Source organism: Methanocella paludicola SANAE (assembly GCF_000011005.1).
GTDB classification, from domain to species: domain Archaea; phylum Halobacteriota; class Methanocellia; order Methanocellales; family Methanocellaceae; genus Methanocella; species Methanocella paludicola.
Genome location: NC_013665.1, coordinates 337052 through 447360 on the forward strand (window position 1 = coordinate 337052; position 110309 = coordinate 447360).

121 protein-coding genes and 1 tRNA gene (1 of these 122 cut by a window edge) are annotated in these 110309 nt (G+C 57.2%); 62 read left to right on the top strand and 60 right to left on the bottom strand.

What is annotated here, in order from left to right; genetic code table 11:
- The 5 genes from MCP_RS01700 to hisF form a co-directional block, all read right to left on the bottom strand.
- Positions 1-857: the 5' portion of an OmpL47-type beta-barrel domain-containing protein gene (locus MCP_RS01700; protein ID WP_012899083.1), read on the bottom strand. The gene continues 592 nt to the left of window position 1, outside the view; 857 of the gene's 1449 nt are visible here — the first part of the coding sequence; it begins with the start codon at positions 855-857; the stop codon falls past the left edge of the window.
- A 142-nt stretch (positions 858-999) separates the two neighbouring features.
- A complete protein-coding gene (locus MCP_RS01705; RefSeq protein ID WP_012899084.1) occupies positions 1000-1911 on the bottom strand; it encodes a hypothetical protein in 912 nt (303 codons plus the stop codon).
- Positions 1912-1954: 43 nt separating this feature from the next.
- A complete protein-coding gene (locus MCP_RS01710) occupies positions 1955-2683 on the bottom strand; it encodes a DUF7544 domain-containing protein (protein ID WP_012899085.1) in 729 nt (242 codons plus the stop codon).
- Between the two features lie 49 nt (positions 2684-2732).
- Complete coding sequence (locus MCP_RS01715) at positions 2733-3023, bottom strand: MazG nucleotide pyrophosphohydrolase domain-containing protein (RefSeq protein ID WP_012899086.1); 291 nt, start codon at positions 3021-3023, stop codon at positions 2733-2735.
- 1 nt (position 3024) lies between these two features.
- Positions 3025-3846, bottom strand: coding sequence for an imidazole glycerol phosphate synthase subunit HisF (gene hisF, locus MCP_RS01720; protein ID WP_012899087.1), 822 nt, complete (start codon positions 3844-3846; stop codon positions 3025-3027).
- 21 nt (positions 3847-3867) lie between these two features.
- Here hisF and MCP_RS15560 point away from each other — a divergent pair, with 21 nt between their 5' ends.
- Positions 3868-4044, top strand: coding sequence for a hypothetical protein (locus MCP_RS15560; RefSeq protein ID WP_158301426.1), 177 nt, complete (start codon positions 3868-3870; stop codon positions 4042-4044).
- 35 nt (positions 4045-4079) lie between these two features.
- On the opposite strand, the gene MCP_RS01725 is transcribed toward MCP_RS15560, so the two are convergent.
- From MCP_RS01725 to MCP_RS01790, 15 genes are all read right to left on the bottom strand, one after another.
- Complete coding sequence (locus MCP_RS01725) at positions 4080-5129, bottom strand: DUF7544 domain-containing protein (protein WP_012899088.1); 1050 nt, start codon at positions 5127-5129, stop codon at positions 4080-4082.
- A gap of 116 nt (positions 5130-5245) precedes the next feature.
- Positions 5246-5386: a hypothetical protein gene (locus MCP_RS15565; RefSeq protein ID WP_158301427.1), complete on the bottom strand. Its 141-nt coding sequence runs from the start codon at positions 5384-5386 to the stop codon at positions 5246-5248.
- A gap of 2 nt (positions 5387-5388) precedes the next feature.
- A complete protein-coding gene (locus tag MCP_RS01730) occupies positions 5389-6009 on the bottom strand; it encodes a V-type ATP synthase subunit D (RefSeq protein WP_012899089.1) in 621 nt (206 codons plus the stop codon).
- 10 nt (positions 6010-6019) lie between these two features.
- On the bottom strand, positions 6020-7405 hold the full coding sequence (locus tag MCP_RS01735; protein ID WP_012899090.1) for a V-type ATP synthase subunit B: 1386 nt from the start codon (positions 7403-7405) through the stop codon (positions 6020-6022).
- Between the two features lies 1 nt (position 7406).
- The gene (locus tag MCP_RS01740; protein WP_012899091.1) at positions 7407-9146 is read right to left on the bottom strand and encodes an ATP synthase subunit A; all 1740 of its coding nucleotides are present in this window, start codon (positions 9144-9146) and stop codon (positions 7407-7409) included.
- Positions 9147-9176: 30 nt separating this feature from the next.
- Entirely contained in the window at positions 9177-9476 is a 300-nt protein-coding gene (locus tag MCP_RS01745; protein ID WP_012899092.1) for a V-type ATP synthase subunit F, read from the bottom strand.
- Positions 9476-10540, bottom strand: coding sequence for a V-type ATP synthase subunit C (locus tag MCP_RS01750; protein WP_012899093.1), 1065 nt, complete (start codon positions 10538-10540; stop codon positions 9476-9478). Before MCP_RS01750 ends, MCP_RS01745 begins: the two co-directional genes overlap by 1 nt.
- A 4-nt stretch (positions 10541-10544) precedes the next feature.
- The gene (locus tag MCP_RS01755) at positions 10545-11105 is read right to left on the bottom strand and encodes a V-type ATP synthase subunit E (RefSeq protein WP_012899094.1); all 561 of its coding nucleotides are present in this window, start codon (positions 11103-11105) and stop codon (positions 10545-10547) included.
- Positions 11106-11130: 25 nt separating this feature from the next.
- A complete protein-coding gene (locus MCP_RS01760) occupies positions 11131-11346 on the bottom strand; it encodes an A-type ATP synthase subunit K (protein ID WP_012899095.1) in 216 nt (71 codons plus the stop codon).
- 4 nt (positions 11347-11350) lie between these two features.
- On the bottom strand, positions 11351-13375 hold the full coding sequence (locus MCP_RS01765; protein WP_012899096.1) for a V-type ATP synthase subunit I: 2025 nt from the start codon (positions 13373-13375) through the stop codon (positions 11351-11353).
- Positions 13350-13694, bottom strand: a complete 345-nt coding sequence (locus tag MCP_RS01770) for an ATP synthase subunit H (RefSeq protein ID WP_012899097.1) — start codon at positions 13692-13694, stop codon at positions 13350-13352. Before MCP_RS01770 ends, MCP_RS01765 begins: the two co-directional genes overlap by 26 nt.
- A 188-nt stretch (positions 13695-13882) precedes the next feature.
- Positions 13883-15106, bottom strand: coding sequence for an MgtC/SapB family protein (locus MCP_RS01775; RefSeq protein ID WP_012899098.1), 1224 nt, complete (start codon positions 15104-15106; stop codon positions 13883-13885).
- 105 nt (positions 15107-15211) lie between these two features.
- A complete protein-coding gene (locus MCP_RS01780) occupies positions 15212-15406 on the bottom strand; it encodes a DUF5350 domain-containing protein (RefSeq protein ID WP_012899099.1) in 195 nt (64 codons plus the stop codon).
- Between the two features lie 69 nt (positions 15407-15475).
- Positions 15476-16426 (bottom strand): DHHA1 domain-containing protein, encoded by a 951-nt coding sequence (locus tag MCP_RS01785; RefSeq protein WP_012899100.1) that lies wholly within the window; start codon positions 16424-16426, stop codon positions 15476-15478.
- Positions 16423-17313, bottom strand: coding sequence for a ribose-phosphate diphosphokinase (locus MCP_RS01790; protein ID WP_012899101.1), 891 nt, complete (start codon positions 17311-17313; stop codon positions 16423-16425). The genes MCP_RS01785 and MCP_RS01790 overlap by 4 nt, the downstream gene beginning before the upstream one ends.
- A gap of 166 nt (positions 17314-17479) precedes the next feature.
- Here MCP_RS01790 and MCP_RS01795 point away from each other — a divergent pair, with 166 nt between their 5' ends.
- The 5 genes from MCP_RS01795 (at position 17480) to MCP_RS01815 (ending at position 22512) form a co-directional block, all read left to right on the top strand.
- Positions 17480-18712: a translation initiation factor IF-2 subunit gamma gene (locus MCP_RS01795; RefSeq protein ID WP_012899102.1), complete on the top strand. Its 1233-nt coding sequence runs from the start codon at positions 17480-17482 to the stop codon at positions 18710-18712.
- 12 nt (positions 18713-18724) lie between these two features.
- On the top strand, positions 18725-19096 hold the full coding sequence (locus MCP_RS01800) for a DNA-binding protein (RefSeq protein WP_012899103.1): 372 nt from the start codon (positions 18725-18727) through the stop codon (positions 19094-19096).
- Between the two features lie 71 nt (positions 19097-19167).
- Positions 19168-19755 (top strand): DNA-directed RNA polymerase, encoded by a 588-nt coding sequence (locus MCP_RS01805; protein WP_012899104.1) that lies wholly within the window; start codon positions 19168-19170, stop codon positions 19753-19755.
- 76 nt (positions 19756-19831) lie between these two features.
- Positions 19832-20695 carry an MBL fold metallo-hydrolase gene (locus MCP_RS01810; RefSeq protein ID WP_012899105.1) on the top strand — a complete coding sequence of 288 codons (864 nt, stop codon included), beginning with the start codon at positions 19832-19834 and terminating at the stop codon, positions 20693-20695.
- A 50-nt stretch (positions 20696-20745) separates the two neighbouring features.
- Positions 20746-22512, top strand: coding sequence for a PAS domain S-box protein (locus MCP_RS01815; protein WP_012899106.1), 1767 nt, complete (start codon positions 20746-20748; stop codon positions 22510-22512).
- Here the strand turns inward: MCP_RS01815 and MCP_RS01820 are convergent.
- Positions 22485-22844, bottom strand: a complete 360-nt coding sequence (locus MCP_RS01820) for a cupin domain-containing protein (RefSeq protein WP_012899107.1) — start codon at positions 22842-22844, stop codon at positions 22485-22487. The two genes, MCP_RS01815 and MCP_RS01820, sit on opposite strands and share 28 nt — an antisense overlap.
- 72 nt (positions 22845-22916) lie before the next feature.
- On the opposite strand from MCP_RS01820, the gene MCP_RS01825 reads away from it, so the two are divergent.
- Together MCP_RS01825 and MCP_RS01830 are read left to right on the top strand one after the other, a co-directional pair.
- Positions 22917-23777: an MBL fold metallo-hydrolase gene (locus MCP_RS01825; RefSeq protein ID WP_012899108.1), complete on the top strand. Its 861-nt coding sequence runs from the start codon at positions 22917-22919 to the stop codon at positions 23775-23777.
- A 223-nt stretch (positions 23778-24000) separates the two neighbouring features.
- Positions 24001-25221, top strand: coding sequence for a PAS domain-containing sensor histidine kinase (locus MCP_RS01830; protein ID WP_128566963.1), 1221 nt, complete (start codon positions 24001-24003; stop codon positions 25219-25221).
- Between the two features lie 162 nt (positions 25222-25383).
- Here the strand turns inward: MCP_RS01830 and MCP_RS01835 are convergent, their stop codons facing one another.
- From MCP_RS01835 to MCP_RS01845, 4 genes are read right to left on the bottom strand one after another with little or no spacing between them, the layout of a single operon-like run.
- The gene (locus MCP_RS01835) at positions 25384-26259 is read right to left on the bottom strand and encodes a M48 family metallopeptidase (protein WP_012899110.1); all 876 of its coding nucleotides are present in this window, start codon (positions 26257-26259) and stop codon (positions 25384-25386) included.
- 8 nt (positions 26260-26267) lie between these two features.
- A complete protein-coding gene (locus tag MCP_RS15570; protein WP_158301428.1) occupies positions 26268-26411 on the bottom strand; it encodes a hypothetical protein in 144 nt (47 codons plus the stop codon).
- Entirely contained in the window at positions 26356-26883 is a 528-nt protein-coding gene (locus MCP_RS01840; protein WP_012899111.1) for a hypothetical protein, read from the bottom strand. Before MCP_RS01840 ends, MCP_RS15570 begins: the two co-directional genes overlap by 56 nt.
- A gap of 32 nt (positions 26884-26915) precedes the next feature.
- Positions 26916-27407 carry a HEAT repeat domain-containing protein gene (locus MCP_RS01845; protein WP_012899112.1) on the bottom strand — a complete coding sequence of 164 codons (492 nt, stop codon included), beginning with the start codon at positions 27405-27407 and terminating at the stop codon, positions 26916-26918.
- Between the two features lie 170 nt (positions 27408-27577).
- On the opposite strand from MCP_RS01845, the gene cfbA reads away from it, so the two are divergent.
- From cfbA to MCP_RS01885, 8 genes are all read left to right on the top strand, one after another.
- Entirely contained in the window at positions 27578-27985 is a 408-nt protein-coding gene (gene cfbA, locus MCP_RS01850; RefSeq protein ID WP_012899113.1) for a sirohydrochlorin nickelochelatase, read from the top strand.
- Between the two features lie 4 nt (positions 27986-27989).
- Complete coding sequence (gene cfbE, locus MCP_RS01855) at positions 27990-29288, top strand: coenzyme F430 synthase (protein ID WP_012899114.1); 1299 nt, start codon at positions 27990-27992, stop codon at positions 29286-29288.
- A 4-nt stretch (positions 29289-29292) separates the two neighbouring features.
- Positions 29293-30399, top strand: a complete 1107-nt coding sequence (gene cfbD / locus MCP_RS01860) for a Ni-sirohydrochlorin a,c-diamide reductive cyclase catalytic subunit (RefSeq protein WP_012899115.1) — start codon at positions 29293-29295, stop codon at positions 30397-30399.
- Positions 30396-31184 (top strand): Ni-sirohydrochlorin a,c-diamide reductive cyclase ATP-dependent reductase subunit, encoded by a 789-nt coding sequence (gene cfbC, locus MCP_RS01865; RefSeq protein WP_012899116.1) that lies wholly within the window; start codon positions 30396-30398, stop codon positions 31182-31184. Before cfbD ends, cfbC begins: the two co-directional genes overlap by 4 nt.
- On the top strand, positions 31181-32572 hold the full coding sequence (gene cfbB / locus MCP_RS01870) for a Ni-sirohydrochlorin a,c-diamide synthase (RefSeq protein ID WP_012899117.1): 1392 nt from the start codon (positions 31181-31183) through the stop codon (positions 32570-32572). The genes cfbC and cfbB overlap by 4 nt, the downstream gene beginning before the upstream one ends.
- 196 nt (positions 32573-32768) lie before the next feature.
- The gene (locus tag MCP_RS01875) at positions 32769-37253 is read left to right on the top strand and encodes a hypothetical protein (protein ID WP_012899118.1); all 4485 of its coding nucleotides are present in this window, start codon (positions 32769-32771) and stop codon (positions 37251-37253) included.
- 5 nt (positions 37254-37258) lie between these two features.
- Positions 37259-37885, top strand: coding sequence for a hypothetical protein (locus tag MCP_RS01880; protein WP_128566964.1), 627 nt, complete (start codon positions 37259-37261; stop codon positions 37883-37885).
- An 83-nt stretch (positions 37886-37968) separates the two neighbouring features.
- Positions 37969-38487 carry a 50S ribosomal protein L16 gene (locus MCP_RS01885; protein WP_012899120.1) on the top strand — a complete coding sequence of 173 codons (519 nt, stop codon included), beginning with the start codon at positions 37969-37971 and terminating at the stop codon, positions 38485-38487.
- 54 nt (positions 38488-38541) lie between these two features.
- On the opposite strand, the gene MCP_RS01890 is transcribed toward MCP_RS01885, so the two are convergent.
- Entirely contained in the window at positions 38542-39189 is a 648-nt protein-coding gene (locus tag MCP_RS01890) for a fasciclin domain-containing protein (protein ID WP_012899121.1), read from the bottom strand.
- 193 nt (positions 39190-39382) lie between these two features.
- Between MCP_RS01890 and MCP_RS01895 the strand changes: the two genes are divergently transcribed.
- Positions 39383-40000 (top strand): translation initiation factor IF-2 subunit beta, encoded by a 618-nt coding sequence (locus MCP_RS01895; protein WP_012899122.1) that lies wholly within the window; start codon positions 39383-39385, stop codon positions 39998-40000.
- A gap of 366 nt (positions 40001-40366) precedes the next feature.
- On the opposite strand, the gene MCP_RS01900 is transcribed toward MCP_RS01895, so the two are convergent.
- On the bottom strand, positions 40367-41200 hold the full coding sequence (locus tag MCP_RS01900) for a TatD family hydrolase (protein WP_012899123.1): 834 nt from the start codon (positions 41198-41200) through the stop codon (positions 40367-40369).
- 109 nt (positions 41201-41309) lie between these two features.
- Here MCP_RS01900 and MCP_RS01905 point away from each other — a divergent pair, with 109 nt between their 5' ends.
- Positions 41310-42437 carry a hypothetical protein gene (locus MCP_RS01905; RefSeq protein WP_012899124.1) on the top strand — a complete coding sequence of 376 codons (1128 nt, stop codon included), beginning with the start codon at positions 41310-41312 and terminating at the stop codon, positions 42435-42437.
- Here the strand turns inward: MCP_RS01905 and MCP_RS01910 are convergent.
- The 4 genes from MCP_RS01910 to MCP_RS01925 all read right to left on the bottom strand — a co-directional run bounded on the left by MCP_RS01910 (position 42415) and on the right by MCP_RS01925 (position 44703).
- A complete protein-coding gene (locus tag MCP_RS01910; protein ID WP_012899125.1) occupies positions 42415-42744 on the bottom strand; it encodes a hypothetical protein in 330 nt (109 codons plus the stop codon). The two genes, MCP_RS01905 and MCP_RS01910, sit on opposite strands and share 23 nt — an antisense overlap.
- Positions 42745-42793: 49 nt before the next feature.
- Positions 42794-43252, bottom strand: a complete 459-nt coding sequence (locus MCP_RS01915; protein ID WP_012899126.1) for a hydrogenase maturation protease — start codon at positions 43250-43252, stop codon at positions 42794-42796.
- A complete protein-coding gene (pyrH, locus tag MCP_RS01920; protein ID WP_012899127.1) occupies positions 43249-43920 on the bottom strand; it encodes a UMP kinase in 672 nt (223 codons plus the stop codon). The genes MCP_RS01915 and pyrH overlap by 4 nt, the downstream gene beginning before the upstream one ends.
- A gap of 195 nt (positions 43921-44115) precedes the next feature.
- Positions 44116-44703, bottom strand: a complete 588-nt coding sequence (locus tag MCP_RS01925) for a hypothetical protein (protein ID WP_128859889.1) — start codon at positions 44701-44703, stop codon at positions 44116-44118.
- 334 nt (positions 44704-45037) lie between these two features.
- Here MCP_RS01925 and MCP_RS01930 point away from each other — a divergent pair, with 334 nt between their 5' ends.
- From MCP_RS01930 to MCP_RS01955, 6 genes are read left to right on the top strand one after another with little or no spacing between them, the layout of a single operon-like run.
- Positions 45038-45823 (top strand): rhomboid family intramembrane serine protease, encoded by a 786-nt coding sequence (locus MCP_RS01930; RefSeq protein ID WP_012899129.1) that lies wholly within the window; start codon positions 45038-45040, stop codon positions 45821-45823.
- Between the two features lie 41 nt (positions 45824-45864).
- Positions 45865-46827, top strand: a complete 963-nt coding sequence (locus MCP_RS01935; RefSeq protein WP_012899130.1) for a biotin--[acetyl-CoA-carboxylase] ligase — start codon at positions 45865-45867, stop codon at positions 46825-46827.
- Positions 46828-46861: 34 nt separating this feature from the next.
- Positions 46862-47395 carry a biotin transporter BioY gene (locus MCP_RS01940; RefSeq protein WP_128566965.1) on the top strand — a complete coding sequence of 178 codons (534 nt, stop codon included), beginning with the start codon at positions 46862-46864 and terminating at the stop codon, positions 47393-47395.
- Positions 47392-48144, top strand: coding sequence for an energy-coupling factor ABC transporter ATP-binding protein (locus tag MCP_RS01945; protein ID WP_012899132.1), 753 nt, complete (start codon positions 47392-47394; stop codon positions 48142-48144). Before MCP_RS01940 ends, MCP_RS01945 begins: the two co-directional genes overlap by 4 nt.
- Positions 48135-48929: an ATP-binding cassette domain-containing protein gene (locus tag MCP_RS01950; RefSeq protein WP_012899133.1), complete on the top strand. Its 795-nt coding sequence runs from the start codon at positions 48135-48137 to the stop codon at positions 48927-48929. Before MCP_RS01945 ends, MCP_RS01950 begins: the two co-directional genes overlap by 10 nt.
- Entirely contained in the window at positions 48913-49491 is a 579-nt protein-coding gene (locus MCP_RS01955) for an energy-coupling factor transporter transmembrane component T family protein (protein WP_012899134.1), read from the top strand. The genes MCP_RS01950 and MCP_RS01955 overlap by 17 nt, the downstream gene beginning before the upstream one ends.
- On the opposite strand, the gene MCP_RS01960 is transcribed toward MCP_RS01955, so the two are convergent.
- A complete protein-coding gene (locus MCP_RS01960) occupies positions 49473-51452 on the bottom strand; it encodes a thioredoxin domain-containing protein (protein ID WP_012899135.1) in 1980 nt (659 codons plus the stop codon). The two genes, MCP_RS01955 and MCP_RS01960, sit on opposite strands and share 19 nt — an antisense overlap.
- A gap of 81 nt (positions 51453-51533) precedes the next feature.
- Here MCP_RS01960 and MCP_RS15250 point away from each other — a divergent pair, with 81 nt between their 5' ends.
- From MCP_RS15250 to MCP_RS01970, 3 genes are all read left to right on the top strand, one after another.
- Positions 51534-51680 (top strand): cation-transporting ATPase, encoded by a 147-nt coding sequence (locus MCP_RS15250; protein ID WP_128859890.1) that lies wholly within the window; start codon positions 51534-51536, stop codon positions 51678-51680.
- A gap of 84 nt (positions 51681-51764) precedes the next feature.
- Positions 51765-54218 (top strand): heavy metal translocating P-type ATPase, encoded by a 2454-nt coding sequence (locus MCP_RS01965; RefSeq protein ID WP_012899136.1) that lies wholly within the window; start codon positions 51765-51767, stop codon positions 54216-54218.
- A 9-nt stretch (positions 54219-54227) separates the two neighbouring features.
- On the top strand, positions 54228-54539 hold the full coding sequence (locus MCP_RS01970; protein ID WP_012899137.1) for a Rieske (2Fe-2S) protein: 312 nt from the start codon (positions 54228-54230) through the stop codon (positions 54537-54539).
- A 1-nt stretch (position 54540) separates the two neighbouring features.
- Here the strand turns inward: MCP_RS01970 and MCP_RS01975 are convergent, their stop codons facing one another.
- From MCP_RS01975 to serA, 10 genes are all read right to left on the bottom strand, one after another.
- Positions 54541-55128, bottom strand: a complete 588-nt coding sequence (locus MCP_RS01975; RefSeq protein WP_012899138.1) for a hypothetical protein — start codon at positions 55126-55128, stop codon at positions 54541-54543.
- 56 nt (positions 55129-55184) lie between these two features.
- Positions 55185-55865, bottom strand: a complete 681-nt coding sequence (locus MCP_RS01980) for a Yip1 family protein (protein WP_012899139.1) — start codon at positions 55863-55865, stop codon at positions 55185-55187.
- 2 nt (positions 55866-55867) lie between these two features.
- Entirely contained in the window at positions 55868-56212 is a 345-nt protein-coding gene (locus tag MCP_RS01985) for a dihydroneopterin aldolase family protein (protein WP_012899140.1), read from the bottom strand.
- 44 nt (positions 56213-56256) lie between these two features.
- Positions 56257-57423: a winged helix DNA-binding domain-containing protein gene (locus MCP_RS01990; protein ID WP_012899141.1), complete on the bottom strand. Its 1167-nt coding sequence runs from the start codon at positions 57421-57423 to the stop codon at positions 56257-56259.
- Positions 57420-57641 (bottom strand): helix-turn-helix transcriptional regulator, encoded by a 222-nt coding sequence (locus MCP_RS01995; protein ID WP_012899142.1) that lies wholly within the window; start codon positions 57639-57641, stop codon positions 57420-57422. The genes MCP_RS01990 and MCP_RS01995 overlap by 4 nt, the downstream gene beginning before the upstream one ends.
- Positions 57638-58051: a hypothetical protein gene (locus MCP_RS02000; RefSeq protein ID WP_012899143.1), complete on the bottom strand. Its 414-nt coding sequence runs from the start codon at positions 58049-58051 to the stop codon at positions 57638-57640. Before MCP_RS02000 ends, MCP_RS01995 begins: the two co-directional genes overlap by 4 nt.
- A 12-nt stretch (positions 58052-58063) precedes the next feature.
- Complete coding sequence (locus MCP_RS02005; protein WP_012899144.1) at positions 58064-58453, bottom strand: hypothetical protein; 390 nt, start codon at positions 58451-58453, stop codon at positions 58064-58066.
- Positions 58450-58857, bottom strand: coding sequence for a DUF2178 domain-containing protein (locus MCP_RS02010; RefSeq protein ID WP_012899145.1), 408 nt, complete (start codon positions 58855-58857; stop codon positions 58450-58452). The genes MCP_RS02005 and MCP_RS02010 overlap by 4 nt, the downstream gene beginning before the upstream one ends.
- A 15-nt stretch (positions 58858-58872) precedes the next feature.
- On the bottom strand, positions 58873-59280 hold the full coding sequence (locus MCP_RS02015) for a hypothetical protein (protein ID WP_012899146.1): 408 nt from the start codon (positions 59278-59280) through the stop codon (positions 58873-58875).
- 150 nt (positions 59281-59430) lie between these two features.
- Complete coding sequence (gene serA, locus MCP_RS02020) at positions 59431-61011, bottom strand: phosphoglycerate dehydrogenase (RefSeq protein WP_012899147.1); 1581 nt, start codon at positions 61009-61011, stop codon at positions 59431-59433.
- A 145-nt stretch (positions 61012-61156) separates the two neighbouring features.
- Between serA and MCP_RS02025 the strand changes: the two genes are divergently transcribed.
- The 14 genes from MCP_RS02025 (at position 61157) to nifU (ending at position 75510) form a co-directional block, all read left to right on the top strand.
- Complete coding sequence (locus MCP_RS02025) at positions 61157-63067, top strand: threonine--tRNA ligase (RefSeq protein WP_012899148.1); 1911 nt, start codon at positions 61157-61159, stop codon at positions 63065-63067.
- A gap of 466 nt (positions 63068-63533) precedes the next feature.
- The gene (locus MCP_RS02030) at positions 63534-63938 is read left to right on the top strand and encodes a helix-turn-helix domain-containing protein (RefSeq protein ID WP_012899149.1); all 405 of its coding nucleotides are present in this window, start codon (positions 63534-63536) and stop codon (positions 63936-63938) included.
- On the top strand, positions 63935-66265 hold the full coding sequence (ppsA, locus tag MCP_RS02035; RefSeq protein ID WP_012899150.1) for a phosphoenolpyruvate synthase: 2331 nt from the start codon (positions 63935-63937) through the stop codon (positions 66263-66265). Before MCP_RS02030 ends, ppsA begins: the two co-directional genes overlap by 4 nt.
- A gap of 3 nt (positions 66266-66268) precedes the next feature.
- A complete protein-coding gene (gene mfnA, locus MCP_RS02040) occupies positions 66269-67402 on the top strand; it encodes a tyrosine decarboxylase MfnA (RefSeq protein WP_012899151.1) in 1134 nt (377 codons plus the stop codon).
- 80 nt (positions 67403-67482) lie between these two features.
- A complete protein-coding gene (gene hpt / locus MCP_RS02045; RefSeq protein ID WP_012899152.1) occupies positions 67483-68058 on the top strand; it encodes a hypoxanthine/guanine phosphoribosyltransferase in 576 nt (191 codons plus the stop codon).
- A gap of 54 nt (positions 68059-68112) precedes the next feature.
- On the top strand, positions 68113-69033 hold the full coding sequence (locus MCP_RS02050) for an ABC transporter substrate-binding protein (RefSeq protein ID WP_012899153.1): 921 nt from the start codon (positions 68113-68115) through the stop codon (positions 69031-69033).
- An 81-nt stretch (positions 69034-69114) separates the two neighbouring features.
- On the top strand, positions 69115-69948 hold the full coding sequence (locus tag MCP_RS02055; RefSeq protein ID WP_128566966.1) for a methanogenesis marker 8 protein: 834 nt from the start codon (positions 69115-69117) through the stop codon (positions 69946-69948).
- Positions 69949-70230: 282 nt separating this feature from the next.
- Positions 70231-71730, top strand: coding sequence for a S8 family serine peptidase (locus MCP_RS02060; protein WP_012899155.1), 1500 nt, complete (start codon positions 70231-70233; stop codon positions 71728-71730).
- Positions 71731-71861: 131 nt separating this feature from the next.
- Positions 71862-72014 carry a YHS domain-containing protein gene (locus tag MCP_RS02065; RefSeq protein WP_012899156.1) on the top strand — a complete coding sequence of 51 codons (153 nt, stop codon included), beginning with the start codon at positions 71862-71864 and terminating at the stop codon, positions 72012-72014.
- A gap of 86 nt (positions 72015-72100) precedes the next feature.
- Positions 72101-72472: a transcriptional regulator gene (locus tag MCP_RS02070; RefSeq protein ID WP_012899157.1), complete on the top strand. Its 372-nt coding sequence runs from the start codon at positions 72101-72103 to the stop codon at positions 72470-72472.
- Positions 72473-72566: 94 nt separating this feature from the next.
- The gene (locus tag MCP_RS02075) at positions 72567-73232 is read left to right on the top strand and encodes a hypothetical protein (protein WP_012899158.1); all 666 of its coding nucleotides are present in this window, start codon (positions 72567-72569) and stop codon (positions 73230-73232) included.
- An 84-nt stretch (positions 73233-73316) separates the two neighbouring features.
- Positions 73317-73826: a threonyl-tRNA synthetase editing domain-containing protein gene (locus MCP_RS02080; protein WP_012899159.1), complete on the top strand. Its 510-nt coding sequence runs from the start codon at positions 73317-73319 to the stop codon at positions 73824-73826.
- A 40-nt stretch (positions 73827-73866) separates the two neighbouring features.
- Positions 73867-75042: a cysteine desulfurase NifS gene (gene nifS / locus MCP_RS02085; RefSeq protein ID WP_012899160.1), complete on the top strand. Its 1176-nt coding sequence runs from the start codon at positions 73867-73869 to the stop codon at positions 75040-75042.
- Positions 75043-75057: 15 nt separating this feature from the next.
- Positions 75058-75510 (top strand): Fe-S cluster assembly scaffold protein NifU, encoded by a 453-nt coding sequence (gene nifU, locus MCP_RS02090; protein WP_128567255.1) that lies wholly within the window; start codon positions 75058-75060, stop codon positions 75508-75510.
- A gap of 41 nt (positions 75511-75551) precedes the next feature.
- Here nifU and MCP_RS02095 read toward each other — a convergent pair whose 3' ends face one another.
- From MCP_RS02095 to MCP_RS02115, 5 genes are all read right to left on the bottom strand, one after another.
- Positions 75552-76784, bottom strand: a complete 1233-nt coding sequence (locus MCP_RS02095) for a SufB/SufD family protein (RefSeq protein ID WP_012899162.1) — start codon at positions 76782-76784, stop codon at positions 75552-75554.
- Entirely contained in the window at positions 76769-77518 is a 750-nt protein-coding gene (locus tag MCP_RS02100; protein ID WP_012899163.1) for an ABC transporter ATP-binding protein, read from the bottom strand. The genes MCP_RS02095 and MCP_RS02100 overlap by 16 nt, the downstream gene beginning before the upstream one ends.
- Before the next feature lie 136 nt (positions 77519-77654).
- The gene (locus MCP_RS02105; protein ID WP_012899164.1) at positions 77655-78845 is read right to left on the bottom strand and encodes an acetylornithine transaminase; all 1191 of its coding nucleotides are present in this window, start codon (positions 78843-78845) and stop codon (positions 77655-77657) included.
- 101 nt (positions 78846-78946) lie between these two features.
- A complete protein-coding gene (gene guaA, locus MCP_RS02110; RefSeq protein WP_012899165.1) occupies positions 78947-79861 on the bottom strand; it encodes a glutamine-hydrolyzing GMP synthase in 915 nt (304 codons plus the stop codon).
- Positions 79862-79923: 62 nt separating this feature from the next.
- Entirely contained in the window at positions 79924-80391 is a 468-nt protein-coding gene (locus tag MCP_RS02115) for a flavodoxin family protein (protein ID WP_012899166.1), read from the bottom strand.
- Between the two features lie 97 nt (positions 80392-80488).
- Here MCP_RS02115 and MCP_RS15575 point away from each other — a divergent pair, with 97 nt between their 5' ends.
- A complete protein-coding gene (locus MCP_RS15575) occupies positions 80489-80734 on the top strand; it encodes a hypothetical protein (RefSeq protein ID WP_158301429.1) in 246 nt (81 codons plus the stop codon).
- A gap of 15 nt (positions 80735-80749) precedes the next feature.
- Here the strand turns inward: MCP_RS15575 and MCP_RS15255 are convergent, their stop codons facing one another.
- The 3 genes from MCP_RS15255 to MCP_RS02135 form a co-directional block, all read right to left on the bottom strand.
- Positions 80750-81361, bottom strand: coding sequence for a hypothetical protein (locus MCP_RS15255; protein WP_128859891.1), 612 nt, complete (start codon positions 81359-81361; stop codon positions 80750-80752).
- A 108-nt stretch (positions 81362-81469) separates the two neighbouring features.
- Positions 81470-81991: a flavodoxin family protein gene (locus tag MCP_RS02130; protein WP_012899169.1), complete on the bottom strand. Its 522-nt coding sequence runs from the start codon at positions 81989-81991 to the stop codon at positions 81470-81472.
- A 53-nt stretch (positions 81992-82044) separates the two neighbouring features.
- A complete protein-coding gene (locus MCP_RS02135; protein WP_012899170.1) occupies positions 82045-82398 on the bottom strand; it encodes a hypothetical protein in 354 nt (117 codons plus the stop codon).
- Between the two features lie 273 nt (positions 82399-82671).
- Here MCP_RS02135 and acsA point away from each other — a divergent pair, with 273 nt between their 5' ends.
- From acsA to MCP_RS15580, 4 genes are all read left to right on the top strand, one after another.
- Positions 82672-84384 (top strand): acetate--CoA ligase, encoded by a 1713-nt coding sequence (gene acsA / locus MCP_RS02140; protein ID WP_012899171.1) that lies wholly within the window; start codon positions 82672-82674, stop codon positions 84382-84384.
- Between the two features lie 114 nt (positions 84385-84498).
- Positions 84499-85275, top strand: coding sequence for a methyltransferase domain-containing protein (locus MCP_RS02145; RefSeq protein ID WP_012899172.1), 777 nt, complete (start codon positions 84499-84501; stop codon positions 85273-85275).
- Positions 85276-85353: 78 nt separating this feature from the next.
- A tRNA-Glu gene (locus tag MCP_RS02150) sits at positions 85354-85428 on the top strand.
- Positions 85429-85477: 49 nt separating this feature from the next.
- Complete coding sequence (locus MCP_RS15580; protein WP_158301430.1) at positions 85478-85645, top strand: hypothetical protein; 168 nt, start codon at positions 85478-85480, stop codon at positions 85643-85645.
- 109 nt (positions 85646-85754) lie between these two features.
- Here the strand turns inward: MCP_RS15580 and MCP_RS02155 are convergent, their stop codons facing one another.
- Both MCP_RS02155 and MCP_RS02160 read right to left on the bottom strand, forming a co-directional pair.
- Positions 85755-86144, bottom strand: a complete 390-nt coding sequence (locus MCP_RS02155; protein ID WP_012899173.1) for an ASCH domain-containing protein — start codon at positions 86142-86144, stop codon at positions 85755-85757.
- On the bottom strand, positions 86122-87390 hold the full coding sequence (locus MCP_RS02160; RefSeq protein WP_012899174.1) for an EVE domain-containing protein: 1269 nt from the start codon (positions 87388-87390) through the stop codon (positions 86122-86124). The genes MCP_RS02155 and MCP_RS02160 overlap by 23 nt, the downstream gene beginning before the upstream one ends.
- A 717-nt stretch (positions 87391-88107) precedes the next feature.
- Here MCP_RS02160 and MCP_RS02165 point away from each other — a divergent pair.
- The 7 genes from MCP_RS02165 (at position 88108) to MCP_RS15585 (ending at position 92475) form a co-directional block, all read left to right on the top strand.
- Positions 88108-88563, top strand: a complete 456-nt coding sequence (locus tag MCP_RS02165; protein ID WP_012899175.1) for a MarR family winged helix-turn-helix transcriptional regulator — start codon at positions 88108-88110, stop codon at positions 88561-88563.
- Between the two features lie 131 nt (positions 88564-88694).
- Positions 88695-89468, top strand: a complete 774-nt coding sequence (locus MCP_RS02170) for a DUF4386 domain-containing protein (RefSeq protein WP_012899176.1) — start codon at positions 88695-88697, stop codon at positions 89466-89468.
- A 164-nt stretch (positions 89469-89632) separates the two neighbouring features.
- Positions 89633-90145 carry a flavodoxin family protein gene (locus tag MCP_RS02175; RefSeq protein ID WP_012899177.1) on the top strand — a complete coding sequence of 171 codons (513 nt, stop codon included), beginning with the start codon at positions 89633-89635 and terminating at the stop codon, positions 90143-90145.
- A gap of 88 nt (positions 90146-90233) precedes the next feature.
- Positions 90234-90689, top strand: coding sequence for a MarR family winged helix-turn-helix transcriptional regulator (locus MCP_RS02180; RefSeq protein ID WP_012899178.1), 456 nt, complete (start codon positions 90234-90236; stop codon positions 90687-90689).
- A gap of 92 nt (positions 90690-90781) precedes the next feature.
- The gene (locus MCP_RS02185) at positions 90782-91528 is read left to right on the top strand and encodes a DUF4386 domain-containing protein (RefSeq protein WP_012899179.1); all 747 of its coding nucleotides are present in this window, start codon (positions 90782-90784) and stop codon (positions 91526-91528) included.
- 102 nt (positions 91529-91630) lie between these two features.
- A complete protein-coding gene (locus MCP_RS02190; protein ID WP_012899180.1) occupies positions 91631-92044 on the top strand; it encodes a hypothetical protein in 414 nt (137 codons plus the stop codon).
- Positions 92045-92325: 281 nt separating this feature from the next.
- Positions 92326-92475 (top strand): hypothetical protein, encoded by a 150-nt coding sequence (locus tag MCP_RS15585; protein ID WP_158301431.1) that lies wholly within the window; start codon positions 92326-92328, stop codon positions 92473-92475.
- A gap of 246 nt (positions 92476-92721) precedes the next feature.
- On the opposite strand, the gene MCP_RS15260 is transcribed toward MCP_RS15585, so the two are convergent.
- Complete coding sequence (locus MCP_RS15260) at positions 92722-93096, bottom strand: hypothetical protein (protein ID WP_128859892.1); 375 nt, start codon at positions 93094-93096, stop codon at positions 92722-92724.
- A gap of 461 nt (positions 93097-93557) precedes the next feature.
- Positions 93558-94130 (bottom strand): hypothetical protein, encoded by a 573-nt coding sequence (locus MCP_RS02205; protein ID WP_128859893.1) that lies wholly within the window; start codon positions 94128-94130, stop codon positions 93558-93560.
- Between the two features lie 342 nt (positions 94131-94472).
- Here MCP_RS02205 and MCP_RS02210 point away from each other — a divergent pair, with 342 nt between their 5' ends.
- Positions 94473-94802 (top strand): P-II family nitrogen regulator, encoded by a 330-nt coding sequence (locus tag MCP_RS02210; RefSeq protein ID WP_012899183.1) that lies wholly within the window; start codon positions 94473-94475, stop codon positions 94800-94802.
- A gap of 280 nt (positions 94803-95082) precedes the next feature.
- Here MCP_RS02210 and MCP_RS02215 read toward each other — a convergent pair whose 3' ends face one another.
- A complete protein-coding gene (locus MCP_RS02215; protein ID WP_012899184.1) occupies positions 95083-97515 on the bottom strand; it encodes a helicase HerA domain-containing protein in 2433 nt (810 codons plus the stop codon).
- Between the two features lie 149 nt (positions 97516-97664).
- Between MCP_RS02215 and MCP_RS02220 the strand changes: the two genes are divergently transcribed.
- Together MCP_RS02220 and MCP_RS02225 are read left to right on the top strand one after the other, a co-directional pair.
- A complete protein-coding gene (locus MCP_RS02220; protein WP_012899185.1) occupies positions 97665-98366 on the top strand; it encodes an aspartate/glutamate racemase family protein in 702 nt (233 codons plus the stop codon).
- A gap of 76 nt (positions 98367-98442) precedes the next feature.
- Positions 98443-98661: a hypothetical protein gene (locus tag MCP_RS02225; protein WP_012899186.1), complete on the top strand. Its 219-nt coding sequence runs from the start codon at positions 98443-98445 to the stop codon at positions 98659-98661.
- Here MCP_RS02225 and MCP_RS02230 read toward each other — a convergent pair.
- Positions 98647-100167 carry a replication factor C large subunit gene (locus MCP_RS02230; RefSeq protein ID WP_012899187.1) on the bottom strand — a complete coding sequence of 507 codons (1521 nt, stop codon included), beginning with the start codon at positions 100165-100167 and terminating at the stop codon, positions 98647-98649. The two genes, MCP_RS02225 and MCP_RS02230, sit on opposite strands and share 15 nt — an antisense overlap.
- Before the next feature lie 117 nt (positions 100168-100284).
- Between MCP_RS02230 and MCP_RS02235 the strand changes: the two genes are divergently transcribed.
- Both MCP_RS02235 and MCP_RS02240 read left to right on the top strand, forming a co-directional pair.
- Positions 100285-101271 carry a methanogenesis marker 2 protein gene (locus MCP_RS02235; RefSeq protein ID WP_012899188.1) on the top strand — a complete coding sequence of 329 codons (987 nt, stop codon included), beginning with the start codon at positions 100285-100287 and terminating at the stop codon, positions 101269-101271.
- Between the two features lie 9 nt (positions 101272-101280).
- On the top strand, positions 101281-102294 hold the full coding sequence (locus MCP_RS02240) for an isocitrate/isopropylmalate dehydrogenase family protein (protein WP_012899189.1): 1014 nt from the start codon (positions 101281-101283) through the stop codon (positions 102292-102294).
- Positions 102295-102475: 181 nt separating this feature from the next.
- On the opposite strand, the gene MCP_RS02245 is transcribed toward MCP_RS02240, so the two are convergent.
- Positions 102476-103714, bottom strand: coding sequence for a phosphoglycerate kinase (locus MCP_RS02245; protein WP_012899190.1), 1239 nt, complete (start codon positions 103712-103714; stop codon positions 102476-102478).
- A 175-nt stretch (positions 103715-103889) separates the two neighbouring features.
- Between MCP_RS02245 and MCP_RS02250 the strand changes: the two genes are divergently transcribed.
- Complete coding sequence (locus MCP_RS02250) at positions 103890-104504, top strand: hypothetical protein (protein ID WP_012899191.1); 615 nt, start codon at positions 103890-103892, stop codon at positions 104502-104504.
- Positions 104505-105086: 582 nt separating this feature from the next.
- On the opposite strand, the gene MCP_RS02255 is transcribed toward MCP_RS02250, so the two are convergent.
- Complete coding sequence (locus MCP_RS02255; protein ID WP_012899192.1) at positions 105087-106667, bottom strand: sodium:solute symporter family protein; 1581 nt, start codon at positions 106665-106667, stop codon at positions 105087-105089.
- Positions 106657-106785 (bottom strand): symporter small accessory protein, encoded by a 129-nt coding sequence (locus MCP_RS16110; RefSeq protein ID WP_269445994.1) that lies wholly within the window; start codon positions 106783-106785, stop codon positions 106657-106659. The genes MCP_RS02255 and MCP_RS16110 overlap by 11 nt, the downstream gene beginning before the upstream one ends.
- Positions 106786-106872: 87 nt before the next feature.
- On the opposite strand from MCP_RS16110, the gene MCP_RS02260 reads away from it, so the two are divergent.
- Genes MCP_RS02260 through MCP_RS02270 form a run of 3 tightly spaced genes read left to right on the top strand, consistent with a single transcriptional unit; the run spans position 106873 to position 109138 of the window.
- Positions 106873-107694, top strand: a complete 822-nt coding sequence (locus MCP_RS02260; RefSeq protein ID WP_012899194.1) for a TrmB family transcriptional regulator — start codon at positions 106873-106875, stop codon at positions 107692-107694.
- Between the two features lie 37 nt (positions 107695-107731).
- Positions 107732-108256 (top strand): tetratricopeptide repeat protein, encoded by a 525-nt coding sequence (locus tag MCP_RS02265; protein WP_012899195.1) that lies wholly within the window; start codon positions 107732-107734, stop codon positions 108254-108256.
- Positions 108257-108289: 33 nt separating this feature from the next.
- On the top strand, positions 108290-109138 hold the full coding sequence (locus MCP_RS02270; RefSeq protein WP_012899196.1) for an aldo/keto reductase: 849 nt from the start codon (positions 108290-108292) through the stop codon (positions 109136-109138).
- Here MCP_RS02270 and nadE read toward each other — a convergent pair.
- Positions 109135-110106, bottom strand: coding sequence for an NAD(+) synthase (gene nadE, locus MCP_RS02275; RefSeq protein WP_012899197.1), 972 nt, complete (start codon positions 110104-110106; stop codon positions 109135-109137). The genes MCP_RS02270 and nadE overlap by 4 nt on opposite strands.
- Positions 110107-110309: the final 203 nt, after the last annotated feature.

Genomic DNA, 110309 nt, shown 5'->3' on the forward strand with positions numbered 1-110309 from the left:
CTGACGGCCCTGTACCAGATCGAGTAGTTGCCCTCCTTGAAAAGATCGAACGGAGCAGGGTTATCCATATCGTATGTATACCAGACCTTATGATCGCTACTATACGAATACTGAATGTATCTGGTGTCGTTTGAAGCGGGCTTAACGAACATAATGCCATATATGTAATGATCGTACCATGTGTCGTGTGCCGGGCTGGTCAGGATCTCCGGGTTGAAGACGTTGAACGCCATAGAGCTCGCGTTCACGTTCCCGGCCTTATCGTAGCTCCTGTAGTACAGCGTGTTGGAGCCGTCGGGAATGGTTATGTTGCCTGCATAGTCCTTCCAGTTGCTGTTATCGAAGGAGTACTGGATGGACGATACGCCTGAGCCCTTATCGGAAGCCGTCAGGTTCACGCTCGTATTGCCGCTATAACAGCCAGCGGTGGCGTTCCATTTGCCGTTTATCGTTATGTTCAACGTGGGCTTGATGATGTCCACGTTTAATGTAAGGTAATTATGAGATGCGCTAAGTGTCTCGGTATTTCCGGCGTTATCGACACTCCTGAACGCGAGCGTGTGGCTGCCATCGGCAATTGTAAAGCTCGATGTATATGTGACCTCAGCGTTGCTATCCAGCCGATAATACGTGTGGGCGACTCCAGAGTTGTCGTCGGTCGCCGACAGGCTGACCGTTGGGCCGCTATCCCCGTAGTACCAGCCCGAGGTGCTGTTATAAGTGCCGACAAGTGAAGCGTTCGTTACGGGCGGCGTCGTATCCGCGGCAAGCGCTAGTGGCAGCGTCGAGCCGCATACGAGCACGAAACAGATGATAGTCGCCGCGAAGGCGCCCATACTCTTTCCTACCCTGTTCATTGTAATACCCCTTTATTGATCGTTTTCATTGAGTTATGCTTATAGACGTATGTTGGCTTAACCATTTATGTCCTGAATTACCGCTGAATATATAAGCCTTCTATCATAATCAGAGAACCGTTTAAAGAAACGAAGGGCCGTGTCAGGGCGACTCCTCGTCCGAGAAATCGTAGTCGAAGTCCGTGATCTTCTTCCGGTTCCTTACTACCATGTACAGGTTCGCCTTAAAGAGCGCCAGCAGCGCGAAGACGAATCCCTGGATGAGCATCTGGAAGATGCCGACGACTACGAGCGCTTCAGGGCTCAGTGTAATGTTACCCATGCTCAGCAGCGTGGTCATGTTGACCGAGGCGTTGGCAGCGGTCGCGTTCGTGGCATTCGCCGAGGCGTTAGACATGGCCATCAGGGCGTTATAATAGGTCTCGTTCGATATCATGGCGCCCGCCATGCCGAAGGATAGGGGAAGCTGTACCAGGGACTTCAGCACTACTGCCATGATGAAGAACCCCGCCGCCGTCAACAGGTTTTTCCGGGCGAAGTCCATGCTGTTCCTGAAGGCGGCCATGATGCCCGAGCCCTTCGAGACGACGTCGATGTCGTAGAACTCGATGGACATGAGCACGAAGAACGTCAGGCCCAGCATCAGGAAGCCCAGCATGGAGCCGATGAACGGGTCCACGGTGCCGGCAAGCACGAACACCATGATGGCGGTGAGCAGGAAGTAGTAGACGATGAAAGCGATGATGCCGCATATGAGCAGCTTCGGGTAGCTCTTCTTCGCCGAGGCAAAGAACGTCGAGAGGCTGGAGGACCCTTTTTCCCGCACTTCGAGCGCATACCCGAGCGCGCCTCCCGTGATGAAGGGCGTGATGAGCAGAGGCACGACGAGCTGGGAAAAGTCTACCAGCGCTGAGCGGATCATCTGCTGGACCCCGATGTACCCTGCCAGAAGTGGCAGCGACAGTGCGCCCAGGATGAGGCCGGCCAGCAGCAGGATGGGGCTTTTTCCGAGCTCCTTCATGCTTTTGCCGAATAATGAGAAGAAACCGTCCATAGCTGAAACGCCGTGATTTTAGTGGCCGCTATTGCTTAAATATTTAGCGTCGTGCGGCGTAAGACACGGGACATATTCGTCGTACGGTCTCCTCCGTGTAGTAGCCATAGAACGCCGACAGCGGCACCGACAGGAGCCCCGAGGCGAGCATGGCGGCCGCGCAGAACACGGCAACGAGCGCGAGCCCGCCAAAAGCCGTTGCCCTCGAAACGGCCTGCCCTGCCTGAAGCGTGTGCAGCACGGACGACAGGATAAATACCATAGTAAATAAAGCGGGAAGGAAAAACAGCGATACGATCGTCATCGCCCCCGTGTCGACGAGCAGCTTGGCGCCCATATAGCCGGCAGCATTCCCGGGGTCTTCCCGGACGAAGCGGGCGAAGGCTCTAAAGGCGTCCGAAAAGCCGCATCCCGCCTCGTGACCTATGGCGAACACGGCGTCCAGGCTCACCTCGAGGAACAGGCTGGCGAGACACATGGCAAGGACGAATACAAGATAAAGCACGACGAGCACGAGCGCTCCGCCCGACCCGATAAAGGGCGCCATGAACGGGATGAGGAACGCCGGCAGTATAATGAGCACGCCCATCGTGGCCAGGAGCCTTGTGCCCCGGTAATATGGCCTCAATCGGCACATCTCGGCCTGCCTCGGGTCGCCCGCAGAGAGCCCCAGCGTCGCAAGTAACCAAAATTTCAGGTCGAGGGGCCTGAAGAGCAGCTCACGGGTGCGGCTGCTGCCATATTTCACCGAGGCCGATGCTATGGAGTCCATTGACCGTGATAATGGCCTCGTTATTTTAAAAATATGGTGGTCATTGGCCTTATTTCTCAGTGCACGTGCAGGGCAAGTGGCCACACCTGGGGCACTTCATCGGGTACTTTTCCAGGCACGCCTTCTCCACGTCGATGTCGAGCATGTTGGCCATGGAGACCATCCAGGCGAACACGTCGGCCATCTCTTCCTCGATGGCCTTTTTATCGTTCTTTCGCATGGCCTCGGCCAGCTCCCCGCACTCCTCATAGAACCAGAGCTGGGTCTTCTGGAGTCCCCTCTCAGCGTCGTTGGCGCCGTAGAGCGCCTTCATCAGGCGCTGGAACTCCCCGATCTCCATGCTAGAGCCTCACCGGTACGCCCTTAGAGCGTAGATATTCCTTTGCCTGGCCGATGGTGTACTCGCCGAAGTGGAAAATGCTCGCGGCCAGCGCAGCGTCAGCGTCCGCCTCGGCGAAGGCCTCGTACATGTGCTCGATGTTCCCGGCGCCGCCCGAGGCGATGATAGGTATGCGGACGGCTTTGGATATCGCCTTCGTGATGGGCAGGTCATAGCCGTCTTTGGTGCCGTCGGCGTCCATGCTCGTCAGCATGATCTCGCCGCTCCCGAGCTCCTCCACCTTTTTGGCCCACTCGATGGCGTCGATGCCCGTGGGCGTCCGGCCGCCGTAGATGACGACCTCGTACCACGCGGGCTTTCCGAACTTGTTCTTAATGATATTGACAGCGTTAGGGTCCCCGATATTCGTGTTGCTCCTGCAGTCGATGGCGGTCACGATGCACTGGGAGCCGAAAATGTCGGAGGACTCCTTGATAAAGGATGGGTCCTTGACCGCCGTCGTGTTGACGGTGATCTTGTCCGCCCCGGCCCTTAAAATGGAACGGATGCCCTCGATGGTCTTGATCCCGCCGCCCACGGTCATGGGGATAAAGACCTCGTCGGCCGTGCGCTCGATGACGTCGATCATGGTCCTGCGGCCCTCGTGCGAGGCCGTGATGTCCAGGAAAACAAGCTCATCGGCCCCCTGCTCGTTATAGCGCTTGGCAAGCTCCACCGGGTCGCCGGCGTTCTTCAGGTTAACGAACTCCACGCCCTTGACCACGCAGCCGCCGCCTTCGCCTAAGACCACATCGAGGCAGGGAATGACTCTCTTTGTGAGCATCAGGGGGCTTTATGTTGTGGTATGACTATATATTTAATGGTGAGCGGCATGTTCAACGGCCTTTTTGGACCAAAAGTCTGTGCGAACTGTAAGAAGCAGATCAAGGGAAAAGCCGAGAAGTACGGCGGTAAGGCGTTCTGTTCCTCGCGGTGTATGGATATCTACCGGCACAAGGACCTGTCGAAGCTGGAAAAATAATCCGAAAAAAGAAATAGCTCGTTTTTATTTTGTCATCACGCGGGCAGCGTCGCCGGCGGAGGCGCGAACCTTTCAGAGTAGATGACGGCCGACGGGTCGATATGCTTCAGCACGTCCAGCGAGTAGTACCGGAAGTAGACCGCGATGGGCATCGATATGGCCATGAGGGCGATGAGGAACAGCGCCAGCACGACCAGTAGTACGAGGCCGATGACGACCGCGAGCGCGACGCTGGTCTTTGCCACGGCCGCGGCGAGGATGCACCCGGCCACGAGGATGGCGATGAAGATGAGGGCCACCGGCACGATGATTATCATCGACAGCAGGCCGACCGCAAGCTCGAGGGCCCAGCGCGTGATCACGTATACGCCGTACTGCTGCCAGTCCTTCTTAATCGACGCCCAGAGCCATTTCCATGACTCGACGATGCCCCTGCCTTTAAAGTAGACCATGGGCGCCACGAAGTCGTAGGTGAAGCCGATGAAGATGCCCATCGCTATGGAGAACAGGACCATCAGCAGGATGAGCAGGCAAATGACGCAGATCACCAGTATGAGCGTGACGATGCCCGCCGCCGAGGAGGTGCCCGCCTGCACAGCGAGTAGGATCAGCAGGATGGCGATGGCGATGAAGGCCAGTACGACGACGAGCGTGAGTATGCTGGCAGCCAGCGTGAAGACGAACAGCCTGAAGCCCCGGCCCAGGTTCTCCTTCAGGGGCTGGATAATGTGCACGTCGCCGGACGTGAGGGCCTTGATCAGGACGAACGAGAACACGTTGCGCAGGTAAGCGAACAGGACCGCGACGAGAATTATGAGCAAGGCCGCAACGATTATTATCGCCAGTATCGTAGAGTTCGAGAGGAGCGAGGTGATGCCCTGCTCGATGCCCGCGGTGTCCTCCGGGCCTGTGCGATAGTTGGCCATGTTGCTGAACTGGTTACTGATGCGGCTGGACCCCGTGCCCACGAAGAACACGATGATCATTAGCTTTAGCCACGCCCATGCGTTGAACGGCTCGAGAAGTATTTTCTTCGCCTTCTCGAATGCAGTAGTTATAGGCTTGAAAGCCCACCATTCTGTCATACTAACACATCCGCTATTGAACGGCTACAGTTGTTAATAAAGCATTCGTTTATAAATAGGTGCTCCATCTTACTGACCGGCCATGCCGGCTGCGGAGGCACACAGGCAGTAAGGCGTCACTGGAAGAATAACATGTAAGCGATGATCAGGTAGCCGAGCACCATCATGCCCAGCGAAACGTACCACATGAACCTAAAAATAAGTCCACGGCCCTCCGGGGAGTCCCAGAGCGCCGTAAGTTTTTCGAAGATATACATATCTAATCTTTGATCTTCTTGAGGCGGAACGTGTTCTCGCGTTCCATCTCCTCGAGCCTGAGCTTGATGAACTGCTCCGCCTCGAGCTGCTCGGGGATCACCTTGAACTCAAGGGCGTTGACACGCCGCTTGGTCTTCTCGATATCGTCGAGGAGCTTCTTCATGGCCGACTCGATCTCCGCGGAGATGATGATCTGCTCCACGAGCCTCTCGTAGCCCTGGGCCGCCTCGTCGATACGGGCGCTGGTGTTGATGATGCCGTAGCCCCGGTTCAGGATCGGCTTCTGCACGCCCGAGGACTCGATCTTAGGCACGATGACGCCCATTACATTTTTGCTCTCGAGATTGATCTCCGGCTTCTCCGTAAGGGAGAACGCGGCGGACCTGACCGCCACGACGCCCTCCACGGCACGGGCAATGGCTATCTTGGTCGTCGCGTCGTCGTAGCTCTTCATGAGCTCGCTGCGTGCGTTCCGGGCCTTCTCCATGATCTCGAAGAACTCCAGGATGAGCCCGTCCCGCTTCATCTTGAGCAGCTTATGGCCGCTCTGCGACAGGACGATCTTCTTCTTCAACTCAAGCAGCTCGGAACGAGTGGGCTTGATGTTGTCCTTAATAGCCATTCAGTTCACCTTATGCCGCCACTTTCGCCTTCTTGGCCGGGTGGTACTTGTCGATGTACTTGTTATCGATCTTGTTCAGCTCGGTGACAGGCAGCGTGGCGAGCAGGCCCCACATCATGTCGAGAGTCTGCTCGATGGTCCTGTCCTCCTCGCGGGACTGCCGGACGAGCTTGTCCTCGAAGATGTCGGCGAACTCCAGGAACTTCCTGTCTCTCTCCGACAGGGCGTCCTTGCCGACGATCGCGACCAATCCCCTCAGGTCCTTGCCTTCCGCATAGGCCGAGTAGCACTGGTCCGACACCGCCTTGTGGTCTTCACGGGTCTTGCCGACGCCGATGCCGAGGTTCATCAGCCTCGACAGGGACGGGGACACGTTGATGGGCGGGTAAATGCCCTTGCGGTGCAGGTCTCTCGCGACCACGATCTGGCCTTCCGTGATGTAGCCGGTCAGGTCGGGTATGGGGTGAGTGATATCGTCGCCGGGCATCGTCAGGATGGGCACCTGCGTGATGGAGCCCTTCTTGCCGTCGATCATGCCCGCTCTCTCGTAGAGCATGGCCAGGTCAGTGTACATGTAGCCGGGGTAGCCACGCCGGCCGGGCACTTCTTCTCTGGCGGCGCCGATCTGTCTCAGCGCCTCGCAGTAGTTGGTCATGTCCGTGTAGATGACCAGCACGTGCATGTCGTGCTCGAACGCCAGGTACTCCGCGGTGGTCAGCGCCAGCCTCGGGGTGATGATACGCTCGATGGCGGGGTCGTCCGCCAGGTTCATGAACACGACGGCCCTCTCAAGGGCGCCCGTCCTCTCGAAGTCCTGCATGAAGGTCTGCGCCTCTTCCGAGGTGATGCCCATCGCGCAGAACACGACGGCGAACGGCTCGGTCGAGCCGACCACTTTTGCCTGACGTGCGATCTGCAGGGCGATCTCGTTGTGGGGCAGGCCCGCGCCCGAGAAGATGGGAAGCTTCTGGCCCCTGACCAGCGTGTTCATCCCGTCGATCGTGGAGATGCCGGTCTGGATAAAGTCCTTGGGCTGCCGCCTCGAGTACGGGTTGATGGCCGCGCCGACGATGTCGAGCCGCTTCTCGGGGATGATGGCCGGCCCGCCGTCCAGCGGGTCGCCGGCACCTGAGAGGATACGGCCTAGCATGTCCTTGCTCACGGGCATCTTGATGGCCTCGCCCAGGAACTTGACGCCACACTCGCGGCTTATACCTTCCGTGCCCTCGAAGACCTGTACGACGACTACGTCCTTCGAGGTGTCCAGCACCTGGCCCCTCTTGATGCTGCCGTCGGAGAGCTGGATGGACACCAGCTCGTTATAGCTGACGGGCTCCGTCTTCTTGACGAAGACCAGGGGCCCGGCGATTTCGGTGATCGTCTTGTATTCCTTCATCTTAAGCCGCCTCCAGCGCCTTGAACTCGGCTTTCATCTCGTTGTCGACGTTGCCCAGGTACTTCTCGAAGTCGGCCTCGAACTTGACCTTCGCCAGGTCCGTCTTGGACTTGAGGCCCAGGATCTTCGGCATGGGCACGCCGGCCGCGAGGGCCCTCTTGGCGAGCCGGCCGAAGGCCATAATCTCGTTCATCATCATGAACTGCTTCTTGAGGCTGCAGAACGTATCGACCTCGTGGTAGGCGTTCTGCTGCAGGAAGTACTCGCGGATCATTCTCGCTATTTCAAGCGTCAGCTGCTGGTCTTCCGGCAATGCGTCCGAGCCGACGAGCTGCACGATCTCCTGAAGCTCCGACTCTCTCTGCAGGAGCTCCATGGCCTCAGCCTTCAGCGTATTCCAGTCGCCGCCGATGTTCTTCGTGTACCACTCCTTCAGGCTGTCCTGGTACAGCGAGTAGCTGTTCAGCCAGTTGATGGCCGGGAAGTGCCTGCGCTGGGCTAATTTGGCGTCGAGCGCCCAGAACACCTTGACGATACGCAGCGTGTTCTGCGTGACCGGCTCCGAGAAGTCGCCGCCGGGCGGGCTGACCGCGCCTATGACCGAGACGCTGCCTTCCTTGCCCATGTTGGTGATGACGCGGCCCGCTCTCTCGTAGAACTGTGATAAGCGTGCTGCCAGGTAAGCCGGGTAGCCTTCCTCGCCGGGCATCTCTTCGAGACGGCTGGATATTTCACGCATGGCCTCGGCCCACCTTGAGGTCGAGTCGGCCATTAGTGAGACGCCGTATCCCATGTCACGGTAGTATTCCGCGATGGTGATGCCGGTATAGACCGAAGCCTCTCTTGCCGCGACGGGCATATTAGAGGTATTTGCGATGAGGACCGTCCTGTCCATGAGCGGGTTGCCGCTCTTCGGGTCGGTGAGGTGCGGGAATTCCGAAAGCACTTCGGTCATCTCGTTGCCGCGCTCTCCGCAGCCGATGTAGACGACGATCTCGGCGTCCGACCACTTGGCCAGCTGCTGCTGGGTGACGGTCTTGCCGCTGCCAAAGGGCCCGGGGATTGCCGCCGTTCCGCCCTTGGCAATCGGGAATAAACAATCCAGGATCCTCTGGCCAGTGACTAATGGAATGTCTGGCCTGAGCTTTTCCTTGAACGGCCTGGGCTTACGGACTGGCCACTTCTGTAATAATCGTAATTCCGTGCCATCGGCCAGGTGACCGATGACCTCGTCGACGGTGAACTCGCCGGCCTTGATGTCCTTGATGGCCGTCTCGCCCGTGAGGGGAGGCACCATGACCTTGTGGACGATGCTCTTCGTCTCGGGGACCGTGCCGATGATGCTGCCGCCGGATACCTTGTCGCCGGCATTGACGGTCGGCGTGAACTGCCACTTCTTCTCGTGGGACAGGCCGCTCGCCGTAACGCCCCTCTCGATGAAGTTGCCCATCTTGCTCTTCAAGATGGGCAGCGGCCTCTGGATACCATCGTAGATGGACGTAAGCAGCCCGGGGCCGAGCTCAACGGACAGAGGCATGCCAGTGTTCTCCACGGGCTCGCCCGGCCGGAGGCCGGACGTATCCTCGTAAACCTGAATGATGGTCTTATCATCGGCGATCTCGATGACCTCGCCCATGAGACCCTCTTTGCCGACCTTGGCCACATCGTACATTCGGGCCTGGAGCCCGACGGCGGTGACGACAGGGCCGGCAACTCTAAATATTTCTCCTACTAGACTCAAGATAAACACCCTTTTCGATTACAATGATGACTATTTCCACAGGTCGACGCCTATGGCCCTCTTTATCTTATCCCTGAGGCCGCTCTCTTCCCGGCCGCCGATGGCTATGAACGTCGGCTCCACCGACTCGTCGACGGTCTTCTGGAGCACCGTGGGAAGCTTCTTCACGTCGTCCGCATAAAGAACGACAATTCCCACGTCCCCGTCATTAATGCACTGCCTGACCTTCTCCTCTAGGTCCTTCTCGCTCGCCACATCGTAGACTTTCCTGATGCCGGCGAGCCTGAAGCCCGTCGTGAAATCGCTCTTACCAATGACCGCTATATCCATCATATCACCAGCTGGCTCTTAATGGCCTCGTCGCTGAGGTGAGACTCCTTGCCGCGGGCGATGATGCGAAGATTGTTGACCTCGGTGTTCTTCCGCACGATGTACCCTAAAATGGGCGTCACCGAGAGCGGGTAGAGGTGCGATATCTTCTCGCCGTTGGCGATGAGCGCTTTACGGAGCGCGATCTCGACCGAGTTCAGCGAGCCCGTCTCCTGCGACTTCTGTATGGCCGGCCCCATATCCTCAGGCAGCTTATATTCCTTGAGCATGCCCACGAACTCGTTATAGTTCGGCGCCTGCGCGAGCTTTCTCAGGTCGTCCATCCCGAACTTCGAGCCGCCCGGGATCATGTAGGCCATGATCTTGTCGTGCTCTACGTTCTCCCTCTTTAGCCGGAACAGTGTCCTGAGGTTGACGGCATCGATCTCGTGCTTGATGAAGCTGATGAAGAGCTCGTCTGCCGTTGTGCCGGCGATCTTGATGGCCATGAGGTTCGCGTAATACGCCTTGTCTAATGCGTTCTCGAACGCCGAGAGCAGGTGTGTCCTGTTGTACTCGTCCAGCGCCGAGGTGAGCGGCTTGTAGAACATGGTGCCCGCCAGCCCCTCGACCACGTCGGCGATAGTGCCCTTACGGATGAGGTCGTTGAGCTTTTGCGTGCTAAGGCTCCCCGCGGGCACGAGCGTTTCGCGGATCTCCTCTTCGGAGGCCCCGAAGCTCTTGCCCCTGAGGATCGACTTGATGTTCCAGATATCCCACCTATTCAAATAGGAGCCGATGAGGAGCTTGAGATCGCCCTCGCAGAAGCTCATGATCTGGCCGAAGTCCCTCGCCAGATTCAAGTTCAGCGCGTACTCCATCAGGTCGATGCCGCTGTACTTCGTCGCCAGCTCGTCGATCTCTTCCTTGTATTTGCTTTCGCCGATAAAGCGGCTGATCTCGGGCACGTCCATCTGAAGCAGCTTCAGGTACGTATCCCTGGGGAACAGGAAGGCCTTGCGGGCCTTGACCCTGGCCGTTGCGTACGCATAGTTACCAGCGCCGGCGCTTCGCCTGAACAACATGAGATCACCTTGAGCCGAATAGAATGTCCGATACGGGCTTCATCTGCGCGTTCCAGACATCCTCCATGATGGAGTCGAACGTATAGTCGAGGTTGACGCTTCCGTCCATGCTGGTCACGATGATGCCGCCGATACACTTGATGTTGCCGCCGTACTCATACCCCGAGCTCTTGATCAGCTCGGCGTCTCCGGCATTCGAGTATATTTTACCCATCGGCACGTCTTTCCGGGCCATATTTATAAGCTTATTTAATATATCAACTTTCTTTTCTTTTGGCATGGCGGAAAGCCGCTTAATAAGGTCGGAACGCACTTCCTGGAGCACGTCCTTCTCGGCGTTCAGCTTGGATTTCTTGATGTCCAGCTTGGCGCTCGAGAGCTCTCTTTGCCTCATCTTCAGTATGGCCTGGTCCGCCCGCGCCATCTCGGCATCGTAAGCCCGCTTCGCTTCCGCCTCGGCGTCCTTCTTTATGACTGAGGCTTCGGCCTGCGCGCGGGCCGTAATGTCACGGCTCTCGGCCTCGGCTTTATCTGAGATGTCCTTTACGACTCTGTCCAGTCCCATAACAGGTTCACCTTTCAGAGTACGCTTACAGGAACATCAGCAGGATGGCAATGACAAGGCCGAAGATGACGATGGTCTCGGGAATGACGGTGAAGATCAGACCCTGGCCGAAGAACGACCTGTCCTCGGCGATGGCCCCGACCGCGGCGGCGCCGATATCCTTCTCAGCGATGCCCGAGCCGATGCCTGCTAATCCGACCGCTAAACCTGCACCAATTGCAACTAGTCCTTCTACTGGCATTTGTTTAATCCTCCGTGTATTTTCTCATGTATCCAAATGGATCGTAAATCTTGCCCCCGCCTTTGTAGAATTTCATGAAGAATTCTACGTAATGCAACCTGAGCGCGTGTAAGCCGGGGGCTATAATGCCCAGCACCAGGTTGACTGTGTGTCCTATTACGAACACGATCACTGCCACTATAAGGCCGATGATCCCGCTGGCCGCCAGCATCGCAGTCATCGTATTGACCGCGAACGCTATGCCGACCGAGGACATGCCCACCGCCAGAAGACGGGTATAGGACAGTATATTGGTCATTAGGCCGGGGACCTCCAGTATTCCGGTCGCCCCCTCGCCCATGATAAGTAATACGAACCCTCCGATGAACATGGCGGCGCCCGCAAGGAACAGCGGGTCCATCACGTTAAAGGTGGGTAACGACTGGGTGATCATCAGCGGGAACACATACCAGACGGCGGAGACGCCGCCGAGCAGTATGAGCATCCAGCTGCCCTTGTGTAATATGGCCGTCTTGAGGCCGTGCTGCACGTACTCGTTCCTGAAGCCGAAAATATACCCCAGGAGGATCTGCGCGACGCCCACCAGGCAGGTGAACACCAGCAGGTCCTTAATGCCGAACACGTACGAGCCGTGCTCAAAGCCTCCGGGGAACAGCCTCTCCAGCGGCAGCGAGAATGGGCCGATGGGCCCGATGTTGATCGTGTGCGGGTAGGGCAGCGTAAAGCCCAGGATGCCTTCCTTGGCCATGTTGAAGCCCATGAATTCCCCGAATATGAACCCGAAGACGATCGACGACACGCTGCATATGATCAAAGCGGTCGTCAATATCTGGAATCCCGGGGAATATTTCAGCATGCGCTTTACGGCGAATCCGCCGATCAATAATATTAAGCCATAGCCGATATCTCCCAGGATGAACCCGTAGAACAGCGGGAACATGATAAAGAATATCAGCGTCGGGTCGATCTCATCGTAGCGAGGTCTGGCGTACAGGTCGATGAACGCCTGGAGCGAGTACATGAACTTCGGGTTCGCATACTTGACCGGCGCGTCCACTTCGTGGTGTACGGCATGTGCTTCCGTCTCTCTAGGGTAAGCCTCGGGCTCCGGCTCGACCCTGGTCACGTGGACCCTGTCGCCCGTTGCCTTCAGCATCTTTTGCTTGAATGATTCGAACTCGTTAACGGGCACCCAGCCATCTACGATGAAGGCGTTGTCCGACGTCGCGAACTTCAGCGGTGCCTCGGCCTTCTGCGTGTCGATGGCGAGCAGCTCTTCCGAGGCCAGGATGAACTTCGAGTATTGCTTGTTCATCTCCTCGATGTCCTTATTGACCGCCTCGAGCTTCGACTTTAACTCGGCCTTCCTGATCTCGAGCGCCTTTTTTATTTCCAACGGCTGCCCTTTCTCGTGCAGCGGCTCGATCTCGATAAAATCGTTCTTAAATAATGATTCTGATACTTTGGGGGCGGCGTCCCGGGGCACGAACAATGCGATGGTATAGCCTTTTTCATATGGGGCTGAAAATAGCTCGTAGTCGCCCGTGACGGCCTTGACCACGGGCTCGATGTCCTTTGGCACCGTGCCCACGTACGCGGCGACGTTCTCGTAGCCGTATAACAGCTCCAGGGGAAGCCCGAGAGCCTCGTAGGGCTTCAGTATATCTTCCTTGTGGGCGATATCCTTGATGCCGGTCTCGAGCGCGCTCTTCTCGTTCATCTTCGAGGTGAGCGAGGCCTCGAGCGGGCCCAGGTCCTTCTCGATGTCCGAGGCGACCTTCTCGCGCTTTTCCTTGAACTGGATGTTGCTCTTCGTGCCGAGATAGCTGCTTATGGAGCGGAGCTTCAGGAGCTTTTCGGAGAGCGATGTGGCGGCCTTGAGGGGCTTGCCGATCTTGAAGTATTCCCCTTCGGCCGTATAATCTTCAACGTGGAAGACGTCCAGGTCATGCAGGGTGTTAATGGTAGATTCCATTACGTCTTTGGTACCGACGATGAGGACTCTATCCATGCGTTGAGGTTCTAGCATTAACGTACCCCTCGAACTCTTTCATGAGATAGTCGGTCGCGGCGTTTACCTTCGCCTTCGCGGACGTCTTGAGCGCGGCGGCCTGTTTTTCGCCTTCGGACTTCTGGGCGTTCGCCTCTGCCTGGATCTCGGCCGATGCTTTCTTCACTTTCGCATCGGCGTCGGCGGAGGCCTTGCTTCTGGCAGCCTCGACGATCCCGGAGGCATCCTTCCTGGCGGCGGCGGCGATCTGCTTCGCCTCTTCCTCGGCCTTCGCCTTGCGGACCTTAGCCTCCTCTTCGGTTTGCTTTAGTTGCGATAATATTTCTGCCCTGGACATAAGATTCCCCTGAACACAGAATATCGTTGTGATTTTAACGAGTTGCTTTCTTAAAATATACTGCATCATTCTTAAACCTTTTTATTTTAATAGCTTTTTATGTTAAGGGATTAATATGCAGCGATAAGAATCGATTTTGTATGGCTCTCTTGCGATAATTTTTTTCAGGGGCTGACTGGAGCTTTCGCTTATATGAATAGTATGGCCGTGATTATCCCGGCGACCATCATGAGCCCGGCGCCCATGACCACGTTGAAGAAGAACTGGCGGTTGTTGGAGAAGTATGCGAGCGGGAATTTGATGACGATGCTGGCCATGCTTGCGACGATGATGCCGAGCGCCGACATGCGCGTATCGATGGTGCCCGCCTGGAGGAGGGCGATGCTGCTGGCCGTGGCGCTGGCGCTCGAGACCATGCCGCTCAGCACGGAGCTCACGAAAAAGCCGGCGCTGCCGAACTCGAAGACGGCAAAGGCGCTGAGCATCACCATGCCCAGGAATATCGTGCCGAAGACGAGCGCGTTACGGATGCTGAAGGGCGAGTGGATCTTCACGGTGACGGTCTCCTGTCTGGAGAGGTATCGGTAGGCGAAGAGGCCGCCGATGACGATCATGATGCCGAACGGCAGCACGAGCTTTGGTAATAATGAAGGTGCCAGGATGAGGCAGAGGCCCAGGTTGCGGACGCACATGGCCACGTCCGACAGGATGACGGCCGCCACCGCCACCATGGTGAGGCCCGGCTCGGCCTTGATGCGGTTGATGAACTCGGCGACGACCGCGGTGCTGTTCGCCAGGCCGCCGAAAAAGCCCGTATAAGCGGCGCCTTTAGAGCCATACCTCTTCATAATATAGTAGTTCACGAAGCCGATGCCCGAGATGAGCACGACCATGAGCCAGATAGTCCTGGGGTTGATGACGCCCCACGGGTCGATGGGATGGTCCGGTAAAATGGGATAGATGACGAAGGCCAGGATGCCGAACTCCACGGCCGCGTGCACCTCGGCGGCCGTCAGGTCGGCGGTGATGCTCTGCAGCTCCGTCTTGATCGAGAGGAGCGCAGTCACGATGATGGCGATGATGACGCCGGGTATGATCTGGTCTATACCTATCAGGACGCCCACGAAGAACGTGATGAACAGCGCGGCGCTCGTCGTAAGGTTGGGATCGCGCTTCTGGCTGATGCCATAGGCCGACATGATGATGGCGAAGGCGATGGCGAAGACGGCGCAGGCTATGGTAACGTATGGCGGGAAAATGACTGTGGAGACCATGCCCGTTAAGCTAAACAGGGCGAAGGTGCGGATGCCGGCCTCCTTGTGAGCCCATTCCCGCTCAAGGCCGATGAACATGCCGAGCGCGGTGCTCAAGCCAATGCGGAAAGCAAAATCGTATAACGTGAGGTCGGCCATAAGCTGATAGAAACTAGACGATTTAGATATAAATAGATAACAGTGGCGGATCTAATAAAACGGGTAAGGCCCCCGAAAGAGCCGAACACTAAAAGAAAGTTATGATTACTTTTTGCTCTTGGACTTCACGCCAAGCACGTTCTTCTTAGAACGGGCGAGAATGCGGCGTACAAAGCCCTTAGCGTCGTATCTCTGCGCCGGTCCCGGCTTGCCCGCGACGGAGTCGCCCCTGGGGACGAGCCTCATCTGGCCCTTGCGGCCGCGGATCTGGACCCATTCAACGCTTCCAGTCTTTCCCATGCTGAATCACCGCCTTGACATAGCACATACTTATATTAAAAGGTTTTGGCGGTTTAATCCCGATAAAGGTCATTTTACGAGCGCCTTGCCGACGACCTCGTCGAGATCGAGTAAGAACTGCTTCATGCTGGACTCGGGTATCCGGCCTCCGGCCGCCCTGGGGTGGCCTCCGCCTGTGCCCCCGTTCTTCGCCGCCGCCTCGCCGATGGCGGCGTTCAGGTCGACGTTGCCGGTGCCCCGGGCGCTGATGTCGTAGGCGTTGCGGTGGTCGCGGTACTCGACCGAGACGCCCACGGCCGCCCTGCCGTAGACCCGGGCGAATATGGCAGCCTTGCCCATGCAGCCGTTCATGTCCATGACATAAGCGACGTTCTTCAGGCGCTTCACTTCCCTCTGGACGCGCTGGCGCATCTGGTCCTCGTGGCGGGCCGCCACCAGGGCGTTCTTCGCCAGGCTGCCGATCTCCGAGGGTATGATGTTCTTCGCCAACTCCCGGACGATGCCGCGCTTGAAATCATAATCCCGGCGGCCGACCTCAATGCCCTGGGTCAGCGTGCCGGCCTGGTAATACAGGCTCCGCTTGTCCCAGTCATCGATAAGCTGCCGGGCGCCGGGCGTCATGTCCTGGTAGTCGCCGATGGCGCCGTACATGGCCACCCGGCTCATGTCCGGGCTCAGCTCGTTCTCGAAATAGTTGAACGTCAGCTCGGAGGCGCTCGCCGTGTCGTCGTGGAAGAGCCACTTCTCGCCGAATCCCGGGGGAAGCGGGTGGTGGTCGATGTAGATGATCTCGCTCTCCTTCGCCAGGGCCTCGAACTTATCCTTCATCTGCTGGCTTCTCGGAAGGTTGATGGCGATGTCGCAGACGATGATGCGGTCGTAGCCCCGGCCCTCGTCGATGTCCGTGAGGACCGATACCGGGTTGGTGAAGTATATGGGCGAATCGCCGTTCGCCGCCAGCGCCAGGGCGCCGCTGCATATTCCGTCGCTGTCGCCGTGAGTGAATATTACTGTCTTCATACGATTTCCTTCAGTTTTTGGGCGATGACGGGGCCGACGTCCACGCGGCTGAACTCGTTGTTGATCGTATTAGTAGAGATAAGGTGCGTGGCTCCGGCCCTGTACAGCCCTGCTGCCGCGTCCTCGCCGCTCAGCACGCCGTGGGTGAACGCCGCCGCTATCTTATTAGCGCCCTTTGCCCTCAGGGACTCGATCACTTTTTTTATCGTATCGCCGGTGCTCACGATGTCGTCGATTATAAGAACATCCCTGCCCCTGACATCCAGCGTCCTGGGCCGGATCTCGATCTCCTTGGGCGATATGCGGTGTTTCTCCAGCACGTCGTAGCTGCTGTTTAAAAGTTCTGCGGCCCGCTTCGCCCAGCGCTCGGACTCCGAATCGGGGCCCACTACCACGGGCTTAGCCAGGTATCTCCCTGCCTCCTTCGCGAGCGCGTCCACGGCGCTCACCTCGTGCAGCCTGATCGAGCTCATGCCCGATAGCTCCCCGAGGCCCAGACGATGAAGATGAATATCGACACTTACAATATCATTCACGCCGGCCTTTTCCAGCATCCGGAGCATCGTCTTCACGCCGATGCCCTCGCCCTCCTCGTGGCGGGTATCCTGCCGGGTATAAGCCAGGTAAGGCACTACGGCGATGACCCTCTCCGCGCCCAGCTCTTTAAGCAGATCCGTGGTAAGCTCCATCTCGACGAGCATCTCGTTCGGGTACGGGTGCATGGTCTGCACGTAGACGGCCGTGCCCTTCACCGCAGGGGCGACGACGTGGGTCTCACCGTCCGGGAACTTCTCGACGACTGGAAAGAGGGCCTTCACGCCCAGGGACTGGGCGATGCTGAGCGCCATCCCGGGGTGGCTCGAGCCTGCGACGACGACTGGCAACATAATATTTAAATCTTACACAATAAACCATTAAAAGCTTTCAGTACGCTCGAAGCTCGAAAGCTCTATCGCCGAAGCGCGCACAAATATAGATATATAAGAAGCGATACTAATCGAGTGAACTTAACAATACGATACGTTCATTCATATCATCCGGAGGATCCAAAGTTTGCCACAACCCGTTGTCAACATCGGTATGGTGGGCCACGTCGACCACGGAAAGACGACGCTTGTGAGCGCCCTTTCCGGCGTCTGGACCGACACCCATAGCGAAGAATTAAAGAGAGGCATATCCATCAGGCTGGGATACGCCGACTGTACCTTTTATAAATGTACGAACTGTAACGAGCCGGAGTGCTACACCTCGAAGCCTGAGTGCGCGGCGTGCGGCACAAAGGACCTGGCGCCGTTGAGGACCGTGTCCTTCGTGGACTCGCCGGGCCACGAGACGCTCATGGCCACGATGCTCTCGGGCGCCGCCATCATGGACGGCGCCGTTTTAGTGATCGCCGCCAACGAGCCGTGCCCCCAGCCCCAGACCAAGGAGCACTTAATGGCGCTGGACATCATCGGCATCAAGAATGTGGTCATCGCGCAGAACAAGATCGACATCGTGAGCCGCGAAGAGGCGATCAAGCACTATAACCAGATCAAGCAGTTCGTGAAGGGCACGGTGGCCGAGAACGCCCCGATCGTGCCCGTATCAGCACAGCAGAACATCAACATCGACGTGCTCATAAAGACCATAGAGGAGACCATCCCGACCCCGAAGCACGACCTGAACAAGCCGGGCATCATGCAGGTGGCCCGCTCCTTTGACGTCAACCGCCCCGGCACAGTGCCGGCGAAGCTGAACGGCGGAGTGCTGGGAGGCACGATCTCCCAGGGCACTTTCAAGGTCAAGGACGACATCGAGATACGCCCCGGCCGGAAGGTCGAGCACGAGGGCCGCACGCGGTGGGAGCCGATCGCGACCAGCGTCGTGAAGCTCGTCTACGGCGGCGACTCGGTGGAAGAGGCGACGCCCGGCGGCCTGCTGGCCGTCGGCACGAAGCTCGACCCCTCCATGACCAAGAGCGACGCGCTGGCCGGCCAGGTGGCCGGTAAGCCAGGGTCGCTGCCCCCGGTGTGGCACAAGTTCGTCATGAAGACCCAGCTCCTGGAGCGGGTGGTCGGCGTGGCCGACGAGGCCGCAATGGTAAAGGCCATATCCACGAGCGAGCCGCTGATGCTGAGCATCGGCACCTCCACGACCATCGGCGTCGTCACGTCCGCCAGGAAGGATGCGGCCGAAGTGGCCCTCAAGCGGCCGGTCTGTGCCGAAGTGGGCTCCCGCATCGCCATCAGCCGGCGTATTGGCGCCCGCTGGAGGCTCATCGGCGTAGGAGTACTGTCCAGTTGAAAGTGATCGCCGATGAAGGTCATCGTCGACACTAACGGCTTCATGGTGCAGGCGCAGTTCGGTGTCGACATAATGGATGAGCTTGGCCGGCTGGGCTACGATGAATGTATCGTGCCTTCCGCCGTGCTCGACGAATTAAAAATGCTCGAGAAGAAGGTCCGGGGCAAGGATAAGCTGGCCGTCGCCGTTGCCACGGCGCTGGCGAGGCGCTGTCAGGGCGTCGATGCCCGCGGGAACGCCGACGATGTCATCGTCAGCCTCGCAAAACAGCTCGACGCCGACGTGTTCACCAACGACGCCGAATTGAGAAAACGGCTCAGATCACAGGGCACGAAGACCGTCTACATGCGCTCGAAGCACAAGCTCGAGACGGACTACATGTAAATCCCCCTAAAACCGATTCATTAATATAATTGAATGTAATCTAACAGGTGCGTTCAGGAAGGAAAGAGACAATGTACAGGAAAGTCAGGCTTGTTGATATCATACGGATACCGCCGCAGAGGCTGGAAGAAGACCTCGAGCAGGTCATCACCGAGACCATACGGGATAAGCTGGAGGGGCGCATCGATAAGGCCCTCGGCTCTATTGTTGCGGTGCTCGACATCGTCGACATCGGCGAGGGGCACATCCTGGTGGGCGACGGCGCCGTCTACTATGAGGTGACGTTCGACGCCATATCTTACCGCCCCGAATTACAGGAGATCGTGGAGGGGCAGGTGGTCGAGATCGTGGCCTTCGGCGCGTTCGTGAGCGTGGGGCCCATCGATTGTCTGGTGCACGTCAGCCAGGTGGCGGACGAGTTCATGTCCTACGACGAGAAGAATTCCCGGCTGGTCAGCAAGGAGTCCAGCAAGTCGCTCGGAGAGGGCGACAGCGTGCGCGCCCGCATCGTGGCGGTCAGCCTCAACGAGCACGACGCCCGCGAGAGCAAGATCGGCCTGACGATGAGGCAGGTCGCGCTGGGCAAGCTCGAGTGGATCGAGGAGGAGCAGCGCCGTAAGGAAAAGGGCGAGCGGCCCGAGAAGGCCAGGGCTTCGTAGGCCCTGCCATAACTCTTTTTTCGTACCAGTAAAGTTTAAGCTTGATTATCCCGCATTCTCTGGATAGGGATGCTTATTGAAGCTCGTTCACGTGACGGGAGATACCTATTATGTCCCCGGATTGACCAACGTCGGCGTCTATAAGGACTACGTCATCGACCCCGGGAAGAACGAGCGCGTCGACTGGGCGAGGCCGGAGACCTCTTTTGGGAGAAAGATATCGGCCGCCCTAATTACCCACGGCCATAACGATCACTTCTGGCACGCGTCCGACATGCAGGCCAGGGGCACGAAGATCTATGCCCCGAGGGACGAGCGCCCCATGGTGGAGAACATCGACGTCCACACGAATGGCTTTTTTCTATGGACGAGGCCCCCGGACGGCATGAAGCCCTGGTATTTCAGGGGCACGCCGTGCCGGCTTGACGGCATCGTCGAAGGCCTGGACATGCCCTTAAAGGCCATACCTCTGAAAGGCCACACCGACTGGCACACTGGCTACATGACGCCCGACGGCGTACTGATGGCCGGCGACAGCATCGTGGATAAAAAAGTCTGGGATACGACCGGCATCGTCTACAATACGAATATCCCCCGGACGCGCCAGACGCTTCAGGATATCATTGACATCGACGCTGATTTTGTCGTGCCGGCGCACGCGAAGGCGGTCACGAAGGACGAGGCGGTAGAGCAGGCCGAGGGTAACCTGCAGGGGCTGGACCGGCTTGAGCATATCATCCTCGACGCCCTGGATACGCGGGGCGTCTCGACCGAAGATATCGTGTGCCGGGTCTCTCATGCGCTGAGCCTCAGGGACGTGTTCAACGACTATCTCGTCTGCGAGACGGTCGTCCGGGCGTTCTTATTCGCCCTCGAGGAGGACGGCGCCGTCGACTACGAGCTTAAGGGCCACCGGGTGCTGTGGCGCGTCAGGGCCTGAAGATCTCACTATCATCGAGCGAAAAACGCCGATATCGCTGAGAGGCCCCTATGGCTTTAGACTTAGACCCGATCTACCTGGTGAACCTGTTCCTGGCCGTCATCATAGTAGCCATCGGATTCGCTTCTTATCGGCTAAATAAGAACCGGATACCTCTCTACATCGCCATCGGCTTCCTTGGCTTCGCCGTCAGCCACCTGGCTTTTATTCTCGGCTTCCGGGCGGAAGCGGAAAATTATCTAATTGTCGTGCGCATCCTTGCCTACATCGTGATACTTCTCGGCCTGTACTTTAGCTGGCAGCAGACGAAGACCTACGTGGCTGAGCTTTCCGAGAAGAACCGGCGGCTCGAGGAGGAGATGGCAAGCCGCAGGCAGATGGAGGAGACATACAGGAGCATCTTCGAGAACACGCTCACGCCCATGATCATCGTGAACGAGGACATGACGGTGTACCTCCCGAACCAGGGGTTCGAAACGATGTCCGGTTACACCAGAAGGGAACTAGAGAGCGGAATGAAGATCACGAAATTCTATCTCGGCGACGAGGCCGATATGGCCATCCGGTACCATAAGGCACGGAGGGCCGACCCCGGGTCGGCGCCGAAGTCATACGAGTTCCACTTCGTCGATGCAGGCGGTAACATCAAGGACGTGATCGTGAACGTCGCCATGCTTCCCGGGTCGATGATGAGCCTGCTGTCATTCCTGGACATATCGGAGCGCAAGCATGCCGAGGAAGCGCTGCAGGAGAGCGAGAATAAGTTCCGCGTCCTCGCAGAGACATCGCTGGCCGTCGTGTGTGTCTACCAGGGCGACCGGTTCGTGTACGTGAACCCATCGACCGAGCGCATCACGGGATATTCCAGGAATGAGCTCCTGGAGATGAACTTTTGGGACTTTGTGCATCCCGATTATAAGGAGCTGATAAGGGAGCGTGGGCTGGCAAGGCAAAATGGAGCGGACGTCCCCTCGCGGTACGAGATCAAGCTGATGACGAAGTCGGGGGAGGAGCGGTGGGCTGACGTGAGCGCCGGGCTCGTCCCGTATTACGGCAGGCCGGCGGCGCTCGTCAACATGTTCGATATCACGGAGCGCAAGCAGATCGAGGAAGACCTCCTGGACTCGAAGCTCCAGGCCGAGCTGTACGTGGACCTGATGAGCCACGACATCAACAACCTGAACCAGGCGGCCATGGGCTACCTGGAGCTGGCGGAGGGGGCCCCGGAGGAAGACAGCAAGCGGTACATATCGAGGTCGCTGGACGCGCTGAACAACAGCGCCCGGCTAATCGATAACGTGAGGAAGCTCCAGCGCGCCCGGTCTGGTAAAGGGCAGGAGACTGTCGATATAGGCACCATGCTCGAGGAGGTGGCGGCCATGTACGCGGTCGTGCCGGGCAGGGACGTGGCCATTCATTATTCGCCCGTGACGGGGAGGCTCGTCAAGGCCGACAGCCTGCTCAGGGACGTCTTCACGAACATCGTCGGGAACGCGATCAATCATTCGTCCGGGCCCGTGAGGGTCGAGATCGCCGTGGCCGGCATCGCCGTCGATGGCCGGGAGTACTGGAAAATCGCATTCGAGGATAACGGGCCCGGGGTCCCGGACGAGCTGAAAAATAAGATATTCAACCGGCTGCAGCGCGGCGCCACGAAGAGCAAGGGCCATGGCCTGGGCCTGCACCTGGCCAAGACGCTGGTCGAGGGCTACGGCGGCAGTGTCCACGTCGAGGACCGTATGCCCGGGGACCGGGGCCAGGGAAGCCGCTTCGTCGTGCTGCTCCCGGCCTACAGGCCCGTTCCCGTGTCCTCGTGAGCGTAGGGCGGGCTGCATATGCAGAGTATTCGCAGCGCCCCTACCCCAGTATTCTTTATGTTATGCCGCTTCCCGGGAAGGATCAGTATGGCATCGCCCTGGATGACGGCTAACGCATCGCCGCCCAGGCTCATCTCACCGCAGCCCTCGAGAATATAATAGACTTCCTGCGACCTGTGGTGCACATGAGCCACCGTCTCCTGTCCCGCATCGACCCGGGCCTCCGCGACGCTGAAGCCGGCGACAGGGGACGAACCGGGGTGAAAAAGCTCCCATATCCTGGACCCGTCCTTCGTCACATAGGAAGATATATTAGAGCGATTATGCATCATATGGAGTCATCATTAACGTGAACCTTTAAGGTATTAAAACGTGATAGAAACCCGAAGGCCCGTGATATCAAAATGGCTTCAAAAAGTAATGGCCCGGCCCTCGTGGCCGGCAACTCGTATTATCTGCCCGCGATGAGCAACGCGGGGCTTTTCAAGGGATACGTGATCGACCCCGGCTCCGTCGGATACGCCGACGTGGGCAGGGATGATATCCATACCGTACTGATCACCCACGGCCACAACGACCACTTCCGCCGGGCGAGGGAGTTCAGGGAGCGCGGCGCCCGGGTCATCGCCTCGAAGGAAGACGCCCTGCTCGTCAGGAACCCGGAGGTCAATGTGCGCGGGCTGTTCAGCTGGGCGCGGCCGCCGAAGGAAATGATCACCCCGTACTTCCAGGGCGACGCCTGCGAGGTCGACCTCTACATCGAGGACTGGCTGGACTCGTCCATCCGGGCTATTTATTTGCCCGGCCACACGCTGGGCGAGTACGGGTTCATCACCGAGGACGGCGTCCTGTACTCGGCCGACTCGCTATACTCGAAGGAGCTCTGGGGCAAGTACAAGCTGCCCTACAGCATCGACCCGGACCTGTGCCGCGAGTCGATCAGAAAGATAAAGACCCTGGACTTCGACTACCTGGTGCCGGGCCACGGCGATCCTTTGAGCAGGGAGGATGCGCTCAAGGCCGCGGACTTCCACCTGAGCCAGCTCGACTTCGTGGACGAGGTCGTCCTCGAGCTTCTCAGGGAGCCCGTATCGACCGAGAGCCTGGTCACGAAGTTCTGCTACGAGCTCGACCTGTATAAGAGCCTGAATAACTACTGGCTGACGCTGGTGATGCTGAAGGGCCACCTGAGCAGCCTCAACCACCAGGGCAGGGTGGCATACAAGCTCGAGAACTACTGCATGTTCTGGTTTAAATCAAAGTAGAAGCGATACCATCAAATTGAATATGACGCCCGAACAACGAAAACATCTCGGCATTAATAACTCGACACTATGGTATATCCAGAAGAACCTGTGTGAGGGGAAAAAGTCAAGTTAAACGATAAGGTCAAGGCTAAAATTTTTTAACGTACTTAGTTTATGAGTGGTTGCAAGGGCCTGAAAATATAAATATGGGGCATTCATTTTATAAAATAATGACGATGTTATGAGCCCTAAACCCTCCTCCACTTTAATGCCTGATGCGAATAAGACCAGGGAACAGCTTTTATCAGAATTACAAGAGCTCAAGGCTCAGGTGGCTTTTCTTAGGGAAATGGAAGCTAAAAGCAAGGGCATCATTGAATCCTTGCGTGAGAGCGAGAAAAAGTATCGCACAGTCGCTGACAATACCTATGATTGGTCGTTCTGGTTGGACCCGAACGGTGATTTCATATACACGTCGCCGTCTTGCGAAAGGATAACCGGGTATAGGCCCGAAGAGTTCAAGAAAGACCCGGACTTGCTATCAAAAATCTTGCATCCTGATGACAAGGAAGCCTTTAAAAAACACGTGTACGAGCACGAAAAAAAAGCCGGACCTGGCGACCTTGAGTTACGCTTAGTCACAAAAACCGGTATTATTATATGGATTCACCACATGTGCCAGCCGGTTTTTGATGAGCAGAAACATTTCCTTGGATCAATAGGAAGTAATCGCGATATCACGACTCGTAAGAGCGCTGAATTAGCATTACAAGAGGCTAAAAGGTTGGCTGAAATGTACGTGGAGCTCATGGGCCATGACATCAATAATAAGAACCAGGTGGGTATAGGTTATCTTGAACTGGTGCTCAATGAGCCGGGCCTCAGCGAAGACGTAAAACGATCCATTGAAAAAGCCCTTGGAGCGCTTCATGACAGCTCGGGAATCATCAATAACGTAGAAAAGCTCCAGCGCATTAGTTCGGGTAAAGTTAAAGTCGAAAAGATCGACCTCGGGCAAAAATTGGTCGACATTCGGGCCCGCTACCTGGAGTCTCCAGGCAAGGCAGTCACCATAAACTATACCCCGGAGAAAGAGTGTTTTGTATGGGCAAACGAGCTTTTGACGGACATATTTTCGAATATCATAGAGAACGCCATTAAGCATTCCCGTGGCCCGGTGACAATCGATATCAAGCGGGGCGAAATGATACGGGACGGTAAATATTATTGTAAGGTCACCATAGACGACAATGGGCCCGGTATACCGGATGAACTAAAGGAGCGACTGTTCGCGCGGTTCCAGCGAGGGGTAACTCGAGCCAAGGGTAAAGGGCTCGGTCTATATCTTGTTAAATCCCTTGTCGAAAGTTATGGTGGAATGGTGTGGGTTGAGGACCGGGTACGGGGCGACCACACGGGGGGAGCCAGATTCGTGGTCGCGTTGCCTGCGGTTGAGAAGTAGTTATATTCGCTTATTTTAAAAGAAAAAGTCCAGATTTAAAAGATACCATATACCCCGAAATAGAAGCGGGACACGCATAATCTGAACCGGTTCATAAACGATTTTAGCCTTTGAGCTATATGTAAAAATCACTATAGTATGGATGCATTTTTTAAAAATAATCTAGCTTATATTCTGGTACGCGGTGTAAGCCGGCGAGCTGTGGAACTTCATTAATTCCTTTATCCTTGCGCCGATCATCGGGTGCGATGCCAGCCTCTGGAGCACCTTAGACGGCGCCTCCGAAGGAGGCGCCTCGCCCTTTTCATTTGCCAGGTCTTTCACGCTGACTCGGTCGATGAACTCCTTTCCGGTGACCAGCTTCAGCAGGGCCCGGACGGACGCGTCGATGTTCCGGGAGGCGACGAGCCCTCCCCGGTCGCACCTGTACTCGTTGTACTGCGGGGCGATGACGTATGGGAGGCCCAGCCCGGGTATGCGCCTCCATCGGCCGTACTTTGCGTGTGATATCTCATGCCCCAGGATGAACAGTAATTCGTCCTGGTCCATCGCCCGAAGGAGCCCGGTATTGATAATGATGACCTTCTTTCTCAGGCCCAGGCGCACCAGGTAAGCGTTCACCGCCGGGCTCTGGGAGACGTACGTATCGGGCGCCTGCACGTGGAGCCTCTCCGCGGCCAGCCCTACGATATCGTATATCTCCGGGAACGCATGGGGCGAGGCCTTGAGGCTGTTGCGGAGCATGGCCTGGATGATGCGGTAGCTGTTAAAAGAATTAAATAGAATGATGCCGGCCGTCGCCCCTACTGCCAGGCTGGCCGCCAGGTAGGCGAAAGACCAGAAGGTCTCCATGCCCAGCGGGGACAGGCTCCTGTAAGCCTCCGCCGCGAGAATAATGACCAGCCCCAGTATCAGGGCTAGTATAATGTAAAAAGTGATGCCCTGCCTGCGCTCCCCGCTCACGTAATACTCGTCGGCGCCGTTTTTCTTCGAGGCGTTCATCCCTGTGATATAACGCTGCCCCGGTATATCTTTCATTGGGTATTTTACACGGGCGGCCCGCCCTCGCCCCCGGCCTCCGGCGAGCCCTCGGCCGCCGCCTTTTCCTTAACCGGCTCCTTTTTCTCCCGGATCTCACGCTTCGTCTCGGGTATCCCCTCGGGTGTGTTCAGCCGATCGTCGCTCATCATCGTCTATGTGGCCTGAGGGAACGGATAAATGATGCCGCCCGTAAATGCGGGACAATTCGGGGAACATGACGCCATAAAGCTCGCCCCCGATGGCGGACATGGCCACATAGGCCACGAAGATCACGCCCAGGCCGGCCGCGTCCATGCTTATCGCGTAGGCCGGGGGGAACACGCTCTCCGATAAGGCCAGCATCAGCCCGCATAGCCCGGCACCGGACAGGGCCGTCACGAGCCCGGAGGCCAGCGAGGCCATGGAAGTAGAGCCTGGCGGCCTCTCGTCAAAAGGAGAACTCGCGGCCCAGCGGGCGAGCATGCCCGAGACCACCATCGTAGCGGGAACTAGCACGCCCGCCATCATCGAAAAAGGCACGAGCGGGTCGAGCGAGAGCGCCCGCCATGTAAGCCCGGACAGCAGAAAGCAAAACCCGATCAGTAAGCCGCAAAAGATGCCCGTGTGTATGGCCGATCTCAACGATATCTCCCATGAGACGTATCGTCTACGGCCTAAAGAGCGTTATCCGGCTTTTGTAGCCTTTTCAGGGATAAAGCGGCGCATTCCCGCACGCCCCGGTACCTGTCGCCGAGCGCCTGCCTCAGCGGCCCAATCGCTTTTACATCACCGATATCGCCCAGCGCCTTTGCGGCCGCCTGGCGCACGTCGCTGTTCGGGTCGTGCAGCGCGTCCACAAGGGGCTCCACGGCCTCGTCAGCCTTCATGTCCCCCAGGGCGCAGGCCGCCTTCCGGGATAGCCATCCGTTCTTCAGGGCCCCGATCAGGCCGTTCACGTCGTTGGCTTTTCTCATGCGGTCGACTATTTGCCGCTCAAACCTGTCGACCAGGATGAAGCCCAGGGCAAGCACGCACATGGCGAGCAAAAAGGCGAACAGGTTCGGATACGGGTTGCCCTCCCCGGCGGGCATTGCGGACATGGCGCCGGCGGCGCCCGAAAAATAGCTCAACGTCACGAGGGCCAGAACCGCCCCTGTCTTACGCATAAATACACCTAAGAATAAATTGACATTTAAATATTAATCTTTATCCACGTGCTGTAGTATAAAAATAGGTACATTTTTCACACTTGGTATTACGAACGTTAACTTTTTTATACTATAGCACATAACTACTATTCTGGCTTCCGCTCAAGCGGAAACATGGGAGGAACATCATGGATAACGTTGAGAAATTCGGCCTGCTGGTCGTAGGGCACGGCAGCTCGATGCCCTATAACAAGCAGCTCATACAGGACATCGCGGACATGCTCTCGAAGAAGATGCCACAGGCCATAACAAGGATAGGGTTCATGAACATCAACAAGCCCACCATCAAGGACGGCCTCGACAGTTTCAAGGGCACCGGCATCAAGAAGATCGTCGTGTTCCCGCTGTTTTTAGCGAAGGGTGTTCACACGACGGAGGACGTGCCGGGGCTCATCGGCCTGGGCGAGGGACAAAAGCGCATCTCATATAACGGCTATGACATCGTATACGCCGACCCGCTGGGCGCGGACGAGATGATCGCCGAGCTTTCCGCCAGGCGCGTCCGGGAAGCGTTCACCAGATACACCGGGAACTAGACATATGGAGCCCGGCGCCACCATCGGCGTGCTGGACATCAACCACGGCGGGCTGCTGCTGGCCGAAAGGCTGCGCGGCCTGGGCTACGGCGCCTTCGCCGTGGACGTCTACGGCACTAAAGAAGCCAGGGACGGCACTAAGAAGACGAGCACAGGGGCTCCCGTGCTCAAGCCAGACGAAGTCGGAGACTTCGATGTGCTGGCCGTCCCGGTGCATATGCCCACGATCCCCCTCCTCCGGAGGGCATTTGCGGAAAATAAGCCCGTGCTCACCCACCATGAGCTGACTGGCTTCATCGTCCGAAAGTCCGGGCTGCTGATGAGTAAGTGCGTCGAGGTTACCGGCACCTACGGCAAGACCACGGCCTGCATGCTCATGGCACGCATGTTCCCGCGGGAGGACGTGCTGCTGCACACGAGCCGGGGCCTGTTTTATAATGGCGAGCTGATCGAGAGGCTGAGCATCACGCCCGCGAACATCATAAGGGCCCTGGAGCTTGCGGCCGATAAGCGGCCCACTCTGTGCATCTTCGAGGTGTCGCTGGGCCTCTGCGGGATCGGCGACGTGAGCGTCATCACCACGCTGGACAGGGATTACCCCGTGGCCGGGGGCGAGAGGGCCGCCCGGGAGGTGAAGCTAAGCTCGCTGAGCCGAATGAAGCCGGGCAGCATTCTGATCTGCGAGAATTCGCTTAGATGTGGGCGCTCGCTGAAATCCGGGAGCCCGGATAAGCTGACCTTCGGCCGGGGCGGGGACGTGTTCTATGCACCCGACGGCAGGGTACGCTACCGCCTTCACGATGGCACCGACGGCTGGCTGAAGATCCGCCTGAAGGGCGGCTTCGACGGCCGCGCATATCGGGGCCCGGCGCTCTGCGCGGCCGCGGCGGCGCTGGCCATGGGCGGAAAGCCCGATGGCATCCAGGATGCATTCGAAGGGTTCGACGGCATCGAGGGGCGGATGAAATTCTCCACGCTCAGCGGCCGTGTGCTCCTGGACAACTCGAACTCCGGCCTGTCCATCCAGGGAGTCGAGCGCGCGCTCGATGCTGCCGAAGAAGACGAGGGATGGAAAGTCCTCGTCGTTGGCGAGGAGTCGTATAACGTCTGCGACGGCCTGGACCCCGAAAAAGTGAAGTCTTTATTGAGCGACCCCCGGTTCGACGAGGCCGTGCTCGTGGGCGGCAGGCTGCGCGTTGAAGGTCACGCGCACGCGGACAGCCTTGAGGCCGGCCTCGCGCTGGCCCTGGAAAAGACCGAGCCGGGCGATACAATCATAAGCTGCGTTAAGACATGGAGGTGAACGTATGGAACAACTAGCGACCGCCGGGCGCATCATCCAGCCCCGCCCCAGCTCTATCGTCGCCGCGCTATACACGTTGCGCGATCTGGACACGGATGTCGCCATTCTCCACGGCCCTCCGGGGTGCTGCTTCAAGCATTCCCGGCTCCTGGAGGAGGACGGCATGCACGTCGTCACCACGGCGATGTGCGACTCGGACTACGTCTTCGGCGGCCACGACCTGCTCGTGAACGTCCTGGAAAAGGTCATCGACCGGTTCCACCCGAGGACCGTGGGCATCGTGGGGACCTGCGCGAGCATGATCATCGGCGAGAACTTTCACCGTGCCGTCGAAGAGGCCGACGTGGAAGTGCCGGTCATCGAGGTGGAGATCCACGCCGGGTATAGCGATAACACTCATGGGGCGATCGTGACGCTGGAGGCCGCCAATGCGGTCGGCCTGCTGAGCGAGGCAGAACTGGAAAGGCAAAAGAGAATGCTTCTACTGGCTACGGATATAGAGAAAAAGTTCGGCGCAGCCAGCAAGGACTATATCGAGCCTTCCCGCGGGGACCTGAAATACCGGGCAGCCGAACGATTACTTGAATTAATGAGGCAGGGCAAGAGGGGCCTGTCGGTCCTCAACGCAAAGAAGGAGACGGCCTACATGTTCGCCGACATCAACCTGGCCGTGAGCCAGGCCGCCCGCGCCGTAGGCGCACCTTCGCCGATCACCATCGCCAACCTGGACCCTGACGTAGGGCTCCCGAGGATACGCAGGTACGCCACAACGATCACCGCCCAGCTTAAAGAGAATGGCGTCACAATAGACCACATCACCGGGGGGCTCGACGAATACCCAATGAGCGGAGAAAAGGCCGCCCGCATCATAACGGAAAAATATTCAAACTATGATTACGTCGTGCTCTCGGGCGTACCCCATGCCGTACCATACGAAGCCATCCGGGGCATGGAGATATTCTCGATCACGAACGGGCCGAGACAGGCGGAGCCCCTGAAGGCGGCCGGGCACGGCCACGTCATGGTGGAAGTGGACCTGCACCCGAAGACGCTCGGCGTCCACGGCATGGTCGAGTCGGAGCTCGGGGAGACGCTGAGGAGCATGTTATGAAGAAGCAGCTGGCCATATACGGGAAGGGCGGCATCGGAAAGTCCTCGACGGCCTCGAACGTGGCCGCGGCCATGGGCGAAAAGGGCATCAGGGCCATGCTCATCGGGTGCGACCCGAAGAGCGACTCGTCCATCACGCTGCTCGGCGGAAGGCGGATGCCCACCATCATGGACACCCTGCGAAAAAAGGGCTCCATCGAGGAAGAGGACGTGGTATTCGAGGGCTTCAACGGGGTAAAGTGCGCCGAGGTCGGCGGCCCCGAGCCCGGCGTGGGCTGCGCCGGGAGGGGCATCATCGTGGCCGTCCAGGCGCTGCAAAAAGTATGCGACGCCATGAAAGATTCGGACGTAATTATATACGACGTCCCGGGCGACATCGTGTGCGGCGGATTCGCCGTGCCCATCACGAAGGGCATGGTGAGGGAGGCGTACATCATCACTTCGGGCGAGTACATGCCGCTCTACGCCGCCAACAATATCTGCCGGGGCCTGAAGACGCTGAACACTCCGCTGTCCGGCGTGATCTGCAACGAGAGGGAGGCGGAGCACGAGAGGGAGATCGTCGAAAAGTTCGCCGCCGCCCTGGGAGTGCCCATGCTGGCGTACATACCCCGGGACAAGCTCGTGCAGAACTGCGAGCGCGCCGGCAGGAGCGTCATCGAGGGCGCGCCGGGCTCGGAGATGGCCGGAGTATACCGGTTACTGGCCGACCGCATACTGACGGAAAAAGATAAAAAGGTTCCCGATTCATTAGAAGACGAAGACCTGAGGAAGCTAACCCAATGATGACGATGCCGAGGCTCATCCTCGCCGGCGACAGAAGCTCGGCGGGCAAGACGACCATATCGACGGGCGTAATGTCCCTTCTCCACGAGCGCGGCATGAAGGTCCAGCCTTTCAAGGTCGGGCTCGACTACATAGACCCGAGCTACCACTCACTGGCCACCGGCCGCCAGGGCGAGAACCTGGACGGCTACTTAATGTCCGAGCAGGCCATCGTCGAGGCGTTCCAGCACTCGGCCGGGGGCTCGGACATCGCTATTATCGAGGGCGTCAGGGGCCTCTACGAGGGCTTAGAGGCATTGTCCGATATCGGCTCCACGGCGCAGATCGCCAAAATACTAAAGACGCCCGTCGTGCTCGTCCTGGACGCGCAGAGCATCACCCGTAGCACGGCGGCCATCGTCAAGGGATACAAGGACTTCGATAAGGGCATCAATTTCAAGGGCGTCATCCTGAACAAGGTCGGCAGCGACCGGCACGCGGAAAAGGCCACGGCCGCCATCCAGAAGTATACGGGCGTGGAGGTGCTCGGCGCCATCCCCCGGAACAAGGGAATGAGCCTCACCATGAGGCACCTGGGGCTCGTGCCGGCACGCGAGGGGGCGTCCCGCGTGGACGACTTCGACGCCCGGATCACCAAGATCAAGGAGATCATCGGCGAGCACGTCAACCTGGACCGCCTGCTGGAGATCGCGAACGGCGCCCCGAAGCTGAGGACTGGAAAGCAGTCCATCTTCAAGCAGGAAAAAAGCGCCGGCGTCCGCATCGGCGTGGCCCTGGACGAGGCGTTCAACTTCTATTATAAGGACAACGTGGACCTGCTTCAACTGAAGGGCGCGGAAGTGGTCTACTTTAGCCCGCTTCACGACCGCGAGATCCCCGACGTGGACGGGCTCATCATCGGCGGCGGCTACCCCGAGTTCTTCGCCCGCGAGCTTTCAGATAACGGCTCCATGCGGAAGTCGATCGCGGACGCCTCCGTGAACGGCATGCCCATATACGCGGAATGCGGGGGCATGATGTACCTCACGAGCGCGCTCGAGGACGAGCACGGCAAGAAATTCGACATGGTCGGCGTGATGGGCGGGGTGGCCTCGATGAAGCACATCCGGCACATCGGGTACGTCGCCGGCCAGCTCGAAAAGGACACGCCAATCGGCGAAAAGGGCACCTTCTTCAAGGGCCACGAGTTCCACTACTCAGTCATCACGGACGTGCCGTTCGACGCGAAGTTCGCCTACCGGATGGACCGGGGCACGGGCATCAAGGATGGCCTGGACGGAATGCTCACGAACAACACGCTCGGCTCCTATACTCATTTGCACGCCGCCTCTTACGTGCCCTTCGCCCGCAGCTTCGTCGACGCCTGCGTCGAGCACAAAGGGCCGTAACGCTATCATGCTGGATACTCTTTTTAAGCGACCGCAGGAAGCGGATGCCTTCCTCAGGAGAAAAAAGTTATTATACAAAAAGCCAGAAAACAAAGGATGTTAAGCGAAGGGAGATATAACAAAATATATATTGGTTCTTACTAACTTATTGCAATAACAAAAATGGATTAAGATAAATTACAGGTCGGGATTTGGAATGGGTTTATTCGATAGAAAACCGAAAAAGGACGATTCTAAGGCGGCTAAACAGCAAAACGAAGAGGAACGGATAAAGAAAGAGCTCGAGACGCTCGCGGCGATCCTGGATAAGACGGACGTCTCTGAAAAGCCGGCCGAGAAGCCGACGATGAAGCCCATCGTTGCGCCGCCGGCGGAAAAGCCCGTGGAGAAGCCGGCCGAGGCCGTCCTGAAGCCCGCCATGAAGCCCATCACGGAAAGGCCCAGGGAGGCGCCGAAGGCGCCTATGGCGCCCGTGAAGCAGACCCTGCCGCCGCAAAAGCCCATCCTGAAGCCCAACATCACACAATCACAGCCCCCCATTCCGGCGCCTAAAGAGAAAGAGGCCGTAAAAGAGGTCGTGAAGCCGGCGGCCCCTATAAAGGAGCGCGAAGAGGCCAAGCCGCGGCCCGAGCGCGTGGCCCAGCCCGTAGCCCAGCCCGACGTACAGGTATTGAATCTTTTAAAAGGCCAGATGGAGCGCCAGGTCTCGGAATCCGAAAAGCAGCGCAAGGACCTGGATAAGTTCAGGGAGGAAGTGCAGGCCCAGAGGGAAGATAATACCCGGCAGATGGCAGCGATCGTGGATAAGCTCCAGAAGCTCGACGCCTACAAGGACGAGATCAAGCCCGAGGACTTCAGGAAGCTCCAGTCCGGCCTGGTGGAGCAGAAGAACCTCATCGAGTCCCAGAGCCTTACGCTGAGCTCTATCGGCGAGGAGATAGCATCCCTCCGGGAGTTCGATTTCGAGAGCTACACGGAGCAGGAAAAGCAGGTGCTCCAGAAGCTCGCAGCAGAGATCAAGGGCCTCAAGGACGCCTACGCCGCGAGCGAGCAGCGCCTGACGGCCATCGACACCTCCATTGACTCTTACCGGGAGGACTTCGCCTCCCTCAGGACGAACACCGACCGCTATGAAGAAGAGCTGCAAGCACTGAGGGCATCGCTGGACCAGTGTACCGGCGACGTGAAGACACTGAAAGAGTCCCTCGGCAACTATTCTTCGGATACCGAGCAGGCCAGGAGCTCCATCCAGGTCGTGGACAGCAAGATCAACTCGCTGCGGGAGGACATCGCCCGCCTGGCCGGGGAGATCAAGGCCGTCCGCGCGGGCAGCGAGGAAGGCCAGACGGTGCTGGCCAGCAACTACGAGAGCGATATGAAGGCCCTCAAGACTTCCATGGAGGCTTACCAGGAGTCCATGGTGAAGAGCGTCGAGGACCTCAACGAGTTCAAGTCGACGATAGCCGCGGTCCAGAAGGATAACGAGAAGAAGCTCGAGGCCGTGGAGGCGTCGTTAAAGCAGTCCACGGCGAAGGAGCTCGCCTCCCTGAACGAGAAGATGTCTGACATCGAAGAATCCCTGGCATCCTCGACAAGCAAGGATATTCTGGCAGTCAACGAAAAGATCGTGGTTATCCAGGACTCGCTCCGGCAGTCCACGGCAAAGGAGGTCGCCTCGCTGAACGCGAAGATGGCGGGCATCGAGGAGTCGGTCAAAGCCTCCACGAGCAGCGACATCCAGGCCCTCAACGAGAAGATGGCCGAAGTCCAGGAATCGCTCAAGCAGTCCACCGTCAAGGACATATCATCTCTCAACGACAAGCTCGACCTGATCGAGGCCTCCATTAAAGAGACCTCGGGCGTCGAAATATCGGCGCTATCGGAAAAGATCGAGTCCTACTATAGCGACGTGAGGGCGCTGAAAGTGCAGCTCGCCGAGGCCAGGAACGAGAACAAGGCCCTGACGAAGACACTGGCGTCGGTGAACGACTCGATGGCCGACATCCGGGCCAGGCTGGACGAGCAGACCAACGACCACATCGCGGAGATGGGATTCGTGAAGGGCAACATGGCCGACTTCAAGAACGAGATGAAGCCCGTCAAGCTCTTCGTGGAGAAGTACGGCGAGAAGGTCAAGGCGCTCAAGGACTACTCCGGCATGGAGGATGAGCTGAAGGCGGTCAAGAACGAGATCGGCGCGAACTCGGACGAGATGGCCACGGTCAGCAAGCTCCTCAGCGACCAGCGCGTCGAGATGAAGGCGATGAAGGCCGTCGTCGAGAGGCACGCCGAGGACATCAAGCTCGCCAAGGAGTTCAACAAGTCCCGGGACGAGATCGTCAAGCTCAAGAACGAAGTGGAGGCCTATGCGGGCGACATCAAGACCATCAAGGACTTCGTCGCCGACTACAAGGACGAGATGGACAGCATCAAGGGCCTCATCGAGCAGTTCAAGAACGACGCGGAGCACGTCACGCCCCAGGAGGCCAAGCTCATCAAGGCCGGCCAGTACCTGAAGGCCCAGATCGACCAGGTCAACAACACGTTCGGGGACCTGGACGAGCGGCTCTCGGCCGTCCGAAAGGAATTCATCAATCTCAACAACATCGAATACCGCTACCGTGCGCTCGAGGATAACCTGAACGCCATGGAGCGGAACCTCGAGAACAAGATCGAGGTGGAGATGATCACCCGCGTGCGCGAGGCGGAGAACGACCTCGTGGTGAAGATCAGCGGCGTGGAGGAGCGCGTGCTCCAGCAGAGCAAGGCGTCCCACGAGACGATAAAAGCGCTACAGGACATGCAGACGGCCACAGTGGGCCTGCTAAGGCAGACCCAGTCCGACGTGCTCGGCTCCGTTACCGACGTCAAGTCGGACGCGGTCAAGTCGGTCACAGAGGCCGTGAACGAGGCCGCCGGCAACATCGAGGCAATGAAGGCCAGGGCCCAGGAGTTCATCCGGACCACCGAGTCCGAGGCGACGTCCACCATCAGGTCGGTCGAGGCCGATGCCGTTGGCAACATCCAGAAGAAGCGCCAGGAATCGCTGGCCGAGCTCAACGAAAGCTCCGAACACGTCGCGGGCGTTGCGAAGACCACCAGAGAAGTGGTCGAGGGAGCGCTCCGCGCTACTCGCGACGATACGCTCAAGTCCATCGACTCGGTCAAGGGCCAGTCCGTGAACGAGATCACGGCGGTCAAGAGCCACGCGATGGAGGAGATGACCACCTTCAAGAACGACACCCTCCACGAGGCCAGCGCGCTGAAGGTGACCACGCTGAGCGAGATCGCCGCGGCGAAGGAGCAGGTCACCGCCGATGTGGAGGCCATGAAGGCCGATTCGACCGGCCGGGTCAACGTGCTCAAGCAGGAAACTATTAATGAAGTCCTGTCGCTGAAGCAGGGTACGATTAATGAGGTCACGTCCCTTAAGGAGGGCACGGTGAAGGACCTCGTCTCCCTCAGGAACGAGACATTCGCCGGAGTACAGTCGCTGAAGCAGGGTACGATTAATGAGGTCACGTCCCTTAAGGAGGGCACGGTGAAGGACCTCGTCTCCCTCAGGAACGAGACATTCGCCGGAGTAGAGTCGCTGAAGCAGGGCACTGTCAGTGAGGTCGCCGCGATGAAGGAGCAGGCCATCGCTGAAGTGAACGCCACGAAGGGCGACACGATCGACCAGGTCCAGTCGCTGAAGCAGGGTACGATCAATGAAGTCCTGTCGCTGAAGCAGGGTACGATCAATGAGGTCATGTCCCTTAAACAGGGCACTGTCAGCGAGGTCACGTCCCTGAAGGACGGCACGATAAACGAGATCACGGAAACAAGGGACACTGCGGTCGCCACGATGAAAAAGAGCCGCGACGAGGTCCTGGACGCGGTCGACGAGTCCAGGGAGAACGTGATGGAGACGGTAAAGACCCTGAACACGGTGTCGAAGCAGGCGGACGAGGAATACTCGAAGCTCTCGGCCAGGGTCGACCAGGAGGCCAAGTCGACCATGAACCAGATCAGGACCGAAGTCCTCGCCTCCATAAAGCAGGAGAAGGACGGGCTGTCCGGCGCGATCGAGGCCCAGAAGAAGGACGCCGTCGACGACATGTCGAAGTTCAAGGACGGGCTCATCGTAGCGCTCCGCCAGACCGAGTCCATAGTGCTGTCATCCACGGATAACGCGCGCATCGTCGCGGAGAAGTCGATGGCGAAGACCAGGGACGAGATCCTGGACACCATCCGGCACACCCGCGAAGATACCATCAAGAAGCTCCTGGACACCAGGGACGTGGTCATAGCGGCCTCGAATAACTCGAAGGAGGCCGCCCTGGAGGAGCTGTTCAGGTCCCGGGACGAGACCATCAAGGCCATGAAGGAGTCGAAGGCCGGCATGCTCGAGACCGCGAAGACCGCGAAGGCCACCACCGAGTCCTCGATCAAAGCGACCAGGGACGAGGCGATCAAGGCCATGAACGAGTCGAAGGCGAGCATGCTTGACACGGCGAAGACCACGAAGACGACGACCGAGTCCTCCATGCTCTCGACCAGGGACGAGGTGCTCAAGCAGCTGAAGGCCACGCAGAAGGAAGTCGAAGACTCGATCAACAAGAAGATCGACGCGGACAAGGAGAACACCGAAAAGATCAAGCAGATCATGAAGACGATGAACGAGCTCATCAAGGCGTGATCCCCATGGACTTCGAGAAGTACATAGGCAAGGAGAAGCCGCTCTTATCCCGGCTGGACCGGGACAGGGCGTCCCTGAACGCGTACGAGCGCAGGGGCAACGCGGGAACGCTCGACATCGCCGAGGACGAGCTCAAGCTGCTCGACACGCTGAAGCAGGTGAAGGAGCACATCGCGGCCGCCGAGGCGGCGTCGAAGGCCCTGGACGAGCGCGCCCAAAGATTAAAAGAGCTCGAGGAGTCCGTCAACAGGAAGGGCGCCCAGACCCAGAAGCGCATCGAGGAATGGGAAAGCTCGTTCGACGATAAGTACAACGTGCTGCTGAAGCGGGTCGAGGACGAGGTCGGGGCGCTGGAGCTTAGAAATAAGGAGCTCGTGGCGTTCATGAAGGCCCAGGAGGACATCTTCAACGCCCGCAGCGCCGAGCTCAGCAGCAGGGCGGACGCGTCCGAGGCGGGCATAAAGCAGGCCAGCGACAACGCCTACCAGGAGATGAGCGACATCCTCGTGTCCATGAAGAAGGCACAGAAGGAGTTCGAGACCTCCATAAGCGGCAAGCTCGACGAGGATAAGCAGACCATCGACCGCATCAAGTACATGCTGTCCACGATGAGTGACATTATTAAATCCTAGTCGTAAAGTTTATAAGACACTAAGGCGTTTAAGAACTTCGTCTCGACGAAGCTCGAGCTTTTACTTTAACAGGAGAATTGATCATGGCGAGAAAACCAGGAAGGATGTATAAGAACTTCTCAGGCCCGGCCTACACCAGGAGAAAGTACATGGGCGGTGTGCCAGGCGTTAAGGTCACCCAGTTCGATATGGGCAACCTCACGGACGAGTTGCCAATTGCTGTCACGTTAGTCGTCAACGAGACCTGCCAGATAAGGCACGACGCCCTTGAGGCAGCCCGTATTTCGGCTAACAGGTACCTGATGAGCGATGTAGGCAAGCAGGATTACCGGTTCAAGGTAAGAGTTTACCCCCACCAGGTCCTCAGAGAGAACAAGCAGGCTACCGGCGCAGGCGCAGACCGTGTCTCGGATGGCATGAGGCGTGCTTTCGGCAAGGCCATCGGCACCGCAGCCCGCGTCTACAGCGGCCAGGGTATCTTTACTATCTACACCAACAGGCCGAACTTCGAGAAGGCCAAGGAAGCGCTGCGCAGGGCCGGCCACAAGCTGCCGTCGCCGCACAGGCTGGTCGTCGAGAAGGGCGCCGAGCTGGTAAAGTAAATCAATAAGGCCGTAGTGATACGGCCCTGACTTCTTTTATATTCTTGTTATTTATTACGGCCCTTTTTTTTCCTCTACCCGGGGCTCCTCGCGATTCTTACGCCTGGTCATCAGGTATAGCGCACCCGCACCGATGACCAGGGCGGCAAGCAGCCACGGCAGCCAGCCCAGCGGGGATGACTGCGTCTTCTGGGCCATGGTGAATCCCGGCGGCATCATGACGCTATCGACCGGATATATTATCCCGTTCTTGCATTCGACGCCCTGGTTCAGGACCCTCGAGCCTCCGACCACGAGGCCTCCGTCCTTAATGTTAATGGGCAGCGTCTTGCCGTCGACGGTCTTGACGTCGGTCATCCTCGAGAGGTCCGCGAACGTCAGCCTGCCGGGCACGGCATGGTACTGCAGCAGGCTGCTCAGCCTCGGCTGGTCCTGCATCAGGGCATTGAGCTGGTTCTTCGGAAGCTTATCGAAGGCCGCGTTCGTCGGCGCGAACACCGTGAATTCCCCGGGCCCTTTCAGGACGTTGTCCAGGCCCGCCGCCCGCACGGCGCCCAGGAACGTGGAAAACTGGCCTATGTTCGCCAGGTTTTCGAGCACAGTCCTCTGGCTCCCGACCTGCGCGTTAACGAAGGGGGCGGCCAGCCCGGCCGCCAGCGCCAGCAATAACAGTATCGTGATGTATTTCTTTATCCCACTCATGTCAACACCATAGAGAATAGCAGCTTCGAAATTTTATTTTTAATAGTCATTATGGCGCTAAAAAATCGTGATTTCCGCATGTTAGGGCGCACGGAAAGGGCGCTTTATCCCGAATCAATCGCTATCCCGGAACCACAACCTTTTTAAATAACGTGCAGATAGTCTATTTAAATCGCATAATAGATGTGTAACAATGGTTGATTACGATGCACTGTTAAACCGGGCAGTCTCGAAGACGCCCCAGCTGGAACTGACCGGCGAGCGCTTCCAGGTGCCACGCCCGAAGGTGTTTGCGGAGGGCCGCACCACCGTCTGGGATAATTACGAGGAGATACGGGAGAAGCTGAACCGCGACACCGAGCATTTCGGCAAGTTCATTCTTCGTGAGCTGGGCACGGCCGGCAAGGTCGAGGGCAACCGCATGATCCTGCAGGGCCACTTTACCTCCGACGCCATCAACGCGCTCGTTAACGATTACGTTGCCGAGTACGTCAAGTGCGCCGAGTGCGGCAGGCCGGACACGAAGCTCATCAAGTACGACCGCGTCACGACGCTGAAGTGCGACGCGTGCGGCGCCCAGAGGTCCATCCAGAAGAGGCGCTCCAGGGCGATCAGCGAGAAGCCCGCGGCGGCCATCGAAGAGGGCAAGACCTACGAGCTCAAGATCGAGACCACCGGCAAGAAGGGCGACGGCATCGCCAAGGTCGATAAGTTCACCATATTCGTGAATGGTGCACGGCCGGGCGAGATCGTCAAGGCCAAGATCAACAAGGTCGACGGTACTCGCGCTTTCGCTGTGCGTGAGCACTAACCTTTTTTCTTTTATCATTTACTTAAGTTACAAAGGTCACAGAGGACACTATTTCTCACCACAATGGCACGGAGTTCACAAAGGCTCACTAAGTCTTTTTTATAATTTAAGGGACAGAGTTCACAAAGCCCGGTTCATTGTCTTATAAGGCACAAAGGATACAATGGCACAATGAATGAACATGGGGCGCCATCGTGTCATTGTCCCCTTTGTGCCCTATTAACCCAAAAAGCATGCTCTGTGGCCTTAGTGGCCTCCATCTAAAAAAAGACTTTGTGAACTCAGTGGGCTTCGTGCCATTGTGGTGAAAATAGTGCCTCTGTAAGCTCAGTGCCTTAAAAATTTACACGAGTAACGACTTCGTATCTAGATTTCAATTTTAATCCCGTACGACTTCTCCGGGTTGTCCTTGTGTATCTTATAGAATGTCTCTTCCGGCACCCCGTTACGTATGGCCTCCTTGGTCTTCCGGGGCACGGTCTTCGGCCCAAGCACGGCGCCCGGCCGGTTGGGGTCGTCGATGTAATCCGTCTCCAGCATGAACCGCGTGCCCTGCGAGAGAGCCTCCTCAAGGGCGCCCCTGGAGCATATCACCGACGGGAAGACGTTCAGCGACTCGCACTCCCTGACTAGGGGCGGCGAAAAGTGCTTGATGACCTTTGGGGGCTCCATGCGAGCCTGCTTCGCGATATCAGATATGCTCTCCATGGTGCCCGGCTCGCTCTCCGTGTGGAGCTGGATGGCGCAGTCCTCGTCCACGCAGAGGTCCATCGCATACCGCATCAGGGCGTTCGAGGTCTCCCATAGCTCCGGGGATACGGGATAGTGGGGCCGGCCGCTCTTGATGGCCACCGCCTTCCCTTCCGCCACGTACTTTGCGGCGATCTCCAGCCCTTCCTTGACGATGGAATACGCCCTCTCCATCCCCAGGGACTCTGCCAGCCCGATGTACTCGGCAGGGTGAACGCCCACGACGGCATAGGCCCTCACCAGCTCGTTAGCCCTCCGGGTCGCCTCTACCGTATCATCGAAAACGGCCCTGAAGTCCTCGCCTCGGGCAACGGTCCGGCCCACCTCACCCGCTGGAAGCGAAACTATGAACACGTGGGTGCCCCCGGCGTTCTTGAACTCCTTGACCGCCTCCACGCCCCTGCCGCCATTAAGATTAATGTGCATATGGTCGTCCGTGATGGGCAGCATTAACTCATCCTCACGCTAGTGTTTAGCCCGGCGGAGCCCATAAAAATAACCTTCACAAAAGCTATTTACGATACTTGATTATATTAGAGACTGGACTTCAAAAGGAAGAATGATAAATTTGGCTCAAACGAACGAGAGCCTGGCCATCGATAAGGGTAAGCTCATCTTTTTCGTCGTCTTCGACACGGGCGGAGAAGTGGACAAGGCCACGCTTTCGGGCATATTCAAGGTGCAGGCCGGGCCCGAGTACAGCAAGCCCGTCGAGACGACGCTCGGGCAGATGACAGGCCTCATCGTATCCGATAATAATAAGATCTGCAAAGTGCTGGCCCAGGCGGAAGTCTTCGCCATGGGCGTGGGCATCATCCGGGTCGAGTTCGAGTTAGCCGAGGGCATGCTCGTAAAGGAGATCATCACCGCTATGCACTCCAATGGCATATTCCTGGACGGCCTCGACCTGAACGCGTACGTCGCCCGGAAGATCGGCGAGATCCGGGAACAGCTAAAGGCATACGCGAAGTTGAAGATATACTACACTCCGACCCGCAAGTACAGCATGCTCAGGCTGGACCAGTACACGCCCCCGGTGGACCAGGGCGAGCTCAAGGTCCAGTACGGCGCCGAATTAACCCGTTTTCTATCGGGCGAGTCGTCTGCCCGGAGGCTCCACGGCAAAGAGATCGCGGACAAGCTATCCCATGATATATCGTACTACGACGAGGACCTGTTCCTGGTCTCCTACGAGGCGGCCTTCGTGAAGGGCTGCGACGATTATTTTAACGACCTCCGCCACTACCTGGAGCTGGGCCTGGCGCTGGCGTTCTTATACCAGATCTACGACTGGAAGATGGACGCCGAGATCGGCGAGGCATTCAAGGCCATCCGGAATTACCAGACCCAGTCGACCATAGGGCAATTGTTCAGCCAGTCCACGAAGAGGCTTGAGAAGGCACTGCTCAAGGTGAGCGAGATCAAGCTCGACATCCTGGACAACCTCGAGGACCTGATGAACCCCCTGAAGGTCACGTCCGACTGGTACTACCAGGGCGCCTACGAGCACATCATCCGCCTCATAAAGGTCAGGGAATACGAGAGCATCGTCACCCAAAAAATAGACGCGTTAGAGGACCTCTACTCGACGGCCCAGGAGCTTTCATACAGCAAGATCGCCCTCATCACCGAAGTGGTCGTTATTTTGCTGATCGCCTTCGAGGTCATCGCCTTTCTGCCCCACTAGCCAGAGAGGCGTCGATCTTTTTTACGGCGCTCTTCGCCCCCGGGGAGTCATCATCGTCAAGGCAGCTTCTTATCATCCGCAGGTCCTCCATCGTGATGAGGATGGTCTGCCCTGGCTTGAATATGTCGACGGTGCCTTTAATGAGAAGCATGTCGTCGGCCCGGCTCTCCTGCATCACCACGCCCTCCAGGGAGCCTCCGGCCGCCTCGTCCAGCATGCGGTCCTCGTGTCCGGACCGGATATCGCAGCCGCGGCGGATCGCCCCCAGCTCGTCCTCGTCGAACGAGACCTTATAAAATTCGGGCATCAATGAAAGATATAAAAAATGTACTAATAAACTTATAGAACAAAAAGAGCTATTTGAGCTCCTTAAGCACCAGGTCCAGGACTTCGGGGATGGCGCCTTCGACCTCGGGCGTGAGCTCTTTGGTGAACTCGGCCACCCGCTTCACCTCGACCCCGATAATGACGATATCTTCGGGCATCTTCTGTACAACACGGCCCACGTTGATCGTGTCCACCAGGTTGAGGTCGTGCAGGGACAGCATGAACATGTCCGAGGGCGGAAGCTCCTTGTCCGTGAACTCGTAAACGGTTCCCGGGGGCTCGTTCCCCGTCTGCACCGCATCGACTATAACGGCCTTGTCGGCGCCCTCGATCCAGCTCAGGATGGACATCCCGCCCACTCCGGCCTCGATGACCTCGACGTTCTCCGGCAATTTCATCCCCTGGAGGCGCTCGATGACGCGTATGCCGACGCCGTCGTCGCCCATGAGCGTGTTGCCGCATCCGAGGACTACGATCTTCTTCGTCATTTGATGAGCGTCCCTATCTTTTTACCGTTGACCGCGTCGATGATATTGTGCGGGTCCTGGCCGCTGATGATCATCATGGGTATGTGGGACCGTTTTATGATCTGTGCGCCCAGCATGTCGAAGATATTGTTCGCGCCCGCGGTCATCTCCATCTTGGCCACGAGCTCGAGCAGTTCCTGGGGAGTCATGTGGTCGATCTTCTTAGCGTTCTTGTCCACACGGGGGTCCGCCGTATAGACGCCGTCAACGGACGTCGTGCGGATCAAAAGGTCGGCGTGGACGTACTCCGCCAGGATGGCCGCCACGGCATCGGTGGTCTGGCCGGGCTGTACGCCGCCCATGATGATGATCTTACCGGAATACATGGCCAGGCTGGCCTCCTGGTAATCGTGGGGAGGCTCAGGATAGGCCGCGTCGTTCATGGCCGAGATAAGAAGCCGGGCGTTCAGACGGGACACGCCGATGCCGATGAGGTCCCGCAGGGCGTTGCTCGCCTTCAGTTCCTTCGTGACATTGATATATTCCCGCGCGGGCGTGCCGCCCCCGACGACGACCAGGACCGTATGGTCCTTCGCCAGGGATCGAATGACCTGCGCATACTCGCTAAATCGCTTTGCCTCCAGGCTCGGGGCAATGGCTGAGCCGCCGACTTTGATGACGATCCTCATGATATCCCGAGGCATAAATGGACCATTCAGTACTAAAACGTTTCGATTTTTTAGAAAAGCCGGCGCGTCGGGGTTTTAGCGGCCTCCCGGATGTGGGAGGCCGCATTTCCCAACCTTATGTCAAATAGGGGCTTTTGTCGAAGACGCCGGCAGCATGATGTCCGGAGGCGATCCGCCGGCTGCCGGCTGGCCCGCCTATATCTTCATGGGCATCTGGCCGTACGAGCCGATGCCGGCCCCGAGGCCCATGCCACCCATGCCAAGGCCTTTGCCCATGCCTCCGATGTCAGGGGTCATTCCCTTACCGAGGCCAGCGTTCGGCGCCATGCCCTTAGAGATGCCGCCATATGGCATGTTGGGCATCATCGAGGCCACTGCGCCGCTGCTCAGGGGAACCGTATAGCACTGCGGCACCATCGAGGTCACCGGCACCGAGCTCTGCACGGGCACGGTCACCGGCACGGTCATGCTGCTCAGAGCGGGCCGCACGTATGGCACGGGCACGGTCTGCGGTACGACAACGACCTTCGGGACCGTCACCGGGCACACGTCCTGGACGGGCACGGTGATGGGCACCGTCTGCGGTACGGTCGTGGTCGTCATGACCGGGACCTGGGTGGTGACCGGGATGTTGCACGATACGGTCGCGATGCAGTCCTGGGGCGCTCCATAGGCCACCGGGCCTCCGCAGGCCGCAGGGCCGAACTGTGCGGCGGCCGGCGCTATGAGCGCCAGAGTAAGCAGTACGATGACTGCCGTTGATATCCTGTATGCCATTTTCATAACTACACTCCCTTTTGTTACGTTAGAACCATCTTCCCGGATTATTATAATAATTACCATATGAAAAAATGCCCTGAGGGCTTTTTTATGATAGAAAATAGTAAAATGGCCTTGAAATCGTTAATGAGGCCCATTTGTAAACCTGTACGACGATTTGCTTCTATTAAGGCCCGTTAAGCTTTAGATAATCCCGAATAGGCGGGTAATTATCCATGGGCCGCCGACGCATTAAAAGTTAAATCCCGTCGGCGCTGAATGCATCAGGCGAATGCCGTATCGACCTTTTATACGGCCGACTAACCTTTTTATACCTACGCGCCACAAGTATCTCTAGATGCCAGAGAACCGATGTGACGTATGCAGCGCGTTTGAGCTACTGCCGTTCAAGTGTAAATATTGCGGCGGCACATTCTGCGGAGCCCACCGCCTCCCCGAGAGCCATAACTGCCCGGGGCTGCGGATGCTGAAGCAGAGGCCGGCTGCGGACTCCAGGGCGACCGTGAAGCGCAGGAGCGCTCTCAGGCTGCCGGCCGCGAAGCTGCCTTACTCGGGCTATTACGCGTACGCCCTCATCGCTATCACCGTCATCGTGTACGTCCTTCAGGTGCTCTTCCCCGGGATCACGGACGCGCTAATACTCAGCTCGTCAAACCTGCTGTCGCACCCATGGGGTATCCTGACGAGCATTTTCTTACACAGCAGCCTCATGCATCTCTTCTTCAACATGCTCGCGCTCTTCTTCTTCGGCCCGCTCCTGGAGCGCCGCATCGGCAGCGGGCGGTTCCTGGGCCTATACTTCGGCACCGGCATCATCGCCGGCCTGGCCCAGATACTCGCGTTCCCGGGCTCCGCCGTCCTTGGGGCGAGCGGCGCCATCTTCGGCGTGCTCGGCACCCTTACCGTTCTTACGCCCGACCTTGTCGTCTATCTCTACTTCGTGCCGCTCAAGATGGTCTACGTCACCATCCTGTTCGCGGTCCTTGACCTGTTCCCCGTGCTCACCGGCACTTCGGACGGCGTGGCGCACATCGCGCACCTGGCGGGGCTGGCCATCGGCCTGGCCGCGGGCTTCTGGTACCGCCAGAAGAGCAAGATACGGAGCGTCCGGTGGCAGGTCTAGAACGCTAAATTTATAGAATACCGGGACTTCAGTGTTATGGGATGACCAAGGAAGAGATATTAAATATCCTGCGCGAGGCGGGCGATTACGTCTCCGGCGAGTTCCTGGCGGAGAAGCTGGGCGTATCGAGGGCCGCCGTTTGGAAGCACATCCACACTCTCATTAAAGAGGGATACGCCGTGGACGTGGCCCAGGGCAAGGGCTACAGGCTCATGAGCGTGCCCGATAAGCTTTATCCCGCCGAGATCCGCCACGGCCTGCAGACAAAGCTCCTGGGCAGGAAGGTCATCCACCTGAACGTGACGGGCTCGACCAACACCGTCGCCAGGCAGGTCGCCGAGCGCGGAGTCGAGGAAGGCACGGTCGTCCTCGCCGAGACACAGTCCCACGGCAAGGGCAGGCTGGGCCGTAAGTGGGTAGCAAAGCCGGGAAGCCTGGCGATGTCCGTCATCCTCAAGCCGGCCATCGACCCCATGCACGCGTCGAGCATCACGCTCATGGCGGCCGTGTCAGTGACCAAGGCGCTCAGGGGCGCAGGCCTGGAGGCGGCCATCAAGTGGCCGAATGACGTCCTCGTGAACGGCAAAAAGATATGCGGCATACTTACGGAGATGAGCGCCGAGACCGACATCGTCAACTTCATCATCCTGGGCATCGGGGTGAACGTGAACAACGATGTCCCCCTGGAGACGGCGACCACGATGAAGGCAGAGCTGAGCCGGGAGGTTGACCGGGTGAAGTTTACGCAGTTGCTCCTGGAGATGCTGGAAGAGGACTACCTTACATTCAAGGAGGAGGGATTCACCCCAATCCTGTGGAGCTGGAGGCGCTATTCGGACACGCTCGGCAGGCTCGTCGAGGTCACGTACCAGGACGAGGTAGTCACCGGCGTGGCGCAGGACGTGGACGAGGACGGCTCGCTGCTCGTTAAGACCGCGGACGGCTCCATCCGCAAGATCGTATCCGGCGATTGCAAGCACCTGCGCGGCGCAAGAAAGCTATAAATATTTGTAAACCCTGTTGTTTTTTGGGTTTACAATGTCTTCCCGCGTTAAGAAGCTCGTGTACGCGGCGCTGTTCGCCGCGCTGACGGCCGTTTCGGCCTGGGCCGCGATACCGCTGCCCTACGTGCCCATCACTCTCCAGACATTCTTCGTCATCCTTTCCGGCGGCGCCCTCGGCGCCTATTTCGGCGCCCTCTCCATGGTCGTCTACTTGCTCTTAGGATTCATGGGCCTGCCCGTCTTCGCCCGCGGCCAGTCCGGGCTGGGAGTCCTGGCCGGGCCGACGGGCGGGTACCTCGTCGGCTTCGTGCTCTGCGCCATCGTGACCGGCCTCATCGTAAAAATGCGCAAGAACCCCGGGCTTCTATGGTACGTGCTGGCGATGGCCGCCGGCACTCTGGCGATATACGCCTGCGGCCTGGCACAGCTTACGCTAGTCCTGCATATGCCTTTAGAGACGGCGCTCATCATCGGCGTGCTGGCGTTCGTCCCTGGCGACATCATAAAGATCATCATCGCCGCCTTCGTGGCCAGAAAGCTGAACACCGGGGGTGAGGCCGGAAATTGATATCCTTACGTGACGTATCCTTTTCTTATGGCTGCCTCAGTGCGCTGGACCATATCTCACTTCAGGTGGAGAAAGGCGAGCACATGGCCCTTATCGGGCCGAACGCCTCGGGCAAGACCACGCTGGCCATGGTCATGAACGCCCTGCTCACGCCGGACAGAGGCGAGTGCCTGGTCGAAGGCATCGATACCAGGGACGACCCTATGTTCGCCCGCCGCACCGTCGGCATGGTCTTCCAGGACCCGGAGAGCCAGACCGTGGCCAGGCGCGTATGGGATGACGTCGCCTTCGGGCCGATGAACCTGGGCCTGCCCGACGGCGAGGTTGAAAAGAGGGTACGCGAGTCCCTCGATCATGTCGGGCTTGGCGCATTCTCCCGGCGTGAGGTCTCGTGCCTTTCCGGAGGCCAGAAGCAGCTCCTTGCCGTCGCCGGAATACTGGCCATGAAGCCTTCCTATATCGTGTTCGACGAGCCCACGGCGCTCCTCGACGGGCCTGGTTGCCGCATGGTCAATAAAGCAGTTGCGGGCCTCAAGAAAAACGGCATAGGCATTATCACGATCACGCACGACATGGAAGAAGCGCTGACCGCTGACCGGATAGTTGCACTGGATACGGGGCGCATCGTGGCCGATATGCCTCCTGCCAGCCTTTTTTCCGATGAGGCCCTTATGGCTCGCATCGGTATCAAGCCGCCTTATACTTTTAATCTGGCCGTGCCCCGGGAGGTGGTCCGGGAATGCCGTTAGTCGCGAACGGGGTCGGCCACGTATACCGCCGGGGCGAGCCGGGCGAGGCGCACGCCCTCGACGGCATTGACCTTACGATATCCGGGGGCGAGTTTACGCTTGTAGGGGGCGCCGGCGGCTCCGGTAAATCGACCTTACTGCATTGCCTTTCGGGCCTGCTTAGGCCGACGAAGGGCACTGTACGCATCGACGGCCCTGCGGCCCTATCGATACAGTTCCCCGAACGGGCGCTGTTCGCTGACACCGTCCTCGACGATATCGCGTTCGGACCCCTTAATACCGGCCTTGAAAAGGGCGAGGCGAGAACAAGGGCGCTCGAGGCGGCCGGAAAGGTGGGGCTCGATGCGGGCCTGCTCAGCCGCCTCCCCCGGACGTTGAGCCATGGCCAGCGCAGGCTCGCCGCCCTCGCCGGCGTGATCGCCATGAGGCCTCGCTATCTTTTCCTGGATGAGCCGACGGCGGGCCTGGATATGGCCGCTAAGGAACGGGTGGTCGAAACGCTCGTCCGCCTTAACCGGGAAGGCACGGCTGTGATCGTCGCTTCCCACGACCTGGCCCACTTCATGGACGCCTGCAGCAGGATGCTCGTCATGAGCCGGGGAAAGGTCGTATTCGACGACAGGCCGGACGGGCTTGTCTCGCTGGACGACACCATGGGCCTGGCGCTGCCCCCGTCGCTCATCGTGGCGAGATGGCTGAGAACACGGGGCATCGAGGCTCCATGGAACATCGGCCCCTCGGAGGCCGCGGCCCACATCAGGAGGGCACATGAAGGCCTGGATTAAGATACTGGCGCTGGCCGCCATGAGCGTGCTCATTGTCGCCCTGCCCCTGCCGTGGGTCTTTATCATGGCCCCCGCGATAGTCCTGTTCATCGCCATCCTGAAGGCCAGCCCGGTACTTCTCATCAGAATGCTCCTCCCCGCTCTGCCCTTCATCATCATCCTATCGACGCTCCAGGCCCTGCTACAGGGAGATATTACTCTGGCGGCGCTCTCTGCCCTGAGGATGCTGCTCCTGTACCTGGCGGGCTCGGCGGTCACGGCCACGACGGGCGAGTCGGAATTTTCCAGGGCCATCGAGCGGGCTCTCAGCCCGATGGACCGGCTGGCGGGTACCCGGATCGGCAAGGATATAGCCATCATGACGATGCTGGCCCTCGCTTTCATTCCCATCGTCCACGAAGAATACGTCTCAATAAAAATTGCGCAGCAGGCCCGGGGCGTCCGCTACGGCGCCATCCGGGGCATCGTCGCCGTCATGATCCCCCTGATGTCCTCGCTATCCCGGCGGGCCGACGACATCGCCATGGCCATGGAAGCCCGCTGCTACGGCCTCGACAGGTAAGCCTCGATATTCTTCAAGTCGTTCATCGGCGCCTCGCATGTACCTTCCCTGCAGAAGTACACGGTCGGCTTTCCGTCGAGCGTAGACTTGCCCTCGAACGCAGGGAGCCTCCTCTCCTGACCATAGTCCATCAGGACAACTGCTTTATCGACGCGGCTATTGATGAGGCGGACCAGGTTTTGGCCCTCATCGCGGCCGGCGACTACGACCGCTTCCAGAGGCCTCTGTAAATAGTAGTCGAGCGCCGAGAAGTACGTGCCGCATCCTATCGGGTGCATGGAAGCTTCAGCGGTAAATATTTCCAGCAATTCTTTCGCCCTGTCGAGGTATCCCCGCTCGCCCGTATAATAGTGCAGCTTCATCAGGCTCAGCGCCATCTGGGGGTTCGACGCGGGCACGGAGAGATCGACGATGGGCTTGTCCATGCTCATGGGAGTGCGGTCCTTTTCCTGGACGTAGAAATATCCGCCGTGCTCCCGGTCATAAAATTTTGCGTCGCAGTCGGCGGCGAGACGAATGGCCATGTCCAGGTACAGGGGCTCCTGCGAGGCCCTGAACACGTCGATAAGCGCCTCCACCGTGCACGAGTAATCGTCCAGGAACCCGTCCACGGACGGGCTATCCGTATATATCCTGTACAGTGTGCCGTCCCTGTACATGGGATCCATCATGAAGTCCAGGGTCTTCTTTGCATAGTCCAGGCATCGCCTGTCGCCTAAGACGTCGTATGCGACGGCCAGCGACCCTGCCATGAGCGCCGTCCAGCTCGCGTGGACGGCCATATCGATGAACGGCAGCTCCCGCCCGTGCCGGGCCTCCAGCAGCTTCCGCTTTTCGGCGGCGAACCGGGACTTGTCGTGCTCTCCCGGCACGAAGAGCACGTTCTTTCCCGGCACCTCGAAGTTGCCGTCCTGCTCCACGTGGTACGCTTTGATAAATGCGTCCGCCCCGTCCCCGAGCACCTCGCGGATCTCTGCCTCAGTCCACGTAAAATATGACCCTTCTTCGCCGTGGAGGTCAGCGTCAACGGACGATACGAAGCCTGCGGGCTCCCTGGCCATCCTCCGGAACACGAAATCGGTCGTCTCAAGGGCCACCTGCTTAAAGTACGCAGCGCCGGATAGCCGGTAAGCGTTCAGGTAAACCCTCAACAACATCGCGTTATCGTTCAGCATCTTCTCAAAATGCGGCACCTTCCAGGCAGGGTCTACCGCATAGCGATGAAAGCCGCCGCCCACCTGGTCATAGAATCCCCCTGCCGCCATGTACCTCAGCGTCTTATCGACGACGTGCCAGACGCCGGCGTCGCGGGAACTCCCGTACTGCTGCATGAGGAACAGCAGGATCTCCGAGTAGGGGAACTTCATGCTCCGCCCGAAGCCGCCGTTCGCCGTGTCGAAGCTGGAGATGATATTGCCCGTCACGAGCCCCGGCATATCTTCGTCGATGGCCTCCTTTTTAGCCGGTACCTTCGCCATGAGCGCTTTTAGCTGCTCCGCCGTCTGGCGGATAGCTCCTCGCTGCTCCTTATATGCCTTGCTCACGGCCTGCATGACCTCCTTAAAGGCGGGCATGCCACGGATTGGCGCTTTCGGGAAATACGTGCCGCCATAAAAGGGTTCCTTATCAGGCGTCAGGAACACGGTGAGGGGCCACCCTCCCTGGCCGGTGAGCATCCCCACGGCCTCCTGGTATGTCTTATCCAGGTCGGGCCGCTCGTCCAGGTCCACCTTCACCGGCACGAAGAGCTCGTTCACCATACATGCCGTCTCCGGGTCCTCCCAGCTCTCGTGGGCCATGACGTGGCACCAGTGGCACCAGACGGCCCCGATGGACAGGAGCACGGGCTTTTCCTCTATCCTGGCCTTTTCGAACGCCTCGTCGTTCCACGGGTACCAGTCGACCGGCTGCCCGGCCGCATTTTTAAGGTAACTGCTGCTCTCTCCTGCCAGCCTGTTCATACATAAAAATAAGCCTGGATGGTGAAATAATCACCGCAATTGTGAGGCCGGCATAAATAGGGGCGGGGCAAAGAATTTAGCATGATAGAGAAGGACCCCGTCTGCGGCAGGGACGTGCCCACCGACAAGGCCATCGTGATCTTTAAGCTGGGCGACGGCAAGCGATACCGCTATTTTTGCAGCGAGAAATGCGCCCGTATCTTTCAAAAGTCCCACCTGGGGCTTTAAAGATACGACCGTATCTTTCAAAAGTCCCACCTCGGCCTTTAAGTACAAGTATATATAAAAATCAGGCCAATTATTACGTGGTGAATGGTCATAGCTGAAGCGCCTGAAAAGAAAACGCTCTTAAAGATCACTGGAATGACGTGTGCCTCGTGCGTCAAGCGCGTGGAGGATGCCCTCCGGGAGCAAAAGGGAGTCACGGAGGCGAACGTCAACCTGGCCAACGAGAAGGCCACAGTCACATACGACCCGTCGCAGGTATCCGTCGAGAATATGGTCAGTGCGGTCAAGGACGCCGGCTATGGCGTCATGGTCGAAACCGTCACCCTCCCGGTGCAGGGCATGACCTGCGCCTCGTGCGTCAAGCGCATCGAGGACGCCCTCAGGGGGAAGGACGGGGTCATCGACGTCGCGGTCAACCTGGCTACCGAGCGTGTAACCATCAAGTACAGCCCCACCGAGGTCACGCTGCCCGAGCTCAAGAAGACCATCACCGATGCCGGATATACGGTCATAGAGACGAAGACGGAGAAGGAGTTCGTCGACACCGAGCGGTCCGCGAGACAAAAAGAGATGCGCGACCTCACGCTCAGCTTCATCCTCAGCGGCATCGCCTCCGCCGTCATCATGATCCTCATGTTCTTCGGCTCGTCCCTGCCTGTAGTTAAAACGTGGCCCATGGAATGGATCACGTACATCTCGTTCATACTGGCCACGCCCGTGCAATTTATCATCGGCTGGCGGTTCTACCGGGGCGCCTGGGCGGCGCTGAAGCACGGCACGGCGGACATGAACGTGCTCATCGCCGTGGGCACGAGCGCCGCCTACTTCTACAGCGTCGTAGCCACCTTCGTCCCTCACCTCGTGATGGTCGGCGGCAGGATGCCCGACACGTACTACGATACGTCCACCATGATCATAGCGCTCATATTGCTGGGCAGGCTGCTCGAGGCACGGGCTAAGGGCCAGACCTCCGAGGCCATCCGCCGGCTTACGGGACTGCGCGCTAAGACTGCCCGGGTCATCAGGGACCATACGGAGGAGGACATACCCGTCGAGGACGTCAAAGTCGGGGACGCCATCCTCGTCCGGCCGGGCGAGAAAATACCGGTGGACGGAGTGGTCACCGAAGGCTACTCGTCCGTGGACGAGTCCATGATCACCGGCGAGCCCATCCCCTCCTCTAAAAAGGAAGGCGATAACGTCATGGGCGCTACCATCAACAAGACGGGCTCCTTCAGGTTCAAGGCCACGAAGGTAGGCCGCGACACCGTGCTTTCTCAGATCATTAAGATGGTCGAGGAAGCCCAGGGCACCAAGGCCCCCATCCAGCGCCTGGCAGACCAGGTCGCCGCCGTGTTCGTGCCGGTAGTCATCGGCCTGGCCATCCTCACGTTCCTGGCCTGGTACTTCATCGGCGGGGAGCCGCTATTCGCTTTATTAAATTTCATATCCGTCCTCATCATCGCCTGCCCCTGCGCCATGGGCCTGGCCACGCCGACCGCCATCATGGTGGGCACGGGCAAGGGCGCCCAGTACGGCATCCTCATCAAGGGCGGCGAGAGCCTTGAGAACGCCTACCGCATCGATACCATCGTGCTCGATAAGACCGGGACCATCACGAAGGGCGAGCCGTCGCTCGTCGATGTCGTCCCCATGGCGGGCTTCACCGAGGCGGACGTTATCCGTTATGCCGCGTCTGCTGAGAAGGGCTCGGAGCACCCGCTTGGCGAGGCCATCGTAAAAGGTGCGAAAGCCGGGAATATCCCGCTCACGGGCGCCACGAAGTTCGACGCCGTGCCGGGCAAGGGCATCGTGGCCGAGGTCGACGGGCACATCGTCATGGCGGGCAACGCGAAGCTCATGGAGCTCGAAGAGGTGCCCCTGGAGGAGATGCAGAAGGCTTTCGAAAGGCTTTCGGCCGAAGGCAAGACTCCCATGTACGTGTCCGTGGACGAGAAACCCGCGGGCGTAGTGGCCGTCGCCGACACGATCAAGGAGGGCTCCATGGAGGCTATCGCCGAGTTCAGGCGGCTCGGTATCGAGGCGATCATGGTCACAGGCGATAATCGCCGGACGGCCGAGGCCATCGCGAGGCAGGTGGGCATCGACAGGGTCATGGCGGAGGTGCTCCCGCAGGATAAGGCCGAGGTCATCAAGTCCCTCCAGGCCGAAAAGAAGAACGTCGCCATGGTGGGCGACGGCATCAACGACGCGCCCGCGCTCGCCCAGGCCGACACGGGCATCGCCATCGGCACCGGCACCGACGTCGCCATCGAGTCCTCCGACATCACGCTCATGCGGGGCGACCTCAGGAGCGTCGTCACCGCCATCAGGCTCAGCAAGGCGACCATACGCACCATCCGCATGAACCTCTTCTGGGCGTTCTTCTACAACGTGATCGGCATCCCGATCGCCGCCGGCATCCTCTACCCGTGGTTCCACATCCTCCTGAACCCCATCATCGCCGCGGCCGCCATGGCGTTCAGCTCCGTCTCAGTGGTCTCGAACTCATTATTGTTAAATAGGTTCAAGCCATAATTTTCATGTATGGCTGAGTTCACGAAGCTTGTCAGGAAAAACGACGTTACGCCGGGGAAGATGAAGTCCGTCTATGTATCGGCCGTAAGCGCCAACATCACCGTCGCGAACATCGATGGCAAGTATTATGCGTTCAAGGACGAATGCCCCCACATGGGAGTCCGGCTCTCGAACGGCAGTATCGAGAACGGCATCATCACCTGCCCCGAGCACAGCTCGAAGTTCGACGTCACAACCGGGAAGCCCTTGTCGACGCAGAACGACCCGCTCGTGACCTACGAGGTCAAGATCGAGGGCGACGACGTGCTCGTAAAAGTATGACTTATTTTGCGTCCAGGGGCACCTTGACCAGGGCCTGAACTTCCTCGTCGAAGACGACCGTGTAGAAGTCGAACTCGACATATGACGGCTTGCCGGGCTCGTAGTCGTCGGTGAGCTTCATCACGGCCGCAAGGTAGGCGTGATCATACAATAGGCGCTCCAGCACGATGACGTCCCCGACCACGTTGCAGTGGCCGCCCAGCGTGCGCATGGCGTTCTCCTTCAGGCTTGCCACCGACAGCGTCCATATATCGCCCCCCCGGGACGAGACCTCGAACCTGCCCTCGTACTTCGGCAGGAGCGGCAGAATGTCCACCTTCATGTCGGCCAGGAAGTTCTCGATAATGTACGAGGGCTGGTAAGCCTCCACCGCTGACAATCGAAGGTCCGCGATATCGTTCTGCTGCCCGGCGTCGTCCACGTCCATTCTCAGGTACGCCTCGCGCTCCTTTTTTATGATGGGCTCCAGCCGGGAGTACTCCTCCTTCAGCATGGCCTCGATGAGTATGACGGCCTCGTCGTGAGAATGATCCCTTTTAATATCGAAGAGCCTTTTTCGCAATTCCGGGGTAGAAGCTACATCGGCCATGTATGGTACATGCGCCTTATAGGTCAATTAATTTTGCGTAAAAAAGAGGTACGGGCTTACAGCCCGTAGAGCGTTCTCATTAAAATTAAGCTGCCGAAAGTCATCCCCACGCTCAGCACAATGTAGAATATAGCCGGCACAAAGACCGCGATGAGCGAGGACGTCCGGGAAACATTATCCCCGTGCTGGACCGCGATCGAGCCCAGGTAGCAGGACCATAGCAGGCCCAGGTACATGACGACCTGGCTCAGTATGAAGAGCGGGTTCGTGTAATAGCGCTCCATCTCTGTGACCATCTGCCTCATGGCGTCCATGATCTGGTCCTGGGACATGGTCGGAGTGACCTGAAATGCGGCCGTATTCATCGCGGGCACGAAGAACAGGATGGCCATGCTGATGAGCATCGGTATGTACTTTACGATGTACGTGTACCCGATGGCGTTCAGCATCTCGGGATTATATTTTCCCTGTCCGCCGAGGAATAAGGCCATGACGTGTACCACTCCCGTGGCGATCGGCCAGCCGATGAGCACGACGACCACGCTGATCAGTAGCGATAGGATGGTCATGCTTCCGCCTCCAAGGCTGCCCGCCGAGATGTAGCCCGATATCATGACCAAGAGCGCAAAGACGCCGACGATGACCAGCGGCTCCTCCGTCCTCGGCTCCTTAAGAATGTCCTTGATTGTCTCCCCGGGCTTCGTGAACATGCCCATTACTCTTTCCACGAACTTCATAATTAAACCTCCTTAACGTCTTTAACATGCATCAGCGGGTACCCGTCCTTCAGGGCCATCCCGACTGACACTTCGTAATTCTCATACTTTATTACCGCATCCACCGTGAGCATCGGGCCCTTTAGCTCGGTGTAGCCAAAAGCGCTTAAATTCTGTTTTACCATTTCCCTGTCGATCTGCACCGTGATGCTCCTGACGAAGGGCTGGACCGATATGCTCTGAGCTATGGCCTTTTCCAGGCTGTCGACCGTCTTCAGGCTGATCGGCGAGCCGACGAACTGGTGGTAGAGGGCCCCGAGCTTGATCCCGGCCTCGAAGACCGCCTTATCCCTTGGTGTTACTGACATGTGGATGCCTCGCGTATTGAACGTGTAATTAGGCCGTTGAAAGCTTAAATCTGACCTTTGAGCGGCGTCATGACGGCTCCTGGCGGCCTGTCAGATAGCGGCACCATCGAGCTACATTCTTTGATGGGTAAAGGCTTTCCAAGCAGGAAGACGCTCATCTCCTCCGCCTGCCGCCTTATCTCTCGAAGAACGCTCTCCGGGGCTTCTTCGAAAAGATACACTCCGATCGCCTTTTCATCGATGTCCCAGACCCCGGCGATCCTGCCGTCGACCATTATACATGTCGTTGCGTTGCCCGAGCGGTCGTATACGCAGCCGTAATGCTTCTTGTCCAGATACCGGTCCCTGTCCTTGTAGCCCATCAGGTATGGGTCGAGCGACGGCAGCAGGCGCACTGCGGGCTTCTTCGGGGCCCTGGCGCCTTGTATCGACCTTATGTCGACGTAATCGACGATCATGTCATTCCCGAGCCCCGAAACGTCGATGCGATCCGTCCGCGCCTCCAGGCTCTCAATAGCTTCCCTGATATCCGACCTTCTCAGGCCTGTCCACCACGCGATGTCCGCCTCTGTTGCCGGGCCGAAGGCCTTCAGGTAGTGAAGGGCCAGCGAAGCGGTCGCCAATTTTTCTTCCATCTCCAGGTCGACATCGGGATAATAGTCGCCGAACAGGTGGTATGTATGCAGGTTGCTCTTCCAGCTCCCCTTCGGCATGCCCTTTGCCAGCAGCCCGGTATCGCACATGGCGTTCAGGACCTGGAACAGGCTCGTGTCGACCCCCAGAGCTTTTTTTATTTCGGCCGCCGTCTTACCCCCATCCCGGAGCAGCGCGAGGATGGATCTCTCCAGGCGCTCGTACTCTTTTTCGGGCATGGCGACGCGCTTCAGCCGGCTCAGGTAGCCCGTCTCAAAGGTGCGCTTCATCGCCGAATGGTACATCGCGAACGCGCCCGTCGGCTGGATGTACATCGTGAACCGCATACAGCGCAGCTGCCCAAGGCTTTTATTGACGTAAAGCTCCCGGTCCAGGTCTTCCCTGCGGAAATCCTTACACCTCAAGAACGCGGATATGTACGGCCCGATGGCGCTGGTCGCGTGGAGGCCGCCGATATCCCATACCATCTCCACAAGGCGTTCGGCCCTGGAATCATCCGATAAATGCTGCTTGCGCAGGACGAGCCGGTTCACGTCCTCGACACTGACGGGCTTCATCGCTCCTCCACGATATCGGCCTCCGCCTCGTCGAAGAGGAACAGCTCGTCGATCGAGGAGTGCAGGGCATTCGCCACGTCGTGGGCCAGCTTTAGCGACGGGTTATACTTGCCCTTCTCGAGGAACACGATGGTCTCCCGGCGCACGCCCACGAGGTTCGCCAGGTCCTCCTGCGTCAGGTTATAGCGGGCCCGGAACTCCTTGATGCGCGTCCTCATTCGACGTCTCCCTTGGCGTTAAAATAGACAATAAACGCCACCATGCTCACGACCATGACGAATAATATTATGCCGAATATTTGCCCGGCATCCAGCATCACCCTGAAGGGCGAGGCATAGTAGATCATGACCAGTATGCAGATGGCGATCATCGTGGCGTACCACGAGTAGGTCATGGCGATCGTGCCGATCTTCCTTGTGCGCTCGTCCAGCACGGGCTTCCGCATGCCTAAGAAATAGAACAGGTTACCGCCGAACGTGATCAGGCCGATGGCCGCCACCAGGGCGATCGCATCGTACTCGGGAAAGTTCGCGCTGCTCCGCATGATGAGTATGGCCGCCAGCATCAGCAGCTCGAAGATGCCGATCAGCATGGTTAGGTTATAATTCTTTACCGGATCCTGGACCATACGATCCCACTCCTATGCTATGTCCCCTCTGGACGAGTAGTAGATATACCACCCGTAATAGGTCAACAGCAGCACTGCGATGGTCAGGCATATGACCTGAAGGCCGCTCAGCACATAGCGCCACCAGTTTAAGTACTGCATGACCAGCAGCATGGCCAGGAGCGTGACGCCCGACACCCAGGAGTTCATCATGGAGAAGGCGGCCACTTTCCGCATGCGCTCATCCTCAGGGCTATTGCACTGGTTATAACGCGAGAGCGTGCCAACGACCAGGACAATGCCGACGGCGAATAATACCAGCGCGATGAGGTCGATGCGGTTCAGGAAGAACATCCAGCCCAGCGATACGAACACGACGGCCGAGCTCAGCCAGAGTACATACTTGTAGAAGGAGGTATTCATTCCACGTCCCCCCTATGCGCCTTATAGACGTTGATGAGCATCATCGACACCACCATGACGAGCAACGTGATGCCCAGGAAACGAGCCACGCTCATATGCATGTTAAAGGCCACGTCCCAGATGAACAGGAAGCACATCGCCACCAGCGTGATGAACCAGGAATAGGTAGCCGCGTAGGTGCCGATCTTCCTGGCCCTCTCGTCCTGCGAGCCCTTCTCCATTCCAAGGTACCCGAAGAAGTTCCCTGTAAAGATGACCACGCAGAATATCATGGCCAGCGTCGCGTTCCCGTCGCTCCACTCGAACACGGCCAGGGCCAGCCCCAGGCCGATCATGACCAGATATCCCAGCCACATGCTGAGCTTCACGATGCCCAGGCGCGTCTCATCCGTAACTATACTCATACTATCACCCTTTTCCTATTCGACATCCGCCTTGCCGCCGAGGTATGCGTTGATAACAAGCATGCTGAGGAGCATTACCACGAAGATCAACCCGAACAGTTCCTCCGGCGTAAACACGCGATGGCTCCAGTAGCCCGATATCAGCAGGAAGCCCATGAACGCGAGGGTAATGAACCACGAGTACGTCGCGGAGATCGTGCCGATCTTTTTCACTCGCTCGTCCTTCAGGGGCTTCTCCATGCCGATGTAGGCGAAAAAATTCGACAGCAGGACCAGTATACCGCTCAGCACCACGATGGCGAGCACATCGTCCATCGATTTCCAGATGATCAATACGATGCCCGCGATGACCAGGGCCGCCGAGCCGAGCCACAGGCTGACCCTGTAAAGCCATGGATCAGCCGGTTTATTTTTATCGCTCATTTTATCTCCTTTGTTATTTCGTGCTCACAATATGTTATAATTAAACAACTTAATGTTAAAAATACATAACATTTTAAACTATATAAGCCTTTCTAAACGTAGGAGGTACAGAGAGGACGATAATAAAAAAGGGGGGGGATAAGCCCCGTATTATAGTTTGACGTAGCGGGCGTCGTACAGCCCGGCCTTCTCGATCATTTCCTTCAACACGGGCTGGGGCACTGCATCGTCCACGTTAAGGATCATGATGGCCTCGCCCCGTACGGCCTCGCGGCCCACGACCATCCCGGCGATGTTGATGTCGTTCTTGCCCAGGATGGTGCCGACGTTACCGATCACGCCCGGCCTGTCCTTGTGCATGGTCACGATCATGTATCCGGCGGGGTTGGCCTCGATGCGATAGTTGTCGATGCCAACGATGCGGGCGTCCTTGTTGCCGAAGATGGTGCCCTGGACCTTCCGCTGCATGCTGTCGGTCTTGATCGTGACGGTGATCAGGTTCGTGTAGTCGCCTACCTCGCCCGACTTGGACTCCACGACCTTGATGCCATAGTCCTTGGCGATCGCCTTGGCGTTAACGTAATTGACCAGCTCGCCCTTCTTGAAGTCCAGGATGCCCTTGATGGCGGCGATGGTGATGAGCGACACGTCCTTCTGCGTGATGTCGCCGCTGTAGGTGATGTCGACCTCCTGGATGCGGCCGTCGACCATCTGGGCCGTGAACTTTCCTAAATTCTCGGCCAGCGGCAGGAACGGCTTGATCTTCTCCATGGTCTCGGGCTTCATGATGGGTATGTTGAGCGCCGTGGTGACCGGCAGGCCCTTGAATGCGTTCAGCACCTGCTCGGCGATGATGACGGCAACGCTGATCTGGGCCTCCTTGGTGGACGCTCCCAGGTGAGGAGTAACGATGACGTTGGGCTGCTCCAGCAGCGGGCTGCCCACGGGCGGCTCCTTCTCGAACACGTCGAGAGCCGCTCCGGCGACCTTGCCCGACTTCAGCGCCTCCAATAAAGCGGCCTCGTCGATGATGCCGCCGCGGGCGCAATTAATGACCCGGACGCCCTTCTTCATCATGTCGAACTGGGGCGTGGATATCATGTGCCTGGTCTCGGGTATGAGGGGCGTGTGGACCGTGATATAATCGGCCTTCTGGTAGATCTCTTCCCGGGTCGTCAGCTTCGCGCCCAGGTCCCTCGCCCTCTCGGGGGTGGTGAACGGGTCCTGCGCGAGCACTTCCATGCCCATGCACCTGGCCCTCTTCGTCACTTCGCCGCCGATGCGGCCCATGCCGATGATGCCGAGCGTCTTGCCAAGCACCTCGACGCCCATGAACTTGCTGCGCTCCCACTTGCCGCCCTTGAGCGACGAGTTCGCCTGCGGGATGTTGCGGGACATGGCGAACATCATGGCGATGGTGTGCTCACAGGCAGCTATCGTGTTGCCCTCGGGAGCATTGGCGACGATGATGCCCTTTGCCGTGGCAGCGGGAACATCGACATTGTCGATGCCGACGCCGGCGCGGCCGATGATCTTCAAAGAGTCCGCAGCCTCGATGACCTCTTTAGTGACCTGCGTCTCGCTTCTGATAATTAGAGCTTCGTAGCCCTTGATCTTCTCTAAAAGCTGTTCCTTCGTGAGCTTCGTCTCAACGTCCACCTGGACGCCGGGCTCGGCCTTAAGTATCTTGATGCCTTCGTCGGAAATGGGATCGGTTATGAGGACCTTCATTGTAAATTCCACCTTGACAGCGGTAGTGTTGTGACTATGGATGCTCAATACTCTTAAGTCTTTGGATATTCACGTTATGAGGCACCCTTAACCCCAACTTTTATAACTGTATATGTTGTTTATCTACTACCATCAAGGTGGAAGAATGCAGTTATTACTCATACATTCCGACTTCATCGAGTACGAGGTCAAGAAAAGCACGCCGGTCGCGGAGAAGATCGGCGACGACCTGAAGTCGGGCAGGATGGAGGACGCGCTGGCGGCCTTCATCACGGTCGAAAAGCCCGACGAGGCCAACCCGCAATACGTCATCGACAGGGGCGTCGAGTCCATCGTAAAGATGGCGGAGCAGGTCAAGGCGACCCGCGTCATGCTCTACCCTTACGCTCATTTAAGCTCTAACCTTTCATCCCCGAAAACGGCCATCGAGGTCCTGACCGGGCTCGAGGCGGCGCTGAAGGCAAAGAACTTTGAAGTAAAGCGCTCTCCCTTCGGCTGGTACAAGGCGTTCACCGTCAAGTGCAAGGGCCACCCGCTCTCCGAGCTTTCGAGGAACATCGTGCCCGAAGGCTCTACGATCAACATCTGCGCGGGCGAGAAGCCCGAGGTGGTCTCCGAGGCGGTCAAGAACGAGGAAAAGCTCAAGAGCTACTTCTACGTGATGGACGTCGACGGCACCCTGAAGGACCCGAAGACGTTCGACTACAAGGGCCACGAGAAGCTCAAGGCCTTCGTGGACTACGAGATGGCCAAGAAGCGGGCCGTCGACCGGGTGCCCCCGCACGTAGAATTAATGCGCCGCCTGGAGCTGGCCGATTATGAGCCTGGGAGCGATCCCGGCAACATGCGCTTCTACCCGAAAGGCCGCATGGTCAAGAACCTTTTAGAGAATTACGTGCTCATGGAGGCCGCGAAGAAGGGCGCCATGGAAGTCGAGACGCCCATCATGTACGACATGGAGCACCCCACCTTGAAGAAGTACCTGGACCGGTTCCCGGCCAGGCAGTACACGGTCATCGCCGACAAGAAGAACCTCTTCTTAAGGTTCGCCGCCTGCTTCGGCCAGTTCTTGATGAGCCACGACATGACCATCTCCTACAAGAACTTACCGTTAAAGATGATCGAGCTCACGAGGTACTCCTTCCGTAAGGAGCAGCGCGGAGAGCTCGTCGGCCTGAGGCGCCTGCGGGCCTTCACCATGCCTGACATGCACACACTGTGCGCCGACATGGCCGGAGCGACAAGCGAGTTCAGGGACCAGTACGAGATGTGCATCAACACCCTGGACACGATCGGCCTCACCCTTAAGGACTACGAGGTGGCCATTCGATTCACCCGGGACTTCTACGACCAGAACAAGGGCTTCATCAAAGGCCTCGTAAAGCGGGCCGGCAAGCCCGTGGTCATCGAGATGTGGGACCAGCGGTTCTTCTACTTCGTCCTCAAGTTCGAGTTCAACTTCATCGACTCGCTGGACAAGGCCAGCGCGCTCTCCACCGTCCAGATCGACGTGGAGAACGCCGAGCGGTACGACATCACGTACGTCGACCAGGACGGCTCGAAGAAGTACCCGACGATATTGCACTGCTCGCCCTCCGGGGCCATCGAGCGCTGCATCTATGCCCAGTTAGAGAAACAGTTCATGGAGAGCGAGAAGGGCCAGGTGCCCATGCTCCCGGTGTGGCTCTCGCCCACGCAGGTGCGGATCATATCGCTGAGCGACAGGCATGCCGACTACTGCCGCAGGCTCGCCGGGGAATTAAGGCCGAACAGGGTGGACATCGACGACCGCGAGGAGACCGTGAGCAAGAAGGTCAGGGACGCGGGCAAGGAGTGGATACCCTACGTGGTCACGATCGGCGACGCCGAAATAGGCAAGGACAAGTTCCCCGTCGTGGTCCGTAGTGAGTCCCAGCCTAACAAGCCTCTCAAGGTCGAGATGACCGTCGAGGAGCTAAAGGCCCGGCTGGCAAAGGACACGGACGCGCTCCCCGCGAGGCCTCTGCCCATCGCGGAGAGCCTGGCGAAGCGCCCCAAGTTCGTCGGAAGCATATAAGCATGATTGGCGTATGGGCGCCAATCCTTTTCATTTTAATAGATAACAAGGCTGTATTGGGCGATTATGCTAAAAATGTCTGCCGAAGGCAGCTAACATTTATTTTATTGTGTCAATATTTATAAATCTAAGAGTTTAATGTTCATCTGTGACCTCATGCACCCGAAGCATCTCGCCGCCTATCGTGATGTTTTACAAGGCATGGGGTTATGACCGCGCCTTTCTTCGATAGAAAGTAGCATACGTAAGACCTGTGTAGCAGATCAGTGTGGGTTTGAGGAAGGATGGAACAAGCCCCGGGCTGGTTTGGGCAGTGCCGCCTGTCCAGCCCGGAACCCTAACTAATTTTGATAATGTGACGTGTAACGTCACATAACGGTTATATATATTCGAAGCCTAATTTTGCTCAAATAGAAATGTTACATCACACGTAACATGCTTCTATTCTCACGGAAGGTTTCTATTAATGTATGCGCCGGAATGGATGTTCGATAATGCCAAGATCATCGCGGGCGAGATAGTCAACGCGCAGGACAGGGGCACGATCATCCAGATACACCGGGGAAAGATGGACCTCACACAGGAGGAGCTGAGCCGGATCATGCGGCTGCGGAGAGAGACGATCTCCCGCATAGAGCACGGCAAGGTCACGCCCACGCTCTCGTTCATCCACACCTTCTCGGGCATTGCGACGCTGATGGAAGCCGTTAGATCGTACAGGTCGATGAACCGGGCCGTCGAATACCTCTATTTTATCCGCATCGGGGCCGAGCTCGGGGTGCCCCGGGACTATGTCGTATCCATCGTGGATACGGCCGTCAAGAACTATGACAGGAAACGCAAGAAAGCGATACGATATCTGGAGAGATGATCGTGGCAGCGAAGACTAAATCAGTATCCAAAGAGGCCGTAAGGCCGTCGAACAGGCTGGTCGTATGGTTAGAAGATGTCCGTAATTCTGATATTCCCATCGTTGGCGGCAAGGGCGCCAGCCTGGGCGAGATGATCAACGCCGAGCTCCCGGTACCCCGGGGATTCGTGGTGACGGCGCAGGCGTTCAGGGAGTTCATCGAGGTGACGGGCATCATGGACCGGCTGTTCAAGATGCTCGAGGTCAACGTCGACGACCCGAAGGCGCTCGACAGGGCCTCCGCTGACGCGAAGAAGCTGATAATGGATACGCCGATGCCGAAGAACATCGAGAAGGCGATACGCGATTATTATGCTACCCTATGCAAGCGCGAGGGCGAGGAAGTCTACGTGGCCGCCCGGTCCAGCGCGACCGCCGAGGATCTGCCCGAGGCGAGCTTTGCCGGCCAGCAGGAGACGTTCCTGAACGTCAAGGGCGCGGACGACCTGGTCAGGGATGTCCAGAAGTGCTGGGCGTCGCTCTACGGAGCCAGGGCCATCTATTATCGTGTTGAGCAAAAGTTCCCCCACGAGCAGGTAAGCATCGCCGTCGTGGTGCAGAAGATGGTCGACGCCGAGGAAGCGGGCGTCATGTTCACCAACCACATGACCACGGGCGAGGACGTCACCATCATCGAGGCCGCGTGGGGCCTGGGCGAGTCGGTGGTCTCTGGCGCCGTGTCGCCGGATACCTATCTCGTCGATAACAAGACCTTCGAGATCAGGCAGAAGAAGATCGCCACGAAGCAGACCATGATAACAAGGGACAAGAAGAGCCGGAAGAGCAAGCAGATCGCCGTGCCCGAGGCGAAGAAGAACGTCCAGGTGCTTCCCGACGACGTCATCGTGAAGCTGGCAAAGCTGGGCCAGATCGTGCTGGACCACTATGGCAAGCCCCAGGACATCGAGTGGGCGGTCAAGGACGGCGAATTATACTTACTGCAGTCCAGGCCCATCACGACCATCCAGAAGCGCGAGGCCAAGGAAGGCCTGGCTTCCGGCGAGGTCATCCTGGAGGGCCTGGGAGCATCGCCCGGCGTAGTAAGCGGCACCGTGAAGATCATCCACGGCAGGGACGAGCTGGACAAGGTGCTCGAGGGCGATATCCTGGTCACGAAGATGACCGAGCCCGACATGGTGCCCGCCATGAAGCGCTCCGCGGCCATCGTCACGGACGAGGGCGGCATGACCTGCCACGCGGCCATCGTCTCGAGGGAGCTCGGCACGCCTGCGGTCGTAGGCACGAGAGAGGCCACAAGGCTGCTGAAGGACGGCCAGATGGTCACCGTCGACGGCCAGAAGGGCCACGTGCTGCTCGGCGCCCTGAAGACAACGGAGGAAAAGCCATCCGAGGAAGCTAAAGTGACGGCGGTCGCTGTGGCCACGAAGCCCATCACGGCCACCGAAGTGAAGGTCAACGTGTCCATCCCCGAGGCGGCCGAGAGGGCGAAGGCGACGATGGCGGACGGCGTGGGCTTATTACGGATCGAGCACATGATCCTGGGCCTGAACACCCACCCGCAGGTCTACATCAAGGGCGGCCGCTCGGACGAGTACGTGAACGAGCTCGTAAAGGGCATCCGCACCGTGGCCGACGCCTTCTACCCGAAGCCGGTCTGGGTAAGGACGCTGGACGCCCCGACGGACGAGTTCCGGGCCATGAAGGGCGGCGAGGGCGAGCCGTACGAGCACAACCCGATGCTCGGCATGAGAGGCATCCGCAGAGACCTCCGCGAGACGGAGCACTTCAAGCTGGAGATGGCGGCCTTCAAGAAGCTCTTCGACCTGGGCTATGATAACATCGGCATCATGCTCCCGCTGGTGCAGCACCCCGTCGAGCTTAAGAGGGCGAAGCAGATGATGCTGGAGTGTGGCATCGACATCGAGAAGGTCGACGTCGGCATCATGGTCGAGATACCCGCGTCCGCCCTCATCATCGATGACTTTATTAAGGAGGGCATCGATTTCGTATCGTTCGGCACGAACGACCTGACCCAGTACACGCTGGCCGTGGACCGGAATAACGAGCTGGTCGCCGACCTCTATAACGAGCTGCACCCGGCGGTGCTCAAGCTCATCGAGTACGTGATCGAGCGGTGCAACAAGGCCGGCGTGAAGACGTCCATCTGCGGCCAGGCGGGCAGCAGGCCCGAGGTCGCAAGGCGGCTGGTCGGCATGGGCATCACCAGCATCTCCGCCAACATCGACGCCGTCGAGGCTGTCAGGGAGATGGTCGCCAGGACCGAGCACGAGATCATCCTGGACGCGGCCAGGAAACGAGTGGTGTAAATTTTGAGGGAGCATGGGGTCGACGAAGATACGATAATACGGGAGCTAAAGGGCGCCTGTGCGAGGAACGTCCCGTACGAGCGCGTGCTCAGCTCCATGTGCACGACCCCGCATCCCATCGCCATTAAAGCCCATAAAGAGTTCATCGTCTCTAACCTGGGCGACCCCAGGCTTTTTCCGGGTACGGCCTCGCTCGAGCATGCCTGTATCGGCATGCTGGGCGAGCTTTTGCATTTGCCATCCGCCGTGGGCTATATCACTACCGGGGGCACCGAGAGCAATATTCAGGCCCTTCGTACGGCCCGTCAGTTAAAACACGTCGACCCGGGCAAGGCCAACATCGTGCTGCCCGAGTCCGCACATTATTCGTTTGATAAGGCGGCCCAGATGCTGGGCGTATCCCTCCGGCGCACACCGCTTGACGACGAAATGAAAGCCGACATGGACGCCATGGCCGGCCTCGTCGATAAAAACACCATCGCCCTCGTGGCCGTCGCCGGCACCACGGAGTTCGGGCAGGTCGACCCCATACCGGCCATCAGTAAGCTGGCGCTCGATGAGAACATCTTTTTACACGTCGACGCCGCCTTCGGCGGCTTCGTCATACCGTTCATGAAAGACCCGTCGAAGTACAGGTTCGACTTCGAGCTCCCCGGCGTCATGTCCATCGCCATCGACCCCCACAAGATGGGCATGAGCACGATACCCTCCGGAGGGCTGCTTTACCGGGACGAGCGCCACATGAAGTCGCTTGAGATCAGCGCCCAGTACCTTACTTCCCAGGTCCAGTCGTCCCTTGCCGGCACCCGCACCGGCGCCTCCGCTGCGGCGACCTATGCGGTCATGCGCCACCTGGGGATGGACGGCTACCGCCGGGTCGTGTCAGAGTGCATGGATAACACCATGTTCCTCCGGGACAGCCTGGTCGACATGGACATTGAGCTGGCCCTCGAGCCCATTATGAACATAGTGACGGCGAAGCTGCCCGATGCGCAGTCGACCCGCAAGAAGCTCTGCGACATGGGCTGGTTCGTCTCCACGACGTCGAGGCCCGAAGCGCTCCGCATGGTCGTCATGCCCCACGTCACCAGGGACGTCATCGAGGCGTTCATGGCCGACCTCAAAAAAATATCGTAGCCATCGTCTCAGGGAAATCGTTACCTTTAATACATAGCGAACCAACAGGTGCAAAACGCCAGCCAGGAGGACGTGGTGTGATGCTCAAAAATCTGAGAGAGACAATGAGGACCGCCCCCATCGTGAGGCGGGGCACATACAACTATTTTATTCATCCCATATCGGACGGCGTGCCCGTCGTGAAGCCCGAGCTCCTGAGGGAGGTCATCGCCTGCATGGTGAAGAACGCCGACCTCGACGTCGATAAGATCGTCACCATCGAGGCCATGGGCCTGCCCCTGGGCGCCGCCCTGTCGACCATGACCGACATACCGTTCATCATCATTAGAAAGAGAAAGTACGAGCTTCCCGGGGAGATCGCGGTCCACCAGACGACCGGCTACTCCAGGGGTGAGCTGTACCTGAACGGCATCAACAAGGGCGACCGTGTACTTATTATCGACGACGTCATCAGCACGGGCGGCACGATGAAGGCCGTCATCAAGGCACTGGAGAAGGCCGGCGCCGTCATCAAGGACATCGTCGTCGTCATCGAGAGGGGCGATGGCAAGAAGTCCATCGAGGAGCTGGGCTACGACGTGCAGACGCTCATCAAGATCGACGTGGATGAGAACGGCGTCAAGATACTGGGCTGTATCGATGAGGAGTGCCAGTGACTCTTTTTTTATTTTTCAACATCTATAAAAGCTATTAAGTGTTATTTTTAATAGATGACCTCGCCTTTGAACATCGGCCACCTCTCTACCGTATACCACACGTCCTTCATCCTTGAGGGCACCGACTGGCTCCGGAAGGCCGGCATCGAGGCGAACTGGAGGCTATTCGCCTCCGGCCCCGACATAGTGAAGGCTTTCGAAAACCGGGAGATCGACATGGGCTACATAGGCCTGCCGCCGGTCATCATCGGGGTCGCCAGGGGCATACCGTTCAAGTGCATCGCAGGCGGCCACGTGGAGGGCACAGTCATGCTCGCCCAGAAGCAGTATAAGACCCTGGATGAGCTGGGCGATGTCGGCCTTGTCTTGAAGCAGTTCGAGGGCTCCGCCATCGGCACGCCGCCGAAGGGCTCCATCCACGACGTCATCGCCCGGGACCTTGTGGAGCGCCTGGGCCTGAGCATCGAGGTGAAGAACTACCCATGGGCCGACTTCGTGCTCGACGCCCTGGTGGACGGCGAAATACCGGCAGCGGCGGGCACTCCGCCCCTTGCGGTGGCCGCACGCCGCTTCTCAGGAGCCCGTATCGTGATACCGCCTCACCGGCTCTGGCCGAACAACCCCAGCTATGGCATCGTGGCCAGGGAGGAGCTTTTCGACAGCCCCGGTATTGTCATGAAGTTCCTGGAGATGCACGAGAGGGCCTGTAACTTCATCCGGGAAAAGCCCGCCGAAGCCTCGAAGATCGTGGCCGGGCTCACGGAGATCGTCGACCCCGAGTTCGTGCGGGAAGCCTACCGCATCTCGCCAAAATATTGCAGTGCCCTGTCTCCGGAATACGTGGCCTCCACCATGCGTTTCGTGGACGTGCTCCGCAGGATGGGCTATATCTCCCGGCCCGTACAGGAAGAGGAGATATTCGATTTTCGCTTTATAAGGAAAGCCCATCCGGGCCCCCCGCACTACGATCTGTAGCGGCGGCAAACGCGGGGCCGAAAGTTTATCTGGATTAACATACGTTAATTACCCAGAATTCAAAGCAAACGAGTGATAACTATGGATGAACACGTCATAGAGGGCCTGGGCAAGGCCCGCATAGTCGTCAGGGATGGCAAGGTCGTGGAGGTCGGCGAGCCCATGATCAGCTACTGCCCGATCTTCGACAAGCACAGGGGCATCAAGAAGTTCGACCGCGAGGTCATCGCTAACAACATCGAGTTCAGGATCAAGGATTTCGGCATGTGCACCCCCGACCGGGTGCTGACCATGAAGGACTTCCTCTCGTTCGGTGTCTCCGAGATCATCTGCACTGCCATCCGCCAGAAGAAGGTCGACGCGGCCGTGATGGTGTGCGAGGGCTGCGGCACCCTGGTCGTCACCGACCCGGACATGGTCCAGGGCATCGGCGGCCGTGTCTCAGGCCTCGTCAGCACTACTCCCATACCTGCTCTCATAGAAAAGGTCGGGGCGAAGAACGTCCTCGACCCGAAGACCGCGAAGATCGACCAGGCGGCCGGAGTCAAAAAGGCCATCGCCATGGGCTATAAGAATATCGCCGTCTCCATCATCGACGGCACCATGGCAAAGCAGATGAGGGACATCGAAAAGCAGCACCCCGGCGTGAACGTCTACACGTTCGTAGTCCACGTCACCGCCATGCCGAAGGAGGAGGCCAGGCTGGTCTTCGAGTACGCGGACGTGGCAACGGGCTGTGCCTCGAAGTACATCCGGGAAGAGGGTACGAAGAAGGCGGTCTGCAAGGTCGGCGACTCCGTGCCCATATTCGGCGTTACCCCGCGGGGCCAGGCGCTCATCGAGGAACGCATCAAGTTCATGGGCAAGCCCATCGTCCCGAAGCCCAACGCGCCTCAGCCCGATAAGCTTATTTAAATTTTTAGTTCATCCCCCTGCTTCAGGGGGACATTTTTAATAGCCTGCTTAACAAGGCTCAATTTCGTACTCGATTGACTCTAAAATATCAATTAATAGCTAATTTTACTAATCATTAGCTAATTTCAGTTAAAAATTGAATTACAGTTATAATAGATTCTATTTGTGATTTATATGCCTAATTTGGAAAGTATTTATACTATAGAGTTATGTCTAGGCTTACTAGAGAAGGAGGAGTAAGCAATTAAAAAACGAATATTCCTAGTCGCTGCAGTATGCGTCGTGCTACTGGCCAGCGCATTGTTGGTAAATGCGAGCATACCGCTGACTAAGCCCTCCACGGATCTCAGCAGCGGCACCTATATTGTCGTTTTTAATGACAGCCAGGGCATGGCTGGCGCGCTGAGCGACCAGGTCTCTGCCTTCGCCGTCGAGAATAACGCGACGGTCAAATACAGGTATGACCTCATCAACGGCATGGCCATCGACGTCCCGACCGCCGACGCGGCCGCGAAGCTGAGCACTCTCAAGGGCGTGAAATACGTCGAGAAGAACATCGTATTCCACGTCACGCTCGACACGGGCAGGTCCATCGTCGGCGCCCCGCAGGTCTGGGACCTCGGGTACACCGGCAAGGGCATGAAGGTCGCCGTCGTCGACACCGGCATCGACGGCACCCATCCCGACCTCAAGGGCAGGATCGTCGACTTCAAGGACTACGTTTCAGGCAAGACCACCGCCTACGATGACTTCGGCCACGGCACCCACTGCGCCGGCATCATCGGCGGCAGCGGCGCCGCCTCGAACGGCAAGTACAAGGGCGTTGCCCCCGAAGTCCAGTTCATCGGCGTCAAGGTGCTCGGCAAGGACGGCTCCGGAAGCCTGGACGCCATCATCGCCGGCCTGAACTATGCGGCCAAGAGCGACGCTAAAGTGATCTCGATGTCGCTCGGCTCGGACGAGCACTCGCAGTCCATGGACGACGCCGTTAACAACGCCGTAAAAGCCGGCAAGGTCGTCGTCTGCGCGGCAGGCAACAGCGGCCCTGGCTCGAAGACCATCGGCTGCCCCGCGGATACCCCCTCGGCCCTGACGGTCGGCGCCACCGACAAGAGCGATGCCATCGCTTCGTTCAGCTCCAGGGGCCCCAACAGGGACGGCACCGTCAAGCCCGACGTCAGCGCCCCTGGCAAGGACATCATATCCTGCAGGGCCACGGGCACCAACGACCAGAAGGCCATCGACACCTACTACCTGTCGATGAGCGGCACCTCCATGGCCACCCCCATGGTATCGGGCTCCGTCATTCTGCTGCTGCAGAAGAAGCCGGACCTGACGCCCGCCGAGGTCAAGGACATCATGGAGAAGACCGCGAAGCAGCTCGGCTCCGGCGTCCCGAACAATAACTTCGGCTACGGCAGGATCAGCATCGTCAACGCGATCAACTACCTGGACGGCAAGTATACGCCTCCGACCACCCCGTCGCCGACGCCAACCCCGAGCCCGAGCCCGTCTCCCTCCCCGTCGCCGAACCCCGGCAACCCGGGCAACCCCGGCTACCCTGGCTACCCGTACCCTGGATATCCGTATCCTGGCTACCCGTACCCCGGACAGCCGACCCCGACGCCTACGCCGACGCCCACGCCTGACCCGGGCAACCCCGGCTACCCTGGCTACCCGTACCCTGGATATCCGTATCCTGGCTACCCGTACCCGAGCTACCCCGGCTACCCGTACCCTGGTTACCCTTACCCGGGCTACTACGGCATTAGCGACGAATAAGCACATGATCAGGCCAGCAACGGCCTGATATCCTCTTTTTTTAATAAAAAATCGGCACCTATTGCGGAGCAGTTGCCCTGATAACAGGTCACGCTTATCATTCTTTCCGTCAAAACTCCGGTAAGGTGATAATGATGGTGAAAGACCCCGTATGCCACATGAACGTAAACGAGGAGAAGCCGGGCGCCAAAGAGAACTTCCACGGAAAAACGTACTTCTTCTGCAGCAACAAGTGCAAGGCAACGTTCGACAAGAACAGGGACCGGTTCGCAAAGGAAGAATGAATGGCCATAGCTTCCGCGAGACAGGCGTGACTTAACGCCGTTAAGCTTAAATAAAAACGTAACAATTGTTTAGCACGGGAGTAATGATGAGGCCTCCATGCGAACTTACCGTCTGGTACGTCATACCGACCATCCGCGCCGAGCTCTCGAAGGAGCTGATCAAGCTGGGCCTGTCGCAGAAGGAAGTATCCGAGCGGCTGGGCATCACACAGTCGGCAGTGTCCCAGTATGTCAAGGATAAGCGGGGCAAGGGCGTACCGGTAAACAAGGAAGTCCGGAAGGCCATCAAGGCGCTCGCCCGGGACATCGCCGCGGGCAACGCCGGGAAGGGCGTCATACCGGGCATCTGCGCCGTCTGCGCCATCGTTAAGCAGAGCGGCTCGCTGTGCGACCTCCACCGGCAGGAGGACGCGGACCTCGAGGGCTGCGACATGTGCCTGAACATCTCCGGCGGATAAGCCTCCGCTGTTTCATTCCTTTTTACGTTAAACGTTGCTCTTATTTTTAAACATAATTATAAAAATATAAACGTATTCTTCACCGGGTAAAGGTATGAGGTTGAGGGTAATTGCTATACTGGCGCTGCTTTTAGCGTCGCTGACCGTGCTGAGCGCCGCACAGACGCCAGACTACGGGGGAAAGGCGAAAGTAGTCCTGAAGCTGACGAAGATGCCGGACATGCCGGCGATGCCTCAGAACGAGGCCTCGGGCTCCACGGCGACTTTTGGCCTGGCTACGGCCGATCTGGCCACTCCGGAGGTGCCGCAGGGCACCATGGCCCAGGGCGAGGTGCTCTACTCGGGCGATCCTGCGGTAAAGGCAGGGCAGGCTTACACGCTTTACATTAACTACGACTCCGGCCATGCGCCTGCCGGATTCCTGGCGGGGCTCATCGACAACCTGAAGTCGGGCGCCGTCATAGGCGTTAATGACTATGCCCTGAGCGGGAACATTATTACCGTCACTGTCGGCCCTTCTGACGACTGGAGTAAAAAGATATTCATACTGGACCTGTCGGGCACGGACGGGAGCAAGAACCCCTTCCTGATCGACCTGAGCGGGTTCCGGCAGTTCAGCGCGTTCCCGGCCTTCAACTACACCACGGAGTTAAAGCCGATGTTAAATATGTCCATCCCTGGTATGGGCTTGAATACCAGTTTCCCGGGATTCCAGCAGACGTCCGGCCTTTTCAGCATGTTCAGCCACTTCTTTGGCTGATCTTTTATTAATTTCCCTTGCCGAAGACTTTATTATTCAAGCCCGTTAATTAACAATTGTTAATTATATCATGAAGGTCTTTGCATGAGGATCCTTGCGATACATGCCAGCCACATAAGCTGGAGGGCGACGAAGAAGGCGAAGTTCGCCGAGGAGATCACGAAAAAGGACGGCTCGATGGACGGCTGCGTCGTACTTTTCAGCTGTGTCGAGAAACAGGATGAGGTGGAGCCCGCCAGAGTCGTGGAGGGAGCTACGCGCGAAATCCGGAAGCGCCTCGGCATGTTGAAAGTGAACAAGGTAGTCGTGTTCCCGTTCGCGCACCTCACCAGCGCCCTGGGCAGGCCAGAGATAGCTCTCCAGGTATTGAAAGACCTGGAAAAAAGCCTGGCAGGGCACGGCTACGAGGTGGAGCGCGCTCCATTCGGCTGGTACAAGGAGTATGACCTCAAGAGCACAGGCCACCCGCTCTCGGAGCTTTCCATGAGCATCTGCCCGTACGAAGGCAAGAGCTGCGACGCGTCATGCCCATATTGCTCGCATCCCATCAACATCAGCGAGCTGTCGAAGGTCGCCCCAACGGAAGATATATGATGCTTGTTCCTGAAAACAACAACTGCTAGAAGTGACACTGATGAAGAGGATATACCTGGATAACAGCGCGACGACGAAGGTCAGCCCGGAAGTCCTGGACGCCATGCTGCCCTTTTTTACGGAGAACTACGGCAACCCGTCCAGCCTGCACACGATGGGCCAGGAGGCCAACGTGGCGGTACAGGCCGCCCGGGAGCAGGTGGCTAAGGCCATCGGCGCGGACGCGGGAGAGATCATTTTCACGTCGTGCGGCACCGAGGCCGATAACCTGGCGCTCGTGGGCACGGCCTACGCTAACAGGAAGAAGGGAGACCACATCATTACCTCCAGTGTCGAGCATCCCGCCATCCTGCGGACCTGCGAGTACCTGGAGAAAGAGGGCTTTAAAGTGACCTACCTGCCCGTGGATAATTACGGCATGGTAAGCCCTGCCTCTGTCGAGGCCGCCATCACCCCACAAACTACACTTATCAGCGTCATGGCCGTCAACAACGAAATAGGCACCATCCAGCCAATCAAAGAGATCGGTAATATCGCGAAGGACCACAAGATATACTTCCACACGGATGCCGTGCAGGGAGTCGGGAAGATACCGCTCAACGTTAAAAATGATAACATCGACATGCTCTCGCTGGCCGGCCACAAGATTCATGCGCCCAAGGGCGTTGGCGCCCTGTACGTTAAGAAGGGCACCAGGATACAGGCGCTGATCCACGGCGGCGGCCAGGAGCGGAACATGAAGAGCGGCACGGAGAACGTGCCGGGCATCGTCGGGCTGGGCAAGGCATGCGAGGTCGGCATCCGCGACTTCGATAAGAACGTGGCCCACATGACGAAGCTCAGGAACAAGCTCATGGAAGGCATCCTGAAGATCGACCACGTCCACCTGAACGGCCATCCCACCATACGCTCTCCGAACAACGTGAACGCCAGCTTCAACTTCATCGAGGGCGAATCACTCGTGCTCTTCCTGGACATGGCGGGCATCGAGGCCTCAACGGGCTCCGCCTGCTCGTCTAAGAACCTGAAGGCTTCCCACGTGCTCCTTGCCTGCGGCATGAACCCCGAGGAGGCCCACGGCTCTCTCCGGTTCACGAACAGCGAGCTTAACACGGGGGAGGAGATCGACTACGTGCTCGAGACGCTCCCCGGCATCGTCGACCGCTTGAGGGCGATGTCTCCTTTATATAAGAAGGCAGCAAAAACTGTTACATGAGGATGATGCGCGATGATGTACTCTCCCAAAGTAATGCAGCACTTCTCTAACCCGCAGAACGTCGGCGAGATACCCGACGCCGACGGCGTCGGCGAGGTCGGCAACCCCGTCTGCGGGGACCTGATGACCATATACATAAAAGTCAAGGATAACAAGCTCTCCGACATTAAGTTCAAGACCTTCGGCTGCGCCGCGGCCATCGCCACGAGCAGCATCATAACGACCATGGCGAAGGGAATGACCCTCGAGGACGCGGTGAAGATCAGCCGCAACGACGTGGCGAAGGAGCTCGGCGGCCTGCCTCCCCAGAAGATGCACTGCTCGAACCTGGCCGCGGACGCTTTGAAGCTGGCCATCGAGAACTACCGCCGGAAACTGCAGGGCCTGCCCCCCCGGACGGGCGTCACCGAGGGCGAGGAAGAGCACGCCGAAGACGGCGCCTCGTGCCCGCCGGAAGAGCATAAATAAAAAAGATATTCGAGGGATATTTCCCCTCAGCTTCATTTGTTTTACATCATCGACTGCTCGCCCAGGTCGATCGTCTTCTTGATCTCGGCCTGGAGCTCGGGCGGCAGCCCGTGAATGTCCACGTCCAGGAAACCCCGGACGATGAGCGCCGTCGCGGTGTCCGAGTCCACGCCTCTCGACATGAGGTACTGGATCTCCTCCTCGGCGATCTTGCCGACCGCAGCCTCGTGGCTCAGGTCGACGCCGGGCACGGTCCCCAGCAGCTCGGGCACGGCATAGATGGTACCGTCGCCCGACAGGAGTAATCCCCTGCACTCTAAGTGAGCCTTTATGTCTGGCACGTCGCCCTGAATGAGGCCTCTGGAAGCGATGTACCCGCCCTTGCTGATGGTGCGGGCGATGAGCTCGGCCTTGCAGCCTTTCGCCTTCAGGACGGCCTTCGAGCCCAGGTCGAGATGGGAGCCCTTTGGCGCGTAGACGACCGTGTTGAACCTCGCCACGCCGTTTTCTCCCTGCATGGTGCAGCCCGGGTACATCTGGGCGTCCTTTACGGGCGTCATCGATACGTAGTTACTCAAGAATACGGAATTCTTGCCCATGACCGTGTTCGTTCTGGGACGCACGACCACTTCGGGCGCCCAGTTATGGATCATGGTGTAGGTGAGCTTGGCGTTGTCTTTGATGAAGAACTCCGAGACACCGATGTGCAGTCCCTGGCTGACATGCGTGTCGGTCGTGCAGCCGGTGATGACATGCAGCTCGCTGCCCTCCTCGGCGATGAGGATGTTATGGACGTTCTGGATCATGCCCTCGCGGCCTATGTACATGCACGCCTGGAGCGGGAAGGTCACCTTGGCGCCCGGCAGGGCTCTTATAAAGTAGCCGCCGAACGGGTGGGTGGCGCCGTACGCCGTGAACTTGTCCTGGTCAGGCTGTATGAGCTTGAAGAAGTAGTCCTGGAGCCAGTCGTACTTTTCAAGGGCCGCGTTGATGTCCATGAGCTCGACGCCCTCCATGGACGTGGCCGTATGCACCACGCTCTGGTCGAGCTGGAAGTAGGAGCCGGAGCGCTGCCGCATCGACGCGTCGACGCCCGCATGGAGCGCCCTTTCTTTGACCGACGAGGAAAGCTGGTCAAGGGACGTGATCTTTTCCCTGACCGGGACTGCCTTCTCGTACTTTTCCAGGTCTATGTCGTTGCCGTAGGCGGGCCTCTTGTTCATGGCCGCCTCCGCCTTCTTCTTGATCTCGCTCAGCCTTACCGGTTCAAGCATGATAAACACTCCGAGTAGCCGCGGTGCCTGATATCATCTAATAGCTCGACCGGGTTACCCTGGCAGAGCACGGTGCCCTTCATCATGACGTAGGCCTTATCGGCCTTGACGTAGTCTAAAATGTTACCGAAGTGGGTGATAATCAAGCCGGACTTGGAACGATGTACCGTCTTCTTATCCTTCTGTAGTAATTCGTTGATGGTGTTGCCCACCAGCCCGATATTGACCAGATCGACGCCGCTGTCGGGCTCGTCCAGCAGCACAAGGTCCGGCCTCTGAGCAAGAAGCTGCAGCAGTTCCGACCGCTTGATCTCGCCTCCAGAAAATCCTAAATTTACGTCTCGGGACAGGAAGTTCTCGAGGTTGAGCTTCCTGGCGAGCTCGGCGACATCCTGGTCGGACACCTTCTTGTGGTTAAGCTGCTCCATGCTGACCTTGACCATGTCGTTCAGCTTTACTCCCCGAAGCACGGGCGGGTGCTGGAACAGGATGCCGATGCCCATCTTCGCGCGCTCGTCCATGGGGGCATCGGTGATGTCCTTGCCCTTGAAGGTGATCTTGCCGGACTTTACCTTGTACTTGGGCACCCCGGCCATCGTGAACAGCAGGGAGCTCTTCCCCGACCCGTTGGGGCCGAAGAGAGCGTGCGTCTCCCCTTCCCCGATGAACATGTTCACGTCGTTGAGGATGCGCTTATCGTCGACCTCGACGGTTAAGTGTTCGATGCTTAGCATGAGAGTCACACCGTAAAATGTGGCATTATCTGCCCTTTTATCAACTATGAATATGCAACAATATCTAAAAACATTTTGGCTTAACAATCTTTAAGTGATGGGCGGGATAAAAAAGTAGCCGGCATGTGCCGGCTTTTTATAGTGCCAATTCGCTGACCACGCCGACCACGCGGTCGACCTCTTCCTTCGTGATGACGAAGGGCGGGACGAACCGGATGACCGTGTCGGAGGCGACGTTGATGAGCACGCCCTTCTCCCGGGCCTTGTCCACGAGGGCGTTACCGTCCTTGTTCATCTGGACGCCCACCATCATGCCCACGCCCCTGACGTGGTCGACGAAGTCCTGCTTGCAGCGGATGGACAGCTCCTTCTTGAGGTAATCGCCCATTTCTCGAGAGCGCTCCAGGAGGTGCTCGCCCTCGATGGCCTTGATGGTGGCGAGCGCCGCGGCGCATCCCAGGGCGTTGCCGCCGAACGTGGACGCGTGGTCGCCCTTCCTGAAGGCGCTGGCAATGCCCTCCTGGGCGGCCATGATGCCCATGGGGAAGCCGCCCGCGATGCCCTTGGCGACGCACATGATGTCGGGTTCAACGCCGGAGTGCTCCTTAGCGAACCACTTTCCGGTACGGCCCATGCCCGTCTGCACCTCGTCGAAGATGAGCAGCGTGCCCGCCTTGTCGCAGATCTCCCTGACTTCCGCCAGGTAGTCTTTAGGCGGTATCTGCACGCCTCCCTCGCCCTGTATGGGCTCGAGCACCACAGCCGCTACGTCCCCGTTCAGGGCGCGGCGAATGGCATCCGCGTCCCCGTACGGCACGAATCTGGCGCCCGGCACCAGCGGCTCGAAGGGCTCCCTGTACTTCGACTTGTGCGTGATACTTAACGCTCCCATGGTCCGGCCGTGGAAGCAGTGCTCGGCCGCGATGAACCCCTTCTTCCCGGTCCTCTTCCGGGCGAGCTTCATGGCCGCCTCGATGGACTCGGTGCCCGAGTTGGCGAAGAAGATGCGGTCCATCTTCGTTATCTGCGCGAGGCGCTCGGCCAGCTCCGGCTGGATGTCCGTATAGTAGAGGTTCGAGGTGTGCATGAGCTTCGCCGCCTGTTCCTGGATGGCCGCGACCACCTTCGGGTGGCAGTGGCCCAGGTTGTTGACGGCAATGCCCGCAACGCAGTCGATGTACTCCCTGCCGTTCACGTCCCATACCAGCGCGCCCTTGCCCTTTGTGAGGACGATGGGCTGGCGCCCGTACGTCTGTACGACGTACCGGGCGTCCTTCGCGATGGCCTCCTCCTCGGAGAGCCTTACTTTTGCTTTTGTTTGTGCCATTCTTTCTCACTCTATGTGGTTAGACAGTTTTTATTCTCTAGTTATAAAAAATCATTGTAAAAATATACCATTAAGTTCGGGCCGGTCGTGATACGAGCGGCTTACTCGAACTCAATGGTCGCCGGCGGCTTCGGGGTGATGTCGTAGACGACCCTGGCCACCGACGGTATCTCAGAAGTAATTCTCGAGGAGATCCGGTTGAGCGTTTCCCAGGGCAGCTCCATGTGGTTCGCCGTCATGGCGTCCCGTGATTCGACGGCCCGCACGGCGACGATCCAGCCGTGGCAGCGGTTATCGCCCTTGACGCCGGTGCCTTTTTCGAGCAGCGCCGCCAGGCACTGCCAGGGGTGGAACTGCTGTACCAGCTCTTCTTCAACGATGGCGTTGGCTTCCCTGACGATGGCGACCTTCTCGGGGGTCACTTCGCCGATGACCCTGACGGACAGGCCGGGGCCGGGGAAGGGCATGCGCTCGGATATCTCCAGGGGCAGCCCCAGGGCGCGGGCGACCTCGCGCACCTCGTCCTTGTAGAGGTCGCCGATGGGCTCCACGACGCCCTTGAATTCCATGACGGAGGGCATGCCGCCCACGTTGTGGTGGGACTTGATGCCTCCCTCGGACTCGATGCGGTCCGGGTAGATGGTGCCCTGGATGAGGTAATCGGCGTTTATGTCCCTGGCTACCTGCTCAAAAACGCGGATGAACGTCTCGCCTACCGCCTTGCGCTTCTTCTCGGGGTCGGTGGCGCCCTTTAAAGCATTAAAGAACTGGCCGCTGGCATCCACGATCCTCGGGTTCATAAAGCTAAAAATGTCCCGGATGCGGTCGGTCTCGCCCTTCCGCATGAGCCCGGTGTCCACGTATACGGGCACCAGGCGCTCTCCCAGCGCACGGTGGGCCAGTATGGCGCAGACGCTGCTGTCCACGCCCCCTGACAGCGCGATGAGCGCCCTGCCGTCCTTCACCTTACTCTTGATGTCGGCGACGGCGTCCGTAATGAAAGAATCAACATCCACTCTCGATCATGCTCCGTGTGCGTCAAATTGGGGCATTCACTATTTAAAAGTATCTGCGAGCCTTAGTTAAGCTCGGCGGCAAGCTGTTTGACCTTTTCCGCGTAGTCGCCTGCCCGGGCCTCGTCCTGGGTTACCCATATGGAGTCTATGAACGTCATCTTTTTCTTTTCGAGCGCCGCCATGATCTGGCCGGAGACCCGGTTCTGGCCCGTGCTCCCGTACGTGACGATAATGCCGAACTTCTTGCCCTCGCAGCCCTTCAGCTCGTCGATGTACTGGTTGATGGCGGCGGGGACGCTGTCCGCCCATACGGGTGAGCACACGATGACCGCATCGTAACCCTTCAGGTCCGTGGCACAGGGCTTGATGGGCGTCCGCCTCTTGAATAGTGCGCTCAGGCATTTCATCAGGTAGTTAGCGTCCTTGACGGGCTCTATGCGGGTAAAGTCGGCACCTGTGGCCTCCTTCAGGCTCTCGGCCACCTTGGAGGTATTACCGGTAAATGAATAGCAGGCGATGAGGGTCTTCATCAATTCACCAATATATAAACGTCCTGATAAGCGCTTAAGTATTTTTATGGCGGCCGAAGTTAGCCTTTTATATGGGCGGCGCTTTTTAGGCTGTACGATGAAGCTAAAAATGAGTGACCGCATGCTGCGGCTCGTCAGGCTGCTGTGGCTGCCCGTATTACTTGTCATACTGATCGTGGCCGACTCCTACCTTAAAATATCGGAATCGTCCTATTCGTGGGCTTTTATCGGATTACAGATAGCGCTCTTCCTGGTATACACGTATTTCCTTTTCAAGGACCGGCAGAAGTACGTGGCACCGGCAAATAGAGTGATGAAAGGAAAAAGAAAGACTAAAAAATAAAAAAAGTATGGCGGATTATACCTGGTAGTCCACCAGTTCCATCGTCATCGTTTCTTTGCCGTTCTCAGACTGGGTCATCTTGATGGGCAGGGGCACATTATTGGCGATCCAGTATGTGCTTACTGCGTTGCCATCCGTAACGGTGTATTTCGTGCAGGTGTACTGGCCCTTGGGCACGGTGACGACATCGGGGCCCGCGTTAACCAGCGTTGTCGAGAAGTCATCCGACATCGCATCGCCCAGCGCGCCGCTTCCCTCAGTGCCTGACGCCTGGTCCCTGGGGACCGTCATGTCCATGACCGTCATTCCCTCGGACGTGATCTTCATGCGGACATCGGAGGCCCCGAACTCCCATCTCATGTTCATCGAGGTCGACTGCCCGTCGACGTCTGACGTGATCTTATATTCCAGGACCTTGAGGCTGTTGAAGTCCAGGGTGGGCATGCTCGATGCCGGAGTGGTCGCGCTCGCCGTCGCCGTTGCGCTCGTGGCCGGCGCCTGAGATGCTGCGGGAGTGGCCGTCGCTGCCGGGCTCGTAGTGGTGCATCCGGCGGCCGCCATTGCTGTCAATACAACTAAAATTGCTAATATTACAGAATATTTACTGTTCATCATGTCCCTCCTCATTTTTCGCTCTTCATGCAACGCATGTGGGACACAGATCCCTTGAGCAAAATTTCTTTACCATATAAGGGTTTGAAATTACTTAAACCTATTTGGCGGTCGGTAAAAAAGTTAAGTTTTCCCGGCGATGATATTTTTTCTTCCCATGCTGCAGGCGTAAGCGACTCCCGCGTCCCCCAGCTTCCTCCCGATGGCCTTCGCCTGCCGGATGGCGCCCTCGTCGGGCCTGCCCTGAACGGCGAGGCCTGCAGAAAGTATGTCGGACCTCTGGACGAAGCTCACTTCGAAGAGCTCGAGGATGCCCTCGATGCTCTGGATGCACTTGAGCTGCCCGCCCTCTCCCGTCGCGAAGGCTACGGCGGGCTTTCTGTAAAACGAGTTTTTGAACGGGAGGGCGATATCGAAGAGCGCCTTCAGTTCGCCGCTCATGTAGCTGTAGTACGTGGGCGAGCCGAACGCGACCGCCGAGGCGCTCTCTATGTCGGAGCGCTTTGTATCGCGGGCCCGCTTCACGGTGACGTCCACGTTACCGTTCCCGGCGCCCTTCGCCCCCTCGGCGATGGCTTCGGCGAGCGCCCTGGTGTTGCCGCTCCACGATGTGAAGACGATCAAAATGTTCGGTCTGTCGGCCATGGTGGTAATTATCGGGGCCGGGGTGATAATCGTAGCCTAAAAATAATGCGCAGCTACGAGTAGTTGAATAGCTTAGTGACCAGGGGGATCTTCAGGTTGAACCGCCGGTCGAGCACGGCCAGCGTGCACCAGGGAATGATGTCCACTATCGGTAACAGGTCGACGCCGCTCATGGCAAGCCACTTGACCACCGGCACGCCGAGGTACGACAGGTACGCTGCCTCGACGACCGATACGCCCGACTCTATTCCCATGGCGACGGGCGGGAGGCCGATCAGGAATAAAAGCTCCGACGGCACGGCATCCGTAAAGTCGATGGCCAGCGCCAGGCCCAGCGCCGCGAGGTTCTGCATCGTCATGACGGACGCAGGTTTCTGTACTGGTATCGCTTCGGCGGCCTGTTCCATACTATTCCTCTATCACGCATTTACGCTTAAACTGTTAAATATTTTCATCTTACATTATTTTATAAAAACTTTTATGCAGCTCCGGGCAAATTAGTTATAAATAATCATTAACAATCACAACCTTTATTTGTAACGATTGATAATTAATAATTGTGAGCTAGCTCAGGAGGGTCAGCCATCGATACAGCGCTAAACTATGACAAAGGTATTCCAACCATAAAACAGGGTAAGAACTGGCGAGCTAAGGCAGAGAACGGCGTTGAGATCGTCGAGATGATCGGCGATTGCAACGTCTGCTACGACGAGGCCTGCGGCAGCGGCTTCTGCTTTGACGACGTCAGGAAAGAGTTCGACTGGTACACTACGGGCAAGGTCAACATCGGCTACGAGGCCATCGACCGCCACGCGAAGTCCTGGCGCAAGAACAAAGTGGCCCTTTACTGGGAAGGCGCCGACGGGAGCGACCGGAAGTACACGTTCCAGGAGTTCAAGATACGCACCGATAAGTTCGCGAACGTGCTCCGGAAAGCGGGCGTCAAGAAAGGCGACCGCATCTTCGTCTACCTGCCCCGGATCCCTGAACTATACGCCAGCGCCATCTCGATCGCCAAGCTGGGCGCGATCTTCGCCCCGCTGTTCGGCGGCTTCAGGGCGGAGGCGGTGAGGGACCGCATCAACGATGCGGAGGCCTGCATGGTCATCACCACGCCCGAGATGAAGCGGCTGGGCATCGACCCCATACGGAAGGACATTCCGTCCGTCAAGACCGTCGTGCTCTGCAACATCCCCCGGAACTACGACCTGGAGCCGGGCGACCTGAGCTACGACGCCGAGATGATCTACGCCTCGGAGGAGTTCGAGCCCGAGTGGTGCGACCTTGAAGATCCGGTGATCATGCACTACACGTCGGGCACGACCGGCAAGTCGAAGGGCGTCGTCCACGTCCACAACGCCATGATCGGGCACTACATTACCACGAAATGGGTGCAGGACCTGAGGGACGACGACGTGTACTGGTGCACGGCTGACCCCGGCTGGGTTACGGGCACTTCATACGGCATATTCGGGCCCTGGCTGAACGGCGCCTCGCAGGTAGTGTATGCAGGCCGGTTCTCGCCCGAGGCCTGGTACTGGATCATCGACAAGTACAAGGTGACCGTCTGGTATACGGCCCCCACGGCGCTCCGCATGCTCATGAAGGGCGGCGAGGACGTCGTGAAGAAGTACCACCTGGACAGCTTAAGGTATATCACGAGCGTCGGCGAGCCCCTGAACCCGGAGGTCATCCGCTGGGGCATGCGGGTCTACGGCCTGCCCATCCACGAGAACTACTGGATGACGGAGACCGGCTGTAACGTCATCGCCAACTTCTACGGCATGCCCCTGAAGATAGGCTCCATGGGTAAGCCCTTCCCGGGCATCGAGGCGGCGGTCATCGACGATAAGGGCAAAGTGCTGCCCCCCGGCGTGCCCGGCAACATCGCCATAAAGCCCGGATGGCCCTCCATGATGCGGAGCATCTGGAACAACCCTGCCAAGTACAACGAGTACTTCCGCATTTCGGGCTGGTACATCACGGGGGACAGCGCGTTCATGGATGCGGACGGATACTTCTGGTTCACCGGCCGCATCGACGACGTCATCAAGACGTCGGGGGAGCGCGTCGGGCCCTTCGAGGTGGAGAGCGCGCTGCTCGAGCATCCGGCCGTGGCCGAGGCGGGCGTTATCGGCAAGCCCGATCCGCTGTACGGTAACGTCATCAAGGCCTTCATATCCCTGAAGCCCGGCTACGATGGCACGGAGGAGCTGAAGCGCGAGATCTCCGAGTCGGTAAAGAAATCCCTCGCGGCCCACGCGTTCCCCCGGGAGATCGAGTTCAAGGCGAGCCTTCCGAAGACCCGGAGCGGCAAGATCATGCGCCGCGTGCTGAAGGCGATGGAGCTGGGCCAGCCTCTGGGAGACCTGGCCACGCTCGACGACGAGTAAGGGGGTGATACGAAAGCGCTTTTGCTATATGGATCCCGGGGCCTTCGGGCCCCGGCATATCGCCTTTCTATAAACCAATAACGTTTTATCGGCCCACGCCATACGCTATTTATCATGATCACCGACGATTTCGACTATCTCGCCCCGGGGGGCCGCTCCTATACCCTGGCCTCCGGCCGCCTGTCCGGCATTAAGAAGAACTCGCGGGTGCTGGAGATCGCCTGCGGGAGGGGCGCGGCCGCCTGCGCGCTCGCCGAGGCGTATAAGTGCCGCGTGGACGCGTTCGATATCGACCCGGTGATGGTCGAGCACTCGATGGAGACGTCCAATAAGCTGGGGTTCGGCGAGTTCACGAACTTTTTCGTAAAGGACGGCCGGGACATGGACTTCGGCGAGGGCAAGTATGACCTGGTGCTCGCGGAGGGCGGAGCGCTTACGTACATAGGCCGTGAGGAGGGCATCGCCCGTGCCGCCGACCTGCTCAAGGAAGGCAAGTGCCTGGCCCTGACGGATCTGATCTACCTCAGGGACGACGTGCCTCAGCCGGTAAGGGATGCTTACGAAGAGGGCGTCTATACGTATCTTACCGAGATCCGCTACCGGAAGCTCCTGGAGGCTTACGACTTCGAGGTCGTGTTCGCCTCCATGCTGCCCCAGTCCGCCTGGGACCGGTACTACGCCCAGATGCGGCGGCAGGTCATGAACCCGAAGAATAGGTTCACCAAGGATTTCAAGGATTCCATGATGCGGGAGATCGACGTGTATTATAATTATGGCGGGATGTTCAGTGTCGGGTACTTCTACGCGGTGGCCCGGCTGTCAAGAAATAAGCGGGTGAAGCCCGCGGGCGAGGGGCTCCGGATCCCGCTGGCCTTCAGCTATGGCCATTGAAGTCAGAAATACCGATTAGGCCCTCACGTTATACGGAAAATTTAAGTACATGGATGCTCATGTAAGCTACGCTTTTCTGCTCCGGTAGTGTAGCGCGGCCAATCATGCCGGCCTTTCGAGCCGGCGACTCGGGTTCAAATCCCGACCGGAGCACGTTCTATTAATATTTAATGGGTTACTTAGCGGGTCGACGCCTTGCCTGATGGCAAGGCTACTCGGCTTTTCGGGTGCTTCGATGTCCGGGCCGGGCTTGCACCCTACTCGCATGGCCGCTGATGCGGCATGCTCGTACGCAAGCCCTAAGCGATGCGGCGATAAAACGCCGCATCCATTACCCGGCCATCTTCGCATCGGCCTGATGGCCGACTGATGCCCGAAAAGCCTCGACGACCGCTGGCAGTTAATAATGTAAACTAAGCGAGCGTCCTTGCAAAATAGGTCATTATGTAAAAAAATTATTATCTAAACTTAACGTTATTTTAAAATAAACTACCATCTTTTAAATAATAATAGGACTGCGGCGGCGTGAAATTTTCAATCTTTACATATGGATCGATAGGCACGTCAAGTGGCTCAACTTTTTTAATCGTAATCGCAAACCCAACTTCTTTTTCCGCATAATAGCTAAAGAATTCTTCTTTCGATATCCCAGAGTGTTTTTCGCATCGTTTCCAAAGCCGTTCTGGCGAGTCTTCGATGATGTCCCCTATAGCAATCTTAGCTATGATTTTTTTTACAGGCGATGTCGAGTAAATGTATATATGTCCGATTTTTCGCTTATCCAGCTTTATCTTCCGGAATTCAAACTTCTTTTCTCCATCGATAATTTTGTTGGCGTACTTCGGTTTAATCGAAAGTAAAACGTCCATCTATGCCACCGTTTCTTTTGATGTAATCGTATTGGTCAGGGGTTAATGTACTTATTGACTGTGGATGGGCTGAAAGTATTCCGTGTTTTATTAATTCTTTTATACCTAATGGCTTTTTAAGGTTAAAATAATGGCGGAAAATAATAACAGTTGCAGGCTTTTTAAATCCTTTGACTTCATCGTAGGTGTAGACGCTTCTGTTATATTCAACTGTGTACCATATCTTATCCGTATCATCAAGCTGATAATAGACCTGTTCGACAACGCCGATTGATGTTATTTGATGTTGATCTTTTGAGCGGTAGAATAGTAATAAATCGCCTGGCTTAATCTTTTTAATATGGGAATTTGTTAGATATGCCTTCCTGATCGTATTACCCTGCGGAATGTCAGTTGAAAAATCACTTAACAATGTCTGCCTTTTCTTGTAATCTTGGAATAATCTATCGTGATACTCTGGCTGGATTGGTACAATATACTTATTCACTCTTATGGAATCTATAAAACTTGGATAAAATCTTTTATTGACCTCTGCAGGATCATAATTGATAGCATTGTCAGGGAATAAGCTTTTTAAAAAGACTTTTTCATACTCTCCTTTTTGGTCTATACAGTTCCGTTCTCCAATATACTCAAAGCCATGTTTGGTAATTAGTTTTAATAAATCGTCATTCTCCCTGACAAAGTGCGTAAGATAGATTTCGTCATAGTTATGATCAATACTGTACCCTATCGCAAGCTTAAGCAATAATTCGCCGACACGATAACCTTTACAAGCCACCTTTAATGTAGCTATTTTAAGACGAGGTTTTCGTCGTAATGGGGCTTTGTTAATTAACGCGATTTCTTCATCTTCATCTTTCAATATTAAAATCGCCTTTAACTTATGATTCGTCCTATGTACCCAGCACTTTCTTCCATCTCTTGATTTTTTAAGAAACCAATCGTTAAACTTAACTATACCATAATCTTCGCGCAATGAATCGAAAAATGGATCAAGGTAATCAATGTTGTACATAAAATCCGGCTTAATACGGAAGTGATCGTGCATTCTGGCGGCTTTATTATCGAAGTCCGCAAGAGCAGTAACAATATCAAGAACTCTGTTTTCAATACCTAACTTCGATGCAAAACGATGTATCTCCTTATCTTCGGTAATAAAGACATGGACAGCATTTTTATAAACCGCATTTAGTAATTGGGCGTCAATTATTGAATGTGAATCTAACTGTGGATTGCCAATCAATTGGTAAAAATTACTATCTGGGATGGGGGATTTTCAAGTCGGGGATACGCGGCTATTTTCGATAGGATTACATTCCTACGATCCGTATTTTTATCATTATTTATATCTCGAAATGATGCAGGATGGATAAGTGTTTGATGGCCGTTTTCATGAATGATTTTAAGTAATTTTCATAAGTTATCAGATACCACTTTAGGATCTTCTCTATGTATCAACACATTTGTATCAAGTAATATCCGCATATGCTCCTAGCCCTACCAATTATTAAGATTACTTTAATTAATTTACATAAATGTTTCTATAAATTGAAAAAAATGGGACGAATTAAAGTTATATCAAGTTATCCAAGAAATAAATGGTATAACGTCGATTACCCCATCATAATTCGCACGGGCCTGATGGTCGACTGACGCCCGAAAAGCTTCACCGACCGCTGTTGCTTTCTGTTAGTGGCCTCTCGTAGTGATTAGTTTTGCCGGCAATCGCCGGCCAGTTTCTTTCATAGTTTTTATCGAAACGTGCTTCGGGATAGTCAGCGGACGGCATTACATAGAGCTGCTTGACTTTGCCGATGCGAAGCCCGGCATGGGCTTCTGACAGACTTCCGGAAGTGAGGAAACCCAGTAGTACAGGTGGACTATTATCTTAGCATCTTTTACCGCCTTGGGGGTATACGACAAAATGTTTTTCATTTAGTTCCTGCTATTCTATTCTTGTATGGTCGGAAAAGTGAAGCGGGATACCCTATCATTAAATTTAAAAAAGCTGGAGGAAAGTCCCGGGGGTTACCTGATGCATGTGGCTCAAAAATGGGAGCGGGAAGTCGATAATGTCCTCGACGGTTTCGACACCACCTGTACTCAGATCGAGCTTCTGTCGTGTCTTGTGAAGCTTATGAAGGAGGGAAACCCCGTTACGCAGAAAGACATAGCCGAGTATCTCCGCCGGGATAAAAATACGGTTTCCGAGGTTATGAGGTCTATGGAGAAGAAAGGCTACATTACCCGGTCGGTAAGCGAGAACGACATGCGTGCGAAGTACATCCTCCTCACCGACAAAGGATACGATCTGCTTGAAAAGGCCGTCAGTGAAATTGTACGGATGGATGAGCGTTTTTTCACCGATTACAACGAAAATCATGAGTTAAGAAAGCTGTTGGAGAAGTATCTTTAACGGCAGGTATCCATTTTGAATCCGTAAAGTATAAATAGCTCGTACTATATTACATATAGTACGCATACGTACAATAATAGTACGTACAATAATTATACGTACAGTACGTATGCGTACTATAAGGTGATATAATGAGCTTTGATACTGGTCATATTAATGGATTTATAAGGAGAAAAACAGGGGATTTTGAAACTATCGTCATTTCGAACCCGAACAAGAACCTCGCCAGAGCAGCAGGGATCCTGTACCTGGTAATGATCGTGTGCGGAATGGCCGCTCAGTTGATCCGTGGCAGTCTTATCGTGCCCGGAAACGGCGTGGTAACGACAGGTAACATCGTGGCTTCCGAGTCGTTATTCCGGGTCGCCTTTATTAGCGATCTGTTCATGGCGACGGGCTTTCTGCTGTTTGCCTGGGCGTTATACGTGCTGCTCAAGCCTGTTAATAAAAACATAGCTTTATTGTTCGTGCTATTGGCTACGGCTAGTGTCGCGATCCTTTGCCTCAACCTGCTCAACCAGTTTGCGATCCTCATCTTAGTGAACGATGCCGGCTACCTGGCGGCGTTCGGGGCTGTTCACTTGAATGCCCTGGTGATGCTATTCGCTGATCTGCATTACTATGGATATTACATAGCCCAGATCTCATTTGGCCTCTGGCTAGCTCCTCTTGGGTATCTGGTGATCAAGTCAGGTTTCCTCCCGAGGATACTGGGCATTTTATTGATCATTGCCACGTTCGGCCATCTGTTTGGATTTCTCGCGGCATTCCTTCTCCCGGGCTACGAATCGTTTGGTGATCTGCCTGCGTTCCTGGAAATCCCGTTCGGTCTGTGGTTGCTGGTCAAGGGCGTGCAGGGCCAGCAGCCGGTAAAAAATCCTAACCAACAGGCGGCGATAAGTTAAAGGCATGAGAATGATGAAAAGGAGAGGCACACGAATGAAGGCGGTAGTTTGCATAAAAACAGTCCGGCGGAAATCCTTCGGATAGCCTCCCTTCATCTTAAATACCGGGATCGGCCAAAAAGTGCTGGCATGTGGCTTCAGGAAATGTAGCAAGAGGTGATAGAATGGTGCAGAACGGGAATGATCTCAAGGATCGGCTACCAGAAAAAACTCTTCTGGTCGTCTTTTCGTATCACCACATGAATACCGAGAAAGTCGCCAAAGTCTTCGCGAACGTGCTCGATGCACAGGTGAAAACACCACGGCAGGTAAATCCTGGAGAACTCGGTGACTATGATCTCATAGGCTTTGGTTCTGGCATTGACAGCGGAAGGCATTATAAAGAATTGCTCGATTTTGCCGATGCTCTGCCCCGGGTCGCCGGGAAGAAAGCGTTCATATTTTCCACGAGCGCTATCGTGGGGGCTGATAAAGTCTGGAAAGACCACTCGGCGCTCAGGGAAAAGCTACAGGCGAAGGGGTACGTGATCGTCGACGAGTTCGCCTGCAAGGGGTACAATACGAACAGCTTCCTCAAGTACATCGGCGGGATGAACAAGGGGAGGCCCAACGCGGAAGACCTCAAGCAGGCGGAAGAGTTCGCCCTGGGCCTGAAGCAGAAACTGAAAGAAATGTGAACACCGGCCGGCCAGGCCCTGTCATTTTTAGGCCGGTAGCCGGTGCGACAAAACGTTTTTTTAAAAGTTCCTGCTATTCTATTCTTGTATGGCCGAAAAAGTCGACTGGGAATCCCTGTCATTACGGTATGACAGGATGGGTGAACGACCCTGGCGCTACCTCACAGTAGTGATAAAAAAATGGGAAAGGGAGGTCGGCGTAGTCCTAGAAAGCTTCGAAACGACGAGGGCACAGTTGGAGTTCCTGATGTGCATCGCGAAGTTCATGAAGGAGGGAAGGACCGTCACCCAGAAGGACGTGGCCAATGCCCTCGGCCGGCCCAAAAACACTGCTTCCGGGGTCTTCAAGAGCCTGGAGAAAAAGGGCTACATCGTCAGGTCGGTGAGCGAGGACGACCTGCGCTCGAAACACATCGTCCTCACAGAAAAAGGGCTTCTCCTGGTCGAAAAGGCGCTCAGCGCGGTCATGGTCGTCGACGAACGCTTTTTTCCCGATGCTCGTGATAACGCAGAGCTGATCAAGCTGCTGAAGAAATACTTTTGAAGTCGGGCACCCTTATTCCAGGCCATAAATTATTTATAGTGATTGCCCTATTAACAAATAGTTCTATAATGAACTATTCATATACGAACTAATTGAAGGGAATCGTCATGGATACTGAAATACGGGCGGAGAGCCCTGTAAAATACGCCCCCCGGCTTCTGGGGGCAGCGTTTCTGTTTGTGATACTAACCAGCCTGGCAGGCGGTCTCCTGCTGAAGTCGGCGGCCGGCTCGGGTAGCATAGCGGACGTGCTGGTCAACGTTTCGCAAAATCCCACCCTGTTCCGCATCGACATTCTGGACGGGTTGCTGAATAGCACGGGGATCGTGGCACTGGCAGGCCTTCTTTACGTGGTCTTGAGGCAACAGAACAAGCCGCTGGCGCGCATCGCCCTGGGATTGTGGCTGGCGGAAGCGATATTCTATGCCATTATCCAGATGGGGCTTCTGGCACTGATACCCCTGAGCGCGGAGTTCGTCGCCGCGGGCGCGCCCGCCGGATCGTTCTATCTGACGCTGGGCGATTTCCTGTACAACGGCGTGTATGCCCAGGGTATGACCATACACATGTGGTTCTATTGCATGGGCGGCCTGATATGGTATTACCTGTTTTACCGGTCGAACTATATCCCGCGTGCCATATCCCTCTTCGGCCTGCTGGCGGTAATTTTAGGACTGGGAAGCGTCGTATTTCAACTACTCGGCTATGAGGTCCCGATCCTGGTATCCCTGCCGCTCCTGCCATTCGAATTAGCCATCGGGGCATGGCTCCTGTTCCTAGGCATAAGGGAGCAGGCGACGGCCGTGAACCCGTCCCGGCAGCCGGCAGTACAGGGATAGGCCGACCAGCATGGGAGAGGAACATGAGAGCCGCGGTATCTGTGACGTCAAGCTACTGCATCGTCCGCCGCGGCCAGGGAAGTATATGGAGGAAGAAAATAGATGACCCGGTCAAAAGAGATCTGGAGAAAGGCGTTTATACTGGCTATCGCGGGAGGAGCGGCGTTCTGGGTAGCAAACCTCGCGATTTCTCTGACCCCCATCGCTGCGGAGTATAGAGCTGCCCTTTCAATTTCCTATCTTCCAATGCTTCTTGAAGCCCTGGTCGGTGGCCTGATCATCGGATTCTGCATCAGCTATTTCTTGCTTCGTTATTTTGACAAAATCCCGACGATGAGCCCGATTTTCAAATCCGTGATCCTGAGCTTCGCTGCCCTATGCATTATTGAAGCCTTTACAATTTTTGTTAATCTCAATAATGCCCCCGTGTACCTTTTCCTTTTAATCGGCGCAGGGATGAACGTGCCAAGGTTTCTCGCCCTTGGACTAGTTATTGGCTATCTATACAAAAGATAGCTGTACGATCAGAAGTGGATAATAAAAGATAATGTGGAATGGATGAAGGTCAAGTGGCCCCGGTTCACGCCGAAGGGGGCCGTCGTGGTTGAAGATCACCGCCGCCTACGTGCCCAAGGCCGGGCCCGACGCCGGGAAGAAGCCGCTGTAACTTGTCCCACTTTTATTTCAGGGTATACGTTATCTTTTAAAAGTTAGACAAATGAGGGCTACCGCCAAAATTGAGGCCACCATGGATCACTCCATAAGGGTATCCAAAAGGGAACAGCTGGGCGCCGTACGTGGGCTGTAATGCCCATTCGGGCGTGCCCGGCAATATCGGGCTAGGCCCGCCGACGAAGGGGGAGCCAGGGCACGGGCCCGCATCGCCAATGATGGGCCAGAACCATGCGAAGGCCGGTGCCACGGCCGACGAAAACAACATAAAATAAATAGCTGCCATAATGAAAGCTCGCATAAGCTTCATGAATCCATCTCCAGTAAAACCTCTCTGCGGGAGAATTATATATGTTACCTGTCTCAAAAGCGAAATATTACCATAAAAACGCCCGGGTAATAAGATTCACAATAATTCATAAAAACGCTTTAACATCGACCGAATTTATAATATAACTATTAATCTATAATAACCTATTTTAGCATATACCCGATAATAACTTAATATTGTGAGGAGGGTATTATCCGGTGAGGGTATCCATAGCATTAGCGATGGTCATATTTACGTTGGCCGCCACGGCCCAGCCTGCAATGGCTTTTTCAGAGATATCATTCCCGTTCTTTACGACGGATAGCGTTGCCTTCGGGTTTCCCAACGCGAACACGGCATTGACGATAATGGAGTTTAACAGCGCCAGCATGTCCGTAATAAGCTCGGAAAAGTTCAATATGGATTTCCCGCTATTCGAGGACGGCATCGTCGCCGGGCCCACGAAGGCCATGGATACATCGGCGAACGTCGTTCCTTTCGGCCCCGTAAACCTCGCGCTGCCCTCGATCGCCCAGTCTGTGAACGAGACCATTGCATGCCAGCGGACGTACTTTTTTACGGACACATTTTGAGAAGACTTTTAAATTTTTTGGTTCTTGTGCGTTTTTGGGATGATATATTGCTTTGGCTGATGCCTTCGCTCGTTTTTATGTTATGCCGTCGTTGAGTGGTCCAACCACAGGGGCACGGAGAGCGCTGAGTTTCACGGAGTTTTCTTATAAATGGAGACCCAGAGGCCACGGAGTACGGGTTTATAACTTTCCCGGGGCACGGAGTTGAAAGAGGCACTGCCGAGGATAAACCGCATTATTGTTTATTGGTCAACCGAGCCTCAATAAACTCTGTGCCCCAGGCAAACTAATAAACCGGCCTCTGAGCTCTCTGAGTCTCAAATTATTAAAATAAAACTCTGTGTAACTCCCGTGCGCTCCGTGCCCCTGTGGTTGGACCACTCAACGACGGCATAACTAGAAAAGGATAAAAAAATATTCACCCCAAAACCGCGGAAGAGTCAATTTTTTATTCTTAGTATCCATAGCCCAGGCACTTTACTCCCATGTTCAAGCAAGAGCCGCCCGGCATCCTCAATCCCAGCAGCCTGGCATACATGTTAATGGGCGTGGCCAGGGGATATTCGTACAACAGGTCATCCACGGGCCTCCCCATGAGAATCGGATGATATGGGTCGCTGAGGGGCCTATTGAAGTTTATACTGCTAGACTCCGTGACATTGCCCACCGTCTCGTTGGTAGCATTGCCAGTTTCATTAACTACTGCCTGTGTGGCATTAGTAGTACCGGCCAGTGGATTCAAGGCCGTTAGCCGGCCCGGATCCCATGGTGCCATGGAGATGTCGGCGGCCATGAAGTTATTATCCGTGTAATTTACGTCGCGGTTACTGGTGTCGTTGAGCGTTCGCACGCTGCCGTCGCCGATGCCAAGGTTACCCATGATCCTCGTGTTGCTCCAGTTGAGCGTGTGCGTGATAAAATATGGGGCCGTGCCGGTCATATTATATCCCATTGGCTCCCAGCTGTTCGGAGGAACTGTTTTATATGCCGTAAGGTTGGCATTGGCCTCGGCCTTCTCTGCCTGCATGCCGGCAAACATGGCGGATGAAAACACTATTAATGTAAAAACCATAGCTATCGCTTTTAACTGGCGCCCAATATTTACACCCATATTAGGTCAGTTGGTATGCGAATTATTATGCTTGATTACCATTTAGAACGGCAAAAATGCGTTTTCATAAACGATAGACAGAAAAATCATAAATTTTTACACATTTTTAAACTTTTATGATGATTAAAATACATAAAATTATAATTATGTAAACTAGGAAATAAATATCCTGCTAGACATAATGTATTATTATAAAGCTCGCACTATCGCAGTTGAGAAGACACATTTTCTGCGATCGAGCGAAAATAGGTGACAATAATGAAGATGGTACAGGCAATAATCCGGCCGGAGCGATTGGATGGCGTGAAAAAGGCCCTGGAAGAAAAGGGCTTCATCGCCCTGAGCATCACCGAGATGCGGGGCCGGGGAGAACAGAAGGGCATCCGCCTCTCGCACCGGGGAAGGCCCCTCGAGGTCGATGTCCTTCCAAAGGTCAAGCTCGAGCTCGTGGTGGATGACGAGCACGTCGACCCGATCGTTTCGATCATCCGGGGCAGCGCCCGGACCGGAAAGGTGGGGGATGGAAAGATCTTCGTCCTGCCAGTCGACATGATGTGCAAGGTCCGAACGGACGAAGTCTGGAAATAGGCCTGGAAAGCCCATGCGCCGGGCGGCCTCTGCTTGACCAGGATACTCGAACATGACCATCAGGGATAATTCCGGGTCGGAGACGGTATGCCAGGCGACCATGCCGGCGGGCGGCCTCAGGCGTCGATGACGGTGTGATGGAGCCGCCGGCAGATAGCGATATAATTAGAATTAGGCAAGTGATGAGCCCTGATATTTTGATGTGGCCGTCATTGTTTTTTCATCCTTGATGCCATCAAAAATTAAAATAAAGGGGGTGTCATCGACCGCCTCTCCACGTTTACCAGGCTGGCGTGAGGCCGCCCTGCGCGTCCACCCAGTACGGCGCCCAGGCGAGCGCGACGAGCTGGACGCTGATATCGGCCTTCTTCGGCTTGACCGATATGGCCTCTAGCGCCTCAGTCATCGGGTCGATCTTCTCCGCAAGGGCGTTGGCCTCTTCCTTGAACTGCGCCTGCAGGTCGTTGAGCTGCTGCTGGACGGCCTCGGCCGTCTCGCCGGCCCTTTCCACGTCCTTGCCCTCCTCCATTGCCCTGCCCGCGCGGCCGGCGGCCGTGGAAGCCCGGCTTATCGTCCCGGTGCTTAAAGCTTTACGGCCGGTGAACGCGCCCAGGATAGTCGCTCCCACTGACAGTGCCGTGTTCATCTGGGCCTGGCGTGCCTGTGACTGCTGCTTTTCTACGTTGGCCTGCGCCTTGCGGAGTCGCTCCTGGAGCGTGGCGATCTTCGGGCCGTACTTCTTGCGTAGGGCTTCGACCTTCTCGTCACGGCTCTCGCGGGCTTTCTGCTGCAGGCGGATGCGGAAGTCCCGCTCGGCTTCGCCCGGCTGCGATACCTCGCCCAGGCTCGGGCTGCGGAAGAGTTCCAGCCTCTGGGTGCCATACACCCAGCTCGTGAAGTCCTTCGTCCAGGACGCATAGCTCTTCTCCCGGCTGGCGGCCGGGGCCAGCTCGCCGAACTGCCCCCCGTTCTGCCCGGACTTCTCCAGTTCTGCCGCGGGGACCGCGATCTCCTCTGCGCTCTCCCAGGATACCGGAATTGCGCCGTTCGTCACCGGAGTGATGAACACCTGGCTCCTCGCGGTATTGATCTTCGTCTTAGAGTCGGCAAAGCTGATCTTCGCCGCCCCGACGATCTTCGGCTGGTATACCAGCCTGCTTCCGCTTTTCATTCCGCCTCTCAGGGGCAGGAAGAAAGCCTGGATGCCCGGGGGAAGCGTGGGCTGCCCCGATGCCGCGGGCACTGTCGGGCTCGCCGCTTCGGGCGCCGCAGTAGCCTGTGCCACGGGCGCAGCGGATGGTGCCTCGCGGAACGGGTCCATCAGGACCTTGATCTGGTCCCTGGTCAGGGGCCCCCGCAAATACGACAGGGCCCAGCGAGCCTGGAACAGCTCAGGAGCGTCCTCGTGAGTATTATTCATCAGGAACACGCGGTTACCCAGGCTGGACAGCACCTTCTCGATGGCCTGGCGGTCGAACTTAGCGCCGGCCGTGGCGCTCTCGAGCCCGTCGAGCAGGCGGGCCTTGTCCCTCTCTGTCTGCAGGCGGCCGATGAACCAGGTGCCCATATTCGAAAGCGCCTTATAGTCCAGGTCGACCGGGTTCTGCGTCGCCAGGACCATGCCGATGCCGAAGGCCCTGGCCTGCTTAAGCAATGTCAACATAGGAAGCTTCGAGGGAGGGTTCGCCAGCGGGGGCAAATACCCGAATATCTCGTCCATGTAGACGATAGCCCGGAGGCTGGTGGTGCCCGGCTGGGCGCGCATCCACCCTAAGACCTGGTTCATAAGCAGCGAGACGAAGAACATGCGCTCGGAATCGCTGAGGTGAGATATCGAGAATATGGCGATCCGGGGCTTTCCGGCAGGCGTGTAGAGGATCTGGCCGATGTCGAGCGGGACGCCCTGCATCCAGGCGTTGAACCCCGGAGATGCGAGCAGGTTGTTCAGCGCCATGACCAGTCCGAAACGGTCCTTCGCCGGGTAGAACGACTCCAGGTCGAGGACTCCTATTTTATTCATCGGAGGAGTTTGTACCTGCTGGATGAGGCGGGCAAGGTCCATGTCCTGCCCCTGCCTCCACGCGTTATCCAGGATCGTCGAGAGCAGAATGTGCTCCCGGCTCTGCATCGGGTCGGCGTTGATGCCCGCCAGTCCGAGGAGGCTCATGACCGTAGTGCCGATGCGCTCGCGGAACAGGTCGTTATCGTCCCGGATGGCGGGCCCGGGGGCGGCGAACGACTTCAAAATGGACACGGGGATGCCCGCGTTGCTGCCCGGCGTGTATATGCGCATCTCCGCCGCATCTCGTAAGCGCTGGATGCGCTCTCCGCCCTGGCCCCAGCTTGCCAGCCCGTTCTTCCACATATCCGCCTGCTTAGCGGCATAATCCTCGGGCGACATGCCCTTCTGGCGGGCATCATCCACATTGATCCAGGGCAAAAAGTCCTGGCCCCGAAGCTGAGGGAAAGTAAGCAATAAATTACACAGGTCGCCCTTAGGGTCGATGAGGATAGCAGGCACCCCATCGATGGCCGCCTCCTCGATCAAAGAGATGCACAGCCCGGTCTTGCCGCTGCCCGTCATGCCTACGCACATGGCATGGGTCACCAGGTCTTTAGAATCATACAGCAGAAGCTCATCTTTCGCTTTCTGGGCGCTCAGGTCGTAGGCCTTCCCCAGGTAAAAAGAACCTAATTTTTCGTAATCCTCCATAACGCAAACACCCGCGCACGATGCTAGAGGAAGAGTTAGAAGCGTATCCTATTAGTAGATTTTTATTTAGCTACAGCTCGCCCCTTATGGCAAAATATATCGTATCTGCAACGGTTCAGGCACTTACTCATAGATAAAAGGGCTGCAACATGAAAACAATAGGACTAATAGGCGGCATGAGCTGGGAATCGTCCATCGAGTATTATCGCATCATCAACGAGGCGGTCAGGGAACAAATGGGCGGTCTCCATTCCGCGCCCATCGTCATGCACTCGGTCGAGTTCGAGGACATAAGGGCGCTCCAGGATAAGGGGGAGTGGGCCGAACTTACGAATATCATGGCCGACATGGCCCGGGGCCTGAAGTGGGCCGGGGCGGACTTTATTCTTATATGCACGAACACCATGCACATCATGGCCGACGACGTCCAGAGGCGTGCGGGCATCGACGTTCTCCACATCGCCGACGCCACGGGCTTGGAAATACGGCGCGCCGGCCTCAAGAAGGTAGGGCTCCTGGGCACGAGGTTCACGATGGAGAAGGACTTCTATACGGGGCGGCTTAAGGACGGGTTCGGCATCGAGGCCATCATCCCGGAAGAGGCCGAACGGCAGGAAGTCCACGACATCATCTTCAAAGAGCTGTGCGCCGGCGTCATCCGCCCTGAGTCTAAAGCGCGGCTAAAGGAGATCATCGCGGGCCTTAGCTCGAGGGGCGCCGAGGGCATTATCCTCGGGTGCACCGAGATACCCCTCATCATCGGCCAGGGCGACGTGCCACTGCCCGTTTTCGATACCACCCGCATTCACGCCATGGCCGCCGTCGGGCGAGCGATGCCGCAGGCCGGGTAAACCCCCGCACGGGATTTTCCGGCACGGTTAAAACCCGCATAACCTTTTATAAGAAAGCGGATACATAGGGGCCAACATGGATAATCTCACGCAAAGGCGCATCATCGCAGTCATCGGCATCATCATCGCGTTCGGAGGCCTCTGCTCATTCCTCTGGGGCATGCTTAATAAAGACTCAGTCCTCCAGCTCATCGGCTTCTTCTCCATCATCATCGCTTACGTGCTCATGCTGGCCGTCAAGAAGATACGGGAAAAGGGCATGGCTGAAAAGCAGCAGGAATCAAAAGTCGAATAGTGTGCGCTGTCTTTTTGGCTCGGAAGGCGCTTCTTCTTTTTTTGGCTCTTCCACTAGAGGCTCGACGACTATGGCCGGGGCCGGTACCTCGCCGCCGTCCCTCGCCGTCTTGCGCTTCCGCTTCGGCTTAGGGGCCGGCTCCGCCGCGGGCTCTGCTGCCGTCTCTTCCACCTTATGGGCTGACGGCTCCTTCGGTGCAAAACGCGCGAAAACATCGATCTCGTGCTCGACCTCCTTCTCGATGAGGTCCCGGGACTTTTCGTATACCTTACCCACCTTTTTCGAGGACTTCTCCGCATCCAGGAGGAACGCTATCTCGTCCTCCTCCAGCTTGAGCCTCGCCGTAATGCCGACGGCGTAGCCCTCGTCCCTGAATAGCACGCGTAAAAGCGGTATGAAGACAGCCCGCGCCTCCCTTTTGGACGTGTGGCAGTACTTGCCGATCTTCGCGGCGAGCGAGTCCCGGACGGCCCTGGTGCCCCTGGCCCTGCCGAGCTTCTGCCAGTACGTCGGGGCGCTGTACTTCGAGTAGCCCCCGTAGCGGCGCTTTCTGGCGCGGTTCACGCCGGCCACCATCATGAACGAGGCGTAGCGCCACATGCCGTAGTCCATGCGCCGCCTGACCCGGGCAAGGAACAGGTCCGCCTTCGAAAGGGCATCGAAGCCCCTCTCGAGGTCGCCGTCATGGTACTCCCGCGGGAGGTTCTCGTCCACCCACCCGATAAGGTCCTCGGGGCTCTCGTCCAGGTCCATTACCGCTCTCCGGGCCTTCCCGGGGTCGTCTCCCCGGAAGATGAGGCCCATCACCTTAAAAATCGATTCCGGCACGTCCCGCTCGCCCGTGGAAACGTCGGCGAGCGTCACCTCTTCCCGGCCCATGGCCGCGGCCTGCAGGTCGTTGATGGCCGACCTCATGTCGTTCGTGCGCTCTGCGATCTTCATGAGCGCCTCGGGCTGGCACTTGATGTTCTCGGCCGCGCATATCTTTTTTAGGGCTTTCACGATAGAGGTGCTAAGCAATGCCCTGAACTGGATGGGCTCTGCCGCGTCCCTGAGCGGTTTCGAGAGCGCATAAAAGTCATTCGCGATCAGGATAATAGGCTGATTAGTATTCTTAATGACATTGATAATGGCAGCCTCTCCGCCGCGGTCGTAATTGCCGTGGAGGTTATCGGCCTCGTCCAGGATGAGCAGGCGCCTCTCGTTAGTGCCCCCGAAGGTGCCCGTCTTCGAGGCGGAGCCGGCGACTTTATTGATGGCGTCCTTTGTTCGCTGGTCCGAGGCGTTCATCTCGATGTAGTCCCAGCCCATGTCGTGAGCGAGCGCTAATGCGGCCGAGGTCTTACCGATGCCCGGGCCTCCGTAGAGGATGGCGGCCTTTTTGCCGGAGCCGAATGTCTCGGCCCACTTCCTGAGGGCCTTCACGGCGGCGTCGTTGCCAAGCACGCCGGACAGCGAGACGGGCCTGTACTTCTCCGCCCAGTCCATGCAGCGCTCTTCGCTCATCGAATCTAAGATGCTTCGCGTAGAGATTAATACTTTGCGAGCCCGCAGGGGACGATATATTTAAAAAGCATTAAAAACAATAGGCAGACAATAGGCATATTACATGGAGAGACTTGCTTGAAACTCGAGATACTTGCAGGGGCGCTTCGCGATTATCTGGGAACTACCCGCAAGCACACCATTAAAAACATCGTTGGCATCTTCGACGAGAAGGGCACGAACCCCTCGTTCGGCGAGGACGCCGCCATCATCGATAACGGCGAGTACGCTTTACTATTAGCGGCCGACGGCATCTGGGACAAGCTCATGAGGGTCGACCCCGAGTGGTCCGGGTACTGCTCGGTGCTCGTCAACGTCCATGACATCGCCGCCATGGGCGGCAGGCCCCTGGGCATGGTGGACGTATTTTCCTCTAACTCCGACGAGATCACGCAGCGAGTCTTAAAGGGGATGAAGGCCGGCATCGATAAGTTCGGCGTGCCCATCGTGGGCGGCCACGTGCACCCCGACACTCCTTATGCGGCCCTCGACGTGGCCATCCTGGGCATCGCGAAAAAGGATACGGTCATTTACAGCAGCACGGCGAAGCCGGGCGACGACGTAGTCCTGGCCATCGACATGGACGGCCGGGTCCACCCCTCCTGTGACCTCAACTGGGACACGACGTTCCTGAAGGACGCCTCCATCGTAAGGCAGCAGGTCGGTTCCATGGTGGAGCTTGCCGAAAGGAAGATGCTCACGGCTGGCAAGGACGTCAGCAACCCCGGCATCATCGGGACGCTGGGCATGCTCCTCGAAGTCTCTGGCGTGGGCGCCGACGTGGACATGAGCGCCATGCCGAAGCCTGAGAGCCTCGAATGGGAGCACTGGCTCAAGATGTACCCGGGCATGGGCTTTATCGTGACCTGCAAGCCTGAGAACACGGAGCAAGTCCTTGACATTTACCGGAACCACAAGCTTAATGCTACAAAGGTCGGTAAGATAGTCTCCGCCCCCCGCCTCGACCTCGTCAAAGGCAAGGAGAGGGCCACGGTGTTCGACTTCACGAAGCACGAGATCACCGGGCTCGGGCCTGCCAGGGGCCGGTGGTGCAATAATCACTAAGGTGTATCAATGGCAAAGAAAGTCGCAGTCATCAAAGGGGACGGCGTAGGCCCCGAACTGACCGATCTGATGATGAAAACCGTTAAGGCGGCCGGCTCTAAGGCGGGCTTCGTCGAGTGCGAGGCCGGCGCCGGCTGGTGGGAGAAGCACGGCGGCAACAGCCTTATCCCTGAGGAGACCTGGAAAGCTCTTTCTAACACGGATGCCTGTTTTAAGGGCCCCACCACGACTCCCGGAGGCGCGGGCTCCCCGAAGAGCGTCGCCGTCTCCATTCGCCAGAAGTTCGACCTGTACGCGAACGTCCGGCCGATCAAGTCCTATAAAGGCACTGCCGCTCCGCTGGGCGAAGTCGACTTCGTCTGCGTGCGTGAGGGCACCGAAGGCCTCTATGTGGGCGAGGAAGTCCAGCTCACCGACGACGTTTATATCGCTATCAGAAAGATCACCCGCCCCTCCTGCCGGCGCATCGCGAAGTACGCCTTCGAGGAGGCAAAGCGCCGGAAGTGGAAGTCGGTCGTGGCGATCCACAAGAGCAATATCTTAAAGAAGACCGACGGCGCCTTCCTCGAGGAGTGCGAGGCCGTGAAAAAACAGTACAAGGGCATCGAGCTCGAGGAGTACCACGTCGATAACGTGGCCCAGCAGCTCATCAAGAATCCCGCTAACTATAACCAGAAAGTGCTCCTGTCGACTAACCTTTTCATGGATATCCTGAGCGAGGAGTGCTCGTCCCTGGTCGGCAGCATCGGCTTAATTTATAGCGCGAATATCGGCGACAAGTATGCCATGTTCGAGCCGGCCCACGGCAGCGCTCCGAAGTACGCTGGCATGGATAAGGTCAACCCGGTGGCGACGGTGCTCGCCGGCGCCTGGATGATCGATTACCTGGGCGAGAAGAAGCAGTCCCAGGCGATCTTTAAGGCGACGGAGAAGGTCATCGCCGAGAAGAAGCACGTCACCTATGACATGGGCGGTAAGGCGAAGTCGAGCCAGATGGTGGATGCTATCATAAAGCACCTGTAACCTGCAGGTGCATTTTTAATTTTATGCTGTGTTGTATTAGCCTTAATTATCGGAGCAGACCCCGTTTTTAAGCTCGCGAAGAGGTACAAGTCCGCGAAGACTGTTCTAGCTCGAAGACCGCGAAGCGGACTTTAAAGCATGGATGAGATGATATTAATTCAACACAGTAAATTTAAAAAGGTCAGTGGGTCTTAGCACCCACATGCTCCATCATCCTCTTTTTAGCAGCCTTCAGCGCGTCGATGGCGGGCATGGGCTTGCCGCTCAGGAAGTCGATGGCCGCGCCGCCACCGGTGGAGACGTGCGTGATCTTGTCCTCGATGCCCATCTCCTCGACGGCCGCGGAGCTGTGGCCCCCGCCGACCACGGAGAACTTCGCCTTCGTCGCCGCCATGAGAATATCGCGGGTCCCGGTGCCAAATTCGGGGTTCTCGAAGACGCCCGCAGGGCCGTTCAATATGACCTTATCAGAGTGACGGATGATGTCCGAGAAGTTGGCGATGGTCTCGTGGCCGATGTCCATGATCGGGTAATCGGCGGGAAGCTGCCGGACGTTTATCTCGACGCGCTTGCCGTCCTTGTTGATGGCCACGTCGCTGGGCATTAAAATCTTACCGTCGAACTTCTGGAGGACCTCCTTTGCATTAGGGATCTCGCCCGTGAGCTCGTTCTTCTCCAGGAACTCGTAGTTGGGATTGCCGATGTTCATGCCGCTCGCGGCCAGGAACACGTTGGCGACGACGCCCGTGACGAGCACGCGGCTGGCGATGCCCTTCTCCAGCACGTTCTTCGTGACACTGATGCTGTCGTCCACCTTTGCGCCGCCTAAGACATATACGACCTCGCCGCCTCCGCGAAGGGCCTCGGTCAGCGAGTCGATCTCCTTCTGCATGAGCTTGCCCGAGCCCGATGGGAGTATGGGCGTGAAGCCCACGAGCGAGTCCTGTGAGCGGTGGGAGGCGCCGAACGCGTCGTTTAGGAAGACCTGGGCCAGCGGGGCGAGCTTCTTGACCATCACGGTCTTCGCGGCCGCCTCGGGTTTCAGTTCAAGCACTTCCTCGGAATAAAAGCGGACGTTCTCGAGCATGACGATGTCGCCGGGCTCGGCCTCGACGATGGCCGCCCGGGCGTGGGAGCCGAAAATATCGTCGACGTAGTGGACGCTCTGCTTCACGTAGCGCTGCAGGCGCTTCGCGTGCTGCTCCATCGTGGTGAAGTCCTTCTTGCCGGGCCGGCTCTGGTGAGCGATGAGGACGACCTTCGAGCCCTCGAGGCCCTTGATCGTGGGCACGCTCTCCCGGATACGCTTATCGTCGAGTATCTTCCCGTCGGGCCCTATGGGCGAGTTGAATTCCGCTCGTAATATCACGGTCTTTCCATCAAGGTCAAAGTCATCCATCGTACAATAATCGCGGTCCATGCGCTCTACATCCCATGCATATTTAGTCGATATTGTTATATGATTTTCTCGGGGTTTGTTGTGCCGCCGTTGCTATCGGCTGCCGAGTAAACGGTTGAATAGTATTATTAGGCTCTTAAAAACATAAAGGCTCCGGCAAACTTTATTTATAAGGCAGGCCATACGCCGGTTTATCATGACCCTGTGGAAGCCGGCGGCCGTCCTGGCGTTATTCGCTGCTATGCTCTTTATCGGCTACTTCTGGCCATTCCAGATCTGGCTCGACGACGTGAGGCCGCACCTTCCGGAGTCGCTCGACGACTGGGTGCAGAGCATCCTGGACCGTCTTCCGCCCGACAAGGACAAGAACCTCAAGCTTCCCCTGCCCGAAGTGAAGTACGAATGCGACTTTTATTACGATCCTGTCGTTGGTACGGGCGAGTTTAATTCCACGCAGTGGATCTTGAATAATACGGCGTCCGATGACAAGTTCGTTGCCGACATCTTCGGGGCCGAGCTTATCATGGGGATGACGTGCCGGGTCTCTACCGTTGGAGGCGACTGGGCCAACGCCCCAGATCCCATCAGCATGATGGTCCACACCAATGACATTTACAAGACGGACAACGCCACCTACGCGTACGAGCTTGCGAAGATGGAGAAGGCCGACTACGTGTTTTTACCGTACAGGGGCCTATACACCGGCTGGTGGGTGCCCAAGGAAGAGGTAAATTACACGAAATTCAATGATACCCGGTACTTCGAGCAGGTATTCGCAGAAGATAACGTCACTATTTACCGTATTCTATAATGAGATCCATCTCCTTTTTAGGTCGTGGGCAGGATTATCCTGCCTTATTATCTGCATGGTTCAATATGGATCTGACTACAAAGTACCGTGCTTACTCTTCGTCCTTGTTTATTCAATGCGAGGCACGTACAGCCCTCCGGTTGGTAACACGAAAACACGAATTCTTTTTATATCCCACGTAAGGGCACGAAATGCACGAAGGTACATGCTTTGGCATTTAAAACACGAAACAACCTCCCTAAGGGCCCTAAAACTCTAAAGGATTAAAACTCAAGAGAAAGCATGATTTGCCCATAATAAGTATAAAGTTCATGCCGTCTCTTGTGTTTCAATCTTTGGAGTTTTAGGGCCCTTAGGGAGGTTGTTTCGTGTTTTGAACACCAGGCATGAGCTTGGTGATTTTGTGTCTTACGTGGGATATAAAAAGTCTTTCGTGGTTTCGTGATACCGACCGGGGGATTCAACTCCACAGGATACACAGCATAGGAACGATATGTAAGAAACCAGAAGCATGCGCCAGTTTATAAAAACGGAGAAGAACTAAAAAGATAAATGGGAGCCGCTCGAAGCGGCACCCTGAATTCAAGCCTTAACCTGCTTAACCTTCACCTCTTCCTCAACCTCAGGCCGGCGGTCGAGCATCCACACGGCGGCCATGGTGATGGTCGAGACGATGAGCCCCGGGATGAACGGGTCGATGGTCTGCCAGGGCGCGCCCAGGAGGTTCGTGCCGAAGATCAGCTTCGCCAGGCCCACGATGCCCGCGTACTTCGCGTGCACGAAGACCGCCCAGAAGAGCCACACGAGCGAGCCGACCACGACGCTGGACTTGGCGGCAAGCTGGGAAGGCCTCTTGCTGTAGAGGGCGTGGGCGAACGCCGGGAGGAAGGCAGCGGCGCACAGGCCCATGAACAATGCCGTTGCTGCGGCGATGAAGCTCGTGGGCATGATGTACGCCACGATGACGCTGATCACCAGCATCACCAGCACGCTGGCCCGGTTCATGAGGATGGACGGCTTCTGCTTCTTCCACTTGCCCAGGATATCGTTGCCCGCCGCGGTGCCCATGGTGTGGAACAGCGCGCTCAGCGTGGACATGGCCGCGGCCAGGAGCGTCAGCATGAACAGCACGACGAACCAGTCGGGCATCGCCGCGTTGATGTACGCCGGTATGATGGAGTCGATGTTGTTACCGGCCGCGGCCATCGCCGTCGTGCCCGCCGTCTGCTGGAAGTAGACGTTCGATAGTGCCCCCACGGTGAACGCTACGCCTGTCATCATCAGGATGAAGAAGCCGCCTATGGGGACGGCCCGGTTAAGGGACTTGTTATTCTTCGCTGTCATGAACCGCACGACTAGCTGCGGCTGCGCGAGCACGCCGATGCCCACGCCCATGACGATGGAGGTGATCATGGAGTACCATAGCGGAGAGCCCAGCGTGGGCATCTGCGTCCACCCGTTGAACCCCGTCTTTGTCAGGCTGGCCGGCGCCGTGCTCGCGAGGTCCGTTAGCGCCTGGAAGCCGTTAGTGACGCCTCCGATCGAGATGAACGTGAAGGCCAGGAGGACGGTCATGCCTATGAGCATGATGATGCCCTGGAAGGTGTCGGTGTATATGACCGCCAGCAGCCCGCCCAGGATGACGTATACCGCCGTTATGATCGCGAACGCGAGCAGCGCCAGGTTGTAGTTGATGGCGAACGTGGTCTCGATGAACCTCCCTGCCCCGGTTATCACGGCGGCCGCGTACAGCGGCATGCCCACCAGGATGACGAGGCCGCACACGTACTGCATGAACGACGAGTTGTAGACTTTCCCCATCAGGTCGGGGAAGGTGACGGCCCGCAGCTTGCTCCCGATCTCCCTTGTCTTCTTGCCGAACACCACGAACGCGAGCAGGATGCCCACGCCGATGTTGAGGAAGGTCAGCCAGATCAGGCCCATGCCCATGTATCCGGCCTGGCCGCCGAAGCCCACGATGGCCGATGTGCTGATGAACGTTGCGCCGTAAGAGATGGCGATGAGCGCCGGATGGACCTTCCGCCCCGCCAGCATGTAGTCCTCCGCCTGCTTCGTCTGCTTATATCCCAGATATCCCAGCGCCAGAACGATCACAAGGTATACTAATGCCATGACGGCGAAGGTGAGGGTGTCAACTGCCATCCGCATCGCCGCCTTCGTTCCACTTTACGAGCCCGTACAGGATACAGACAAGTGCTATACCCAGCGTGCAAATGTACCCCAATAAAATCCAGGGGTCATCGATACCCAGCATGTTCATTACTCTCCATATTAATCGTACTATTCTCAATTGAAAGGTCGGAATGATTTTTATATAAAGATGTATAACGTGACTGTCTGTAGCACTATGAACCAGCCTTTCGACGAGAAGACGCTATCAAAGATGAGCATGTTCGGGCTTACGGAGTACGAGGCCCGGGTGTACCTTACTCTTATTGTTAAGGGCGGCCTTGAGGCCAGCAAGGTGTCGAAGTATGCCGATATTCCGAGGCCCCACACGTACTCAGTTTTGAAGTCGCTGCAGATGCGGGGCCTGGTTACAGTGATCCCTGAGGCCGTGAACCGTTACCGTGCAGTACCCCTCGACGAGGGCATGGACCTGCTCATGGAGGAGCAGGAGAAGCAGCTTTCGTACCTTCGAGATGCTCGTGAGGAGCTTCTTTCGGAGATTAAGCCTAAAGAGGCTATACCTACAAATCACCAGTCTATCGTTTTGCTATACTATGGCCGGCAGAACGTGTACAAGCTCGTGGACGAGATGTTCGCCCGGTGCGAGCACACCTGCGACATCATGACGACTGCCAACGGCCTGGTACGGTTTTACAAGTATTTCAGCGATAAGGCATCCGAGTTCCGGAATAAGGACATCAAGGTGCGGTTCATCGCCCCCGTTACGCCCCAGGTCGAGGACTTTGCCCTCAAGCTTTCACAGCTCGTGGAGCTGAGGCATATCGACCGTCTGCCGTACATCAGGGTCGTGCTGCTGGACGAGAAGGAAGTGCTGTTCGCCGAGTTCTTCGACGACGACTTCAAGTCGACGGGCAGGGAGACGGGCATCTGGATCAACCAGGCCGAGCTCACGAAGATGATGAAGACCATGTTCGAGAACACGTGGCAGAACACGGTGCCATACGAGAAGAAGGGCGAGCCATCGCCGTCTTCTGACTAATAGAAAGTTTTTATCCCCTCCTGCCCAACTTCTTATTATGTGTGAGGACCCTCACCCCTCCAGTCCCGGCCCGAAGAAGCCGAAAAAACTCTCTGAGGAAATGGACGCCGATTCCCATATCCGGGAAGGTAATGCTCTTTTATTGGTCGGCCGCATCGACGAGGCCATCGAGGAATATCGGGCCGCCCTGGATAAAGACCCGGAGAATGCGGAGGTCCATTATAACCTGGGCCTGATCTATCGAAAGACAATGCAGCTCGACGACGCGATACGGGAGTACCGGGAAGCGATACGCGTTGATCCGGGAAATATGAAATATCACAATAACCTGGCCGCGGCGCTCGTCGTCAAGGGCCAGAAATCCGAGGCTGTAAAGGAATACGAGGAAGCACTGAGGATCGAGCCGAAGAATGCGACGCTGCACTTTAACCGGGGATTCGCGCTGGACGAGATGGGCGAGCTGCAAGAAGCGAAAAAGGAATACGAGGAAGCACTGAGGATCGACCCGGGCTTCGATCATGCTATGTTTTACCTGGGAATGCTCAAGAAAAAGCTCAAGTAAATATTTTAGGCCTGTAATCTCATTGAGACGATCATGGACATAAGGACCTCCCGGTTTGGTAAAACCGGCCGCCAGGTGACGATAGCCGGCCTGGGCGGCGAGGGCGTTTTACGGACTTACGGCCGCACGCAAGAGGCGGTCGCGGTCATCGACGAGGCCGTGAGGCAGGGGATCCGTTATTTTGATTGCGCGCAGGCCTACGCGGGCAGCGAGGGATACTACGGCCACTACTGGCCCGCCCATCCCGACGCCCGGGCCAAAGTCTTCCAGGCGAGCAAGTCGGCCTCCCGGGATAAAGAAGGCGCATTAGCGGACCTGGACAACACGCTCAAGACCATGGGCATCGACTACCTCGACCTCTGGCAGATCCACGACGTGCGAACGCGGGAGGACATCGACGAGATCGAGGGGAAGGGCGGGACGTTAGAGGCATTTTTAGAGGCTAAAAAGTCAGGCAAGGTGAAGCACATCGGCGTCACCGGCCACCACGACCCGGCAATACTGACCTATTGTATTGAAAATTGGCCGGTCGAGTCCGTCATGATGCCCGTCAACCCCGTCGAGGGGGCTCTCGGAGGCTTCCTCACGGAGGCGCTGCCTGCCGCGAACAAGAAGGGCATCGCCGTTATAGCCATGAAGGTGCTGGGGCACGGAGGCTACGTCATCCCCGACGCAAAGATCTCGGCGGGAACGCTGATCCGATATGCGCTATCCCAGCCGGTGACGGTCGCCATAGTCGGCTGTATGGATCCTGATGAGGTGCGGGAACTGGCCGGAGCGGGCAGGGAATTCCAGCCTATGCCGCCCGAAGAGCAGGCACAATTAGTTGATATCTATCATCCATATGCCCGAAAGCTGGCATACTACAGGGGCACATTCTAACGTTTCATCAATTGCTCTTCTTCAGCAGCCTGGGGCTCGATGTTCACCGATATTGGCATGCTCCTCCGGACCCTTTCGCTTGCGATGGACTTTTTTACCGCTACAATATCGTCGAGCCTCACGCCCGCCATATCGGCGATATCCGCCTCCCACAGGCCTTCCATCAGCCCGCATAGCACCATATCCAGCTTCTCGTAGGGAAGGCCGATGGTCTCCTCGTTGGGCATACCCTCCCCCCAGAGGTCGTGCGACGAGGGCTTATTCACGATGTGCTCCGGTACGCCGATGTGCGCAGCCAGCGCCTTTATCTGTGTCTTGAACAGGTGGCTCAGTATAGAGATGTCGCAGGCCCCGTCGCCGTACTTATCATAAAAGCCGATGGTAAGCTCCGACAGGTCGTCTGTGCCCACGACCAGGTAGTCCATGATGATCGCGTGAAAGTATATCGTCATCATCCGCGCCCGGGTCTTGGCGGTCATGAAGGCGTGCATCCGGCCTACGTAATGGTCCTCCTGCGCCCCGCCAGGCGTGTAGATCGAGCTGAAGGACTCGGCGAACGCCGACTGCTTTCCGGTCATCCGCTTCATGCGGTCCACCGCTTCTTCCATCGCCGAACGGCTGGACGTCACCTCTTTCGGGAAGAGCGTATAGGCTCCAAGGCCTTCCAGGATGGGCGATATGTCGATCTTCTTGTATGGTATGCCCAGCTTTTCGGCCAGGTCGATGCCGTCCTCCGTGTTCTTCGGCGTCGTATCCCGCTCGGGCAGTATGAGGCCCATTACCTTTTCCTTTCCCAGCGCCTCGACGCACAGAAAGGCCACCGTGGACGAGTCCAGGCCGCCTGACAGACCTATCATCGTTCCCTTTTTATTGAACCGCCTGATCTGCGACCGAATAAAATCGACGATCTCCGCCCTAGCTTTTTCAGGATTAAAGGCAAGGCATTCTTTCAGGCTATTTTCTGCCATGCATTAAAATCCCGTAGCCAAAAACTTAATTGATGCCATTAAAAGAAACGGGATTTTTTCCGGTATAAAGCCTTTAAAAGCCAACTTATAGCCCAATTATGTAAAATGATGCCGGATTATACTGCCTTATCTCATAAAAATCGCATAAACCTGCCACAACGTAATTATATTGCCGGTACCGTGCCGATTTCATACAAAAATAT

What these genes read in the sequence shown, in the direction of transcription:
- MCP_RS01780 (WP_012899099.1), bottom strand. Translation starts at nt 15,406, where the DNA reads ATGGGAAAGACTGGAAGCGTTGAATGGGTCCAGATCCGCGGCCGCAAG.
- MCP_RS02065 (WP_012899156.1), top strand. Translation starts at nt 71,862, where the DNA reads ATGATGGTGAAAGACCCCGTATGCCACATGAACGTAAACGAGGAGAAG.
- MCP_RS01885 (WP_012899120.1), top strand. Translation starts at nt 37,969, where the DNA reads ATGGCGAGAAAACCAGGAAGGATGTATAAGAACTTCTCAGGCCCGGCC.
- MCP_RS01710 (WP_012899085.1), bottom strand. Translation starts at nt 2,683, where the DNA reads ATGGACTCCATAGCATCGGCCTCGGTGAAATATGGCAGCAGCCGCACC.
- MCP_RS15560 (WP_158301426.1), top strand. Translation starts at nt 3,868, where the DNA reads ATGACTATATATTTAATGGTGAGCGGCATGTTCAACGGCCTTTTTGGA.
- MCP_RS02180 (WP_012899178.1), top strand. Translation starts at nt 90,234, where the DNA reads ATGGCCGAAAAAGTCGACTGGGAATCCCTGTCATTACGGTATGACAGG.
- MCP_RS02145 (WP_012899172.1), top strand. Translation starts at nt 84,499, where the DNA reads ATGATCACCGACGATTTCGACTATCTCGCCCCGGGGGGCCGCTCCTAT.
- MCP_RS15255 (WP_128859891.1), bottom strand. Translation starts at nt 81,361, where the DNA reads ATGAGGAGGGACATGATGAACAGTAAATATTCTGTAATATTAGCAATT.
- MCP_RS01830 (WP_128566963.1), top strand. Translation starts at nt 24,001, where the DNA reads ATGAGCCCTAAACCCTCCTCCACTTTAATGCCTGATGCGAATAAGACC.
- MCP_RS02270 (WP_012899196.1), top strand. Translation starts at nt 108,290, where the DNA reads ATGGACATAAGGACCTCCCGGTTTGGTAAAACCGGCCGCCAGGTGACG.
- cfbC (WP_012899116.1), top strand. Translation starts at nt 30,396, where the DNA reads ATGAAGAAGCAGCTGGCCATATACGGGAAGGGCGGCATCGGAAAGTCC.
- MCP_RS01970 (WP_012899137.1), top strand. Translation starts at nt 54,228, where the DNA reads ATGGCTGAGTTCACGAAGCTTGTCAGGAAAAACGACGTTACGCCGGGG.
- MCP_RS01735 (WP_012899090.1), bottom strand. Translation starts at nt 7,405, where the DNA reads ATGAAGGAATACAAGACGATCACCGAAATCGCCGGGCCCCTGGTCTTC.
- MCP_RS01745 (WP_012899092.1), bottom strand. Translation starts at nt 9,476, where the DNA reads ATGGATATAGCGGTCATTGGTAAGAGCGATTTCACGACGGGCTTCAGG.
- nifU (WP_128567255.1), top strand. Translation starts at nt 75,058, where the DNA reads ATGTACTCTCCCAAAGTAATGCAGCACTTCTCTAACCCGCAGAACGTC.
- MCP_RS02105 (WP_012899164.1), bottom strand. Translation starts at nt 78,845, where the DNA reads ATGGCACAAACAAAAGCAAAAGTAAGGCTCTCCGAGGAGGAGGCCATC.
- MCP_RS01955 (WP_012899134.1), top strand. Translation starts at nt 48,913, where the DNA reads ATGAAGGCCTGGATTAAGATACTGGCGCTGGCCGCCATGAGCGTGCTC.
- MCP_RS02255 (WP_012899192.1), bottom strand. Translation starts at nt 106,667, where the DNA reads ATGGCAGTTGACACCCTCACCTTCGCCGTCATGGCATTAGTATACCTT.
- MCP_RS16110 (WP_269445994.1), bottom strand. Translation starts at nt 106,785, where the DNA reads ATGAACATGCTGGGTATCGATGACCCCTGGATTTTATTGGGGTACATT.
- MCP_RS02265 (WP_012899195.1), top strand. Translation starts at nt 107,732, where the DNA reads ATGTGTGAGGACCCTCACCCCTCCAGTCCCGGCCCGAAGAAGCCGAAA.
- MCP_RS01940 (WP_128566965.1), top strand. Translation starts at nt 46,862, where the DNA reads ATGTCTTCCCGCGTTAAGAAGCTCGTGTACGCGGCGCTGTTCGCCGCG.
- MCP_RS01980 (WP_012899139.1), bottom strand. Translation starts at nt 55,865, where the DNA reads ATGAAGTTCGTGGAAAGAGTAATGGGCATGTTCACGAAGCCCGGGGAG.
- serA (WP_012899147.1), bottom strand. Translation starts at nt 61,011, where the DNA reads ATGAAGGTCCTCATAACCGATCCCATTTCCGACGAAGGCATCAAGATA.
- MCP_RS01805 (WP_012899104.1), top strand. Translation starts at nt 19,168, where the DNA reads ATGTACAGGAAAGTCAGGCTTGTTGATATCATACGGATACCGCCGCAG.
- MCP_RS01715 (WP_012899086.1), bottom strand. Translation starts at nt 3,023, where the DNA reads ATGGAGATCGGGGAGTTCCAGCGCCTGATGAAGGCGCTCTACGGCGCC.
- MCP_RS01730 (WP_012899089.1), bottom strand. Translation starts at nt 6,009, where the DNA reads ATGGCTATTAAGGACAACATCAAGCCCACTCGTTCCGAGCTGCTTGAG.
- MCP_RS01985 (WP_012899140.1), bottom strand. Translation starts at nt 56,212, where the DNA reads ATGTCAGTAACACCAAGGGATAAGGCGGTCTTCGAGGCCGGGATCAAG.
- MCP_RS02170 (WP_012899176.1), top strand. Translation starts at nt 88,695, where the DNA reads ATGAGCTTTGATACTGGTCATATTAATGGATTTATAAGGAGAAAAACA.
- cfbD (WP_012899115.1), top strand. Translation starts at nt 29,293, where the DNA reads ATGGAACAACTAGCGACCGCCGGGCGCATCATCCAGCCCCGCCCCAGC.
- MCP_RS02225 (WP_012899186.1), top strand. Translation starts at nt 98,443, where the DNA reads ATGGATAATCTCACGCAAAGGCGCATCATCGCAGTCATCGGCATCATC.
- MCP_RS01905 (WP_012899124.1), top strand. Translation starts at nt 41,310, where the DNA reads ATGATAAATTTGGCTCAAACGAACGAGAGCCTGGCCATCGATAAGGGT.
- cfbB (WP_012899117.1), top strand. Translation starts at nt 31,181, where the DNA reads ATGATGACGATGCCGAGGCTCATCCTCGCCGGCGACAGAAGCTCGGCG.
- MCP_RS02130 (WP_012899169.1), bottom strand. Translation starts at nt 81,991, where the DNA reads ATGGCCGACAGACCGAACATTTTGATCGTCTTCACATCGTGGAGCGGC.
- MCP_RS02155 (WP_012899173.1), bottom strand. Translation starts at nt 86,144, where the DNA reads ATGGACGTTTTACTTTCGATTAAACCGAAGTACGCCAACAAAATTATC.
- MCP_RS01895 (WP_012899122.1), top strand. Translation starts at nt 39,383, where the DNA reads ATGGTTGATTACGATGCACTGTTAAACCGGGCAGTCTCGAAGACGCCC.
- MCP_RS02055 (WP_128566966.1), top strand. Translation starts at nt 69,115, where the DNA reads ATGGATGAACACGTCATAGAGGGCCTGGGCAAGGCCCGCATAGTCGTC.
- MCP_RS01900 (WP_012899123.1), bottom strand. Translation starts at nt 41,200, where the DNA reads ATGCTGCCCATCACGGACGACCATATGCACATTAATCTTAATGGCGGC.
- MCP_RS02030 (WP_012899149.1), top strand. Translation starts at nt 63,534, where the DNA reads ATGTATGCGCCGGAATGGATGTTCGATAATGCCAAGATCATCGCGGGC.
- MCP_RS02165 (WP_012899175.1), top strand. Translation starts at nt 88,108, where the DNA reads ATGGTCGGAAAAGTGAAGCGGGATACCCTATCATTAAATTTAAAAAAG.
- MCP_RS01750 (WP_012899093.1), bottom strand. Translation starts at nt 10,540, where the DNA reads ATGTTGTTCAGGCGAAGCGCCGGCGCTGGTAACTATGCGTACGCAACG.
- MCP_RS01890 (WP_012899121.1), bottom strand. Translation starts at nt 39,189, where the DNA reads ATGAGTGGGATAAAGAAATACATCACGATACTGTTATTGCTGGCGCTG.
- MCP_RS01725 (WP_012899088.1), bottom strand. Translation starts at nt 5,129, where the DNA reads ATGACAGAATGGTGGGCTTTCAAGCCTATAACTACTGCATTCGAGAAG.
- MCP_RS01975 (WP_012899138.1), bottom strand. Translation starts at nt 55,128, where the DNA reads ATGGCCGATGTAGCTTCTACCCCGGAATTGCGAAAAAGGCTCTTCGAT.
- MCP_RS02245 (WP_012899190.1), bottom strand. Translation starts at nt 103,714, where the DNA reads ATGGACCGCGATTATTGTACGATGGATGACTTTGACCTTGATGGAAAG.
- MCP_RS01965 (WP_012899136.1), top strand. Translation starts at nt 51,765, where the DNA reads ATGGTCATAGCTGAAGCGCCTGAAAAGAAAACGCTCTTAAAGATCACT.
- MCP_RS01925 (WP_128859889.1), bottom strand. Translation starts at nt 44,703, where the DNA reads ATGAAAATGGCATACAGGATATCAACGGCAGTCATCGTACTGCTTACT.
- MCP_RS01990 (WP_012899141.1), bottom strand. Translation starts at nt 57,423, where the DNA reads ATGAAGCCCGTCAGTGTCGAGGACGTGAACCGGCTCGTCCTGCGCAAG.
- MCP_RS01760 (WP_012899095.1), bottom strand. Translation starts at nt 11,346, where the DNA reads ATGCCAGTAGAAGGACTAGTTGCAATTGGTGCAGGTTTAGCGGTCGGA.
- MCP_RS02080 (WP_012899159.1), top strand. Translation starts at nt 73,317, where the DNA reads ATGAGGATCCTTGCGATACATGCCAGCCACATAAGCTGGAGGGCGACG.
- nadE (WP_012899197.1), bottom strand. Translation starts at nt 110,106, where the DNA reads ATGGCAGAAAATAGCCTGAAAGAATGCCTTGCCTTTAATCCTGAAAAA.
- MCP_RS01820 (WP_012899107.1), bottom strand. Translation starts at nt 22,844, where the DNA reads ATGATGCATAATCGCTCTAATATATCTTCCTATGTGACGAAGGACGGG.
- MCP_RS01770 (WP_012899097.1), bottom strand. Translation starts at nt 13,694, where the DNA reads ATGTCCAGGGCAGAAATATTATCGCAACTAAAGCAAACCGAAGAGGAG.
- MCP_RS02175 (WP_012899177.1), top strand. Translation starts at nt 89,633, where the DNA reads ATGGTGCAGAACGGGAATGATCTCAAGGATCGGCTACCAGAAAAAACT.
- MCP_RS02010 (WP_012899145.1), bottom strand. Translation starts at nt 58,857, where the DNA reads ATGAGTATAGTTACGGATGAGACGCGCCTGGGCATCGTGAAGCTCAGC.
- MCP_RS01960 (WP_012899135.1), bottom strand. Translation starts at nt 51,452, where the DNA reads ATGAACAGGCTGGCAGGAGAGAGCAGCAGTTACCTTAAAAATGCGGCC.
- MCP_RS01845 (WP_012899112.1), bottom strand. Translation starts at nt 27,407, where the DNA reads ATGCGTAAGACAGGGGCGGTTCTGGCCCTCGTGACGTTGAGCTATTTT.
- MCP_RS01705 (WP_012899084.1), bottom strand. Translation starts at nt 1,911, where the DNA reads ATGGACGGTTTCTTCTCATTATTCGGCAAAAGCATGAAGGAGCTCGGA.
- pyrH (WP_012899127.1), bottom strand. Translation starts at nt 43,920, where the DNA reads ATGAGGATCGTCATCAAAGTCGGCGGCTCAGCCATTGCCCCGAGCCTG.
- MCP_RS02005 (WP_012899144.1), bottom strand. Translation starts at nt 58,453, where the DNA reads ATGAATACCTCCTTCTACAAGTATGTACTCTGGCTGAGCTCGGCCGTC.
- MCP_RS01765 (WP_012899096.1), bottom strand. Translation starts at nt 13,375, where the DNA reads ATGCTAGAACCTCAACGCATGGATAGAGTCCTCATCGTCGGTACCAAA.
- MCP_RS01775 (WP_012899098.1), bottom strand. Translation starts at nt 15,106, where the DNA reads ATGGCCGACCTCACGTTATACGATTTTGCTTTCCGCATTGGCTTGAGC.
- MCP_RS01790 (WP_012899101.1), bottom strand. Translation starts at nt 17,313, where the DNA reads ATGTTGCCAGTCGTCGTCGCAGGCTCGAGCCACCCCGGGATGGCGCTC.
- MCP_RS15565 (WP_158301427.1), bottom strand. Translation starts at nt 5,386, where the DNA reads ATGTATATCTTCGAAAAACTTACGGCGCTCTGGGACTCCCCGGAGGGC.
- MCP_RS01950 (WP_012899133.1), top strand. Translation starts at nt 48,135, where the DNA reads ATGCCGTTAGTCGCGAACGGGGTCGGCCACGTATACCGCCGGGGCGAG.
- hpt (WP_012899152.1), top strand. Translation starts at nt 67,483, where the DNA reads ATGCTCAAAAATCTGAGAGAGACAATGAGGACCGCCCCCATCGTGAGG.
- ppsA (WP_012899150.1), top strand. Translation starts at nt 63,935, where the DNA reads ATGATCGTGGCAGCGAAGACTAAATCAGTATCCAAAGAGGCCGTAAGG.
- MCP_RS02220 (WP_012899185.1), top strand. Translation starts at nt 97,665, where the DNA reads ATGAAAACAATAGGACTAATAGGCGGCATGAGCTGGGAATCGTCCATC.
- MCP_RS02015 (WP_012899146.1), bottom strand. Translation starts at nt 59,280, where the DNA reads ATGAGCGATAAAAATAAACCGGCTGATCCATGGCTTTACAGGGTCAGC.
- acsA (WP_012899171.1), top strand. Translation starts at nt 82,672, where the DNA reads ATGATCGGCGATTGCAACGTCTGCTACGACGAGGCCTGCGGCAGCGGC.
- MCP_RS01995 (WP_012899142.1), bottom strand. Translation starts at nt 57,641, where the DNA reads ATGAGGACGCGCATCAAGGAGTTCCGGGCCCGCTATAACCTGACGCAG.
- MCP_RS01800 (WP_012899103.1), top strand. Translation starts at nt 18,725, where the DNA reads ATGAAGGTCATCGTCGACACTAACGGCTTCATGGTGCAGGCGCAGTTC.
- MCP_RS02075 (WP_012899158.1), top strand. Translation starts at nt 72,567, where the DNA reads ATGAGGTTGAGGGTAATTGCTATACTGGCGCTGCTTTTAGCGTCGCTG.
- MCP_RS02100 (WP_012899163.1), bottom strand. Translation starts at nt 77,518, where the DNA reads ATGCTAAGCATCGAACACTTAACCGTCGAGGTCGACGATAAGCGCATC.
- MCP_RS01815 (WP_012899106.1), top strand. Translation starts at nt 20,746, where the DNA reads ATGGCTTTAGACTTAGACCCGATCTACCTGGTGAACCTGTTCCTGGCC.
- MCP_RS01825 (WP_012899108.1), top strand. Translation starts at nt 22,917, where the DNA reads ATGGCTTCAAAAAGTAATGGCCCGGCCCTCGTGGCCGGCAACTCGTAT.
- MCP_RS01930 (WP_012899129.1), top strand. Translation starts at nt 45,038, where the DNA reads ATGCCAGAGAACCGATGTGACGTATGCAGCGCGTTTGAGCTACTGCCG.
- MCP_RS02135 (WP_012899170.1), bottom strand. Translation starts at nt 82,398, where the DNA reads ATGGAACAGGCCGCCGAAGCGATACCAGTACAGAAACCTGCGTCCGTC.
- MCP_RS02230 (WP_012899187.1), bottom strand. Translation starts at nt 100,167, where the DNA reads ATGAGCGAAGAGCGCTGCATGGACTGGGCGGAGAAGTACAGGCCCGTC.
- MCP_RS02190 (WP_012899180.1), top strand. Translation starts at nt 91,631, where the DNA reads ATGACCCGGTCAAAAGAGATCTGGAGAAAGGCGTTTATACTGGCTATC.
- MCP_RS02095 (WP_012899162.1), bottom strand. Translation starts at nt 76,784, where the DNA reads ATGCTTGAACCGGTAAGGCTGAGCGAGATCAAGAAGAAGGCGGAGGCG.
- MCP_RS02240 (WP_012899189.1), top strand. Translation starts at nt 101,281, where the DNA reads ATGGCAAAGAAAGTCGCAGTCATCAAAGGGGACGGCGTAGGCCCCGAA.
- MCP_RS01785 (WP_012899100.1), bottom strand. Translation starts at nt 16,426, where the DNA reads ATGAAGACAGTAATATTCACTCACGGCGACAGCGACGGAATATGCAGC.
- MCP_RS15250 (WP_128859890.1), top strand. Translation starts at nt 51,534, where the DNA reads ATGATAGAGAAGGACCCCGTCTGCGGCAGGGACGTGCCCACCGACAAG.
- cfbA (WP_012899113.1), top strand. Translation starts at nt 27,578, where the DNA reads ATGGATAACGTTGAGAAATTCGGCCTGCTGGTCGTAGGGCACGGCAGC.
- MCP_RS01880 (WP_128566964.1), top strand. Translation starts at nt 37,259, where the DNA reads ATGGACTTCGAGAAGTACATAGGCAAGGAGAAGCCGCTCTTATCCCGG.
- MCP_RS01755 (WP_012899094.1), bottom strand. Translation starts at nt 11,105, where the DNA reads ATGGGACTGGACAGAGTCGTAAAGGACATCTCAGATAAAGCCGAGGCC.
- MCP_RS01935 (WP_012899130.1), top strand. Translation starts at nt 45,865, where the DNA reads ATGACCAAGGAAGAGATATTAAATATCCTGCGCGAGGCGGGCGATTAC.
- MCP_RS01910 (WP_012899125.1), bottom strand. Translation starts at nt 42,744, where the DNA reads ATGCCCGAATTTTATAAGGTCTCGTTCGACGAGGACGAGCTGGGGGCG.
- MCP_RS02250 (WP_012899191.1), top strand. Translation starts at nt 103,890, where the DNA reads ATGACCCTGTGGAAGCCGGCGGCCGTCCTGGCGTTATTCGCTGCTATG.
- MCP_RS02205 (WP_128859893.1), bottom strand. Translation starts at nt 94,130, where the DNA reads ATGCAGGCAGAGAAGGCCGAGGCCAATGCCAACCTTACGGCATATAAA.
- MCP_RS01875 (WP_012899118.1), top strand. Translation starts at nt 32,769, where the DNA reads ATGGGTTTATTCGATAGAAAACCGAAAAAGGACGATTCTAAGGCGGCT.
- MCP_RS02215 (WP_012899184.1), bottom strand. Translation starts at nt 97,515, where the DNA reads ATGGAGGATTACGAAAAATTAGGTTCTTTTTACCTGGGGAAGGCCTAC.
- MCP_RS02000 (WP_012899143.1), bottom strand. Translation starts at nt 58,051, where the DNA reads ATGGTCCAGGATCCGGTAAAGAATTATAACCTAACCATGCTGATCGGC.
- MCP_RS15580 (WP_158301430.1), top strand. Translation starts at nt 85,478, where the DNA reads ATGGCAAGGCTACTCGGCTTTTCGGGTGCTTCGATGTCCGGGCCGGGC.
- MCP_RS02025 (WP_012899148.1), top strand. Translation starts at nt 61,157, where the DNA reads ATGCAGTTATTACTCATACATTCCGACTTCATCGAGTACGAGGTCAAG.
- MCP_RS02050 (WP_012899153.1), top strand. Translation starts at nt 68,113, where the DNA reads ATGACCTCGCCTTTGAACATCGGCCACCTCTCTACCGTATACCACACG.
- MCP_RS02260 (WP_012899194.1), top strand. Translation starts at nt 106,873, where the DNA reads ATGAACCAGCCTTTCGACGAGAAGACGCTATCAAAGATGAGCATGTTC.
- nifS (WP_012899160.1), top strand. Translation starts at nt 73,867, where the DNA reads ATGAAGAGGATATACCTGGATAACAGCGCGACGACGAAGGTCAGCCCG.
- cfbE (WP_012899114.1), top strand. Translation starts at nt 27,990, where the DNA reads ATGGAGCCCGGCGCCACCATCGGCGTGCTGGACATCAACCACGGCGGG.
- MCP_RS02115 (WP_012899166.1), bottom strand. Translation starts at nt 80,391, where the DNA reads ATGAAGACCCTCATCGCCTGCTATTCATTTACCGGTAATACCTCCAAG.
- MCP_RS02070 (WP_012899157.1), top strand. Translation starts at nt 72,101, where the DNA reads ATGAGGCCTCCATGCGAACTTACCGTCTGGTACGTCATACCGACCATC.
- MCP_RS01835 (WP_012899110.1), bottom strand. Translation starts at nt 26,259, where the DNA reads ATGAAAGATATACCGGGGCAGCGTTATATCACAGGGATGAACGCCTCG.
- hisF (WP_012899087.1), bottom strand. Translation starts at nt 3,846, where the DNA reads ATGCTCACAAAGAGAGTCATTCCCTGCCTCGATGTGGTCTTAGGCGAA.
- MCP_RS15570 (WP_158301428.1), bottom strand. Translation starts at nt 26,411, where the DNA reads ATGATGAGCGACGATCGGCTGAACACACCCGAGGGGATACCCGAGACG.
- MCP_RS15575 (WP_158301429.1), top strand. Translation starts at nt 80,489, where the DNA reads ATGAAGCTAAAAATGAGTGACCGCATGCTGCGGCTCGTCAGGCTGCTG.
- MCP_RS02210 (WP_012899183.1), top strand. Translation starts at nt 94,473, where the DNA reads ATGAAGATGGTACAGGCAATAATCCGGCCGGAGCGATTGGATGGCGTG.
- MCP_RS01915 (WP_012899126.1), bottom strand. Translation starts at nt 43,252, where the DNA reads ATGACGAAGAAGATCGTAGTCCTCGGATGCGGCAACACGCTCATGGGC.